Source organism: Paenibacillus sp. FSL L8-0435, assembly GCF_037965655.1.
Lineage (GTDB): Bacteria > Bacillota > Bacilli > Paenibacillales > Paenibacillaceae > Paenibacillus.
The window spans coordinates 2,076,173-2,191,515 of record NZ_CP150185.1; the positions used below are offsets into that span (position 1 = coordinate 2,076,173).

The 115,343-nt window shown below is 46.0% G+C and carries 101 protein-coding genes, 1 tRNA gene, 1 other RNA gene and 1 pseudogene (2 of these 104 running past the window's edge); 69 read left to right on the plus strand and 35 right to left on the minus strand.

Annotation, left to right across the window (positions count from 1 at the left end; all coding sequences use genetic code 11):
- On the plus strand, positions 1 to 7,060 hold the 3' portion of the coding sequence (locus tag NST33_RS09535; RefSeq protein WP_339307719.1) for an immunoglobulin-like domain-containing protein. 965 nt of this gene lie to the left of the window's left edge; the window shows 7,060 of its 8,025 coding nt (coding positions 966-8,025); its start codon lies beyond the left edge, outside the window; its stop codon occupies positions 7,058 to 7,060.
- 77 nt (positions 7,061 to 7,137) lie between these two features.
- Here NST33_RS09535 and NST33_RS09540 read toward each other — a convergent pair whose 3' ends face one another.
- Complete coding sequence (locus tag NST33_RS09540) at positions 7,138 to 8,076, minus strand: FAD:protein FMN transferase (protein ID WP_339307721.1); 939 nt, start codon at positions 8,074 to 8,076, stop codon at positions 7,138 to 7,140.
- Between the two features lie 9 nt (positions 8,077 to 8,085).
- Positions 8,086 to 9,015: a LysR family transcriptional regulator gene (locus NST33_RS09545; RefSeq protein ID WP_339307723.1), complete on the minus strand. Its 930-nt coding sequence runs from the start codon at positions 9,013 to 9,015 to the stop codon at positions 8,086 to 8,088.
- Between the two features lie 180 nt (positions 9,016 to 9,195).
- Here NST33_RS09545 and NST33_RS09550 point away from each other — a divergent pair, with 180 nt between their 5' ends.
- Positions 9,196 to 9,810 (plus strand): NADPH-dependent FMN reductase, encoded by a 615-nt coding sequence (locus tag NST33_RS09550; protein WP_339307725.1) that lies wholly within the window; start codon positions 9,196 to 9,198, stop codon positions 9,808 to 9,810.
- Between the two features lie 13 nt (positions 9,811 to 9,823).
- Entirely contained in the window at positions 9,824 to 12,274 is a 2,451-nt protein-coding gene (locus NST33_RS09555; RefSeq protein ID WP_339307727.1) for a flavocytochrome c, read from the plus strand.
- A gap of 116 nt (positions 12,275 to 12,390) precedes the next feature.
- On the opposite strand, the gene NST33_RS09560 is transcribed toward NST33_RS09555, so the two are convergent.
- Positions 12,391 to 13,806: a PLP-dependent aminotransferase family protein gene (locus NST33_RS09560; protein ID WP_339307729.1), complete on the minus strand. Its 1,416-nt coding sequence runs from the start codon at positions 13,804 to 13,806 to the stop codon at positions 12,391 to 12,393.
- Positions 13,807 to 13,958: 152 nt separating this feature from the next.
- On the opposite strand from NST33_RS09560, the gene NST33_RS09565 reads away from it, so the two are divergent.
- From NST33_RS09565 to NST33_RS09590, 6 genes are all read left to right on the plus strand, one after another.
- The gene (locus NST33_RS09565; protein ID WP_339307731.1) at positions 13,959 to 15,008 is read left to right on the plus strand and encodes an LLM class oxidoreductase; all 1,050 of its coding nucleotides are present in this window, start codon (positions 13,959 to 13,961) and stop codon (positions 15,006 to 15,008) included.
- A 450-nt stretch (positions 15,009 to 15,458) separates the two neighbouring features.
- Entirely contained in the window at positions 15,459 to 16,268 is an 810-nt protein-coding gene (locus tag NST33_RS09570) for a lysophospholipase (protein ID WP_339307733.1), read from the plus strand.
- 44 nt (positions 16,269 to 16,312) lie between these two features.
- A complete protein-coding gene (locus NST33_RS09575) occupies positions 16,313 to 16,834 on the plus strand; it encodes a MarR family winged helix-turn-helix transcriptional regulator (protein ID WP_076209078.1) in 522 nt (173 codons plus the stop codon).
- 113 nt (positions 16,835 to 16,947) lie between these two features.
- Positions 16,948 to 18,297: an FAD-binding oxidoreductase gene (locus NST33_RS09580; protein WP_221823217.1), complete on the plus strand. Its 1,350-nt coding sequence runs from the start codon at positions 16,948 to 16,950 to the stop codon at positions 18,295 to 18,297.
- Positions 18,298 to 18,480: 183 nt separating this feature from the next.
- A complete protein-coding gene (locus NST33_RS09585) occupies positions 18,481 to 21,171 on the plus strand; it encodes a LuxR C-terminal-related transcriptional regulator (protein ID WP_339307736.1) in 2,691 nt (896 codons plus the stop codon).
- Between the two features lie 93 nt (positions 21,172 to 21,264).
- A complete protein-coding gene (locus NST33_RS09590) occupies positions 21,265 to 22,185 on the plus strand; it encodes an NAD(P)-dependent alcohol dehydrogenase (protein ID WP_339307738.1) in 921 nt (306 codons plus the stop codon).
- A 108-nt stretch (positions 22,186 to 22,293) separates the two neighbouring features.
- Here NST33_RS09590 and NST33_RS09595 read toward each other — a convergent pair whose 3' ends face one another.
- The 3 genes from NST33_RS09595 to NST33_RS09605 form a co-directional block, all read right to left on the minus strand.
- Positions 22,294 to 22,590 (minus strand): putative quinol monooxygenase, encoded by a 297-nt coding sequence (locus tag NST33_RS09595; RefSeq protein WP_221823222.1) that lies wholly within the window; start codon positions 22,588 to 22,590, stop codon positions 22,294 to 22,296.
- 97 nt (positions 22,591 to 22,687) lie between these two features.
- Complete coding sequence (locus tag NST33_RS09600) at positions 22,688 to 23,338, minus strand: nitroreductase family protein (RefSeq protein ID WP_076209073.1); 651 nt, start codon at positions 23,336 to 23,338, stop codon at positions 22,688 to 22,690.
- A 27-nt stretch (positions 23,339 to 23,365) separates the two neighbouring features.
- Positions 23,366 to 23,785: a MarR family transcriptional regulator gene (locus NST33_RS09605; protein ID WP_221823224.1), complete on the minus strand. Its 420-nt coding sequence runs from the start codon at positions 23,783 to 23,785 to the stop codon at positions 23,366 to 23,368.
- A gap of 417 nt (positions 23,786 to 24,202) precedes the next feature.
- Between NST33_RS09605 and NST33_RS09610 the strand changes: the two genes are divergently transcribed.
- From NST33_RS09610 to NST33_RS09675, 14 genes are all read left to right on the plus strand, one after another.
- A complete protein-coding gene (locus NST33_RS09610; RefSeq protein WP_339307739.1) occupies positions 24,203 to 26,224 on the plus strand; it encodes an AraC family transcriptional regulator in 2,022 nt (673 codons plus the stop codon).
- A 50-nt stretch (positions 26,225 to 26,274) separates the two neighbouring features.
- Positions 26,275 to 27,876 (plus strand): AraC family transcriptional regulator, encoded by a 1,602-nt coding sequence (locus tag NST33_RS09615; RefSeq protein WP_339307740.1) that lies wholly within the window; start codon positions 26,275 to 26,277, stop codon positions 27,874 to 27,876.
- Between the two features lie 108 nt (positions 27,877 to 27,984).
- Positions 27,985 to 28,956 (plus strand): ABC transporter substrate-binding protein, encoded by a 972-nt coding sequence (locus NST33_RS09620; RefSeq protein WP_339307741.1) that lies wholly within the window; start codon positions 27,985 to 27,987, stop codon positions 28,954 to 28,956.
- The gene (locus NST33_RS09625) at positions 28,957 to 29,769 is read left to right on the plus strand and encodes a hypothetical protein (RefSeq protein WP_339307743.1); all 813 of its coding nucleotides are present in this window, start codon (positions 28,957 to 28,959) and stop codon (positions 29,767 to 29,769) included. It abuts the gene before it with no gap.
- Between the two features lie 236 nt (positions 29,770 to 30,005).
- Positions 30,006 to 30,527: a TetR/AcrR family transcriptional regulator gene (locus NST33_RS09630; RefSeq protein ID WP_339307745.1), complete on the plus strand. Its 522-nt coding sequence runs from the start codon at positions 30,006 to 30,008 to the stop codon at positions 30,525 to 30,527.
- Between the two features lie 119 nt (positions 30,528 to 30,646).
- Complete coding sequence (locus tag NST33_RS09635; RefSeq protein ID WP_339307747.1) at positions 30,647 to 31,606, plus strand: SDR family NAD(P)-dependent oxidoreductase; 960 nt, start codon at positions 30,647 to 30,649, stop codon at positions 31,604 to 31,606.
- A gap of 476 nt (positions 31,607 to 32,082) precedes the next feature.
- Positions 32,083 to 36,936, plus strand: a complete 4,854-nt coding sequence (locus tag NST33_RS09640; RefSeq protein WP_339308658.1) for a hypothetical protein — start codon at positions 32,083 to 32,085, stop codon at positions 36,934 to 36,936.
- 111 nt (positions 36,937 to 37,047) lie between these two features.
- The gene (locus tag NST33_RS09645) at positions 37,048 to 37,287 is read left to right on the plus strand and encodes a DUF896 domain-containing protein (RefSeq protein WP_036670038.1); all 240 of its coding nucleotides are present in this window, start codon (positions 37,048 to 37,050) and stop codon (positions 37,285 to 37,287) included.
- A 336-nt stretch (positions 37,288 to 37,623) separates the two neighbouring features.
- Positions 37,624 to 39,054: an NAD(P)/FAD-dependent oxidoreductase gene (locus NST33_RS09650; protein WP_221823252.1), complete on the plus strand. Its 1,431-nt coding sequence runs from the start codon at positions 37,624 to 37,626 to the stop codon at positions 39,052 to 39,054.
- A 134-nt stretch (positions 39,055 to 39,188) separates the two neighbouring features.
- Positions 39,189 to 39,674, plus strand: coding sequence for a hypothetical protein (locus tag NST33_RS09655; protein WP_339307749.1), 486 nt, complete (start codon positions 39,189 to 39,191; stop codon positions 39,672 to 39,674).
- 250 nt (positions 39,675 to 39,924) lie between these two features.
- Positions 39,925 to 40,671, plus strand: a complete 747-nt coding sequence (locus NST33_RS09660; protein ID WP_017689448.1) for a DeoR/GlpR family DNA-binding transcription regulator — start codon at positions 39,925 to 39,927, stop codon at positions 40,669 to 40,671.
- A gap of 2 nt (positions 40,672 to 40,673) precedes the next feature.
- The gene (pfkB, locus tag NST33_RS09665) at positions 40,674 to 41,585 is read left to right on the plus strand and encodes a 1-phosphofructokinase (protein WP_221823270.1); all 912 of its coding nucleotides are present in this window, start codon (positions 40,674 to 40,676) and stop codon (positions 41,583 to 41,585) included.
- Between the two features lie 96 nt (positions 41,586 to 41,681).
- Positions 41,682 to 43,649 (plus strand): fructose-specific PTS transporter subunit EIIC, encoded by a 1,968-nt coding sequence (locus NST33_RS09670; RefSeq protein WP_339307752.1) that lies wholly within the window; start codon positions 41,682 to 41,684, stop codon positions 43,647 to 43,649.
- Positions 43,650 to 43,848: 199 nt separating this feature from the next.
- Positions 43,849 to 44,637: a class I SAM-dependent methyltransferase gene (locus NST33_RS09675; protein WP_221823274.1), complete on the plus strand. Its 789-nt coding sequence runs from the start codon at positions 43,849 to 43,851 to the stop codon at positions 44,635 to 44,637.
- A gap of 142 nt (positions 44,638 to 44,779) precedes the next feature.
- On the opposite strand, the gene NST33_RS09680 is transcribed toward NST33_RS09675, so the two are convergent.
- From NST33_RS09680 to NST33_RS09690, 3 genes are all read right to left on the minus strand, one after another.
- Positions 44,780 to 45,919, minus strand: a complete 1,140-nt coding sequence (locus tag NST33_RS09680; RefSeq protein ID WP_074094414.1) for a zinc-dependent alcohol dehydrogenase — start codon at positions 45,917 to 45,919, stop codon at positions 44,780 to 44,782.
- Positions 45,920 to 45,998: 79 nt separating this feature from the next.
- On the minus strand, positions 45,999 to 47,162 hold the full coding sequence (locus tag NST33_RS09685; protein WP_221823276.1) for an oxalate decarboxylase family bicupin: 1,164 nt from the start codon (positions 47,160 to 47,162) through the stop codon (positions 45,999 to 46,001).
- 137 nt (positions 47,163 to 47,299) lie between these two features.
- Positions 47,300 to 48,148, minus strand: a complete 849-nt coding sequence (locus tag NST33_RS09690; protein ID WP_339307755.1) for an SDR family NAD(P)-dependent oxidoreductase — start codon at positions 48,146 to 48,148, stop codon at positions 47,300 to 47,302.
- Positions 48,149 to 48,320: 172 nt separating this feature from the next.
- On the opposite strand from NST33_RS09690, the gene NST33_RS09695 reads away from it, so the two are divergent.
- A complete protein-coding gene (locus NST33_RS09695; RefSeq protein ID WP_260632914.1) occupies positions 48,321 to 48,755 on the plus strand; it encodes a MerR family transcriptional regulator in 435 nt (144 codons plus the stop codon).
- 67 nt (positions 48,756 to 48,822) lie between these two features.
- Here the strand turns inward: NST33_RS09695 and NST33_RS09700 are convergent, their stop codons facing one another.
- The gene (locus tag NST33_RS09700) at positions 48,823 to 49,755 is read right to left on the minus strand and encodes an AraC family transcriptional regulator (RefSeq protein ID WP_221823282.1); all 933 of its coding nucleotides are present in this window, start codon (positions 49,753 to 49,755) and stop codon (positions 48,823 to 48,825) included.
- A gap of 159 nt (positions 49,756 to 49,914) precedes the next feature.
- On the opposite strand from NST33_RS09700, the gene NST33_RS09705 reads away from it, so the two are divergent.
- The 5 genes from NST33_RS09705 to NST33_RS09725 all read left to right on the plus strand — a co-directional run bounded on the left by NST33_RS09705 (position 49,915) and on the right by NST33_RS09725 (position 54,593).
- A complete protein-coding gene (locus tag NST33_RS09705; RefSeq protein ID WP_221823284.1) occupies positions 49,915 to 50,190 on the plus strand; it encodes an Atu4866 domain-containing protein in 276 nt (91 codons plus the stop codon).
- Between the two features lie 24 nt (positions 50,191 to 50,214).
- Entirely contained in the window at positions 50,215 to 50,952 is a 738-nt protein-coding gene (locus NST33_RS09710) for an SDR family oxidoreductase (protein WP_221823286.1), read from the plus strand.
- Between the two features lie 59 nt (positions 50,953 to 51,011).
- Positions 51,012 to 51,914, plus strand: coding sequence for a LysR family transcriptional regulator (locus NST33_RS09715; RefSeq protein ID WP_076209057.1), 903 nt, complete (start codon positions 51,012 to 51,014; stop codon positions 51,912 to 51,914).
- Between the two features lie 160 nt (positions 51,915 to 52,074).
- Positions 52,075 to 52,812 carry a fused MFS/spermidine synthase gene (locus tag NST33_RS09720; protein ID WP_339307758.1) on the plus strand — a complete coding sequence of 246 codons (738 nt, stop codon included), beginning with the start codon at positions 52,075 to 52,077 and terminating at the stop codon, positions 52,810 to 52,812.
- Between the two features lie 269 nt (positions 52,813 to 53,081).
- The gene (locus tag NST33_RS09725; protein WP_313771486.1) at positions 53,082 to 54,593 is read left to right on the plus strand and encodes a sensor domain-containing diguanylate cyclase; all 1,512 of its coding nucleotides are present in this window, start codon (positions 53,082 to 53,084) and stop codon (positions 54,591 to 54,593) included.
- Between the two features lie 50 nt (positions 54,594 to 54,643).
- On the opposite strand, the gene NST33_RS09730 is transcribed toward NST33_RS09725, so the two are convergent.
- A complete protein-coding gene (locus tag NST33_RS09730) occupies positions 54,644 to 55,006 on the minus strand; it encodes a helix-turn-helix domain-containing protein (protein ID WP_017689435.1) in 363 nt (120 codons plus the stop codon).
- 223 nt (positions 55,007 to 55,229) lie between these two features.
- Entirely contained in the window at positions 55,230 to 56,222 is a 993-nt protein-coding gene (locus NST33_RS09735) for a Gfo/Idh/MocA family oxidoreductase (protein WP_221823292.1), read from the minus strand.
- Between the two features lie 222 nt (positions 56,223 to 56,444).
- Here NST33_RS09735 and NST33_RS09740 point away from each other — a divergent pair.
- Positions 56,445 to 56,528: transfer RNA gene (locus tag NST33_RS09740), tRNA-Leu, on the plus strand.
- Between the two features lie 105 nt (positions 56,529 to 56,633).
- Here the strand turns inward: NST33_RS09740 and NST33_RS09745 are convergent.
- Positions 56,634 to 56,819 (minus strand): hypothetical protein, encoded by a 186-nt coding sequence (locus NST33_RS09745; RefSeq protein ID WP_221823294.1) that lies wholly within the window; start codon positions 56,817 to 56,819, stop codon positions 56,634 to 56,636.
- 158 nt (positions 56,820 to 56,977) lie between these two features.
- Between NST33_RS09745 and NST33_RS09750 the strand changes: the two genes are divergently transcribed.
- Positions 56,978 to 58,132: a sn-glycerol-1-phosphate dehydrogenase gene (locus NST33_RS09750; RefSeq protein WP_221823296.1), complete on the plus strand. Its 1,155-nt coding sequence runs from the start codon at positions 56,978 to 56,980 to the stop codon at positions 58,130 to 58,132.
- Positions 58,133 to 58,353: 221 nt separating this feature from the next.
- On the opposite strand, the gene NST33_RS09755 is transcribed toward NST33_RS09750, so the two are convergent.
- Positions 58,354 to 58,950 (minus strand): helix-turn-helix transcriptional regulator, encoded by a 597-nt coding sequence (locus NST33_RS09755; RefSeq protein ID WP_017689431.1) that lies wholly within the window; start codon positions 58,948 to 58,950, stop codon positions 58,354 to 58,356.
- 415 nt (positions 58,951 to 59,365) lie between these two features.
- On the opposite strand from NST33_RS09755, the pseudogene NST33_RS09760 reads away from it, so the two are divergent.
- From NST33_RS09760 to NST33_RS09805, 10 genes and pseudogenes are all read left to right on the plus strand, one after another.
- A pseudogene (locus tag NST33_RS09760) lies at positions 59,366 to 59,782 on the plus strand (phage holin family protein); the annotation flags it as partial.
- A gap of 285 nt (positions 59,783 to 60,067) precedes the next feature.
- Positions 60,068 to 60,355 carry a Dabb family protein gene (locus NST33_RS09765; protein WP_017689429.1) on the plus strand — a complete coding sequence of 96 codons (288 nt, stop codon included), beginning with the start codon at positions 60,068 to 60,070 and terminating at the stop codon, positions 60,353 to 60,355.
- A gap of 173 nt (positions 60,356 to 60,528) precedes the next feature.
- Positions 60,529 to 60,990 (plus strand): HepT-like ribonuclease domain-containing protein, encoded by a 462-nt coding sequence (locus NST33_RS09770; RefSeq protein WP_076318399.1) that lies wholly within the window; start codon positions 60,529 to 60,531, stop codon positions 60,988 to 60,990.
- A 10-nt stretch (positions 60,991 to 61,000) separates the two neighbouring features.
- Positions 61,001 to 61,915 carry a DUF4261 domain-containing protein gene (locus tag NST33_RS09775; RefSeq protein WP_221823300.1) on the plus strand — a complete coding sequence of 305 codons (915 nt, stop codon included), beginning with the start codon at positions 61,001 to 61,003 and terminating at the stop codon, positions 61,913 to 61,915.
- 185 nt (positions 61,916 to 62,100) lie between these two features.
- Positions 62,101 to 62,478 (plus strand): YtxH domain-containing protein, encoded by a 378-nt coding sequence (locus NST33_RS09780; RefSeq protein ID WP_221823303.1) that lies wholly within the window; start codon positions 62,101 to 62,103, stop codon positions 62,476 to 62,478.
- A gap of 219 nt (positions 62,479 to 62,697) precedes the next feature.
- Positions 62,698 to 63,507, plus strand: coding sequence for a glutamate racemase (racE, locus tag NST33_RS09785; RefSeq protein WP_313771487.1), 810 nt, complete (start codon positions 62,698 to 62,700; stop codon positions 63,505 to 63,507).
- 234 nt (positions 63,508 to 63,741) lie between these two features.
- The gene (locus NST33_RS09790; RefSeq protein ID WP_221823534.1) at positions 63,742 to 64,947 is read left to right on the plus strand and encodes a M14 family metallopeptidase; all 1,206 of its coding nucleotides are present in this window, start codon (positions 63,742 to 63,744) and stop codon (positions 64,945 to 64,947) included.
- 195 nt (positions 64,948 to 65,142) lie between these two features.
- Complete coding sequence (locus tag NST33_RS09795; protein ID WP_017689423.1) at positions 65,143 to 65,400, plus strand: hypothetical protein; 258 nt, start codon at positions 65,143 to 65,145, stop codon at positions 65,398 to 65,400.
- 142 nt (positions 65,401 to 65,542) lie between these two features.
- The gene (locus NST33_RS09800; RefSeq protein WP_036670085.1) at positions 65,543 to 65,845 is read left to right on the plus strand and encodes a heme biosynthesis protein HemY; all 303 of its coding nucleotides are present in this window, start codon (positions 65,543 to 65,545) and stop codon (positions 65,843 to 65,845) included.
- A 21-nt stretch (positions 65,846 to 65,866) separates the two neighbouring features.
- Entirely contained in the window at positions 65,867 to 66,088 is a 222-nt protein-coding gene (locus tag NST33_RS09805; RefSeq protein WP_017689421.1) for a DUF1450 domain-containing protein, read from the plus strand.
- Between the two features lie 100 nt (positions 66,089 to 66,188).
- On the opposite strand, the gene NST33_RS09810 is transcribed toward NST33_RS09805, so the two are convergent.
- Complete coding sequence (locus NST33_RS09810; protein ID WP_221823308.1) at positions 66,189 to 66,587, minus strand: hypothetical protein; 399 nt, start codon at positions 66,585 to 66,587, stop codon at positions 66,189 to 66,191.
- Positions 66,588 to 66,737: 150 nt separating this feature from the next.
- On the opposite strand from NST33_RS09810, the gene NST33_RS09815 reads away from it, so the two are divergent.
- Together NST33_RS09815 and NST33_RS09820 are read left to right on the plus strand one after the other, a co-directional pair.
- Positions 66,738 to 67,019, plus strand: a complete 282-nt coding sequence (locus tag NST33_RS09815) for a hypothetical protein (RefSeq protein WP_221823310.1) — start codon at positions 66,738 to 66,740, stop codon at positions 67,017 to 67,019.
- A gap of 174 nt (positions 67,020 to 67,193) precedes the next feature.
- Positions 67,194 to 68,024, plus strand: coding sequence for an aldo/keto reductase (locus tag NST33_RS09820; RefSeq protein WP_036670089.1), 831 nt, complete (start codon positions 67,194 to 67,196; stop codon positions 68,022 to 68,024).
- 334 nt (positions 68,025 to 68,358) lie between these two features.
- Here NST33_RS09820 and NST33_RS09825 read toward each other — a convergent pair whose 3' ends face one another.
- The 4 genes from NST33_RS09825 to NST33_RS09840 all read right to left on the minus strand — a co-directional run bounded on the left by NST33_RS09825 (position 68,359) and on the right by NST33_RS09840 (position 73,041).
- Positions 68,359 to 69,084, minus strand: coding sequence for a DsbA family oxidoreductase (locus tag NST33_RS09825; RefSeq protein ID WP_221823312.1), 726 nt, complete (start codon positions 69,082 to 69,084; stop codon positions 68,359 to 68,361).
- Positions 69,085 to 69,166: 82 nt separating this feature from the next.
- Positions 69,167 to 69,595 carry a cytidine deaminase gene (locus tag NST33_RS09830; RefSeq protein WP_260632895.1) on the minus strand — a complete coding sequence of 143 codons (429 nt, stop codon included), beginning with the start codon at positions 69,593 to 69,595 and terminating at the stop codon, positions 69,167 to 69,169.
- A 75-nt stretch (positions 69,596 to 69,670) separates the two neighbouring features.
- Positions 69,671 to 71,671: an LTA synthase family protein gene (locus NST33_RS09835; RefSeq protein ID WP_221823314.1), complete on the minus strand. Its 2,001-nt coding sequence runs from the start codon at positions 71,669 to 71,671 to the stop codon at positions 69,671 to 69,673.
- Between the two features lie 215 nt (positions 71,672 to 71,886).
- Positions 71,887 to 73,041 (minus strand): class I SAM-dependent RNA methyltransferase, encoded by a 1,155-nt coding sequence (locus NST33_RS09840; RefSeq protein WP_036609715.1) that lies wholly within the window; start codon positions 73,039 to 73,041, stop codon positions 71,887 to 71,889.
- A 239-nt stretch (positions 73,042 to 73,280) separates the two neighbouring features.
- On the opposite strand from NST33_RS09840, the gene NST33_RS09845 reads away from it, so the two are divergent.
- Entirely contained in the window at positions 73,281 to 73,913 is a 633-nt protein-coding gene (locus NST33_RS09845) for an O-methyltransferase (protein ID WP_036610944.1), read from the plus strand.
- Positions 73,914 to 74,102: 189 nt separating this feature from the next.
- Here NST33_RS09845 and NST33_RS09850 read toward each other — a convergent pair whose 3' ends face one another.
- On the minus strand, positions 74,103 to 75,314 hold the full coding sequence (locus NST33_RS09850) for an asparaginase (RefSeq protein WP_221823316.1): 1,212 nt from the start codon (positions 75,312 to 75,314) through the stop codon (positions 74,103 to 74,105).
- Positions 75,315 to 75,800: 486 nt separating this feature from the next.
- Between NST33_RS09850 and NST33_RS09855 the strand changes: the two genes are divergently transcribed.
- On the plus strand, positions 75,801 to 77,003 hold the full coding sequence (locus NST33_RS09855; RefSeq protein ID WP_237176079.1) for a cytochrome P450: 1,203 nt from the start codon (positions 75,801 to 75,803) through the stop codon (positions 77,001 to 77,003).
- A gap of 106 nt (positions 77,004 to 77,109) precedes the next feature.
- Here NST33_RS09855 and NST33_RS09860 read toward each other — a convergent pair whose 3' ends face one another.
- Positions 77,110 to 78,321 carry an MFS transporter gene (locus NST33_RS09860; RefSeq protein WP_221823320.1) on the minus strand — a complete coding sequence of 404 codons (1,212 nt, stop codon included), beginning with the start codon at positions 78,319 to 78,321 and terminating at the stop codon, positions 77,110 to 77,112.
- A gap of 204 nt (positions 78,322 to 78,525) precedes the next feature.
- Here NST33_RS09860 and hemE point away from each other — a divergent pair, with 204 nt between their 5' ends.
- From hemE to NST33_RS09890, 6 genes are all read left to right on the plus strand, one after another.
- Positions 78,526 to 79,590, plus strand: a complete 1,065-nt coding sequence (gene hemE, locus NST33_RS09865) for a uroporphyrinogen decarboxylase (protein WP_074094433.1) — start codon at positions 78,526 to 78,528, stop codon at positions 79,588 to 79,590.
- On the plus strand, positions 79,583 to 80,533 hold the full coding sequence (gene hemH / locus NST33_RS09870) for a ferrochelatase (protein WP_339307767.1): 951 nt from the start codon (positions 79,583 to 79,585) through the stop codon (positions 80,531 to 80,533). Before hemE ends, hemH begins: the two co-directional genes overlap by 8 nt.
- Positions 80,533 to 81,957 (plus strand): protoporphyrinogen oxidase, encoded by a 1,425-nt coding sequence (gene hemY, locus NST33_RS09875; RefSeq protein WP_221823326.1) that lies wholly within the window; start codon positions 80,533 to 80,535, stop codon positions 81,955 to 81,957. Before hemH ends, hemY begins: the two co-directional genes overlap by 1 nt.
- A gap of 185 nt (positions 81,958 to 82,142) precedes the next feature.
- A complete protein-coding gene (locus NST33_RS09880; RefSeq protein ID WP_221823328.1) occupies positions 82,143 to 83,564 on the plus strand; it encodes a CapA family protein in 1,422 nt (473 codons plus the stop codon).
- A gap of 24 nt (positions 83,565 to 83,588) precedes the next feature.
- On the plus strand, positions 83,589 to 84,341 hold the full coding sequence (locus NST33_RS09885; RefSeq protein WP_221823330.1) for a glycerophosphodiester phosphodiesterase family protein: 753 nt from the start codon (positions 83,589 to 83,591) through the stop codon (positions 84,339 to 84,341).
- 46 nt (positions 84,342 to 84,387) lie between these two features.
- Positions 84,388 to 85,020, plus strand: a complete 633-nt coding sequence (locus tag NST33_RS09890; protein ID WP_221823332.1) for a fumarylacetoacetate hydrolase family protein — start codon at positions 84,388 to 84,390, stop codon at positions 85,018 to 85,020.
- 127 nt (positions 85,021 to 85,147) lie between these two features.
- Here the strand turns inward: NST33_RS09890 and NST33_RS09895 are convergent, their stop codons facing one another.
- Positions 85,148 to 85,555: a hypothetical protein gene (locus tag NST33_RS09895; protein ID WP_221823334.1), complete on the minus strand. Its 408-nt coding sequence runs from the start codon at positions 85,553 to 85,555 to the stop codon at positions 85,148 to 85,150.
- 389 nt (positions 85,556 to 85,944) lie between these two features.
- Here NST33_RS09895 and NST33_RS09900 point away from each other — a divergent pair, with 389 nt between their 5' ends.
- The 9 genes from NST33_RS09900 to NST33_RS09940 all read left to right on the plus strand — a co-directional run bounded on the left by NST33_RS09900 (position 85,945) and on the right by NST33_RS09940 (position 95,399).
- Positions 85,945 to 86,502, plus strand: coding sequence for a MarR family transcriptional regulator (locus NST33_RS09900; protein WP_221823336.1), 558 nt, complete (start codon positions 85,945 to 85,947; stop codon positions 86,500 to 86,502).
- 59 nt (positions 86,503 to 86,561) lie between these two features.
- Complete coding sequence (locus NST33_RS09905; protein ID WP_221823338.1) at positions 86,562 to 88,010, plus strand: aryl-sulfate sulfotransferase; 1,449 nt, start codon at positions 86,562 to 86,564, stop codon at positions 88,008 to 88,010.
- Positions 88,011 to 88,049: 39 nt separating this feature from the next.
- On the plus strand, positions 88,050 to 89,078 hold the full coding sequence (locus NST33_RS09910; RefSeq protein WP_313771488.1) for an ABC transporter substrate-binding protein: 1,029 nt from the start codon (positions 88,050 to 88,052) through the stop codon (positions 89,076 to 89,078).
- Positions 89,079 to 89,110: 32 nt separating this feature from the next.
- Complete coding sequence (locus NST33_RS09915; protein WP_221823342.1) at positions 89,111 to 89,887, plus strand: ABC transporter ATP-binding protein; 777 nt, start codon at positions 89,111 to 89,113, stop codon at positions 89,885 to 89,887.
- 16 nt (positions 89,888 to 89,903) lie between these two features.
- Positions 89,904 to 90,677 (plus strand): ABC transporter permease, encoded by a 774-nt coding sequence (locus tag NST33_RS09920; RefSeq protein ID WP_074094444.1) that lies wholly within the window; start codon positions 89,904 to 89,906, stop codon positions 90,675 to 90,677.
- Between the two features lie 228 nt (positions 90,678 to 90,905).
- The gene (locus NST33_RS09925; RefSeq protein ID WP_339308661.1) at positions 90,906 to 91,715 is read left to right on the plus strand and encodes a DUF92 domain-containing protein; all 810 of its coding nucleotides are present in this window, start codon (positions 90,906 to 90,908) and stop codon (positions 91,713 to 91,715) included.
- A 13-nt stretch (positions 91,716 to 91,728) separates the two neighbouring features.
- Positions 91,729 to 92,307 (plus strand): TetR/AcrR family transcriptional regulator, encoded by a 579-nt coding sequence (locus NST33_RS09930; RefSeq protein WP_221823344.1) that lies wholly within the window; start codon positions 91,729 to 91,731, stop codon positions 92,305 to 92,307.
- 59 nt (positions 92,308 to 92,366) lie between these two features.
- Positions 92,367 to 94,298, plus strand: a complete 1,932-nt coding sequence (locus NST33_RS09935; RefSeq protein ID WP_339307772.1) for an ABC-F family ATP-binding cassette domain-containing protein — start codon at positions 92,367 to 92,369, stop codon at positions 94,296 to 94,298.
- A 162-nt stretch (positions 94,299 to 94,460) separates the two neighbouring features.
- A complete protein-coding gene (locus NST33_RS09940) occupies positions 94,461 to 95,399 on the plus strand; it encodes a hypothetical protein (protein WP_221823346.1) in 939 nt (312 codons plus the stop codon).
- 120 nt (positions 95,400 to 95,519) lie between these two features.
- On the opposite strand, the gene NST33_RS09945 is transcribed toward NST33_RS09940, so the two are convergent.
- From NST33_RS09945 to NST33_RS09965, 5 genes are all read right to left on the minus strand, one after another.
- The gene (locus NST33_RS09945; RefSeq protein ID WP_221823347.1) at positions 95,520 to 96,560 is read right to left on the minus strand and encodes a M42 family metallopeptidase; all 1,041 of its coding nucleotides are present in this window, start codon (positions 96,558 to 96,560) and stop codon (positions 95,520 to 95,522) included.
- A 113-nt stretch (positions 96,561 to 96,673) separates the two neighbouring features.
- Positions 96,674 to 97,054 (minus strand): lipopolysaccharide assembly protein LapA domain-containing protein, encoded by a 381-nt coding sequence (locus NST33_RS09950; protein WP_221823349.1) that lies wholly within the window; start codon positions 97,052 to 97,054, stop codon positions 96,674 to 96,676.
- Positions 97,055 to 97,186: 132 nt separating this feature from the next.
- A complete protein-coding gene (gene pepF / locus NST33_RS09955) occupies positions 97,187 to 98,977 on the minus strand; it encodes an oligoendopeptidase F (protein WP_221823351.1) in 1,791 nt (596 codons plus the stop codon).
- A 213-nt stretch (positions 98,978 to 99,190) separates the two neighbouring features.
- Positions 99,191 to 99,376, minus strand: a complete 186-nt coding sequence (locus NST33_RS09960; protein ID WP_047842378.1) for a hypothetical protein — start codon at positions 99,374 to 99,376, stop codon at positions 99,191 to 99,193.
- A gap of 3 nt (positions 99,377 to 99,379) precedes the next feature.
- Positions 99,380 to 99,613: a hypothetical protein gene (locus tag NST33_RS09965; RefSeq protein WP_017689395.1), complete on the minus strand. Its 234-nt coding sequence runs from the start codon at positions 99,611 to 99,613 to the stop codon at positions 99,380 to 99,382.
- Between the two features lie 162 nt (positions 99,614 to 99,775).
- Between NST33_RS09965 and NST33_RS09970 the strand changes: the two genes are divergently transcribed.
- Positions 99,776 to 99,973: a cold shock domain-containing protein gene (locus NST33_RS09970; protein ID WP_017689394.1), complete on the plus strand. Its 198-nt coding sequence runs from the start codon at positions 99,776 to 99,778 to the stop codon at positions 99,971 to 99,973.
- Positions 99,974 to 100,127: 154 nt separating this feature from the next.
- On the opposite strand, the gene NST33_RS09975 is transcribed toward NST33_RS09970, so the two are convergent.
- Together NST33_RS09975 and NST33_RS09980 are read right to left on the minus strand one after the other, a co-directional pair.
- Positions 100,128 to 101,300: an MFS transporter gene (locus NST33_RS09975; protein ID WP_221823353.1), complete on the minus strand. Its 1,173-nt coding sequence runs from the start codon at positions 101,298 to 101,300 to the stop codon at positions 100,128 to 100,130.
- Between the two features lie 40 nt (positions 101,301 to 101,340).
- A complete protein-coding gene (locus NST33_RS09980; RefSeq protein ID WP_221823355.1) occupies positions 101,341 to 102,681 on the minus strand; it encodes a multi antimicrobial extrusion protein MatE in 1,341 nt (446 codons plus the stop codon).
- 179 nt (positions 102,682 to 102,860) lie between these two features.
- Between NST33_RS09980 and NST33_RS09985 the strand changes: the two genes are divergently transcribed.
- The gene (locus tag NST33_RS09985; protein WP_017689390.1) at positions 102,861 to 103,940 is read left to right on the plus strand and encodes a tetraprenyl-beta-curcumene synthase family protein; all 1,080 of its coding nucleotides are present in this window, start codon (positions 102,861 to 102,863) and stop codon (positions 103,938 to 103,940) included.
- 53 nt (positions 103,941 to 103,993) lie between these two features.
- Positions 103,994 to 104,965, plus strand: a complete 972-nt coding sequence (pfkA, locus tag NST33_RS09990; RefSeq protein WP_036609663.1) for a 6-phosphofructokinase — start codon at positions 103,994 to 103,996, stop codon at positions 104,963 to 104,965.
- Between the two features lie 83 nt (positions 104,966 to 105,048).
- Here the strand turns inward: pfkA and NST33_RS09995 are convergent, their stop codons facing one another.
- From NST33_RS09995 to NST33_RS10010, 4 genes are all read right to left on the minus strand, one after another.
- Positions 105,049 to 106,401 (minus strand): MATE family efflux transporter, encoded by a 1,353-nt coding sequence (locus NST33_RS09995; protein WP_221823542.1) that lies wholly within the window; start codon positions 106,399 to 106,401, stop codon positions 105,049 to 105,051.
- Positions 106,402 to 106,605: 204 nt separating this feature from the next.
- Positions 106,606 to 107,787, minus strand: a complete 1,182-nt coding sequence (locus NST33_RS10000) for a putative glycoside hydrolase (RefSeq protein WP_221823357.1) — start codon at positions 107,785 to 107,787, stop codon at positions 106,606 to 106,608.
- A gap of 162 nt (positions 107,788 to 107,949) precedes the next feature.
- The gene (locus tag NST33_RS10005) at positions 107,950 to 108,138 is read right to left on the minus strand and encodes a hypothetical protein (RefSeq protein ID WP_029880762.1); all 189 of its coding nucleotides are present in this window, start codon (positions 108,136 to 108,138) and stop codon (positions 107,950 to 107,952) included.
- 174 nt (positions 108,139 to 108,312) lie between these two features.
- Complete coding sequence (locus NST33_RS10010) at positions 108,313 to 109,134, minus strand: YitT family protein (RefSeq protein WP_221823359.1); 822 nt, start codon at positions 109,132 to 109,134, stop codon at positions 108,313 to 108,315.
- A 305-nt stretch (positions 109,135 to 109,439) separates the two neighbouring features.
- Here NST33_RS10010 and NST33_RS10015 point away from each other — a divergent pair, with 305 nt between their 5' ends.
- The 4 genes from NST33_RS10015 (at position 109,440) to NST33_RS10030 (ending at position 112,883) form a co-directional block, all read left to right on the plus strand.
- Positions 109,440 to 111,035, plus strand: a complete 1,596-nt coding sequence (locus NST33_RS10015) for a DEAD/DEAH box helicase (RefSeq protein WP_076209022.1) — start codon at positions 109,440 to 109,442, stop codon at positions 111,033 to 111,035.
- Positions 111,036 to 111,253: 218 nt separating this feature from the next.
- Positions 111,254 to 112,066, plus strand: a complete 813-nt coding sequence (locus tag NST33_RS10020; RefSeq protein ID WP_221823361.1) for a DUF624 domain-containing protein — start codon at positions 111,254 to 111,256, stop codon at positions 112,064 to 112,066.
- A 51-nt stretch (positions 112,067 to 112,117) separates the two neighbouring features.
- Positions 112,118 to 112,309: non-coding RNA, 6S RNA (gene ssrS / locus NST33_RS10025), on the plus strand.
- Between the two features lie 181 nt (positions 112,310 to 112,490).
- Positions 112,491 to 112,883 carry a DUF1499 domain-containing protein gene (locus NST33_RS10030; protein WP_017689382.1) on the plus strand — a complete coding sequence of 131 codons (393 nt, stop codon included), beginning with the start codon at positions 112,491 to 112,493 and terminating at the stop codon, positions 112,881 to 112,883.
- Between the two features lie 72 nt (positions 112,884 to 112,955).
- Here NST33_RS10030 and tpx read toward each other — a convergent pair whose 3' ends face one another.
- A complete protein-coding gene (gene tpx, locus NST33_RS10035) occupies positions 112,956 to 113,474 on the minus strand; it encodes a thiol peroxidase (protein ID WP_036609653.1) in 519 nt (172 codons plus the stop codon).
- 148 nt (positions 113,475 to 113,622) lie between these two features.
- Here tpx and NST33_RS10040 point away from each other — a divergent pair, with 148 nt between their 5' ends.
- Positions 113,623 to 114,249, plus strand: coding sequence for a rhomboid family intramembrane serine protease (locus NST33_RS10040; RefSeq protein WP_036670140.1), 627 nt, complete (start codon positions 113,623 to 113,625; stop codon positions 114,247 to 114,249).
- Positions 114,250 to 114,318: 69 nt separating this feature from the next.
- Positions 114,319 to 115,230, plus strand: coding sequence for a LysR family transcriptional regulator (locus NST33_RS10045; protein WP_036609648.1), 912 nt, complete (start codon positions 114,319 to 114,321; stop codon positions 115,228 to 115,230).
- A gap of 44 nt (positions 115,231 to 115,274) precedes the next feature.
- Here the strand turns inward: NST33_RS10045 and NST33_RS10050 are convergent, their stop codons facing one another.
- Positions 115,275 to 115,343 carry the 3' end of a zinc metallopeptidase gene (locus tag NST33_RS10050; RefSeq protein WP_036609646.1) on the minus strand. It continues 612 nt past the right edge of the window, so the window shows 69 of its 681 coding nt (coding positions 613-681); its start codon lies beyond the right edge, outside the window; its stop codon occupies positions 115,275 to 115,277.

Genomic DNA, 115,343 nt, shown 5'->3' on the forward strand with positions numbered 1-115,343 from the left:
GTTCATGGTTACCTTACTACCTAAGGATGACTCTATTGAGCAGATTGCCGTTAAGAGTGTCTTGCTTAATGAACCTACATTTATTTTATCAGTGGGGGACAGCGAGACATTAGTGGCTTCGATTTCACCTTCAAATGCAACAAATAAAAGAGTTATCTGGGCATCTAGTGACTCCAGTGTAGCGATTGTCAATTCAACGGGTAAAGTTACAGCTGTTAGTGGAGGTACAGCCACAATTACGGTACAGACTGAAGATGGAGAGTTTACAGCTACATCAGCCGTTACCGTTAAGGGAAAATCACTGAAAGATGATCTTATTCTTCAATACAACATGAAAACAACCGAAGAAGTAGACGGTCAACTCATACTGAAGGATGTTGCCAATAAGGCAGTTACATTTGACGGAATATTTAGAAATCCAAACAATGGACAATTCATTTCAAACAGTGAGGTTGGCTTTGTTTCCTTCAATGGTGGAAGTTCTACATCTAATAGTGGACATGTTGAGATTCCTAAGGGCTCAAATGGACTAGATCTACTACATGGTCTAAATGAGATTACAGTATCTTCAATTGTGAACTGGACGAATGATGGTACGAATCGCTGGATCTTCGGTTTGGGTACTGTATTAACACCAGAAACGAACAAATATTTCTTCGTAACACCACGTCACGGTAGCGGATCAGGTAATATGATTGCTACAGGTATCTCTAAAAATGGCTGGCCGAACGAAGCATTAGTTACAGGTAGCGCAAACTCAAACCTTATCGGTGGGCAGTGGAAGCATGTAACGGTGTCCTTGTCCGAAGCTAGCAATAGGATAACGTTATTCGTGGATGGAGTTAAGGTTGCTGCGGGTAATGCAAAGGGACTAAAGCTGTCAGAAATTATTAATCCGGATGCTACTTTCTCTGGCTTTATCGGTAAATCAATCTTCTCAAACGATCCATATCTTCAAGGTAGCGTAGCTGATTTTCAAGTACATGATCGCGCGTTGACAGAGCAAGAAGTAGGCGAGTTATATCAACAAGAAGGAGCAACTCACATCTCAAAAATACGTCAGCTCACTGTTGATGATGCAGCGAATCAACTTAACATCAGTCGTTACTTAGGTGAAGGCGATAAAAGCACCGATAAGATAACGAGAACCGTTACATTACCAACAAGCGGTAAAAACGGCGTGAGCATTACTTGGAGTTCTAGTCATCCTACTGTCATTTCTAACCATGGCACTGTACAGCGTCCAGCTGTTCAAGCAGATAATGTTCAGGCAGAGCTTACGGCTACTTTAACGTATCAAGGCGTATCAACTACAGCTGTATTCCCTGTTACGATCTTGAAACAATTCGATGATCAGCAGAAGGTTGATCTGGACGCTGAACAAATAGAGATCTACAATGCTGACAACATTAAAGGTAACTTACGTCTTGTTGCTACAGGTGAACAAGGCTCCACAATTACATGGTTATCTAGCAAACCGGCTGTTTTGAAAGGAACGGCTGAAGCGGCTGGTGACGCTACACAGCTAGGCTGGGTAAGCCGTCAAGCTACGGATACGCCCGTTACGCTAATAGCTACAATTACGAGTGGTGCAGCTTCTAAACAGCTTACGTTTAACGTTACGATTAAACAAGCAATTGCGCCAGTACAGCATGATGCTTACTTCTTTGCGTACTTTACAGGTGAATATGAGGGTGGTGAAGAGATATCCTTCGCTACAGCTGAAGATCCATTGTTCTGGAAAGGGTTGAATAATGGTAAGTCGATCCTTCAATCTGATATGGGTGAAAAAGGACTTCGTGATCCATTCGTTATTCGGTCACCAGAAGGTGATAAATTCTATATGCTGGCAACCGATTTGAAAATGGGCGAAAGTACAAATTTCGACCAAGCTCAAATTACGGGTAGTCATTACATGATGATTTGGGAGTCGGAGGATCTCGTTGATTGGAGCGAGCAGCGTATGATCGAGGTTGCTCCTAAGACTGGAGGAAATACGTGGGCACCAGAAGCGATCTATGATCCAGTAACTGGAGAGTATATCGTATTTTGGGCATCATCGATGAAAAACACAGAGACATACGGTGATTATAACGGAAGACCTGCAGGTCAGTACAATGTGATGTACTACGCAACAACAAGAGACTTCTACAACTTCTCTGAGCCAAAGGTCATGATTGATGAGTCACTTCCGACCATTGATACAACGTTTATTGAGCATAATGATATGTTGTACCGATTCACCAAATCAGAAGTAAATACTAAAGTGTATGTGGAGAAAGCACCAACTTTTTACTATGACAAGGACGGTATTGCAGCAAACGGCCTTCAATACGACGCTGTTCCGGGTACACGTGATAATAAACTTGGCTTGATCGGAAATAATGGCAACAACGAAGGGCAAACGATTTTTAAGGATAATAATAAAGACCAATGGTATCTGTTCCTTGATTCATGGCCATATCATGTCCGATATACAACAGATCTGGATAGTAGTATGCAATATATGAACAATGTACTAAGTAGTGATAAATATGCACTTCCGCCAGGACCACGACACGGAACCGTAATTCCAATCTCACGTGCAGAGTATGATGCTTTGCAAGAGAAGTATGCCTGGAAAGGTCCAGCACCATCAACAGACCCGGTTGTACATTACTCATTCGATGCAAATACAGTGAATGGTACAACGGTGAATGACATTTCTGGCAATGGTCATCACGCAACACTAGTAGGTGGAGCAACGATTAATGAAGAGGATCGTATCGGTAAAACGGGTGGTGCACTAGAGCTTAATGGATCAACAGGATATGTGAAGCTGCCAGATAACTTGATTCAATCCTTGAATCTTGAGAAGGCTACGTTCTCTACATGGGTTCAAATGGACAGAAATCAAGCAAATCAAAGAATATTTGATTTTGCTTCCGACACAGGCAGACAGGTTAACCGCAACACCATGTACTTGAGCACACAAGGTGATACAGGTAGTCTAGAGTTCGCTGTCGTAACCCCTTTTACAGAGAAATTTAGCAATGACAGCACGCGACTGGGATCAGAATATAAATATGCGGTGAGAAATTCTGGACTATTACCAACGAAGACTTGGCAGCATGTTGCAATTACAATGGATGAATTTGATGCAGTATTGTATGTGAATGGTCAAGAGGTTAAACGTAGCTCGACATTTAACGTTGAGCCGAGAATGTTACTGGAAACAACGATGAATTATATTGGTAAATCGAGAAACAGCTCTCATAGTTTATTTAATGGTAAATTTGATGATTTCCGTATTTATAATCGTGCATTATCCGTTGAAGAGATTGCAACATTAGCTGATGAAGACGTTACTCCTCCAGTAGAGCAGCCATCTGGGGCAGAGCTCATTCTTCACTACGATATGAATGATATCGATGGTGCGACGGTTATTGACCAAACAGGAAACTTCAATGGAAAATGGATGAATCCGTCTAAAGCAGAATGGATTCGTACACAAGATGCTGGTGTACTAAGCTATACTGGTGGCACAACTAACTCTTATGTAGAACTGCCACAAGGAGTTCTCGATGGTTTAACGGATATGACTGTTTCATCCATTGTGAACTGGAGCGGTAAAAACGCTGCGGAGTGGTTATATGCATTAGGAAGACCAAATAATAATACACACTATACGTATTTCACACCACGTTATAACGCTAACGGTCTGGCTCGCCTAGGTATCGCGACGAATGCTTGGAACAATGAGTCTTCAACTTCTACCACAGGCTTAAAGAATAATGAATGGAAAGTCGTTACGACTGTTGTTTCAGGCACGGATGGTACACTAACGCTTTATATTGATGGTGTTGCTGTTGCATCAGGCTCAACGAATGGAATGACACTAGAACAAATAAAAAATACTTCAGGCAGTAGTGGATCCATCGGTAAGTCATTCTATACAGCTGATCCTTACTTCGGCGGTTTGATTGCAGACTTCCAAATCTATGATGGTGCTATGACTGCGGCAGATATTACATCACTTAAGGCCCATGCAGATCAGAAGATTGCTTTAATGGAGGGCATGCTTGTATCGGCTGCGACAGAGAAATTAACGATTCATGATCTTCTTGCTTCTAATGCATCAAAAGATGCGATTATAAGCAATGTAACATTGCCAACATCAGGTGTTTATGGCACAACAATAAGCTGGACTTCAGATAAGGGGAATGTCATCTCAACTACAGGTGCCGTAACCAGACCAGCTAACGCAACAGGTGATCAAGTTGTAACGTTAACAGCAGTATTTACAGATGGTACAGAGACAGTTAACAAAACTTTTCAGTTGACGGTTAAGGCATTGCCAAACGATGTCACTTCTGTAGATGAAGCAAAAGCAGCACTAGTCGTTCATAACATTAATGATGTAAGAGGTCATATCGCACTACCAACATCTGGTCTATATGGAACAACGATTACTTGGGCTTCTGCACAACCAAAAGTCGTTTCAGTTACTGGAGAAGTAAAACGTCCGGTACACGGTAGTGGAAATGTAGATGTGAAGCTTACAGCTACGATTACATTAAATTCAGCATCCACTACGAAGGAATTTATTGCGAAGGTGAAGGAACTGCCTGCTGATGAAAAATATGCGGGATACTTTTTCACATATTTCACTGGAGAAGGTACTGCAACAGGTGAGCAAGTTTACTTTGCACTAAGTAACGGCAATGATCCGTTGAACTGGCGAGAATTGAATAATGGTAAACCTGTATTAACCTCTACCTTAGGGGAGAAGGGGGTACGTGATCCGTTCATTATTCGTTCGCCTGAAGGTGATAAGTTCTACATGATCGCTACCGATCTAAAAATTAACGGCAATGGTAACTGGGGTAGAGCACAGACATGGGGCAGTCGTTCCATTATGGTTTGGGAATCGAATGATCTAGTCAACTGGACAGATCAACGCATGGTAGAGGTTGCACCGGAAGAAGCGGGTAATACATGGGCACCAGAAATTATGTACGACAACACAACAGGTGAATATATTGTATTTTGGGCATCAAGAATGTTTGATGATGCATCCCATACAGGTGATGCTTATCAAAAAATGATGTATAGCAAGACAAGAGATTTCTATACGTTTACTGAACCGCAAGTATATTTGGATTATGGATATTCAATCATTGACACAACGATGATTGAGCATGAAGGAAAAGTGTATCGCTTTACGAAAGATGAGCAAAACAACGGAGCTTCTGCTCCATTTGGCAAGATGATCTTCCAAGAGGTGGGTGACTCGATCTTAGATCCAACCTTCAAGATGATTAATCAAGGCGTTGGTAACATCAAATGGGTTGAGGGTCCAACGATCTTCAAATCAAATACCGATAAAAAATGGTATTTATTCGTAGATGAGTTTGGTGGAAGAGGTTATGTTCCATTCGAGACAACAAATCTTGCATCAGGTGTCTGGACATTATCTTCTAACTACAACTTACCAGCCAGTCCGCGTCACGGAACGGTAATTCCAATTAGACAAAGTGAGTATGATGCACTCAACGGGAAGAACGTACCCGTTAGCGGAATTAGCTTGGACAAAACGACGTTGTCAATCGTAGAAGGTCAATCAGGGCAATTGACAGCTACGGTAGCACCAGCTAATGCAACGAAAAAAGCAGTAACATGGAGCTCTAGCGATACAGCTGTAGCGACTGTAAGTGCGACAGGTCAAGTAATAGCGGTGGCACCAGGAACAGCAAGGATTACAGTAACTACAGTGGATGGTGGTTTATCATCCAGCGCTACGGTAACGGTAACACCATCGATTGATGGAACACCACAAGCACCAAGCAGTGGTAATGGAAATGGTGGCGGTGACGGTAACATTCCTGCACCTACAGCACCACCAGCTCCAGGTGGAAGTGATCCAGTGGTACTGGACAATGGTCAAATACACATTAAGCCTGTCGTAAATGAGAGCGGTGCTTCTAAAGTGAAATTAAGTGCGGATACGGTGAAGCGTGCGCTTGATCAAACGACAGGCGGTAAGTTACACATGCAAGTTGAAGCTGATGCAAGCTTGAATGGGCTAACGATTGAGCTAGCAGTAGATGCGCGCTTAACAAGTGGATCTTCTACGGTAGATCACATCGAGATCAACACAGGCTCTGCAGTCGTAACCGTGGCAACCGAACTGCTTGGAACAGGAACAAGTGCGGGGAAAACGTTAGGATTGTCGATTAAGAAAATCGCAGCTAATCAATTGCCAGCTGGCGCACAAGCTCAGCTGAATGGTGAGGTCGTATACGATATTGAGCTAACGATTGATGGCAAGAAACTTACACAGTTTGATGGCAAAGATGATCTCGTGATTGAATTGCCATACACACTAAAGGCTAACGAAAAACCAAACAACGTCGTTGTATACGATGTGAAGGACAACGGAGAGCTAAGAGTGGTGACGAATGGTAAATACAATGCAGCGACAGGAAAAATAGAGTTCAAGCCAACGTATCTGAGCAAGTATACGGTAGCGTATGTTGCAACGAGCTTTAAGGATGTGAACCAAGACTGGGCGAAGGACGCGATCTCAGCATTGGGAGCAAGAGGCATTGTGAAGGGTGTAGGCGATGGAGAGTTTAATCCGAATGGTCAAGTGACAAGAGCAGAATTCATCACCATGCTGATGAAGTTGTTTGATCTATCGGATGAGAGCGCAACGACAAGCTTTAGTGATGTGAAGCAAGGAGCATGGTACCATGGAAATATCGCTACCGCGCAGAAGCTGGGGATTGTGAACGGGAAACCAAATGGACGATTCGGAGTTCATGAGAACATTACGCGAGAAGATATGGCGGTTATGGTATACAAGGCTGTCCAAATTAAGCAACTGGCGTTAGTAAGTGGTGAAGCTACAGCCTTCAAGGATGAAGCAAACATCGCAAGTTATGCGAAGCAAGCGGTAGAGGCAATACAGGGAGCAGGCATAATAAACGGTGTAGGTAACGATGAGTTTGCACCGAAGAAGAATGCTAGCCGTGCAGAAGCAGCAGTGATGATCTATAATTTGTTGGGTTTGATGTAGACACTTTAAGTATAAGGCAGTTACTATTGATTCACTCAGATAATAAAGTTGGGCGGAAGAACTTGTTCCGTCCACTTTTACCTAAATACGGGCTCAATTCTTCCTCTAAGATTATCTGTATAGGCCAGATTTCCATCCGTCGTGATTACGGCAGCCTCGATATCCTTCATTTTATTAACTTTATGAATAATGGAGACCGCATCTAACCCAAATAATTCTGTAGTATATATATCACAGTCGAGCGATCTATCCGCAATAATCGTTAAAGAAGCAATATTACTTTCGATGGGATAGCCTGTCCTGCTGTTAAATATATGATGGTACTGACCCCCTTTCTTCTCTAAAACTCTCTCGTATATTCCTGATGTAACGACGGATTGCTCCCGTATACTAACGAGTGCTGCTGCATTTCCTCTAGGTAAAAAGGGATTTTGGATTCCGACTTTCCAATGACTGGACCCGGTGGGAGAATCGCCATGAACCAGAACATTGCCGCCCATATCGACCATAGCTGATACAGCTCCGTTTTTCTTGAAAAATGCCATCACTTGATCGGCAAAATAACCTTTAGCAATCGCTCCAAGGTCGATTTCCATGCCCTTTTTGGATAAATGAACCGTTTGCTGCTCATCATCAAGCTGTATATGCTCTGGATTCAAGAGCTTCAGCACTGCTTTAATCTCGGTATCTTCCGGCACATGTGCCTCGCGGAAACCAATTCTCCACAGTTTGATCAAAGGCCCTATCGCAATATTTAAAAATGAATCTTTATTCAGGCTGTGTTCTTTGCCTATCTTAATAAGATCATACAGTTCCTTGTCTACTCTAAGCGGATGTGATGCGGCTTCTTTTTTTAACATGGCAAGCTGCGAGTGCTCACTGTTGGCACTAAACACTTGTTCATAATGGACGAGCATATTCACGGCTTCATCGGCAAGCTCTTCAGCATCTGTCCCCTCGATATAGAGGGATATGTTAGTTCCCATGAGTGGTACCGTTCTCGTAAAAGGTTTCATGATAGCCTCCTATATCGCACATTGTTGTCCGTGATTGAGAAAAGTATGGATGAGGTCATGATCCACGCTATTCAGCTTTTTTGCTTCATGATGGGCTATAAAATAATCCAGACTCATCTTCTCTACAGGGATTGGATAGATGTTGTATTCCGAAGGGCACTCCTTGATATGGATACTTTCAGGTACAAAGGTCAGACCTAAATTATGCGTTGCCAGCTTCAGTACCGTGTAGATTTCATTACTTTCCATAACGATATTAGGCTGTACCTTGTAGACACTGAGCAATTGATCAATCTGTTTTCGGATTGCCGAACCCTTGGACGTTAGAATAAGCTTTTGATTCAAAATGGTGCTGATCTCAATCGTGCCCTCCGGGATAACTGCAACATTCTCTTGATATAATTCGCAGCAACGCGGAATGATGGCCTGGTAACTGTGTCTGCCCCAGTTAAACGAGTTCAGGTTAGGGGAGATACTGCTTGAATTTTGCCCGATCCAGAAGTCCAACTCATTATTTTGGAGACGTTTCTCATTTTTTTCAGGTAAATCCTCGACAAGATTAATTTTATAAGCAGGATGAAGCTCCAGAAAATCTGGTAGAAAAAGGGGTGTTAAGTAAACACCAAGGCTTGGAAGAATGCCGATCCGTAACACTTTATTGTCGATATCCGATATATATGAGATTTCCCTAATAAGCTTGGCGTAGCTATGTTCGAGTGACGTTAAGTATTGATAATATATTTTCCCCTGCTCGGTTAATCGGTACGGAAGTTTGTTACGAGTGATTAGCTCACAGCCCAACTCAATTTCGATTTTCTTGATAACCTTTGTGAGGTAGGGCTGAGATATGTATAGAGATTGGGCAGCCCTGCTATAGTTACTGTATTTCAATAGGCTGTCAATGTAACACAAGATATCTTGAGATTCTAACTTAGACATGTTCCTCACCACTTGTGAAAAAAGTAACAAACTTTGAATTTGAGGTGATTATAACAAATTAGTTATCAAACTGCAATGAATAACTATTAGATCATTTGAGCTTTGATATGTTAGAGTTAGGCCGAAAGATTGAACCTGACAGTTACTAACATCATCTCGAATGACAGAGAGGGGATTACGATGAACTATTTAGCTATCGTGGGCACGAATTCGGATGTGTCAACGAACCGGACGCTACTTCAATTTATGCAAAAACATTTTGCTAGTGAAGCCCAGATTGACTTGTTTGAAATCAAGGATATGCCTGCCTTTATTGAAAAAGATGAATTAGAGGATGCTGAAGTTGATATTCCTGTGAAGGTACAAGACTTATTAGATCAAATCTCTAAAGCGAAAGGTGTCATTATCGCTACTCCTGAGTATGATCATGCGATTCCTGCCGTGTTGAAAAGTGCGCTGGAATGGATCAGTTATACCACTCAAACCCTGAAAGACAAGCCTGTTCTGATTGTGGGTGCTTCACATGGTGCACTCGGTTCTTCCAGGGCACAAGCGCATCTTAGACAAATCCTGGATTCGCCTGAGCTTGGTGCGAGAATGATGCCTAGCAGCGAGTTTCTTTTGGGAAAATCACAGAGTGCATTTGATAGCAATGGTAATCTCATTAACGCTGACAAAGTGGCGGAGCTTGCCGAAATCTTCAATGAGTTTGTTTTGTTTACGGAGATCACTACGGAACTGTTATCAAAAAGGACGTTGAAGAAAAAAACGAAAAAATTTTCCTGGCAAGAGTAGGGGGCTAATCACAATGAAAATCATAGCGATCGTTGGCACAAATGCAAAGAAATCGTATAATCGCAAGCTGCTTCAGTTCATGCAAAAGCATTTTGAGTCCAGAGCAGCCATTGAAATTCTCGATATTACAGATGTTCCGATGTTTAATCAGTCCGATAACCATACAAACAGTGAAATTATACAATCGTTTAATGAAAAAATTATAGCAAGTGATGGTGTCATTATTGCGACTCCAGAATATAACCATTCCATCCCTTCATCCCTTAAAAGCCTGCTGGAATGGTTGAGCTTTGAAATCCATCCGCTGGCTGGCAAACCCGTGATGATCATAGGTGCGTCCCAGGGAACACAAGGTTCCTCGCGTGCACAGTTGCATCTTCGTCAAATCCTGGATGCACCGGGTGTTGAAGCCAATGTGATGCCAGGGTATGAGTTTTTACTTGGAACTGCACATAAAGCATTTGACGAATCAGGTGACCTGAACAATGAAGGAACGATTGATTTCCTGGAAACATGTTTCCTGCGATTCCTTCGGTTTGCCAAAATTTCAAATCAGCTCAACGAAGAAGAGGAGTTTACCTACAAACCCGGTGTGTATGAGATCAATGCCATAGGTCACAGTGGCAATCTTCCGATGAAGGTATCCTTTAGTGAAAATAGAATTGAAAGCATCGATATCGATTCGAAGGGTGAAACCGAAGGCATCGCCGATGTTGTTTTTGTAAGAATTCCGAATAAAATCATTGAGGGACAGACGCTGAATGTAGATGCTCTCTCAGGTGCTTCTGAAACCAGTAATGCTGTCATCAATGGTGTAGCCAAAGCGGTTAAGCTTGCCGGAGTGAATCCTGACATCCTGAAAAGACGTCCAAAACCTGCTAGCAGCCAGATGAAAGATGACGAAGAATACACTTGCGATGTGGTCGTTGTAGGTGGAGGTGGCGCAGGACTCAGTGCTGCTGCTACAGCTTTACAACAAGGAGCAAGTGCGATTGTACTTGAGAAATATCCGGCTGTTGGGGGAAACACGATCCGTTCAGGTGGTCCTGTCAATGCTGCAGATCCTGTATGGCAACAACAGTTCACTGAGAATCCAGGGGAAAGACAGACAATTGAGAATTTATTGAGTACGGATGAGAGCCTGGTCCACCCGGAATATATCGATGATTTCCATGCACTCAAAGAAGAGTTTACTGCGTATCAGGAAAAGTTCGGCACAGAAAAGGCTTATTTATTCGACTCGCCACTTCTTCACAGAATGCAAACGTATTTTGGGGGCAAACGAACGGATCTGAATGGAAACACGATCTATGGACAATACGATCTGGTCAAAGTACTTACAGACCGTGCCTTGGAAAGTGTAACGTGGCTTGAGGATATCGGGGTTGAATATGATAAGAGTATCGTATTTGCTCCAGTGGGTGCTCTTTGGCGCCGCGGCCATAAACCTGTCAAAAGTTATGGCTCTGCCTTTATCATTGCACTTAGCAAATATGTAGAAGAGCATTCAGGAAAAATGATTACAGATAGCCCAGTCAAACAATTGATCATCGAAGATGGAAAAATAACAGGTGTTATCGCAACAGGTGTTAATGGTCAGAAAATCACCATTCATGCCAAAGCCGTTGTGCTTGCCAGCGGCGGTTTTGGTGCAAATACACAGATGCTCAAGGAATATAACACGTACTGGAGCCATATTGACGATGATATCAAAACAACAAATTCCTATGCGATGACTGGTGATGGAATATCGCTAGGTAAGAGTGCAGGAGCAGCGCTGACAGGCATGGGCTTCACTCAAATGATGCCTGTAGCTGACCCGGATACGGGCGAGCTGTTCAGTGGATTGCAAGTACCTCCTGAAAACTTTGTCATTGTTAATAAAAAGGGAGAACGATTTGTTAATGAATTCTCTGGACGAGATGTCTTAACAAAAGCGGCTATCGAGCAGGGAAGTTTATTTTACCTGATTGCGGATGATGAGATCAAGAAAACCGCAGCGAACACAAGCCAGGAAAAGATAGACCTTCAAGTCGAAGCAGGTACCTTGTTCAGAGCCGATACGTTAGAAGAGCTGGCCGTGAAAATCAATATGGAACCTGAAGTTCTTAGAAATACGATTGATAAGTATAACTCATATGTGGATGCGGGGTTTGATCCGGAGTTCCATAAGGATACGTTTAGCTTAAAAGTTGAGAAGTCTCCATTCTATGCTACGCCTAGAAAACCGGCGGTTCACCATACCATGGGCGGAATCAAGATCGATACCCACACTCGCGTATTGGATGAAAACGGTCAGCCAATTGCACATCTGTATGCCGCTGGGGAAGTTGCAGGAGGTATACATGCAGGCAACCGTTTAGGCGGTAATGCCTTGACGGATATCTTTACTTTTGGACGAATCGCTGGTAAGACTGCTGTTGATGAAATGAATGATGTAGAGAACATCAAAAAAGAAATGTAGATCACTCCAGATTCCATATGTAAAGAACCCGCTTAACACAAGGATTTTCAAGTGTTTTGCGGGTTCTTTCTAGGTGAAAATGGTTTGGTTGTGTGGTCGTAGTCACACGAATGTTCTCAGACCCCAAACCAAGCCCGGTGAAGGGCATATACGCCTTCTGTAATATCCTCAATACTCAATCCACCAAAACCAATCTGAACCATGGATTGCTCCGCTTGAGCTGGTTGCACCCAAAAGGGGGATACCGGGTAGACCTGAACACCTTCTTTCTCAGCAGTAGCAATCAGCTTGTGTTCATCCATTCCGTTATGTACTCGCAACAAAATATGAAGTCCTGCATCCTCACCAATGATGGTAACTTGAGCACCCATCATCTTTTGAAGCATTGAGATGAGTGTGAGTTGCTTCTGTCGATATACCTTCCTCATCTTGCGAATGTGGGCTTCCCAATGCCCATTACTCATAAACAGTTCTAAGGTGTTCTGCTGAAAATGAGAGACCGTTTGATCATATAATCGGTAGTCTTGTTTACGGTGTAGCTCTAACATGGTCTGTGGTAGAACCATATACGCAATACGTAATGAAGGCAGAAGGCACTTTGAAAATGTCCCCAGGTAAACGGTTCGCTGTTGAGTATCCAGGCTTTGCAGGGAAGGTATCGGTTTGCCGACATATCTGAACTCACTATCATAATCGTCCTCAATAATGATCCCATTCTGGTCTGTTGCCCATTTCAGTAATTGCATTCTCTTGGCGAGCGGCATGACCATTCCATAGGGGAACTGATGTGACGGTGTAATGTAGACGATGCGGGAATTGCTTTCGTATAACTTGCGGATATGAAGCCCATCGACTTCCAGCGGAATAGGGTGAATGTTTAGACCTTTATGTTGAAAAACCGTCCGAACACCGTCATATCCCGGGTCTTCCATCGCGATCCCATGACTAACGTCACCTATTAATCCAGATAACACACCGAGCAAGTACTGAACACCAGCTCCAATTATAATTTGATCAGGTGAACAATTTACTCCCCTAGAGCTGTGCAGGTAATTTGCAATTTCCGATCGCAACCCCGGTTCTCCGAGCGGATCACCATAAGAAAACAACTTCATTTGGTTCTGGAGCAAGCTCTGATTGGATAACTTGCGCCAAGTGGCAAATGGAAAATGCTCAGCATCTACGTCACCATAACGAAAATTGTATCGAATCTCGGGGCTATCCTGAATAATGTTTTCCAACCAATTTGTACTCACTACGTGGGATAGGGGCAATGCTTCCAGCTTTAAATCCATGATGTATAAGCCACTCCTTGGCCTGCTCTGGACATAACCCTCAGCCAATAATTGTTGATACGCCATATCCACTGTATTACGGCTAATGTGGAGGTGGCTGGACAGTGAGCGAATAGAGGGAAGTCGAGTATGGGCTGGTAACTTTCCGTTCAAAATATCTTTCTTAATATAGTGATAAAGCTGAGCGTATAACGGATCTCCAGACTCTCTGTTCAACAATAATGTCAAATCAATCATGTTAATCCTCCTCGTTGCCAGAACTGACCCTGTTATTTTGTTGAGAGTTGTCACTACTTATGGGGTCAATCGATTGTTACAATTATATCAGTTCCAGTCGAATTAAAAAGATATCAGTCTACTGGATTACTATTGTTGTAGGAGGAGAAGGAATGAACAAACCTATAGATGTTATGGAACGAATAGAAAATCCGTCAACACAAGCGTTACACAACTTCAATCAACACCCTGGTTTCCGCCGCATGTTTGCCCCGGACCAGTTGACAATCGGGCTGTTTTTACCACTTAAATTTTATAAAGGTCATATGGATGTTCTAAAAGGTCAAGCTGACCTCGTGGAAATCATTGATCAACGAAATTTTGCAGCCGTATGGGTGCGAGATGTTCCTTTATTTGATCCTGCCTTTGGAGATGCTGGACAAGTATTTGATCCATTTATCTATCTTGCCTATCTTGCTGCAAGAACCCAAAACGTCTCCCTGGTAACAGGAAGCGCGATCTTCACGCTTCGCCATCCGATTGATTTAGCCAAGGCAGCTGCATCCATTGATGTACTTTCGGGCGGACGACTTGTGCTAGGGATTGCTTCCGGCGACCGACCTGCTGAGTTTCCGGCTTATGGGATAGATGGGGAGCATCGTGATGTGCGATTCCGGGAGACTGTGGAGTTTTTTCGTGAGCTTATACAGGATAGAACTGGCGCAATTCAATCTTCTCTTGGTCAATTGAAAGGGCTTGAATTGCTCCCGAAGCCCGTTGCTGATGGCATTCCGCTCGTTGTGACGGGCTCAAGCAGGCAGTCTTTAGATTGGATTGCAGAGCACAGTGATGGTTGGCTCACTTATCCCGAAGCAACGGCAAACGAATCCGGTCCTCAAATGCTTGGTCATAAGATTAATGCTTGGCGTGAAAAAATACCTGGTGGCATGTTCAAGCCGCATATGACGAACGAATGGATTGATCTTGTCGAAGATCCCAATTATCCTCGAACACCGCTTCGTGGCGGGTACATATTGCGGACAGGACGAGCAGGTCTGATTCAGCTATTGGAGGAATGGAGAGCAGTTGGCGTCAATCATGCTGCACTCGGTATTCATTTTTCGAGTCGACCTCCTGCTGAGGTGATTCAGGAGTTGGCAGAGGAAGTATTGCCACTCTTTCCCACGCATGTGGGTCCGAAGCCGTTGTTTACAGGGTGGTAGAACATGAAATTGGTGCCTGATGACACAGATAGCTTTTCTCCGCATTTCTATTAACGATCTGGAGAGTATCGATCCGCTGACAGCGATGAGGTCAGGAGTTCGATACTCTAGATACCATAAAGGAAAAAGACGTCATCATGTAACATATGATGGCGTTTTTTTGCCTCTATGTAAACGCTTTAATTAAATATAGACAAGGGATGCCGTCGGTGATAATATTGTTTCTATAAGAAACAATATTGTTCTTATGGAATACAATATGTTTCTTTATCTATTCCCGATTTGAAGCTTTTGATCTTGCAAGTAACAAGAGAAAAAGACCAAAAAAAGTCGTCCTCCACATTCTATTGGGTATTATGAGCACCTCATTCTTAAGTATACGAATAACGCCCTGTGCTAAAGAATTTAATTGTTTGGTGCTTGAGCGTAACGAGAGGATCGGGAAATATTATGAGTATAATTGAAACAACAATCGAATCTTTTGACGGTACTCGGCTATATTCTAGTAAGAATTTAGTTAGTGATGCAAAAGCCGCTGTCGTTATTGTTCACGGACTAGCTGAGCATGCAGGGCGCTACGATTATGTGACGGAACAACTAAATAAACGTGGTTTTAGCGTGTATCGCTTCGATCATCGTGGTCATGCCAGATCCGAGGGACAGCGTACGTTCTATAAAGAATTTGATCATCTTATTGAAGATGTTCATGTCATTGTGGAGGCGGCATTGCAAGAGAGTGGCGATCTTCCGCTGTTTGTGATCGGGCATAGTATGGGCGGTTTTGCAACCTCGTCCTTTGGAACGAAATATCCAGGCAAGGTCAGAGGCATCGTACTATCCGGAGCCCTCACTCGTTACAATACAAAAGTTGCCGGAGAACTGCCAATGGATCTTCCTGCAGGCACGTATTTCCCTAATGAGCTGGGCAGCGGCGTATGCAGTGATCCCGCAGTTGTATCCGCTTACGCGAATGACCCGCTGGTTGAAAAGCAGATCTCTGTAGATTTATTTAATAGTCTGGGAAATGGCGTAGCATGGCTGAAGGAGAACCCGAAGCAGTTTACAGATCCCGTGCTTGTACTGCATGGAGCAAATGATGGACTGGTCAGCGAAAAGGATTCCCGTGACTTTTACGGCGATATCGCTTCCACGGATAAAACACTCAAAATTTATGCTCATCTGATGCATGAAATATTTAATGAACCGACTCGTGATGATGTTATTGAAGAAGCAATTACATGGATTGAAAAACGAATCTGATTTCAGTAGAGTAAGAGAGAATCTGAATATGAAAGGGATTACGCATGAAATTAGATTGGATGGGCGACCATCGGGAACTGATTGAGAAAATTATCAAATACGGTAATGCGTACTCGAACACGTACAAGTTGCAACGAAGTTATGGTACAGACATGATGTTCTCGGCTTCACAGATTCAGACGCTGGAATACATTCTGGAAGCCGAGGACAAGGAAGAGAAGATGTCGGAAATGGCCGCACGCCTGGGCGTAAGCCGCAGTACATTTTCCAAGAACGTGAAGAATCTGACGGAAAAAGGCCTGCTCGAAAAATTTCATTTAAGCGGTAACCGCAAAGACATATACGTCAAACCTTCGCCGAAAGGTCGCGAGGTATATGCGAAGTATACCGAATTTGTAAGGGAGCTTTGCTTTGATGAGATTTTCAAGTATGCAGATCAGATTTCAGAAGCGGATAAGCAGAACTTTGTTCGCATCATGGATCTGTTTGCCGACGTGCTCGTCTGGTATGGTGAAAAAGAACAGGAAGCGCGCAAGTTAATCAGAATTGATTCCTCTGAAACATGAACCTTGAAAATTAAGGGCACCAGCCCATTCCCTCCGCGAATGTCCGTCATACAGTATAAAGTGCTTGATGCAGCAGAGGCTGTAGGACGATTATTCAGCAGGGAGTGGGATGTGTGAAATCATCAACAAAGCTTACCGGACGGGTTATTTATAAAGGAGATCCGGGATACGAAGCGGCGCGCAAGAACTGGGACCCGCATACCGACAAATATCCTAAAGTTTTTGTTTTTGCCCAACGGACGAAAGATGTATCCAACGCTATCCGATGGGCTCGTGAAAATAATGTACCGATCAGGCCGCGGAGTGGAAGACATGCGCTTGAGGTTAATCTTTCACAGGTTAACGGCGGAATTGTCATTGATGTAAGTGATCTGAATTCCATCAAACTTGATAAAAAAAATGGAACCGTTGTTGTGGGTACGGGTAACCGAGTAGGGAGAATTGCGAATACCCTTGCCAAGCAAGGTTTCATAGCTCCTTTTGGTGACAGCCCTACTGTAGGGATCGGTGGAATTACGTTAGGTGGGGGAATTGGGCCTCTCCAGCGTACGATTGGACTCATCAGTGATAACCTGCTTGAGGTAGAGATGGTGGACGCCAAAGGAAAAGTTATCCGGGCCAATAAAAATCGTAATGCGGATCTCTTTTGGGCCTCGCGGGGAGGCGGCGGCGGTAACTTCGGAGTGTACACCCGTTACAAATTCAAAGTGCGCCGGGCTCCAGCGAAGGCGACTGTATTTAAAATCACCTGGCCATGGGCTCAATTCGAGAAGGTGCTCAAAGTATGGCAGAGGTGGGCTCCCTCTGTGGATACAAGACTGGGCAGCGAGTTGTCCATCGGACCGAAAAAGGGTGGCAATGTCGTCATGGAGGGGCTGTTCCTAGGGTCAAAAACAGAGGCACTCCGTCTATTGGAGCCGATTACGAGTGTTGGCACACCGACAAGTTCCATTGTTCGTTTGTTACCTTACACGGAAGTTGTGAAGTTCTTATTACAACCTGATCCGACCGAGACTCAACGGTATAGTAACCAGTTCTCGTCCGGTTTTGGACGAAAACCATTCCCCGACAAAGCCATTAAATCGATGCGATCATTCTTGGAGAACCTGGAAGAGGGACCAGGCGGATTCTATTTCCTCAACTGGGGCGGAGCGGTAAGTCGCAAATCACCTAGATCTACCGCATTCTTCTGGCGCAAAGAGAAGTTCTATGTGGAATGGACCAGTACGTGGCTCAAACCATCCCATGCCGCCAAAAATATCGCACTCGCTCGTAATACTCGCAAGAAATTGCAACCATACATTGTGGGTTCCTATATCAACGTTCCAGACCAAGGGATCAAAAATTCCGGTCCAGTGTACTATGGAGCCAACTATGCCAGACTGCGGAGAGTCAAAGCCAAGTATGACCCGAAAAATGTGTTTAACAATCCGCAAAGCATTACTCCTGCTCGGATAGTGTAAGGTAGAGCCATTCATTTTTACTAGCAGCTAGTGTTAATCAGAAGTTAAATTCATCTATGTATTACTAATAATAAAGACACGTCTTTTATGGCGTGTCTTATTGATTTTTATGGTAGTATAGATGCCAAAACGATATATGAAATGATACAGTTGCTGTTCGACCCTTGAATGGAGGTATGGCTCATGTATGCACCGATCTTATCTACGAAATTAACCATTCCAGTTCAGCGCTCCCATGTAGTGGATCGTCCCCGCCTGTATGTCCGTTTCGGCGAGGGGATGCACGCTAAACTCATACTGGTCTCTGCTCCTGCAGGATCAGGAAAAACACTACTAGTCAATCAATGGGTTAAGTTTTCTTCAATAGATACAGCTTGGCTTTCGCTGGAAGAAGCGGATAACGATCCTTCACGTTTTTTGACATATCTATGTGCTTCGTTACAGACGATTTTCCCCAAGCTTGCTGAAGGAATCATGGGATTAGTTCAATCTTCCGAGCCTCCACCGATCGAGATCATTATTACATACCTTCTTAATGAAGTTTCTGAAATAACCGATCATTTTGTACTTGTTCTGGATGATTATCATCTCATGACTTCAGAAGTGATCCATCAATCGCTTGCCTACTTACTGAGGCACATGCCCCCGCATATGCATATCGTCATGACTACGCGTCAGCAACCCAAGTTACCTTTGGCTCGACTGCGGGCAAAGGGGGAATTGATTGAAATACGTGGTAGTGATCTGCGTTTTACTTCTGCCGAATGCAGTGAGTTTTTGGATCGGGTCATGGGATTGAAACTTTCAGAGGAACATGCTGCTCTCCTTGAAAAACGAACAGAAGGCTGGGTTGCCGGGTTGCAGTTAGCGGCCTTATCCATGCAGGGTTCTTCTGATCCAAATCACTTTATGGAAACGTTCAGTGGCAGAGACCCATTTGTACTGGACTATATAATGGAAGAAATATTACAAGGGCTAACCGAACAAGTACAGAACTTTTTGTTGAAAACGTGCATGTTGGATCGATTATGCGGTTCATTGTGTGATGCGATCTTGGATATAGATGAACCAAAGGAACATGAATCCGTTGATTTTACCGGACAGGACATGTTGGAGTGGCTGGAGCAAGCCAATCTTTTCATCGTTCCCTTGGACAATGAGAGGCGATGGTATCGTTACCATCATCTGTTTGCAGATTTATTGCGTAAAAGAGTACACCAGAATTCAAATTATGCGGGCACAGCAAAGACCGATCTGTCTGTTACTGAGATACATAAGCGAGCGAGCATCTGGTATGAGAGGCATCAAATGGAGCTGGAGGCTTTCAATCATGCTGTAGCTGCGGCAGATACTCATCGGGCATCGGTTCTGTTGGAAGGTAAAGGTATGCCACTTCTTTTTCGCGGGGGTGCTGTTCCTGCGCTTCAATGGTTGAGTTCTCTATCTTCAGCAGTAATGGATTCAATACCTTCCCTATGGGTGATGCATGCGGCTGCGTTATTAGTGTCAGGACATATGATAGACGTCGAGCCCAAATTGCAGTCTGCTGAACAAGTGTTACAAAATACGGAACCTGAAAAGACCAATTCTGATCTCATCGGACATATTGCTTCCATCCGAGCCACGCTGGCTGTCAGCCGGCACGATGCGGATGCGATTATTACTGAGTCGCTCCGAGCACTCAAATATTTGCATCCTCATAATCTCCCTATTCGTGCAGCAACAGCTTGGACGCTAGGATATGCATACCAGCTTCAGGGAAAACGTGTGGAAGCCGAATTCTCCTACGAGGAATCATTAGCGAACAGTACCAGGATCGGACATCATATTATCACGATGATGGCGACACTGGGCGTGGGGAATATGCAGGAATCCAACAATCAGCTACACCTGGCGGCTGAAGCCTATCAGCAGGTGGTACATATGGCAGGTAAGCCCCCGCTACCCATTGCATGTGAAGCCTATTTGGGTCTGGCGCGAGTTCATTATGAATGGAATAACCTTGATGTGGCGATGTTGCACGCTCAACAGAGTGTGCAGTTGGCACATCAATTTGTCCAAACGGACAGGGTTGTTGCAAGTGAGTTATGGCTCGCCCGAGTGACGCTTGCGAAGGCGGATCTTCATCAAGCCGCTATCATGTTAGATAGAATCAACGAAACGGCCCAACGGTTAAATTTTACAAAGGCGATCCCTGATATTACTGCTGCATACGTTCTTGTGCTCCTTCGTCAGGGTGATCTGAAAAAGGCAATACGATTATCATGGGACAGAAATCATGCGCTTAGTCAGGCCAGAGTATTGCTGAAGCAGGGGAACACCTTGGAGGCACTTGGTATGATGGAATCCTGTCTTCGCTTGGCCATAACCAAAGGCTTCAAGGATGAACAGCTCAAGGCAACAATCCTTCTGGCGGTTATCCATGAGGAACATGGAAATAGAACACAAGCTATCGAGCTCCTGACTGAGGCCATGATGATGGCAGAGCCAGCAGGCTTCATTCGAATATTTGTAGACGAAGGTGTTGTTGTGCACAGTCTTTTGAAGAGTATGAGAGCACGCGGTGACTCACGTTTATATCTGCTTCAATTACTGGCTGCATTTGATGAAGCTGAGGACAACAGAATAGAAATGATTTCGGAAGAGACAGATGTATATCCGTACGTTTCTGAACTGCGAATTGATCCGTTAAGTGTGAGAGAGCTCGAAGTATTACATCTGATTGCGCAGGGAAGATCCAATCGGGAGATTAGTGAGATACTTCATATTGCACTGCCTACCGTGAAAGGACATAACCGGATTATTTTTGACAAAATGCAGGTGAAGCGACGAACCGAAGCCGTGGCAAAAGCACGTGAATGGAAACTCCTGTAACGGATGTATCTTTGAAACAATACTTTAGTATCTAGGGGCCGAACCCACTTCCCGATATACTCATGGCAAACAGGAACATGTGGGGGGAAAGATATGAGAGCTATCATATGTACGAAGTATGGGTCACCAGATGTGTTGCAGCTTAAAGACATAGCGAAGCCATCACCCAAAGATCATGAGATTCAGATTAAAATACACGCAACAACTGTAACATCCGGGGACTGCAGAGTTCGTGGTTCCAATGTTCCGTTTCTGTACTGGGTACCGATGCGTCTTTTTTTGGGATTCCGAAAACCTCGAAATTCGGTCCTGGGCGTAGAGTTGGCAGGAGAAGTTACGGCGATTGGCAAGGAAGTAAAGCAATTTAAGTTAGGTGATCAGGTGTATGCCATCAATGGATTGTCTTTTGGTGCCCATGCTCAGTATATATGCCTCTCTGAAGAGGATCCAGTCGCTCTGAAACCGCTCAACGCAACGTATGAGGAAGCAGCAGCAATTCCGTTTGGTGGAACTACCGCCTTATATTTTCTGCGCAAAGGAAACATTAAACGGGGAATGAAAGTGCTCATCTATGGAGCTTCGGGAGCCGTAGGAACTGCTGCTGTACAGCTTGCGAAATATTTTGGAGCAGAAGTGACGGGGGTATGCAGTACAACGAATGTGGAGTTCGCGAAGTCACTTGGTGCCGAGCATGTTATAGATTATATGAAGGAAGACTTTACAAAAACAAGTCAGCGGTATGATCTGATATTGGATGCAGTTGGCAAAGTCTCGAAAAGTCAGTGTCGGCACCTATTGGCACCTAACGGCACATATGTCACTGTTGATGGGCAAGGCATCGCAAGGGTTACTGCGAAGGATCTGATACTTCTTAAAGAGTTGATGGAGGCTGGTAAGATGCAAGCGGTGATTGACAGACGTTATGCTTTGGAGCAAATTCAGGAAGCTTATCGCTATGTGGAAACAGGGCGAAAGAGGGGAAATGTCGTGATTACGGTCAAACATGAGAACTAATTGGCAGTGTGTCGAACTTACTTTTCAAAGGAATGAAAAAGCCACCCTCGGTCATATGACCAAGAGCGGCTTCTTTACATGCCAATTCGCATATCAGCCATTCAGCTATTATGCTTTAACTTGTTCTCCAGCAAATACTTCAACGTTCATTGGAGCGGCCATGAATGCTGCTGCTTGTTGAACAAAAGCTTGGAAATGCGCGCTTGTGTTGTGGGAAGCTGTAGCAGCTTCATCTTTCCACAGCTCGATCATCGTGTATTGTTGTTCGCGTTCTGTGCTTTTTGCCAAATCGTAGCTGATGTTACCTTCTTCTTGACGTGTTGCAGCAATCAGTTCTTTCGCAGATGCGAGGAATGCTTGCTCTTGGTCCGGTTTAATTTGCAGATGAGCGTGAATGATAATCATAATGTATAACCTCCATATTGTGTTTGTTTGGAATGTGTTAAGAATATATGCTTATTGACCCATTTAACCGAGACTTACAGGGAAACCGTCCCTGATATTATGCCCAAGTTGTGATGGTTTCTACAGGCAGACGGTAGGAAGGGTGACCTTCTTTGGCCGATTTACCGATCGAGATCAACATAACGGGTTGATAACGCTCTTTGTCCATGCCAAATGCTTCTGCAATCTGGTCTTTCTCATAACCACCAATTGGGTTGGTGTCATAACCATGAGCACGAGCAGCAAGCATCAATTGCATGGAAGCAAGGCCAGCATCGATCAGGTTAACGTCGCGAAGATCGGAAGCAGCCATCTTTTCGTAATAAGGCATTACAGTTTTGAGCTGCATATCCTTAATGTCTTGTGGCATGTAACCAAGTTCTACAGCTTTACCAAAAATCTCATCCATGTATTCAACGTTGTTCATATCAATAAATACGCCAATAACAGCGGCAGAAGTCAACACTTGATTTTGATTAAATCTCGCAAGTGGAGCAAGCTTTTCTTTACCTTCAGCCGTATCAACAACCAGAAAACGCCAAGGCTGCAAATTGATCGAAGATGGTGCACGGGAAGCTTCGGACAGAATTTCTGTCATCTCTTCACGGCTGATCTTCACTTCAGGATCGTAAAGTTTAACAGAACGGCGACCGTAGGTAATTTCGTTAAAATCATTGGTTTTCTGGAATTTGCTTTGAATTGTACTCATGCATGGATCTCTCCTCTATATATGGGTTTAGAAATTGTTGTGCATACGTTCTAGGAGATCGGCGAGTGACTGAACTTCGTCTTCACTGAAATCCTGTAAAATCTGGTTGATAAAATTGGTCTTCTCTGCTTTGTAGCCTTCAATCTGTTTCCGACCGTGGTCCGTCAAACGAACAAAAGTGACCCGATTATCGTCGGGGTTCTTGCGTCTTGTAACCATCAGGTCCGCCTCAAGCTGTTTCAAGTGGCGTGTAATCGCAGCACTATCAATGTTAATGATTTTCTGCAGCATGGATTGGTTAATCTCATCTACCTGATCCAGCTCATGCAGAATTTCGAAGCGAGAGGAACTGATACCTGTACAGCGTTCAAACTTGGGACTGATTTTGTTACCCAACACGTTCAACAGATTGATGATTTGTTCTTCTTTGGAAACAATACGTGTCATGACTAGACCTCCCGGGTGAATCTGAATCATGAACAACGGCGTATGTTAACCAATGATTAATGTTGCAGTATACAATGCCATTGCCTAATGATTATTTGGATGCTCTCGATCATTGATGTATCAATATTTGATGCATCAATCATTGATGGCTCAATTAATATATCATGCCTTTTATGATTTTGCAACAGGTTAGAAAATGTTGCTGATTCTAGTGTTATTATCCCGCTATGTTACATTACAGTCCGTATATGTTGTCCAAATGGATAAGTTAATATTGATTGGTTATGTCATTGAGAATTGTTATCAATTAATTTATAATAAATGAAATGTGCATCATGAGCGAAATTAACAGGCATTTCCTAACAGCAACAAGAAGGTATGTCGATGTAACATGGCGGGAGGGAAAGTACAGCGGATATGAATTTGAATGATCACATCAGGTTGTGGAATCATGTTTTTGTCAAAATACTGGATGTACGCCAGAACGCTTTGGATCCTGGGGAGAAGCTGAAGAATTATCAACTACCAGCGAGTACCTATCTATATATCACCGACGGAAGTGCACGGATACGAATGGATCAACACAGATACATCGTGGAGGGATTCCACATCATTCATGGAGGCAAACAGGCGAATTTAAACATGGAGACGGATTCAGGCGTGACGTATTATATGATTTTGTACAAAGCCATTCTGGCCTTGCCCTGTGGGATGGAAATTCAGCATCTGATGGACCATGAACGTCCGTTCCAGGACCAATACGCACTTGTACCAACCCGTCCGCTGCACCTGTATCAGTGTATGGAGGAATTAAAACAGGAGTGGGAACAGTCCACTAAGCTTGCAAAGTTACATGCCAAAACCTTATTTCATCAATGGGTATATTCTTTGTTGGCAGACATATACGAACAATCCATTCAGCCACATAAACCGGATACGGTCACACAGGCTATTGAATACATGAATGCTCATCTCCATGAGCCCATAGCTCTTGACGTAATGGCAGAAGCAATAGAATGCAGTGTGGGGCACTTGTCCAGGTTGTTCAAACAAAAGTTAAACATCAGTCCCATCCAGTATCTTGGACAGATCCGAATGGAGAGGGCAGCACATCTTCTGGTGCATACCCGTGCTACGCTGCAACAGATTGCAGAACAGGTCGGCTATCCGGATGCACATTCACTGAGCCGCAGCTTCAAAAAAATAAAAGGTCTTTCTCCAATTCGTTATAAAAAAGGAGTAAGCCAACGGTTTAACAAGTCGAAACAGACATTGGTATTGAACAACAAGCAAGATTTGCCCAGTATAATGCAAGAAAATGCCCTTCATTCGTTACATTCCTATCTATATAATGATATTGATTATCAATATCAAAAGAATGTTGGAGGGGAATTAATAATGCAAGGAAAATTCAAAATGACAGCACTAAGCATGATGCTGTGTCTAACGCTATTGCTCACGGCCTGTTCCAGTCCGGCACCGTCTGCAAGTGGTACGCAAACAGAGACCAATGCGGCTACTACACAATCGGGTAACCAGACAACGGAGACAGGGAAATCGACTGCACAGCCGGAGACGCGGACGGTCTCCACAATGAGGGGAGATGTGGTAATTCCAGCCAATCCTCAGCGTGTTGCTTCAGATCAATATATGGGGTACCTGCTGAAACTGGGCATTGTACCGGTTGGTGTAAGAACATTTATGCTGAACGAAGGATGGATTGAAAAGTCTGGCATTGCTGCTGATATTATAGCGGGTATTGAGGATTTGGGAGGAGAGTTCCCAATGAATCTGGAGAAATTAGTGTCACTTGAGCCGGATCTCATCATCGGTTCCATTGATAAAAATATTGAGGATTACGAAAAAATTGCAACGACCGTCTTTTTACCTTATTGGGAAGGCGATAAAACTTCTGGTCCACTGGAAAAGCTGCGCCGGATTGCTGGTGTTTTTGGTAAAGAGAAGGAAGCAGAGCAATGGATCACGACATATGAAGAGAATATCGAAGAGACTAAGAAGCAGATTGATGGTGTGATTAAAGAAGGTGAGACCGTATCCATCATTCAAATAGGATACAAAGCGTTGTATGTCCTTGGTGCAGAAGGCGGGAACTATGGTAGTTCCACGATCTATGAGATGCTGAAACTGCCTCCTACTCAGCAAGCACTCGATATGAAGGATGGATTCGAGACGATCTCCCTTGAAGTACTGCCTGAGTATATGGGAGATCATATCTTCTTATATGGTTCGGGTAGCGAAGACGCCAAAGAGATCCTGAACAGCGAGGTGTGGAAACGTCTGCCTGCTGTGCAGAAAGGACAAGTCTACGCCTATGGTTCCTTGGATGGAACAGAGGATGAGTTCGTCATGGAAGATCCCTATTCACTGGAGTTGCAGTTGGATAGTATAAAGAATTTACTATTGGGAGCTAAAAAATAGAGTTAATTAGTTCACACAGAATCGGATCAGAACGGGGAGGGGACATGCGCATGGAGGAGAATGATTGGATCAAACAACTGGAGCAACTACATTTCTCTGCTGTCCACGTCTGCCATTACTCTAGCAATCCGGGGGCTGTCCAGCGTCGGATCTGGAAAAGGTTCGCCATTTGCAGGGTCATCGCTGGCAAGGGATCTTTGTCTATGGATAACATTGTACATACGGTGTCTCAAGACGAGTGGTTTTTGTTGAAGCCAGGAATGCATGTGGAGTTTCAGACGGATATGGAAGCACCTGTCCGATATCAGATCATTTTATTTTCCTGTGTTACACTTACCCGGCGTCGGAATGCTTGGCATACCGAGGCATTTGATCTCCCTGTGAAGGGCAAACTTAATGTTCCTTCCAATACACGTGATATTCAGGAGATGATGGATACCCTGGTGAGTGGAAAGTACTCCATCACGAGTCTGGAAAAGACGCGCAGGAAACATCTTTTGCATCAGTTGTTGATTCAGTTAATGGTGCACGTGAATGAAGCAACACCCCCTGAAGCGGGGATGGATTTGGCACTTGATTATATGACGCATCAGTATATGGAAAACATTCGAATGGATCAGATGGCCCGCATGGCAGGGCTTAGTGTGAATCATTTTATAAGAACATTCAAACGGCAACTCAATATGACCCCGATTGAATATATACTGAAACTACGTATGGCGAAGGCCAAGCAGTTGTTATTTTCTTCAGATAGAATCAAGGAAATTGCGGAGCAAGTAGGTTATAAGGACGAGCACTATTTCAGCAGAGTCTTCAAGAAAAACGAAGGAATCGCCCCAACGTTGTATATGAAAAATAAAGTGAATCGCATTGCCACCTTGTATTACGGGTTGGACGATTATGTGATAACGCTCGGTTTGAGGCCAGTATCCGCTTTATCCTATGGTCAGAGGGTAGCTCGTCATGTTGCCGTACCTGCGCTTCAAGCACACAGTCATCAGGGACTTATTCTGGATAGCTTCAATCAGAACTATGATGATTTGAGGCGAGTCCAACCGGACCTGATCATTACAAGTGATCGTTTGGAGCCAAATGACTCCCTGAATCGTATCGCGCCTACCACCATGCTGGAGCACACCAACCATTTTGGGGAGAGGCTTCTGTATATGGCGGACATTATGGGCCGCACCGAACAGGCTGTACAGTGGATAGAACAACATGCTGAACTGAGCCGGGTTCTTCGAGGACGCATTCAATCGAGGTGGGGGAAACAGAGTGCCATGTTCATCCGGGTGACTTCTCATTTCTACCGAATGTATGGATTGAACAACCAGACAGGGGCGCTATTGTATGATGATCTGGGATTTTATTTGCCTCGTGATTTTCCGGAACAACAGTGGGCTGTAGAGAGTAAAGTTCGCGATTTGCAGTTATACGACGCGGATCATGTGTTTGTAATGGTCGATCCCACAGAAGAGGCACGTGCTCAACTGAGGCAATTACAGCAATCCAGTGCATGGTTGGCATTAAAGGCTGTTCAAGAAGGCCGTGTATATAATGCAGGAGATATTTTCTTCAAAACGCTGGGTCCGACCGGACGCATGTGGGCCATGCGATATGTGGCAGAGCAACTTGGGGTTACCTTAAGGTGATATTATGCAAGAGAAGAGAGTGGAATAATCCATGGTCAGCCTGTGCGCTTTTCCCTACTATAGTGATAATGATTATTATTATTAAATAGTAGAGGGGATTTACTACAAATGGTAAGACAGAGAGCAACAACGATGATACTGTTGACCCTGCTTGTGCTCGTTCTGACGGCATGTAGCAAGGCAACAGAAGCAACGCCTCTGCAACAGGATACGCCTGTGGAAGAGAGTGGTACACAAACGATTGAGCATCTTAAAGGAACAACGGTTGTACCGCAAAAAATAGAGCGTATGGTGGTATTATCTGCTGCTTACATCGATCACATGTTGACGATTGGTGAGAAACCAGCAGGCGTTAATGTAGAAGTTCGTTACGGAGGAGATTATTTGCCTTACTTTGCAGATCAGCTTGCCGGCATTCCAACGGTAGGGTCTGCAGACAGTCCTAACCTGGAGGCTATCCTTCAGATTGATCCGGATGTCATCGTTATTGAGAGTCGAACTGCGGAGAGTACGTATGATCAGTTGGAGAAAATCGCTCCGACGATTGTACTTGGTACTGAATGGCTGGATTTTGTTGATGATACAACATATTGGACACAGGATCTGTTGACCATTGCCGGGATGTACAACAAAGTGGATCTGGCAAAAGAAAAGATAGCCGAGGTAGAGCAGCAGGCGAAGCAACTAAAAGCGAAGATCGAACAACTGGATCAAAAAAAGTTGGCTTATCTGCGTGTAAGAGAGAAGACCTTACAAATTTACGCGGCAAAGGGACATCCAACCAACACACTTTTGTATCATGATCTTGGATTTGTGCCAACGACTGTGACACCTGCCGAACAACGTGAGGATTTGTCCATGGAGAAAATTGCAGATGTGGATGCTGATTTCGTAGTTCTGGAGATTGACCCGAATGCCGATGAGTATTTAAACAACATCAATGCAAGCTCACTCTGGAAGAGAGTACCTGCTGTTGGTACAGATCAGGTCTATACGACAGATTCCTTCTGGTTGTTTAAGGGCTGGGGAGCAATTGGGCGAAGCGAGATTATCAACGAAGTTGAAGATATGATTCAGTAGATGAAACGTTATCCAAGACATGATTATTCAGAGATGTTGGAAGCGTTACAGCAATTTTTTGTGACGACGATCCAAGCCACTTGTGATGATTCCAAGTATCCTTTCCGTGTGAAGGATCTGTTGAATGAAGAGAAACGAAACTTGATATTGCGTGAACAGGCTATGCAGCAAGGGCTTCAACTGGGCGGCAGAGGAAGTGCGGCTGTTGGTACACTTTTTGCCAAACGTTACTCCGTATTTGTTATGTCCATAATCTCAGCATTCAGTCTATACGATACGATACTTAGCATTGCAGACGATGATGTGCGGTTTGAATTGAATGGAGCAGGTGGCATGCGATATGCGACTCGGCTGGAGAGAACCTCTCTGGAGGCTGAAGATCCTGTTCAGCGCAGGTCAGAGAGTGGTTTGCTCAAGAAAAGAGTGCTGTTACATCTGGAACCTGTCCTGCGAGCGGTAGCCGTCGGAACAGGAGCGAGCGATAAGGTCATGTGGTCTCTGGTTGCGCATAATGTGCAACAATTGTATGCACGAATGATCCATGATCAGAGCATTTGGAAGACAGATGAACGGCTTGCAAAGATTCAAGAAGATCAAAGCCTCTGGCTGGACCGGCAAAACGATAATGCATGTACATTTGCCAATGAGCTACAGTGCTTCGAACATTCCAGTTGGCAGGGACCGCCGTTCCTGATACGTCGATATTGTTGTTTGGCATATCAGGTTGGGAGCGGCAGTCAAGCACATGCATATTGTAACAGTTGTCCCAAGCTGGATTCGGAATCCCGATTGCGCAAACTTCTCCAGCAGTGAACAGACACTCTTGTACCGCATGGTACGTATCTGTTTCAGACAATCCATGTTCTCTTCGGTTTCCAGTGGATAGAATCTATGATAGACAAGCTACACAACCTGCAGCGGCTTGAGCCAGCGTCTGCGGGTTTTGTTGGCTTTGTACAGGGTCATAATACCTTTGCATTGAAGGATAGTATTCGTTATACTACAAGCTATTGATTAATTAATCACTAACTATGGGAGGACGAATTATCATGGCTAAAGATACAGCAGCGTCGGTTAACCGGCGAAATGATATTATCTCTGCAGCAATTGACGTCTTCGCGGAAATTGGCTATTATCGTGCGACCACAGCCCAGGTGGCTGAACGGGCACAGATCTCACAGCCGTATATATTTCGTTTTTTCAAAACAAAAGAAGCTTTATTATTAACTGCACTTGAGGTCTCATGGACACGGGTGATTGATTCGTTTCGAATTGTGGTGGAGACGGCGACGCCAGATCAGCTAGAGAATGATCTCATTGAAGCCTACGATAGGATTCTGGAATCTCACAAGAGCGAAATACTGCTTCAGATGCAGGCGCAAACGATCCAGGAAGAAGTTATTCGTCAGGCCATGCAAAAAGGCATGAGTGATGTAAGAGCCATGGTACTGGAAGCTTTCACAGTTGCAGGAATTGCCGAACCTCTGAAAAGAACAATGATTTTCCTGGCGATCGGGATGTTATGTAATATATCTACTGCGCTGGATATGCCAGAGCTCAAGGATCGATAGAGAGGGAGGTAAAGTCCCTTTTTGAATTTTAGTTATTGATCAATCACTAAATATGATTTATATTATTTTCAGATAAGTAATTGATCAATAACTAAATGGATGGAAGAGGTCGATATACGATGAAAAAGGCTATTGTGATTGGAGCCACAGGTGGAACAGGTGCAGCGATTACGGAGGAATTGATTAGACAAGGGATTTCTACGATCGCATTTGGGCGCTCCCGTCAAAAGTTGGAGCAACTTGCGGTAAAATTGGGATATCCGGATCACCTGTTAATTGCAGTTGGAGATGCATTTCGGTCGGAGGATATTATTGCTGCTTCCCAAGGTGCCGATGTCATATTTCATTGTGCGAATGTCCCTTATAACGAGATGGAGAGCAGGCTGATTCCGCTCGGTGAATCTGTGATGGCGGCGGCAGAACACTTGGGTCTGAAGGTGGTTGTTATAGACGGAATCTACCCTTATGGCAGAAGACAAATGAGCGAGGTAACGGAAGAACATCCGAAGCAGCCGCATACCCGCAAAGGCAAGACACGACTTGCCTATGAACAGATGTTATTCAGCACCAGATGGAGTAGAGCTCAGGTGATGATCGTTCGTTTGCCAGATTATTATGGCCCATCGGCTAATCAAGCTTCCTATCTGGGTTCAACCCTTGAAGCGATAGCAAAAGGAAAGATGGCTTTTTTTATCGGAAATATGAAGACACCAAGAGAGTATATTTATTTGCCGGATGCTGCGGTAATGGTGGTGGAGCTGGCAAGCAGAGAGACGACGTATGGACAGAACTGGAACATTCCTGGATCGGGGATCATCTCGGGTCATGACATCGTGCGATTGGCACAAAAGGCTGCAGGAAGAAGTAAACCTGTGATGGAGTTAGGAAAAATAGGGTTGTCGGTGATCGGACTAGGTGTACCCGTTATGAAAGAAATTGTAGAAATGTTATATCTGACCGAGGAACCCCTGATCTTGAGTAGACAGAAGTATGAGGAACGGATTGGCCCAGTTGTGGCAACATCTTTTGAAGAAGGAATTGCGTTGACGATTAAGGAGTTGGAGTTGCAGGGGGAGTAGAGGGGAATATATTTTTAGAAGAAAGTAATTGATTGATCACTAATTATAAAGGTTTCATAGGTATATTGAATAGGGGGCGCACAAAGCTAGTCCCGGGCATAGAGTGTACTATTGTAAAATGCGGAGAATCGACGTGGTGTACGAGGAGGGGGGATTTTCTTGTGAGCGGTATATCCAAAAGGAAACGCAAAATTTCCTCAAGTAGTACAGGCAAACGGAAAGCAAAAAAATCAAAAAAACACTCTATCCCAAAGAAGAAGAGTAAGTCTTGTAAGAAAAGCAAACGTAAATGCAAAAAAAAGAAAAATCACAGGATTCCTTTCCTTCGCGGCCCACGGGGGTATCAGGGAATGAGAGGATTCACTGGAGCAACAGGTGCTACTGGGTTAACCGGAGACCCTGGGTATCCCGGCATATGGGGAGCAACCATTTTAACAGGACGGACTGGAGCTACTGGAGCCACTGGAAGTACCGGAATGAGTGGTGCAACAGGAGAAACTGGAGTTACCGGACTGACTGGAACTATAGGATCTACAGGTCAGACGGGTCCACCGGGTGAGGCGGGAGCAACTGGATCTACAGGAAGTACAGGAGCTACAGGTGCAACTGGCACTGGATCAACTGGAGTCACAGGAACAACCGGCGCAACTGGAATTACCGGATTTGGTGTTAAAGGCGTGACCGGTGCTACAGGAAATACTGGTATAACCGGCTTTACAGGTCCAACTGGAGTTGCAGGATTAGCTGGGGCTACCGGGTTCACTGGAGCAACTGGCCCAACTGGAATTGGTGTGATGGGACTAACAGGATCTACTGGTGAAACAGGAATAACGGGAGTTACCGGAACAACTGGCCCAACCGGAGCAACTGGCCCAACCGGAGCGACGGGTCTAATAGGTATTACGGGTGCGACTGGATTAACGGGAAGTACTGGCGAAATTGGAACCACAGGCCCGTCCGGCCCAACCGGTGAGACAGGTATCACCGGAGTTACAGGCGCTACAGGATTTACTGGGGCGATAGGAGCAACGGGAAGTACGGGTCCAACTGGAAATACAGGCATAACTGGCACGAAAGGGATAACAGGTGCGATCGGCGCAACTGGTGCCACTGGGGGGATTGGGTCTTCGGGAGTTACTGGAATTACGGGTGTAACCGGATCTACTGGAAGTACTGGTGAGACGGGGCTAACAGGAGTCACAGGTCCAACTGGTGTCACTGGCGTAACTGGCGTTACGGGTACAGCAGGTACGACTGGACTAACTGGCGTTACTGGAATTGCGGGCACAACAGGAACGACTGGAGTAACGGGTGCAACAGGTATTACTGGATTTATAGGTAGTACAGGTCCAACAGGGGTCACAGGAACGACAGGTGTGACGGGATCAACTGGCGCAACTGGAGAAATGGGGATTTCAGGTGCAACCGGAGTTAGTGGCACAACAGGAATTACCGGAGCTACCGGAATTACGGGTGCTACAGGAAACACCGGGACGACAGGTGTAACTGGAGAAACAGGGTTCACAGGACTAACGGGAGTTACCGGTCCAACAGGAACGACAGGGTTAACAGGGGTAACCGGAATCACCGGTGAGACTGGAACCTCAGGGATTACAGGTACAACTGGACTAACTGGCATTACTGGAACCACGGGTCTCACAGGCGTGACTGGAGCCACTGGTGCGACTGGGACCACAGGAAGCACGGGTACAGCTGGTGTAACTGGCCCAACAGGTGCGACTGGAGAAACAGGAAGTACAGGTTCCACGGGAGTAATCGGCGCAACCGGAACAACTGGTGCAACTGGAGAGACAGGACTAACAGGTATAACTGGAGCTACTGGAAGTACGGGTGCGACGGGAACAACTGGTTTTACAGGTGCAACCGGAGTTAGTGGCACAACAGGAATTGCTGGTGTAACTGGCGCGACAGGACTCACCGGGGTTACTGGTTCAACTGGTAATACCGGAGCTACTGGCATAACCGGGGTCACCGGGGAAACAGGGCCAACCGGCACAACTGGCGTTACGGGTACAATTGGTTTGACCGGAGCAACAGGCGTCACCGGAGAGACGGGTCTAACTGGGAGCACAGGAGCCACAGGAATTACTGGAGATATAGGTCCAACAGGGGTCACAGGTACGACTGGCGTGACGGGACCGACCGGTGCAACTGGAGAAACGGGAATTACCGGAACCACTGGCGTTACTGGGGAGACAGGTCTAACAGGGAACACAGGTGTAACGGGACCAACTGGCACGACTGGTTTAACTGGCGTAACGGGACTTACTGGTGTGACCGGAACTACTGGTATTTCGGGAGTAACCGGAGCAACAGGTGTCACTGGAGAGACAGGTCTAACAGGAGGTACAGGTGCAACTGGACTAACTGGTATTACCGGAATCACGGGTACAGCTGGTGTAACGGGCCCAACAGGTGCCGCTGGAGCAACAGGAAGCACAGGTGCCACGGGAGTAACCGGAACAACTGGTGTAACTGGAGAGTCGGGTCTAAGAGGAGTCACTGGTGTCACTGGGGAAACGGGTATAACCGGGGCCACAGGTGTAACGGGCCCTACCGGTTCGACTGGCCCTACAGGAGAGACGGGGTTAACCGGGGTCACAGGTCTGACTGGTGTGACGGGACTGAACGGTGCAACTGGAGAAACTGGAATTACAGGTACAACTGGACTAACTGGCATTACTGGAACCACGGGTATCACAGGAGTGACCGGAGCTACCGGACTGACTGGTGTCACTGGGGAAACGGGTCTAACAGGATTCACAGGCGCGACGGGACCGACGGGATCGACTGGGGCGATAGGAGCAACGGGAATTACAGGTATCTCGGGAGTGACTGGAGTAACAGGGTTCACAGGACTGACGGGAGTGACCGGGGCCACTGGTGTTACTGGGGAGACCGGTCTAACTGGAAACACAGGTGTGACGGGCCCTACCGGTTCGATTGGCCCGACTGGTTTAACTGGCGTAACAGGAACAACTGGTATTACGGGAGTAACTGGAGAGACAGGACTAACAGGTGTAACTGGAACTACTGGAAGTACGGGCGCGACGGGAACAACTGGTGTTACGGGTGCAACCGGAGGTAGTGGCACAACAGGAATTACTGGTATAACTGGCGCGACAGGACTCACCGGGTCTACTGGTTCAACTGGTATTACCGGAGCAACAGGCGTCACTGGAGAGACGGGTCTAACTGGGAGCGCAGGAGCCACAGGAATTACTGGTGCAACCGGAATTACTGGAGATATAGGTCCAACAGGGGTCACAGGTACGACTGGAGTGGCGGGCTTAACTGGCGCAACTGGAGAAACGGGGATTTCAGGTGCGACCGGAGTTAGTGGCACAACAGGAATTACTGGAGCTACCGGAACTATGGGGGTTACAGGAATTACTGGAGATATAGGTCCAACAGGTGAAACAGGAATAACTGGAGAGACGGGGCTAACCGGAGTCACTGGTGTCACCGGGGTAACGGGTCTATCCGGGGCCACAGGTGTAACGGGCTCAACCGGTTCGACTGGCCTAACAGGAGTGACAGGACTAACAGGTATAACTGGAGTCACTGGAAGTACGGGTGTGACAGGAGCAACAGGAGCAACAGGAGCAACAGGCGTCACTGGAGAGACGGGTCTAACTGGCAGCACAGGTACGATTGGGGCAACGGGTATCACGGGAGTTACTGGTGTAACAGGAGCCACAGGAATTACTGGTGCAACTGGAGCTACTGGAGCTATAGGTCCAACAGGGGTGACAGGTACGACTGGTGTGACGGGATCAACTGGAGAAACAGGGTTCACAGGACCAACAGGTGCGACTGGCTTAACTGGTGTTACGGGTACAACAGGTGCGACCGGAGCCACTGGGGTCACAGGGGAAACGGGTACGACTGGAGCAACGGGAAGTACGGGTACTACAGGAGCTACTGGTGTTACGGGATTAACTGGAGCCACGGGCATTACAGGAGAGACGGGGGTAACAGGCGTTACCGGCACGACAGGACCAACAGGACCAACAGGACCAACCGGAGCCATTGGTGCGACTGGCGTAACCGGAGTCACTGGTACGACTGGAGTTACAGGAGCAACGGGGAGTACGGGTTCTACAGGAATAACTGGCGTAACCGGGCCGACTGGTGCTACTGGAATTACTGGGGTAACTGGAGTTACAGGAGTTACAGGAGTAACCGGCACGACCGGCGTAACTGGCATTACGGGTGTGACTGGAGCTACCGGAATTACAGGTGCCACTGGAGAGACGGGTGTAACAGGGGTCACAGGTACGACTGGTGTGACGGGACCCACCGGGGCTACTGGAGCAACGGGAACTACGGGAGTTACTGGCGTAACCGGCGCGACTGGAACTACGGGTGCGACTGGTGCCACTGGCATAACTGGCGTAACTGGTGTTACGGGTACAACAGGTACGACTGGAGCCACTGGGATAACAGGTGTGACTGGAGCAACAGGAACCACGGGCATTACAGGAGAGACGGGTTTAACAGGCGTTACAGGCACGATCGGTGTAACGGGACCGACCGGAGCAGCTGGGGCTACAGGGCTCACAGGTGTATCAGGAGCCACAGGCACAACAGGAATTACGGGTATCACGGGGGTGACCGGTGCTACAGGAACTACAGGTACAACGGGTGTAACAGGAGCCACCGGAAGTACTGGTTCAGCAGGAGTTACAGGTATAACTGGCGCGACCGGAGCAACTGGAGAAACAGGAATAACGGGAGCCACTGGAGCAACAGGAATCACAGGAACAACAGGTGCAACCGGGGCCACGGGCTTGACAGGAGCCACTGGACCAACCGGCCCCAATTTTGCAACACAAGGGTTCTCTGCCTTCCTGGCTACACTTTCGACAGCAACGAGCGCACAATTAACCAACTGGACAACAACGAGTCCTTATTACGGTAATGCCAACTTTAATGCAACTACGGGGAATTATACCGTCCCGGTAACTGGAAGATACTCGATTGTGGCCACGATCAATTATGCAACGACCGCAGCGATTGCTCTATCTCTGGGTGCTGGTGTTAACCCAGCCTTTCTTGTACAGAGAACATCCCCTACGGTAACGACACTTGTCAGTGGTTTGTTGCCCGTCCTAAATGTCGCGATTACGCTACTCACACTGCGGGCAGTGCTGGGAAGTGGTTCAGTGACTTTGGCAGTAGAAGTCGCACTGAACGCGGGAGATGTGATTGGACTGTTCTATGCTGCAAACGGGTTGACGATTACATTGAACCTGGGCAGTGGTGCTACAAATGGCATTGTGTGGTCTGTGCATGAGATCACCTAAACACTTCTCAACGGATTGCGCCTATGGACAAATTCGTAAAGTTGTAATAAGTTAGTTTGAAGATATTCGAAATATCTTTTGGAAATTGGACTAACAAGTGAGGTGGATTACATGATTCCTATTTTGGGACGCATTAACGAATTAAGTCGAAAACAACGTAGCAGCGTCGGTTTGACAAAAGCTGAACAAAGCGAGCAGCACGAGCTTAGAAAACAATATTTGCAGGCTATTCGAGGTCAGGTGCTGACAACCATGCTGGCAGTATCCGTTGTGGACCCACTGGGGCATGATGTGACCCCTGAGAAATTAACCAATGAAAAATTGCAGCGCCGTGAACAAGCCGGCCAATAGCATTCCTTTAAAAAGACAGACCAAGGTTACATCTTGGTCTGTCTTTTTTTGTTTTCTGCAAATCTTCCGTCTAAAAGGAAGCACATCAAAAGAGGAAGGTACCATCTAATTAGGTATTTCGTGAATATTAACAAGCATGTTAGATATTTTTAGTGTTGATGACAATAAAGCTGCCGCGAACTTCAAATAATCTCGGATAACTCATATAATAACGCTAATATATTTCAGAAATACAAGGTGAAAGCACAATTAACCTCAATATAACTAACAACAAACTTACATCAAATAATCAAAGAAAGACTAGTTCATATGTGTCCTTGAAAGGGTTGATGAATCATGAGCCTGGAAGATTTGAATGAACGTGTGAAGAAAGATCTAGCTTATTTGTCATTTGGTGGTTCGAACTGGGTACGCCCAAGAGAACATGCGGATGGTCATGTCTATGATGTTGTCATTGTAGGCGGAGGCCAGAGTGGATTAGGGGCAGCATTTGGACTTCTTCGCGAGCGGATATCCAATATTGTTGTTATTGACGAGAATGCATCGGGGCTTGAAGGACCTTGGGAGACTTATGCACGCATGGTTACTTTGCGCACACCCAAGCATCTGACTTCCATCGATCTGGGTATCCCCTCGTTAACTTTTCGCTCATGGTGGGAAGCACAGGTGGGGCCCGATGGTTGGGAAGAGGTAGATAAGATCCCGCGTGGAGACTGGATGAATTATTTACGCTGGTATCGGAAAGTGCTGAATCTGCCTGTGTTTAATGAGGTGAAATTAACGCTGGTTGAGCCAATAGAGAACGGAATACATCGACTTCATGTGAACAAGGCAGGAACTCAGATGGACGTTATCCTTGCTCGCAAAGTAGTGTTTGCTACGGGAATACAAGGTGGTGGAGAGTGGCATGTGCCATCCATGATTGCGGATAGATTACCTCGGGATCGGTATGCCCATACGTCGGAAGCGATTGATTTTGATCAGTTAAAAGGTAAAAGGGTGGCTGTGCTTGGGGGCGGCGCTTCTGCATTCGATAATGCGAGTTATGCCCTTGCCACCGGTGTGGCGGAAGCTCATGTATTTGTACGACGGGAACAACTGCCAAGTGTTAATCCCATTCGTCAGATGGAACAATCCGGTATGATTGAGCGATACCACGCTCTTCCGGTTGCTGATAAATATGAAGTGATCTCTCATTTCTTCAAATTCAATCAACCGCCAACTAACGATACGTTTAATCGTGCGGCAGCCTGGCCTGGATTCGAACTGCATTTGAATTCGCCTTGGCTGAGTGTGGAAGCGACGGAGCAAGGCACGATAGTGCATACGGCACAGGGAGCATATACGTTTGATTTTCTAATTATTAGCACAGGGCTTCTCAGTGATCCGGCACTCCGTCCTGAGCTGAAGCTTGTGGAGCCATACATCGCGCGTTGGGAGGACGGTTACCAAGCTCCACCAGGGCATCGCAATGCGTTGCTGGACGCACATCCATACCTGAGTTCCGGGTTTGCAATGACAAGCAGAAGTGAACAGGGTGAGAAAGCGTTGCACGGACTATTTGTATTCAACTACTCTGCACTTGCCAGCTGTGGTCTGTCGGCATCGGCAATATCGGGGACCAAGAGTGCAGTGCCGAAACTGGTCTCTGCTATAGCGGATCAGTTGTTCCTCGATGATCGGGAGATTATTTTGGAGCAATTCTATGCGTATGAAGAACAGGAATTTACGGCTACATGGGTGAAAAGTGGTCCCCTCGCTGAGTAATTGCACTCTATAATATTGTGAACGTGTGGCATCTGATGCTGCACGTTTTTTTGTTTTTCATATGATGAAGGTTACACTTGCCTTTAATTTGTTGTAAAATGTCGGTTGGAACATGTTAAAGGCAGGGATAATAGATGAATGAAATGAACTATGAACAATTTAGAGCCCATTTGAAGAAAGCGTCGCGTAAACGAAATGTACCTTTGATTAAGATCGTAGCATTTCAAGAGAAATACATGAAGATTGAAGAAGTTCAATTTTACGATGTGGAACAAAATCATATGAGTGTTCAGGCCTGCAATACGTTGTGGATGCATCTGGAGAATAAATCTTTCCGTAATATGGTGTCCCAACATTTGCAGTTTTATAGAGATATGGAGAACCTGGGTCGGCATTCCTTTGAGAATCTGATCAAAGAACTATATGATACGTCTGTTCCTGTGCTGCTCGATTACAATCCCGCTCATTATTACACCTCGGGGCAGCTCGCTGAGATTCTGGTCATGGACGAGGAGAGGCTGATTGAACAATTGGAGATGGGCCGCTTCAAGGGGGCTTTTATTAATGAAGATGGAAAATGGCTTAAACTCAAACCTGATGCAATGGTTGTAGAGTCATAAACGTCATAAAGTTCCCATGATAAGCAAAATCCTGCAACACCGCGCATCAAGCGCTGGAAGCTGCAGGATTTTTAATGGAGACACGAAGGGCACGGAGTTCCTACTTTAAAAACATGAAGAGAGAAAGGGACAATTGGACAAGAAAATAAGTCAAAAGATGCGGGTTTTGAATGTTTTTAAATTATTTTGAATGAAGTTGGTTGTTTTTTGAGTGGATTATGATACTATAGAAGCAGTTGGAGGAATGAAGATGCTGACTGAAGAACGATATGCTGCAATTATAGAGCGCTTACATTTACAGGGAATTGTGAAATTGCAAGAACTAGTTGATGTGTTGGGTGCTTCTGAATCAACGATTAGGCGTGACTTGATCGATCTGGAGAGTCGTCAGATGCTCAAACGCATCCACGGCGGTGCCGCACTGGTGAATGAAAAAACGCTGGAACCGGGCATGGAAGAAAAAACGTTCAAAAACATTCAACAAAAAACGACGATTGCCCGTTTGGCTGCACAGGAGATCGAAAATGGCGAATGCATTTATCTGGATGCAGGGACGACAACGTTAGCCATGATTCCTTTTATTGAAGCTAAAGACGTAACGGTTGTTACTAACGGACTTTCACATGTTGAAGCTTTGGTAAGCAAACGTATTCGCAGTTATTTGCTCGGAGGTATGATGAAAATTCATACAAAAGCAGTCATTGGCAGTATCGCATTACAGAACATGGATAATTTCCGTTTTGATAAATGTTTTCTTGGAAGCAACGGAGTTGATCCCGAAATGGGGTATACAACACCGGATCCGGAGGAAGCCTTGATTAAAAGGCGTGCACATCAATTATCGGGAAAATCTTATGTGCTGGCTGATTCCAGCAAAATAGGGGAAATTACTTTTGCCAAATTGTTTGATTTGGAGGAGGCCGATTTGATTACTGAGCAGATGCCAGAACACTGGCGGCCTGGAATCGCCCAGAAAACTAAAATAATTGAGGGATAACGATGATATATACGATAACACTTAACCCGTCCATTGATTACATCGTGGAAGTGGATGAGCTGAAACTTGGCGGATTGAATCGAATGAATCGGGATTTGAAGCTCCCTGGCGGCAAAGGCATTAATGTCTCTCGCATACTGAATCAACTTGGAGCAGATAACACGGCCATTGGTTTCCTTGGTGGATTTACTGGACGTTTCATTAATGACAAATTGCAAGAAGATAACATTCGGACAGACTTTGTCACAATTGCAGACGATACTCGCATTAACATCAAGCTGAAGCATAGAGAAGAGACAGAGATTAATGGTCTTGGACCTGCAATTAGTGCCGAAGAGGCAGAGCAGCTACTTCACAGATTGTCTTCATTGGAAAAAGGAGATATTGTCATCCTCTCCGGAAGTGTGCCTCCTTCACTTGGAACGGATTTTTATGATCGTCTCATTAAAGTATGCAAGCAAACGGGTGCCGAATTTGTGATTGATACAACTGGCCCTGCGTTAATGGAAGCTCTTGAACATGCACCATTGCTGGTGAAGCCAAATCATCATGAACTGGCTGAACTGTTCGGTGTAACGATTGATACACGTGAGGAACTGGTGTTATACGGGCGTAAGTTGCTGGAAGCCGGTGCTAAACATGTGTTGATTTCCATGGCAGGTGAGGGTGCACTATTCATTACCAAAGCGGAAGTTCATCATGCTAATGTGCCAAAAGGCACTGTGAAAAACTCGGTTGGTGCCGGTGACTCCATGATTGGCGGATTCGTAGGTACTTATGTACAGAGCGGAGATTTGCTGGAAGCTTTCCGCACAGGGGTTGCATCTGGAAGCGCGACTGCGTTCTCGGATGATCTGGCAACACGTGAATTGATTGATGAACTACGCAATCAAGTGACCATTACGACAATCTAGTTTAAAAGACATATAAAAGCTTTTCATTGTAATTGTAATTGTAATGTAGTGAGGCCTGCCTACGCGGGCCGACTGAACTTAAGGGAGTGTACCAAGATGAGAATAACAGACTTGATGATCCAGGAAACCATGATCATGGACCTGCAAGCCACAACCAAAGATGAGGCTATTGATGAACTGATTTCAAGCCTGAACCGAAGCGGACGAATTAATGATCCGGTCCTGTTCAAGGAAATGATCTATAAAAGAGAAGCTGAATCCAGCACGGGGATCGGTGGCGGAATTGCGATGCCACATGCCAAGACAACAGCAGTGAATGAACCAACGGTTGTATTTGCCAAGAGTAGAAAAGGGCTTGATTTTGAAGCGTTGGATGATCAGCCAGCTCATGTGTTCTTCATGATTGCGGCTCCAGAAGGCGCAGGTAATACCCATCTGCGTACGCTTGCAGCTCTTTCGAGGTTGTTGATTGATAGCGATTTCATCTCACAACTGATGAGCACAGATACACCTGCAGAAGTCAGTGCATTGTTTGATGCCAAACAGGCGGAAGCAGCAGAGAAGGAAGCAGCCAAAGAGAAAGCAAAAGCTGAAAAAGCTGCCAATGCCGCATCCGCTTCTACTACTGGTCAGCAACAGAATACTTCTGGTGTGATTGTAGGTGATGCAAATTCGGAAGATTTTGTTGTCGCGGTTACAGCCTGTCCAACAGGTATAGCTCATACATTTATGGCTGAAGATGCACTTAAAAAGAAAGCTCAGGAAATGGGCATCAATATTCGCGTAGAGACGAACGGTTCCGAAGGCGCACAGAATGTTCTCACTGCTGACGAGATTGCCCGCGCCAAAGGGGTTATCGTTGCCGCAGACAAAAATGTGGAGATGGCACGTTTCGATGGCAAACCGGTATTGCAAAGACCGGTGAGTGATGGAATTCGTAAATCCGAAGAGCTGATTCGCAAAGCCGTTAACGGTGACGCACCGATCTATCACAGCCAAGGCGGAAATGCCAAAGAAGATGGCGCAAACACTGGTAAGATCAGTGTAGGTAGCAAAATCTATAAAGATCTGATGAACGGGATTTCACATATGCTTCCGTTTGTCGTAGGTGGAGGAATCCTCCTGGCTATTTCATTCCTTATTGAACAGCTTGCGGGCGAGGATAATCCCCTCTTCCAGCTGCTTCAAACGATCGGTGGCGGAACAGGTGCGTTCCACTTCCTGATTCCGGTACTTGCCGGATTTATCGCGATGAGTATTGGTGATCGCCCGGCCCTGATGCCTGGTATGGTCGGTGGATTGATGGCAGTTAACTCAAACGCCGGTTTCCTTGGTGGTCTGGCTGCCGGTTTCTTGGCGGGTTATGTAGTTATTGGTCTCCGTAAGTTGTTCAAAGGATTGCCAAAAGCGATTGATGGCTTGAAACCAATCTTGCTGTATCCGGTATTTGGTTTGCTGATCGTAGGTGCCATCAGTTTCTATGTCTTTGATCCAATCTTTGGTTCCCTGAACACCTGGCTGGTAGATGCACTAGGTAACCTGGGTACAGGTAATGCGGTATTGCTGGGCTTGCTGCTTGGCGGCATGATGTCCATCGATATGGGTGGACCATTCAACAAAGCGGCTTACACGTTCGCCATTGGTGTGTTCACATCCAGTGGTAACACAGACGGTGCATGGATGGCAGCGGTTATGGCAGGCGGTATGGTGCCTCCTCTGGCGATTGCACTTGCAACAACGTTCTTCAAATCCAAATTTACAGAGCAAGAACGCAAATCAGGCCTGACTAACTATGTACTTGGATTTTCTTTCATTACAGAAGGTGCAATTCCATTTGCTGCGGCTGATCCATTGCGTGTATTGACTTCTTGTATTCTGGGTTCCGCTGTTGCTGGCGGATTGACACAATTGTGGAGCATTAATGTGCCAGCTCCGCACGGCGGCATCTTTGTTGCAGCACTGGCGAACCACGCATTATTGTTCCTGCTCGCTGTTGCAATTGGTTCTGTGATCTCCGGTCTGATTCTGGGACTGTGGAAGAAGTCACCAACGCTTGTGAAGTAACAGATATAAGAAACATCTCCTGGGTGAAATTCACTTGGGAGATGTTTTTTATTTCAGCTTTTTCGTCAGGTAGTGGAAAGTTGCTTCCGTATTTGTGTAAAATGCTTATTTAGCTTTTACATTCATGTGTGGTAAACTAAATATAATTATATTTTGAAACTATGTTTCGTCTGATGAAACTTATGCGGAGGGAATTGGAATGTCTGATGTAATCAAAAGTCAGGTGCAGAAGCAGTTTGCGAAAAATGCAGGTAAATACGTGACGAGTTCGGGGCATGCCAAAGGTGAAGATCTCGCGTTGCTCGTGGCTTCATCTCAAGCTACTCCGGATATGAACGTGCTGGATATCGCCACAGGGGGAGGGCATGTCGCTAATGCATTGGCTCCACTTGTTCAGCGGGTGACAGCCCTCGATCTAACGGAAGAAATGCTTCAGGTAGCTGAACGATTTATCCAGGGGAATGGACACGGTAATGTAGATTTTGTAGCCGGGGATGCAGAGAAGCTGCCATTCGATGATGATGTCTTTGACCTAGTGACCTGCCGAATTGCTGCCCACCATTTTCCGGATGTTTCTTCGTTTGTTCATGAGGCATTACGAGTTATGAAGCCCGGTGGAAGGTTGTTATTCATTGACAACGTGGCACCTGAACGTGATGAGAATGACCAGTTTTACAATGAAGTGGAGAAGTGCCGGGATGCAAGCCATGTTCGAGCATGGCGCAAGACGGAATGGATTCATATGCTGGAGTATGCCGGCTTCCGAATGGTAACGATGGTTTCCTTCCAGAAACGCTTTAAGTTTGAAGAATGGTGTAACCGTGCAGCACTGCCGGAACGGGAGAGAGGGGAGCTTGAAGCAAGCATGTTGAGTGCACCGTCTATCATTAGAAAATTTTTCGATTTTGAAGTGACCAAGAACGGGAAGCTTGACAGCTTCCAAGGAGAAAGTGTGTATATCCAAGCGATTAAACCGGCTCATATCTGATTAGGTAAAGGACCATTTAGCTGAGCAGTTTATGCAACGGTAACAGGATGAATGTGAATGTTGATAAAATAAAACAAGCAGAGTACCTTGAATAGGTAGTTCTACTTGTTTTATTTTGCATATTGATAATCAAAGCGACGGTTCAGGGTTTTAGTATAACTTTGGTACATTCGTCTTCATGATCGTTGAAAATGCGGTATGCATCGCTTGCATTCTCCAGTGAAATCCGATGGGAGATGATCTCCGTTGGATCAAATTCACCAGCAGTGATTTTGCGGAACAATTCAGGCATGTAATGTATAACAGGAGCTTGTCCCATTTTAAGATTGATATTGCGTTCAAACAAATTACCTAACGGAAACATGTTGTAGGAAGAGCCATATACACCCGTAAGTTGGAGTGTACCGAATTTGCGGATCGCTTTCATGCCGATTTCAATCGCACTCAGTGAACCGCCGTGAAGTTTCAGCTTCTGCCCGATTTCTTCCAGCATGTTCTTTTTACCATCCATACCTACACAGTCGATAACAACGTCGGTTCCGCCTTGTGTAATCTCGCGAATGTGCTCACCCATATCATCGTAATCTTCGAAATTAAAGATCTCTGCATCGTTCAAACGTTTGGCTTTCTCCAGTCGATAGGGCAGGCGATCCACAGCAATAACGCGTTTGGCACCTTTCATCCAGGCGAACTTCTGCGTCATCAGCCCAATGGGTCCGCTACCGAGTACAGTGACTGTATCTCCCGGTTTAACTCCGGCATTCTCGACGCTCCAGTATGCGGTTGGAAGAACATCGGACAGGAACAATAGGGCTTCATCTTCCAGTTCACAGGATTCCGGAATCACAAACGGAGTGAAGTTCCCGTAGGGAACACGCAATAATTCTGCCTGACCTCCGGGGTGATTTCCGTAGCGTTCGGTGAACCCAAAATAACCCCCTGTATGAATATCCGGATTGCCATTGGAATTATCGCACTGGCTCTCCATGTCATGATTGCAATAGAAGCATTCACCACAGGCGATGTTAAAAGGCAGGACCACACGGTCCCCCTTCTTCACACGTGTCACTTCCGGACCTACTTCTTCTACTATGCCCATCGGTTCATGACCGATAACGTAATCTTTTGCAGCAGGCAAGGCTCCCTGGTAAATATGCAAATCGGATCCACATATAGCTGTGGAAGTAATACGAACGATAATATCATCCTTCTGTTGCAGTTTGGGATCTTCAACCTCTTTGACTTGAATGTCCTTGATTCCCTGAAACGTAACGGCTCTCATCTTTCATATTCCTCCTTATATAGTGGGATTCTCTGACAATTACCCCATTTCAGCTTAAATGATAGATATACATACTAGATTAAACGACAGGCCATTTTACTTTACGCAAGGCATTGAGCAACTCAGGCGGCGCATTCAGATTGTCACGGACCAGATCCTGCGGGGTTAACGCCATCCACTGATTCAGCGATACATCCTCGAATCGATCACTTCGGAATATTTCCAAAAACCATAAAGTGTCTGTGCCGGTATTCTCTATATAGTGTCCCATTGCGACAGGAACATATCCGACATCTCCAGCCCGATAGTCAAATGTGCGAGCAATGCCATTGCCTCCAAAGACAGTCATTCTTCCTTGTCCTGTCAGATAGTATTGCCATTCATCTGCATTGGGATGCCAGTGCAGTTCACGTATAGCACCAGGTCTGATCTCAACAAGTGCGGCTGCAACGGTAGTTGAGATGGGGAAGTTGGTGGAGTCTACAATCCGGACGCTTCCGCCAGGTGTAATTAGCGGTTCCTGAGCCAGCAATCGGTGTTTGAATGTGAGAGGAACGGTACCGTATGGCGACTGAACTTCCTGGCTTTCGATGGAACCCGGAACGGTATCTTGGAAAATGTAGACCTGTTCCTTTGGCATCGACTGAAATGCAGATTCGGGCACACCGAAATTGACAGACAATACCTCTGGTGGTGTATGGGCAAACCAATCGGATATGGATAACGTATTCAGATCGGAGAAGGAGCCATCATCAAACACGAGCAGAAATTCACAACCATCCTCCAGTCCCTGAATGGAATGAGGCAGACCTTTTGGAAAAAACCAAAGATCGCCAGGCCCGACATCCGCAATAAAATTACGTCCGTTCTGATCTACCGAAGTGATTCTTGCCGTTCCCCAGATCATATAGGCCCACTCCGATTGTTGATGCCAGTGCAATTCCCGTACACCTCCCGGTGTCAGGCTCATGTTCACACCAGCCAGTGTAGTGGCAATAGGGAGATCCCGTACGGTGATTTCACGTGACCAACCCCCATGGTTCAATTGCATATGGGTATCGGAAAAAGACATTTTCAGATTGGGCAATAACCCGTTATCGGTTGCCGGAGGTACCAGCATATCGGGGTTTTGTATATCTCTCATGACGTCTCTCGGTCCCAGATCAGGTCCTCCTGCGCCATCACTGCGAATGGGTTGCGGGATGATAAATGGTTTTTCGTTTGGTTGCTGTCCTTTGGTCATGAAGTTATCCCTCCAGATTCAGTCCCATGGCACACGCGACATGGTATCGTTATGTTTACACCTATGAATCAGGGCCTGGATAATATGAGGGACAACATCCATCATGATTAAGCTGGGTTGGTTGGGGGCTTTCCTGACTACAGTGTACGGAAACGCTGTTCATAAATCTCGTTTACCCGGTGGAGAACGGCAGGGCCCTGCTCTGTGAAACGAAGTGCTGTCGCCTTATTTTTCACCAGAAATGTACCGGATTCATGTCTGGTGGGTGATAAAGTCGCACTGTAGAGCAATGAAGCGCCATGACTTGGATGGGGAAAGAACCATTTCATAATGGGTTTGATATAGAAGGGCAGGCCGGATGTTTTGTTGCCCCTTAGCGTATTATTTCCACCGGGATCTACGCTTAGCAGTTGTATGCCACCCGCACTGGCAGACTTGGCAACCTCGCGTGTCCATAGGGATAAACCGAGCTTTGAAATGGCATAGGGACCAAACAGCTTTTTGAATTCAGCTGGTCGTTCCAGGATGTTCAGATCGAATTGTTTGACCATTTTGAAAGCAGTGGTAGAGGTATTAACGACGGTTTTCATCTGTCCTTTGAGCAATAGATCAACTAAATCCATGTAGATGATGTGAGGGACTACCGTCTGAAGTTCAAAGTGCATTTCATGCCCCTGATCAGAAAAACGAAGTTCAGCAGCGCTACCTCCTGCATTATTAAATAAAACATCGATCGAATCGGTATCGGATTTAATCTGATCCAGTGCCGTTCTCAGACTGTCGTAGTTGGTCAGGTTGGCCTGAACCAACCGGAGCTGGCCTGATCGTAATGCATTCTGAATATCGGTATCGTCAGTCGGGAAAGTGGAACGATTGAGACCGATGACCTGCCATTGTTCAGCCAGTAACTTGCGTGTCAGTTCAAGACCAATTCCTGACGTTGACCCTGTGATGAGAGCGGTGCGAAGCTGATTTTGTATATTCATATATACCTCCAGAAGAAATGAGATTACAGAACGAATCTGTATGCTGCGCTCATTCTATAACTTGGAGTCGACTCCAAGTCAAGGGGGGAGATAGGAGAGCCGATCATGCTTGACTTGGAGCTGACTCCAAGTTGTAATATGGAGAGAAATGAAAGTGGAGGAGGCCCATATGATGAGCGAAAATGAATTGTTCTCCATTAAAGAAACGTCAGAACAGGCCGGATTATCGGAAGATACAATTCGTTATTATGAGAAAATTGGACTTCTTCCTCGAGCTGAACGCAAGGTCAATCGGCATAGGGTATACCGCCTGGAAGATATTCACACGATGAAGTTGATCACTTGCCTGAAAAAAACAGGGATGTCTCTGGAGGAAATGAAGCCTTATTTACAAATGTCCATGGATTCCGATCTTGCTGATTTCCCGGATGAACGGGAGATGCTGGTGAATCACCGGAAGAAAGTTGAAGCCCAGATTGCTTCGCTACAGCAGGTGGTTGATTTTATCGACGAGAAGTTGGAGAAACGAAGTATGTATCCTGATGAATGTCCTATTAGCGGGGAGAATCAGTTGTCTGTTTTTGAAAAACAGAACCTATTCTCTTGATGGCGCTGCTGCCTATATGAATCCGAAAACCCACGTCATGATGACGCGGGTCTTTTTGCTGTTTCTATTATTTAATATCGAGTGTATGACGAAGTCGTTTGATATCGCTTTTGGGAGGGAGACCATACATGCGGGCATACTCCCGGCTGAATTGAGACGGACTTTCATAGCCAACCTGGAACGCAGCGTCGGCGGCATCAGTTGAACCTGCAAGCAGCATTCGCCGGGCTTCATGCAATCGAATTTGTTTCTGGAATTGCAAAGGGCTCATGGCGGTAATAGCTTTGAAATGATGATGTAATGAGGAAGAACTCATGTTGATCATGGCAGCAAGTTGTTCAATCCGAAGTGGCTTAGCATAATCAGATTGGATGACTTCGATCACCTTGGCGATGTGCTGTGCATGACTGTCCTGAATAGCAAACTGCTTGATGGAATGTCCATGTTCATCCTGAATAATACGATATAGAATTTCGCGGATAAACATAGGGGCAAGAACGGGAATGTCTTCAGGTGTGTCCAGCAGCCGAACCAATCGGATCACGGCTTCAAGAAGGGAAGGTTTGGTTGAGCTAACAAACAATCCTCTTCGTGTTGAATGGTCAGGTTTGGGTTGTGCAGAAGACGTATCCTGAATCAGATCGAAAATCTGCCCTGAATCAAAATCCAGTCGAATACATAGATAGGGATGTTTGGTTGTAGCCTTTACAACCTGCCCTGAAATAGGCAAGTTTACGGAAGCTACCAAATATTGTGACAGGTCGTAGGTGTAACTCTCGCGGCCGAGTATAACTAATTTGGAACCTTGAGCGACAATGCAGAGGGCAGGCTGATGAACGGAATATATGGGTTGTGAGATCTCGGAGGCACGGATTAAGGCAAGGGATGGAATTGCTGTTGGATGTATCCCGTCATTTGGGGTGAAATGCTCAATAAGTTGAGCCAATTGTTGCTGCTGCTCTGTGATGCCTGTATCTGCTTCATTGGTTTTGATAAACATGAATTGCAGCCCCCTTGTAAACCACTATTACTATTATTTTAAAACGCGCTGGAGGAATAGGCAAGAATACTGCGGGATTTTTCTATCGTACAACGACTGATCCTCTACATAATGGAGATAAGCAACGGAATCTTTTGAAGCAGAGAGGAGTGAGAAACAATGGAGCGCAATTCAATGGGCGACCAACAAGAACCCAAACACCCGTATGTGGGGATGTGGGTCACAAAGGATGGATATATCAGACACGAACTTCTTCCTTGCGGTAGATATGATGAAGCAAGAGGAGATCGGCAAAGTGCATATCAGGGTTGCTATGTTGTTCATGGGGAACATATAGAATACGTGGATGATACGGGATTTACAGCGGATGGAGACTTCAGGGACGGCGTTTTGTATCATGCAGGCATGGTTTTGTATAGAGAAAATGTACAATAACAACCAAATAAGGAGCGATATAATATGTCCAATGTAAAAGGGAAAGTTGTTGTGATTACCGGTGCGAGTAGTGGAATTGGTGAGTCAACAGCTCGATTGCTTGCACAGCATGGAGCGCATGTAGTTATTGGAGCTAGGCGTGTGGACCGTTTGGAGACATTGGCCTCCTCCATTCGTTTGGAGGGCGGATCAGTGGAGTATCATTCGCTGGATGTTACCAGATTGGAAGAGATGCAAACCATCGTTGACCTCGCTCTAACTCGCTATGGACGTGTCGATGTTATTTTAAATAACGCTGGAGTCATGCCGCTATCTCCCCTTGAAGCGTTAAAGGTAGATGAGTGGAATCGCATGATAGATGTTAACATTCGTGGTGTTCTGCATGGCATTGCGGCTGGACTACCCGTCATGAAAAAGCAGGGTTTCGGCCAGTTTATTAATATCGCCTCTATTGGAGCCTATGCCGTGTCACCAACGGCAGCGGTGTATTGTGCAACCAAATACGCAGTCCGCGCCATCTCGGAGGGGTTGCGACAGGAAGTAGGCGGAGATATCCGCGTAACCCTTATATCACCAGGCGTGACGGAATCGGAACTCGCGGATACGATTTCTGATGAAGAAGCACGTGATCTCATGAAAGAGTATCGGCGCATATCCATTCCCGCCTCGACGATTGCGCAAAGTATCTTGTTTGCCATTAGCCAGCCGGCAGAGGTGGACGTAAATGAGATTGTAGTCAGACCGACAGCAAGCATGGCTTAAGGTCTGATCCTCTTTTGGTATATAATAGATTCAATTGATACGAAAAGAGGAATAGTGCAGTGACATTACAACAACTAAAATATGTGATCGAAGTTGCCACGCGCGGTTCCATGAATGAAGCAGCCAAAAGGTTGTTTATCTCGCAACCCAGCCTTTCGAATGCCATTCGGGATCTGGAGCAGGAGTTGCGAATTACTATTTTTGAACGCACCAATAAGGGAATATCTCTGTCTAAAGAAGGCGTTGAGTTTCTGAGTTATGCACGTCAGGTGGTAGAACAAGCTGAATTGCTGGAGAACCGTTATCTGAACGCCAAGCCATCCCCGCAGCACTTCTCCGTATCGACGCAGCATTATGCGTTTGCAGTGAATGCCTTTGTTCGTCTGGTACAGCAGTATGGTCAGGATGAATACGAGTTGGCGCTTCGGGAGACAAAGACCTACGAGATTATTCAGGACGTGAAAAGCCTGCGTAGTGAAATTGGCATCCTGTATTTGAATGAGTTCAATGCTAAGGTGATTAACAAATTGTTAAAAGATGCGGGTCTGGTCTTCACGAGCTTGTTTACAGCGAAGCCCCATATCTTTATCAGTGTGAAGAACCCGCTGGCGAAGCAGGAGTCGGTTGCCATCGAGCAATTGCAGGATTATCCGTACTTGTCATTTGACCAGGGAGAGTACAATTCCTTTCATTTTTCCGAAGAGATCCTGAGTACGTTATCTCACCCCAAAAGCATACAGGTTAATGACCGCGCAACATTGTTTAACCTGTTGATTGGTCTGAATGGTTATACGATCTCTACGGGTGTACTTAGCGCTGATCTGAACGGAAACGAGATTATTCCTGTACCGCTGGAATGTGAGGAATCCATTAATGTAGGGTGGATAAGCCACAAGAGTACTTCTCTCTCTAATCTGGGCGTAGCATATGTCCAGGCTCTGCATGAGGCCATAGGGTCTTAGAAGTGTTAAATGGTTCATCAAAAGGCCGTTTCCGGTTGAGTCGGAACGGTTTTTTTGTTGTACTATGATCTTTCAAGTATAGGGTGGAATGTTGTCATCCCGTGTAATAGAATGAAGGTATATGTCGAATAGGCGTAAGAGATCGAAGGGAGAACGGTTAGTGAGAGTTCTGTATCGGAATAAAAGTGAACAGCATGAGCTGACGGTATATGATACCAAAAAGCTTTATGGAGAGAAGGGTCAGTTTCGTGTATTAGAATTCTCGAACGCAGCTGTGCAGGGAGCCATGGATCTGGATGAGCCTAAGCGGATGGTGTTGGAGTATCCGAGAGCGATGGTGCATCTAATGGAACGGAATGATCCTGAGTTTGATACCGTATTTGTGGTGGGACATGGTATTGGCACATTGCCAACCTACTTGTCTGATCGTCAGGTAAAAGTGGCTGAGCTTGACGCAGAGGTCGTGGAGTTGAGCCAAACCTTTTTTGGATATGAGGGAAGTCCTGTGCTCATTGGGGATGGTCGTGAATTATTAGGCCAGGAAGCCGCTGCGACATATGATTATATTATTATTGATGCCTTTACGGCAACGGGTACACCGGAGCAGTTTATATCCAGTGATTTTTTTGCCATGGTCAAGGACAAGCTGGACTCGGACGGAGCTGTGATCATTAATGTGTTCGGGCGTGCGGGCAACGATCGGCTTGTCAATGCGATCTATACGACACTTCAGGCGCAGTTTGTCTATACACGTGCATTTGCATTACCTACAGAAACAGCGGATGAAGTTCAAAATCGCGTTTTAATGGGTAGTCATCACCCGATCGAATTTCAGGTTCGTCAGATGGCAGGGTTTGTTGAACAAGAGCCAGAAGAAGGTTATATCATTGTCGATTAGGGCGATCCTGAACAGTGATTCTTCCAGGGAAAGTAAAATGTCATTAAATCGTCAATCTTACGATGTAATTGTTAAGATTTCTCAAACTCTTTATTTGATCTTAACAACTTTCGTATAAGATAGAAGGAATATGCCTTTTCATGAAAATCCGGGGGAAGTAAACGATGATTGCACAGATCAAGAGATCTAGATTACGAAAAAAAATAAAAAACATCAAGAAGATCAGCCTCACGGCTTTACTCGGCGGGTTGGTCACTATTTCAGTTATAATGACATTGACCCTCATGGTCATCTCATCTTATACATCTCAGAAACAGTCACTCATTGATAACACCCTGTCCCTAAACTATGCAAGCGCTGTGCAAATGAGCCAAACTCTGGATTCGCTTTTTGATTCCATGCAGGAGAGCTTAAAATATGCAACCCAGTATTTTCCTGATGTGGATCGCTCCAATACAAAAGAGTTGAATTCCACATTGGATTTGGTTCGCAATAGCAGTAATTTTTTTAATTCCGTTTCTTTGGTAGATAAAGCGGGAGTAGTCAGGTCTACTTCACCTTACTCACAGGCTAGCGTAGGTCACCATGTTAGTTCCAATGCAGCAAAAGAAGCGGTTAGTTTGAGGGCTTCGTATATCTCCGAAGCGTACCAGACACCCAGAACCAAACGCAGAATTGTATTTGTCAGTGAACCGATCTTTGATTTGGCAGGGGAGTACCAAGGAACGATTGGTGGAAATATCTTTTTACAGGAAAATAATATATTGAGTCTGTCTTTTGGCAGTCAGCTCAAGACAAGTAATGGTTCCTACTTTTTTATTGTGGATAAGAAGGGCACTTTGTTATTTCATCCAAACACCAACCGAATTGGTGAAAATGTCAGTGAAAATGAAGTGGTGCAAAAGCTGTTAGCAAACGAGAACGGTAAGGAACAATACAAAAACCTGGCAGGTGTGGATTCACTTGCAGGTTATTACAAAGTTCCATCAACAGGTTGGGGCGTCGTAATCGTGTCTCCAACCCAAACGGTGTACGATCAGTTGAATCATCATATCCGTATGTTGTTGCTGTACACTTCAGTGCCTTTCCTGATCCTGACCCTTATTGTGGTTCGGGTTGCACGCAAGCTGGCCAGTCCTTTTGCTATGCTTGCTGATTTGGTGAATCAGGTCGATAAGGGACAAGTGGATCTACCGGTGATAAAACCTCACTGGAATAGAGAGGCAGACCTTCTAACGAGAGCAGTTGTTGGCGCATTGGCGAACTTTAGAAAACAGACAAACCAGCTTGTCTATGATGCCAGAACCGATGTTTTAACAGGCATGAACAATCGCAGAACCTTCGAAGAAGTCATTCAGGAATGGATTCAGGATGAGGTGCCGTTCTCCATTATTGTTCTGGATATCGACCGCTTCAAGTCCATTAATGATACATTCGGGCATCATGCTGGGGATGAAGTATTGAAACACATTGCCAATATCATTCAATTGTCTGTTCGACCAGAAGATGTCTGTGCCCGGTTTGGTGGAGAGGAATTTGTAGTCTTGTTAAGAAATTCCGAGTCTAACGTGGCTTTTGAGATTGCTGAACGTATCCGAATAACGGTCGAAGAAAGCGTATTGCCTATAGATCGTTCCGTCACCATCTCGGCTGGAATTGCTGAATATCCGAAGCACTCCACAACATCCACAGAACTGTTTCACTTGGCGGATAATGCATTGTATCAAGCGAAGGAAGAGGGACGTAACCGAACAGTTACGATTCAGACGGTTATTAAATAAGCAAGCAAAGAAGCTGTCCCCTAAGAATAAGGGACAGCTTCTTTTGTGTATTATACCTCTTGTGAGGATCTGGCCAGAACCTCATTTGTATACGTTTCTCCCCAATCTCGCATGCTGAAGATAATCGGCCGTAACGTCTCACCAAATGGTGTGAGGGAATACTCCACTTTAGGTGGGATCTGGGGATATATTTCACGATGAACAATTCCGCTGCCTTCCAACTCTCGAAGTTGCAGGGTGAGCATACGCTGGGTGATGTCAGGAAACAATTTTCGGATCTCGTTAAATCTCAAAGGACCGGAGAATAAATGATACAAAATGGCACCTTTCCACTTGCCTCCGATCACACTAAGGGTAACTTCTACGGAACAGCCGTATGGCGCGGGACATAGCTTGGTTGCGTCCTTTTTCATTATAAGTACACCTCCACTTTACGGTGATTTTCTATAGTATCTATTTGGGTGGTTACATTATATAAAGTACGTATGGTACATGAAAGAGCATATCACTTATAATTCAGATTATAAACCCTAATTCTAGGCGAAGGCAGATGCGATGATGTCTATAAGATAAAAAAGAGCCCCGGTTTCAGGCTCCTCTCTGGATGTATAAAATATGATGATGAGCGTATATCCGCTACTTCAGTGACGCTAGAATGGTGTCACATAGAGCCATCGTTGCAATATTATCCTTGGCGCTGGAATGTGGGACAGTCTGATTCTGGCAACACGCGATAAAGTGCACCATTTCACCAACAAACCCGCGTAGATAAAGGTCGCGATAAGCTCCTGACATGGGAGATCCGGAAGGTGTATATACGGTATCTTGCTCTTCGAGAGATTTCCAGGGAAGGTTGGTCGAGCTTCGGGATTGATGAACAGTAAGTGTGTTGATCTCTTCAACTGACGCAAATCCGTTGTCGAAGGTGACGAGTACACTTTCACTCTCCCGTGACCAAGCACTCATGCCGGTAAAATAAGCGCTGCCTACGACGTTATTCTCAAATACAAGGGAAATGCTTTGATTAATGTGTTCCCCATCCTTCACAGTTGTGCCTGTAACCCGTATTACTTCCCCGAATAAGTAACGCATCAGATCGACCATATGAATGGCAGCGAGCTTCATGAACTGTTCCTCATCCTTGCAAAATGGAGTACTGTCTACAGCGAATTTCATCTGGAATGAACGTACCTTACCTAGCGAACCACTATCAATGAGCTCCTTCAGCTTTATGTATACGGGGGCATAACGTTTCATAAAACCGACCATGACAACGACTTCAGCCTGCTGAGCAGCTTCTGCTACAGTGGCGGCTTCTGCTGCATTCCATCCGAGCGGCTTATCCACATATACATTCTTGCCTGCCCGAATGCATTCAAGGACAAGAGCGGTCTGATCTACAGGCTGGGCGACCACAACGACTCCGTCACAGATTTCCTGCTGCAACATAAGCTGAGCATTGTCATACGCTTTTCCGTTGCTGCCAAATCGCAGCAGAGCTGCTTCAGAGCGTTGCATACTCCGTGTGGCAATGGCCTGGATCCGCGCTCCGGCTTCAACAACAGAAGGGTAAATATTCGTGGATGCATGAAACCCGGCACCGATAAAGCACAGATGGGTTGTTTTCAAGGTGGATCTCTCCTTCATTTTTGCATTCGTATGGTTGAATATTTGTTTTATTGCTACGATAGGGTATTTGAAGTTGAGAAAAAAGGACATATGTCCTTTTTTTGAATGTATAAAAAAGAAGTTGCATTTTTATTTTGGAGCATGTATACTCTGAATTACGGTAAAACAAGGAATTGCTTCACCGGAACGCTTTTCATCGATGGATTAGGAGATACATATTATGCGGTCGTGGCGGAATTGGCAGACGCGCACGGTTCAGGTCCGTGTGGGCTAACCCCCGTGGAGGTTCGAGTCCTCTCGACCGCATCTAACAAAAAAGGTTCGTGAGTTGCTCTAGGGCAATTCACGAACCTTTTTTTATTTTGTGGATCATTCGTGTGAAGCCTACATTTTGCTACCAGCATGCCAATGCTAATGTTGCCGCTGGCGCAGAATGACTGCCGTGATGACCCCGGCAATGGCTCCTGCAATACCAAATAGCGTAACACTGGCAACCACTTCAACCGACTGGAGACGAAACAAAAAAGCGATACCGCTGCCAAAAGTGGTTCCGGCGAGAAATCCGAGCGAAATTCCTAATTCTTTCGTTAATTTCATTGCTTCACCTACTTGGAAATGTGAGATATGGATTTGCAAATATTGGGTACAGGCAGTAAAGTGTGATCAGGAAAATCATCACATTTTATTTCCTTTTTTATCTTGTGGTTTTAACCCGTTAATTATGCATGATATCTCATATGGGAGGGTAAGAGCGAATGAATATGAACGAACGAATTGCAGCATGGAATGAGGAAGCACAGCAGTGTGCTTGCGGTCATCAACACCGGATGGTGGATATGCTGATTCATCTGGAACCTGGGGCCATTCAGAGGTTACCGGGTTATTTGTCTGAGCAAGGATATCGTCAGGTGACAGTTGTTTATGATCGACATACGTTTCGGGCCGCTGGATCTGATGTGCTGAGTAGTATTCGCGAAGCTGGAATGCATGTGGATGAGATCTCTATACCGGAGAATCGTACGGGTGATATCATTGCGGATGAAGCAGCTATTGTACAGGTCATGTTGGGTGTGAGACTCGAAAGTCAGGCTGTAATTGCGGTGGGTTCAGGTACCATTCATGATCTGGTGAGATTTGTTTGTTCCAAAATGAACAAGCCCTTTCTGTCGATACCGACAGCGGCTTCAGTGGATGGGTTTACCTCTGCGGGTGCACCCTTAATTGTAAGCGGCATCAAACAAACATTTCAGGCTGTTCCGCCTGAGGCTATCTTTGCCGATCTGGATATTCTGGAGCAAGCCCCCCAAGTGATGACAGCTGCCGGATTCGGAGATATGCTTGGTAAATATACTTCACTTGCAGACTGGATTGTTTCTCGTGAACTGGGCGGAGAACCGTTCTGTCCAGTTGCTTATCGGATGACAGAAGAAGCGCTGAAGACCTGCGTAGATCATGTACAAGCTATTTCGGAGGGGCGAGCAGAGGGAGTAGCTGTATTAATGGACGCATTAATTATTTCCGGTATCTCCATGCTGATCATTGACCATTCCCGTCCGGCATCCGGAGGTGAGCATCATCTGTCCCACATCTTGGAGATGGATCTGATGCAAGCGGGAGAAAGACCGGTTCTGCATGGTGCCAAAGTTGGCGTAGCTTGTGCGTTGCTTACGGTGAAATATAAAGAGCTTGCACAGACATCGGGTGAACCGGTGTTTGGGATATATGACCAATTGCCGGAGGCTTCTCAGCTCATCGCATGGTTGGAACAAGTAGGTGGACCTGTGACTACTGAGCAACTCGGTGTAACTCCGGAGATGGTGGAACATGCGTTCAACACAGCGCATACGCTTCGTCCTCGATATACCGGATTGAGATATATCAATGAAGTATTAAACACGAGGTTAGGATAACCTTTTAGCGAGAACGGTCATGATGAAATGTATAAACTTAGCTTGTAGCTGGCTGTGATGGCTCTCCTTGGGATCAAAAGGCGAAATAGGGTAGGTTACTGACATTTCTCAGGGAATAGCCAGAACAGTGCTTCAAGTCCGAGAGAGAAGGCATGTATTTCATTTTAAAAAGGCTCTGGCCTCCCTATGGGGAGATCAGAGCCTTTTGGCTGTTCGCTTATTTAGTTGTTGCGACGATCTTTCAAGATGACATCTGCGAACAAAATAGTTTTCGGGATACGGAAGAATTGCTCCGCTTGTTCCTGAAACGCAGCAGAAGGCAGTGTTCCCTGATGCAGCCATTTGCGGAAAGTGCCGGGATGAACCCCGATCCAGTGGCTGACATCTGTCACCGACAGATCATGGACCATACACAAGCCTGTCAAAATACGGTTACTAACCGGAGAACGGGTCACCGTACGCTTCATGAAGCGAGATGACTCGGGTTGACATATGACAGGGCTATTACGCACAACTTCTTCATTGAAGAGAATATGACGCGGGTAGCCGAGTAATTGGCAAGTCTTGTCCAAATTGGTACTGCCGGGTATCCGTCCTTCATATACCCACGCACTGACACTGCGTGAAGAGATGGAGAGGTCTTCAGCTAGCTGGGACAACTTGATATCATTGGCCATCAGCACGGCAAGAAGAACACGATTGCGGATTTGACAGCGTGTCGGTTTTCGGAATCGTTTAACACGGACGCCTTTTCCCAAGTATTTACGGTTGATCAGAGACCACGCCTGGATGGAATGTTGTTCTGGTTGATTAGGCATATTTCCTCCGATTTTTTTTAACCAAATACTACAATAAACAACGGGGTACTTTCAAGTGCCGGGTTTACCGGTTACAAATGCATCAATGCGTCAATTCATGATAAAGAGGGAACTACGAACTAGACCATGCGCAATTCACATCCTAGTATATTCCTAGATTACAATGTTTCACTAAAAATGAGGGGAGAAATTCGGCAGGAATAAAAATAATATAGTTCTAATTACTTATTATTAGGTCTAAAGAACTTTTATCTGTTTTTTGTTGATATGATGCGGTTTATTTCCCTGAATTCCCCAAAAGCATGTGATTTTCGTTCCCCTGCTGCGAAGAGGATGTGCACAAATCTGAAATGATAAATCCGCATGTTCAGCATGACATGTGACCTGTCAAATCTCTTACTTTTACATATATTGTATGATACTCAAGTGTAAGGGAGAGGTGAGGAACGTGCATCTATCTGTGAATACCTTTGCTGCCATCTCGGGAGCATTTGTTACGTTTGCTTTTGGCGGATGGGATCAATTGCTGAGCCTGCTCGCGGTCGCGATGGCTGTGGATTATATAACAGGTTTGGCAGCGGCGGTAAGAACAGGTACCGGGTTAAATAGCAACATTGGATTCTGGGGGATTGCTCGCAAAGGGCTCATGCTGACTGTTGTTTTGCTTGCTCATCGAATTGATCTGATCATGGGAACCGATTTTATCAAAGGCGGAGCTATTTATTTCTATCTGGTGAATGAACTCATTTCGATTACCGAGAATTATGCCAAAATCGGTCTTCCATTGCCTGCAAAGCTCAGACAGGCCATTGCAGTGTTGAAAAAACAGGAGGATCAGGAGTATCTGACGAATCGTGAGTGGTCCAAACCGCAGCAAACTCCAGACAACATCAAGCAGCAGGCTGAAACAGGACAAACTTTGCAGGATGAATCCGCGAAACAGACGGAGGATAGTTCTCAAAAGAAATCCGAATCGAAAGGAAACGGTTTGGATTAGTTTTTCTTATCAAGAGAACGTTTCCAAGTATCCTTTCGTAATAGAGAGCGTTATGATATATTTTGGATACATGAAAATTCATTCATTTCTACTATTATATTAAATGAGGTGCTTGCCCAGATGATAAAACATATTGTCCTGTTTAAAATGAAAGATCGTTCAGCAGAAAGTATTGAAGCTGCAGCCCAGGTGCTTCGCAATCTGGAAGGTAAAATTGATGTCCTAGTTTCACTTGAAATCGGGATTGATGTGCTTCGCTCGGAGAGATCGTTCGACATTTCACTCACGGCGGAGTTTGCGTCACTGGAGGATCTCCAGGCGTATCAGGTACACCCGCTTCATCAGGAAGTTATCAAGTACATGAACGAAGTCAGAGAACAGTCAATTGCAGTGGACTACGAAATCTGATCTGTCATTCAAACTACGTTGAGATAAAGGGGACTCTGCATGAGCGATTTAAGAGACGTTATGGAATTTCTATATATTTTTGTTGTGTTTCTAATCGCTTGTCCTGTGATGATATTCTGGCTTAAGCGAAGAGGGAAACGGAACCGATAACTCACTGAACGGGAAGTGAACGAATGTATTATGTGAACAGAGAACAGATTGCCCGCCGGCTTGCTGCTGTACCGGAAGTAGCTGAAGGGCTTCGCGGGGCAGCAGAAGCTTGGGATGGCAGTCTCATGCTGGGTATGGTACAGGAACGTTGTCTTCACCTGGCGATCGAGATTGTTACCGATGTGGGAAGTTATCTGATCGACGGCTTCATCATGAGAGATGCAAGCAGCTATGATGATATTATTCAGATTAATTATGAAGAAAAGGTTTTTGATAATCCGACCTATGAGATATTGCGTCAGCTTGTCACGTTACGCAAGCCACTGGTGCAGGATTATTACACCTGGGAGCGGTCTGAGCTCCATCCACTTAGCGTAGAGTTGCCGAGTATACTTGAACATTTTACTACTCAGGTTAGCGCCTACGTGGAAAAAGAACTTGGTCCTTTCAATACGGCACAGGCCGAGGGACAGCGTAAGGAATGAGGGAAATCGCATGACAAATGAATCAAAAGAATTCAATGAAGCTAATACTGAAAGTAACGAAACAAATGAAACACCTTCCGGATTCCATCCGGTGTATATGGTTGAACTTTTGTTCCGGGAACGTCCAGAGGTGGATCGCCTGCGTTTGCAGGAAGCTATGATCCGTCATACAGGACAAGTCCGACTGGATGTGAAACAAGAGAGCGGAGGGCAAAAGCATGAGATGCTTGTCTTCTATCATCTGGACCACAAGGTATCCTTCCAGGAAGGGGATATCCCTGCTCAGACTTGCATGCTTCCTGTGAATGAAATCGCAGATCGTGCTCGCTTTGGCGGTGCTCTGCAACAAGCATGGCATTGGCCGGATGCAGGACAAGCTGTGGAAGCTGCGCGTTACTCCATTCGGATACATGATATGTTCACGGCTGCCATGCCTCGTAAACAGCGTCTGGAGCTGTTTCAGAAGACTGTACTGGCAATCATGGAGAGTTTGACCTGTGACGCGCTGTATTGGTATGGCAGTGACAAGCTGGTTGAACCGGAAGCATATACGCAAGCTCAGGAACGTGAGGAACATCTGTATGCAGCCATGAACGTTCGAATGTATCAAGCTGGAGGTACAGAGGAACAGCGCGGGTTGGTCATGGATACCGTGGGATTATCTGCGCTGGGTGTACCTGATGTCCAGTGTCACTTCGTCGGTCTTGATCCGGATACGGTGGCTCAGACCTTACTGGGTGCAGCGTATTACATATTTGATCAGGGGGATGTTCTGCAAGATGGACAGACGCTGGGTTCTTCAGGTGGACGTCGCTGGCGTTGTGAACATCAGGCAGCATTGATTGCACCTGGACGATATGTGATTGATTTGGACCCGGGGGATGAGCATGCCGCGTCTAATCTCGAGCCGGCTCGTCAGAACTGAGTTTAAGCCAAGTCATTTGCATCCATTCAAAAAGGGCGTTCAGATTATTTTTAACATCTGGAGTGTCAAGTCAAGCCTGTGCTGCTTATAATGCATCAACAGAGTAGGCATTCGCCCGGATGGCTGAGCGACAGACCGTTGCTTCTAGTCCGGTACTTAAACAATAGTAAAGGGAGAGATGTGACGTGAAGGATTCTAACAAAAGTTTGTTGTGGGGAGCTCTTATTGGCTCCGTGGTTGGTTCAGTAACGGCATTATTGCTGGCGCCGAAATCGGGACGTGAACTTCGTCAGGATATTACAGAAGGTGCTCGTCAGGTATCGGAGAAAGGTCAGGAACTGGCTGGTATCGTGGGAGAACAAAGTTCGCAGATCGTATCCAAAGTTAAAGAGACCGCAGATGTCGTGATTCAGGATATTCAATCCTGGCGCAATTGCGCTGAAGGGAAAGAAATTCGCATATCGGCAGCCGTTGTTGATAACGATATCGATAAAACAGTGGATGAACCCGGAATTGACATCGTAGCTAAGCTTCCTTCGGATGAGTCCAAGGACGACAACTAAGCAATGCTCGATAAGCAGGCTTTCCTCTATTTAGAGGAGAGCCTGCTTTGTTGCGTGTCCACACATAGATGACGTAGCGTGTGGATTTAATTTGAACCCTGCGATGAAATCGGGTAAGATGTAGGTACCTTTTTGCCGGAATGTTCATACGGTAGGAAGAAAGCTCTGAGAAACAATCGTTTTGAGAACCAATTCAATGAAGAAGGAAGCGGTGTGTTCGTGCAGCAAGCAATCGCTATATTAGACTCCGGTGTGGGGGGATTGACGGTCGCCAAGGAAGTGATGCGTCAGCTCCCGCGGGAAAAGATCATTTATTTTGGGGATACTGCCCGGACACCGTACGGACCCCGTTCGTCCGAACAAGTAAAACAATTTACGGAACAAATCGTTGATTTCTTGATCCAATTCGATCCGAAGGTTATCGTTATCGCCTGTAACACAGCAACAGCAGCCGCGTTGGAGTATATCCGTGGCAAGGTGAATATGCCTGTCATTGGTGTTATACATCCGGGTGCGCGGGCCGCAATCACAGCGACACGTACAGGACGTATTGGTGTGATTGGTACCACGGGTACCATAGGTAGCGGGGCTTATACATCAGCACTCAAGCAGTTGTCCCCCTATATTGATGTGGTCAGTCAGGCTTGTCCGGCGCTGGTGCCGTTGGTGGAACAAGGTGAATTTCGTTCCGAGCACACGACACATACGGTGGAACAATCATTGGGCGGGATCAAACAACAGCCAATAGATTGTCTTATTCTGGGTTGTACGCATTATCCCTTTCTCATGGACACGATTCAGGAAGTTATGGGACAGGAAGTGAAGTTAATCAGTTCAGCAGATGAAACGGCACGTGAAATCAGTACGATATTATATGATAAACGAAAGCTGGCCAGTGGGGATGAGACTCCGGTGCATCAATTTTTCTGCACGGGTGACCCGCGAATGTTCCAGAATATCACCCGTCGATGGTTGGGGGAGCAGATCTCCAAGACCCCTGTTGTCTGGCAAGTAACGCAATTATCATAGTTATATTCAAATTATGCATGAATAAGACTTTTAATTAATGTAATTTGGTTGTGGATTATCCCGGAACTGTGAAGTTCCGGGATTTTTTGTCGTCATTATGCATTAACCGAAGATAAACATGATTCATGTCACATGATGGACAACCTGACCTGCATACATATGTTACAGACACGAGATTGGTCAGAAGTGGACAGGAGACCTGTCTTTTCCTGTGGAAAGGAGAACAACATGGATCTGCAGTGGATTATCGTTCAGCGGGGAGATACGTTGCCGCGAATTGCGTCAGCACACCATATGACCAAAGAGTTCCTTGCTGCACTGAACCCGGAAGTGGCTTCCCAGCCATACTTGCTGGCAGGTCAGATGCTGCGTATTGTCCCCGGGACAGGTCGCAGATACGCTGTACCGCCTGGAGAAAGTGTAGGAGAGATTGCAGGGAGATTTGGAATGGACGAAGAGGTGTTGCGCCAGGCCAATCCCGAAATCACCAATGTAACCGACTGGGTTGGTCGCTGTATTCATATTCCGGCTTCGAATGGAAAAACTATCGTGAAGATTCAGGGAGAGTATGGTTATCGAGAATTAATCAGGGATATAGACAAGCTGGAGAATCAATACCCGTTTATCGAGATGGGGTCCATTGGAACAAGTGTTATGGGGAAGTCGCTGCCTTATTTGCGAATTGGGCAAGGGTCGAGACATATTCATGTTAACGCTTCCGTTCATGCGAATGAGTGGTTAACAACAGCAGTTCTGATGAAGTTTATCGAGGAATATGCCGAGGCGTATAGTGCGGATAGGACATGGCATCAATACCAGACAGAACGCTGGATGCAAGAGACGACACTCTGGGCCGTGCCGATGGTTAATCCGGACGGGGTCGAACTGGTTCAGGAAGGTGTGGTCAATCAGCATCCACATGCGCAGCAGTTGTTAGCCTGGAATGCCGGCAGATCACATTTCACCCATTGGAAGGCCAACATCAGAGGGGTGGATCTGAATGATCAATTTCCAGCCCATTGGGATGAAGAAGCAGCGAGAAGAGGTGTGACCTCACCTGGCCCCAGGGATTATGCAGGGACAGCGCCATTGACAGAACCGGAGGCACAGGCGCTTGCGCAGTGGACGCAGCAACATACATTTGATGCGGTAGTATCCCTGCATAGTCAGGGACAGGAGATTTATTGGAACTATCGCGATCTTGAACCCAGGGAGAGTGGACCGCTGTCGCGTAGACTCGCCAAAGCTTCCGGCTACAAGGCGGTGAAGCTCGGTGGCAGTGATGCCGGATATAAGGACTGGTTTATTCAAGATTTCGGTAAACCGGGCTTCACGGTGGAAGTTGGATTGGGTGTTAATCCGCTTCCCGTAGAACAGTTTGATGATATCTGTATAGAAGTGGGAATGTTACTGGCTGAACTGTTATCCAATGGACAATGAGGCAAGACCCTGAATTATGAAGGTGTGAAACTTAACAGTAGATCATTCGTATAACAGGAACGGACGCCATGAGCGACGTTCCGTTTTTATTATTTTTTATAATGACATTCTACGTCATTCGTTCTGAATGTTTTTGAACGGGTAATGATGGATGTGCCGTTTCGGCGACATATACAATTATACGGAGGGATTCAAATGAAGTGGAGAAGACTGCTGTCGTTCAAACGATGGACACAAGTTTTCAAAAGGCTCCCCCGGCTGCTCCGGGCTCCGCAGATTCCTTTGGGAGAAAAGCTGTTGTTTATTATTCCGGCGCTGTTATACTGGGTACTTCCTGACGTAATGCCGTTTATGCCCATTGATGATATCGGGGTCACTTTGATTCTGATGAACTGGTTTGTAAGCCGGGCAGAACGTAAATATCCTGTGCTTCAGGAGGGGGCACCTTCTTAATTTGCGGCCCGATGGATCATTTTAACATTGAATTCGCATCAATGTTATTGCGAAGAGCGGTAACTTTCTTTACAATAGATGCTGTAGTTTAAGAATGCTGAAATTGTTGAAACCTGCAATTACAATATAGGAGATGAAGAGAATGAACTGCAAAATTACGCGTAATGCTGCTAAAGTATTGAAGCTTGAATTGGACAAGCCGGAGAACGAAGGAAAAAAACTGCGCGTTGTCATCACACATGCGCATGGTGACCATGCTCACTACGGGCTTGATCTCGACACACCTAAAGAAAATGATACGGTTGTATCTACCGATAAAGAGATTGATGTCATTCTCGCGAATGATCAGCCTTTGTTGAACGGTGTTAAAATTGACTACCTCTACTTCCCGGAAGAGGGATTTGTTATTACGAATCCGTCCCAAGGTAATCACGGCGACCACTAAGGGCGCGAAGAAGGGGAACTCATGGCTAACGATATCCGCGTATGCGAAAAGTGTAATCATGTCCGACTGAAATCGATTGTACCCAAGCTGCAAAAAATGGCTCCAGACACGGAGATCAAGATTGGGTGCAAATCCTATTGCGGTCCTTGCGCGAAACGTGCATTTGTCTTTATCAATGGTCGGTATATCAGTGCGCCGACAGAAGAAGAAGTGCTCGCCAAAGTTGCAAAGTTCGTGAAGTAAGGGATATAACAAGGTGAGTGGACGAAAACTGTTCACTCATCGGAAAGGAGGGGCAACATGCCTCTCCTTTTTTACGTTTGGGTAGCAGTGAAAGGATGTGTTACTCTATAGCACCTTTGACCATTTCAGTAATTTGGAAGGTATTTTCTTGAATTTCAATGGCGATGACGGTATTATCCTTTTTCAGAAAATGTACATGTCCCAGCCGTTCTTCCTCTAATTCCACCCATCCTGTATCCGCTAACTTCTGAAAATAATCCATTGGCGGGTATAGTCCTTGCTCACCCCCAATATGTTTCAGCTCGTACTTAATGCCTTTTTTAAGGTTGGGATCATCGGAATAAGCTATGTTTTCAATAAGCTTTGCATTGGTTGGAACAGGAATGTCTGGGTTCATGGATGACGCTGTATATCCTTCTATCTCGTATGTTGCAGGAGCGCAGCCTTGTACCCAAATGAGCAAGGGCAACATACAGAGTGTCAATAATATTTTCTTCAAATAAATTCCTCCTGATTTGGAATGATTACCTAATAAACGTAGCGAAATCAATTAAAGTTACGATGAAAACACAAAAGAAGAATAAGGAAGGCTTGTGTTATCCATCCTAAAGGGGTAACAGGAACATGATAATCCCAAGGAGGAATACTCATGCCGAAGCGTTATGATTCCAGTTTGCAAGCCGATACCACCGTATCTCAGGCGCAAAATGCGGTGAACAAGCTTCATTATGCTGTATCTCAGGCCGTGTCTCATCCGACGGCACAGACCATTGTACAGGCAGAACGACGTCTGGCACACACGGAGCAGGCGATGCAACAAGCAGAGCTTTCACTCGGAGGGCAAGGTGTTGAGTTGGCAGAGGAAATGTTCATCGAGGAGAAGAGAAGATTGAATTCAATCCAGAGTCAGCACGGTCAAGGGAATATATAACGTTCCTGTCACACCAGAACCCGCAGGGCAGCAATGCTTTGCGGGTTTTTCATCTCTTTTGCAATGACTCCCCATCCATGGGTCTACTCCGACAGTATGTCGAATGGTCGCTTAAAATTCTGTGAGAAGGTTAATAGAACAAGAGCAGGCAAAATTCCATACGGGAGGTACAGAATGACAAAACATATTACGGATTGTACAATTCTGAACAACGGAGTAACGATGCCATGGCTAGGATTTGGAACATATAAAGCAAAAGGTAAGGAAGTACAACAGGCGGTTGAGACCGCTTTGGAGGTTGGATATCGCAGTATTGATACCGCGTCCATCTATGGCAATGAGGAAGAAGTGGGACAAGCTATTGCAAGCAGTGGTGTTGCCCGTAACGAACTGTTTGTGACGACCAAGCTCTGGAACGAGGATCAGGGATTTGATTCAACATTAAGAGCATTTGAAGCCAGTCAGAAGGCACTTGGACTAAATGTGATTGATCTTTACTTAATTCACTGGCCTGGCAGAGACCAGTATAAGGAGACGTGGAGAGCATTCGAACGTCTATATAGCGAAGGAAGCATCCGTGCGATTGGTGTGAGTAATTTTCAAGTTCACCATTTGCAAGATATCATAGATGAGGGCGGAACGGTGCCTGCGGTAAATCAGGTAGAGCTGCATCCAGGTCTGATCCAGCAGGAACTTCAGGATTTCTGTGGGGCGCAGGGAATTCAACTGGAGGCTTGGAGCCCGATCATGAAAGGCAAGCTGAACCAAGAGTCCACCCTCAAAGCGCTGGCCCAGAAATATGGGAAAACGCCAGCACAGATCATTCTGCGCTGGGATATTCAGAATCAGATTGTGACGATTCCGAAGTCGGTTACCCCGGAGCGTATTCGTGAGAATGCGGACATCTTTGACTTTGAATTGACACCGGATGAGTTGAGACAGATTGATGCGCTGGATTCCGATAAGCGGACGGGTCCACATCCGGATCAACTGTTCTGGGATTGAGTGGGTAGGCGCTAATTGAATATAATTGTTTGATGAACTACTGGTGGTTGTTCCGGTTACGTAATCGTTCTTTTGATCGCTGTTGTATCCAAATTTTTTGATTCCTCTTTTCAGAGGATAAAATTTGGATACAGCTTATGCTTCCGATGCAGCTTTCTTGCAGAAAGCTTTCAGGCGAACGCTTCGCTTCCTCAGAATCGATTCCGTCCCCTCCACAGTAACTGTTCATCAAACACAAATATATACAATGAGCTAGAATCGTTTGTAGTATATAAAAAAGCAGCAGGATCAGGGGATACTCCCTGATCCTGCTGCTTTTTGTATGTGAATTGGCTTAATTTTTTTTCGGGACTGCGCATCCGTCATCTGTGCAGATGCCACTGCCGTCTGTTTCTGTTGTGTTGGATTCAACCATGGTGAAAGGGGAACGCTCGTCCCATGCTTTTTGAATGGCATCCAGAAACACCTCGTCAGGCTGAGCACCTGATACGGCGAACTTGCGGTCGAATACAAAGAACGGTACACCGCGGATGCCGAGTTGCTCGCCTTCCGCTTGGTCAGCTCGGACATTGTCGGTGAATTGATCACTGGACAGCACTGCCGTAGCTGCATCTCGATCCAAGCCGACTTCCTCTGCTAACTGAGCCAACACTTCAGGGTCGCCGGAGTGTTTACCTTCAATAAACACAGCTTGGAATATCCGTTCACTCAGTTCGAGCGCTTTGCCTTGTGTGTCTGCCCAGTGTGTCAGGCGGTGAGCTGAGAAGGAGTTCGTAGGGATCATGGCGTCGATATTGTATTCCAGTCCTGCCGTGCGAGCATTGGCATTCATCTGGGCATTCATACCTTTGGCCTGTTCCACGCTCATATTATATTTGGCAGCCAGATATTCCGAATTGGTTTTGCCTGGGTTCAATGCAGCGTTTGGATCAAGCTCGAAGCTTTTGAATTGCAGCTTCACTTCATCACGGTGTGGGAACTGTTCCAGTACATTCTCCAGGCGGCGTTTGCCGATATAACAGAAAGGGCACAGAAAATCAGACCATATCTCAATATTCATTTTATTAAAACCTCCATCATCCATTTAGTTGAAACCAATATGGTTACAATTATAAAGCCACTTTCTATAATTCGCAAGGAGATTACTTTTTATCCCGATATGCCTTGGACCAATGGTACGGTTGGATCTCATCCAGTCTCTTGAAGACCAGTTGGCCAGAAGGATCGTAAACGGCAGCTTTAACTTCTTCACCCCAGTAAAATAATCGTTCCTGGCATACACCGCAAGGTGTAAGGACCTTGAATTCTGAATGCTCATCATCACGAGCGATACAGAGGGAGTGGGTGACGCGTTCGTTCAATTTATGGGCTTCCAGATAAGCTCCTGTTTCCATACATAGATGCGTGGCATCGTTGATGACCTCTGGAGCTACACTAATCAGCAGGGAGCCAGCTTCGGTATAGACGGCACCCGCACCGCCCCATCCCTGAGGATAACGTTGCTTCACAAATTTTGCGGCTGCATCGAACAATTGCTGTTCAATATTGATTGGTTCAGTGAGTGATGTCATGTAATGTAAGTTCCCCTTTTTAAATCCAATTCAATTCATTTCGTGTAATTGTTTAGCTTGTCATTACGATATTGCTCATTGCGATGTTGCTGTTGAACTGTCTTCCTCTCGAAAGCGCTGAATCAAATCATAGGTAATGACCGTGTCCGAGACATGCAATCGCTTGGCTGCTTCATCATGACCGGGGCGGCAAGCATTGATATCTGTTTTGTCACGTGTGGACAGGTCATAACAAGCGCCATTCTCATAGATATAGTCATCCGATGGAATGTAGAATACAGAACCATCCGAGAATGCCCCATTACGCAGCACAACCGTACGTGCAGAACCGTCATATACGTCGTTACCCATATGATAATAGGACTGGTCGGACAAGCCGAGCAGATGCAATACGGATGGCGTGATGTCCAGTTGTCCCGAAGGTTCGTCGATGGTTCCGGCAGCTGCTCCGTCCGGTAAATGCACGAGCAGGGGAACCTCGTTCATGATCTGTGCCATATCCAGTTCGTTCAGCGAACGTCCCAGGAACTGTTCGTATTGTGATTGTTCCTTGATCGAGTTGTCGTGGTCCCCGTAGAACATAAAAATGGTATTTTCCCATAATCCCCGATTTTTCAGATCCTCCACCATCTTGCCGAGCGCCGAATCCACGTAATGAACGGATTGCAGATAATCACCGAACATCGTTCCCTGGAACTCGCCTACATCCAGTTGCTGCTTCTCTTTTGGCAAAGCATACGGATGGTGGCTGCTGAGTGTAATGAGGAAGGAATAGAATGGTTCGGTCACCTCACTGCTCATTTTCTCAACGGATTGGCGGAAAAAGGATTCGTCAGACAGGGACCAGCCAAGCGGGTCATCCTGTGCAAAATCATTTTTACTATAAAACTTGTCGTACTTCATGTTCTGATACATCGTATACCGATTCCAGAATCCACTCTCATAAGCGTGAAATACATTGGTGCTATACCCGTTATCCTTCAGGATGGAAGGAAGGGAATGATACGTATGGTCTGCATATCGTACAAAGGCTGATCCAACCGGAAGTGGATGTAAGGAAATGTTTGCGCCAAAATCGGCATCAGACGTTCTGCCCTGACCTGTCTGGTGATAAAAGTGACTATAATACTGGCTTTCCTTCATCAGTTCGTTGAAATGGGGCGTGATCTCCTGACCGCCAATGTTCTGGCCAATCATGAAGTTCATAAAAGCCTCACCCTGGACAATGATCACATTGCTGTCTTTATATTTGCCAAACAAGGCATCATTCTGCTGGGCAGTTCCCTGCCTTTCAACGAAGAACGCTTTTGCTTGCTCAACATCAGCGGGATCAGCCTGCGGCCCGGAGCCGATATGGTCTTTGGCAAAGTTGTACAGATCATAACCATGAAAAGCGAGTAGTCCGGTCACGTTGTACATGGATACATTCCACCAGTTGTTATCGAACAGGCCTTTGGCCCATGTTTTGCTGTAGAAATAAATCGGGCCGACGGCGAGACCAAGTCCCAGCACAAGGGCGATGCTGCCAGACGTGAGACGGCGGCGCAACCGTGCCTTGCGATCGTTATGTGAATAACTCCCGTAACCAGTAACAGACGTACTGGAGTGCTTCGAACGGTAACGTCTGCTGAACAGTACGATAGCTGCGAACGGAATGACGACAAGCCAGTCGGCAAAGAACCAGAGATCACTTGTGTAGATCAGTGTAGCGATGCTGTCACCCAATGCGTCAACTTGTCTCGCCTGCAACAATACCGGGATGGTCAAGAAATCCTGGAAATAGCGATAATACACCATATCGGCGTAGATTAGTGCGGTGAGCAGCAGGTTAAGCACGGCGAGAGACACGATCATACCTCTACGTGGCAGCAACCAGGCCCAGAAGGACAAGAGTAGTAAAGATCCAATGGCAATGACTTTATCCAGCAGTCCCATCGTAATGTTATAAGCGTGAAGATTGTGATGGAGCCACATGAGTTTGAGCAGCATGAGCACAAGAAAAATAAGATATAACGTTAATGGATGATTTAGAAGCCCACGTGGCATAGAGCTGCGTGTAGGCCGAGTAACAACCATATGTATGTCCCCCTTGCTTTTGTTGTTTTGTTATCGGAATGTAAAATAGGGCTCCATCCATTATAGCGTGGCCTCATGTGTTTTCAACTATGCCTCAGGGAGAATTGATTTCTGCGGAAGCGAAGACCGAAGTCAGTGAATTCACATGACCAGAAAAGCGCACAAAAAAAAGCGCCCCGGCCATGGATGGCAGGAACACTTTAGATTCGTTACAATTATGAAGATTGTGGTGTTTTATTTCGTGGGGGCAGTGGGCCCAAATACTGATAGTACTGGGTTTCAATTCGTCCGTTGAACAACTTGCGACGTTTGTCTGCCTTATGACCGAAATACTCCTCAAAAGCTTTGGTCGACGTGATTGCAAAAAAGGACCATGTTGGCATGTCGAGGTAACTGCGCCCTAATGAGCGGAGCAACTTCTGAACTTCTTTTTCTTCACTCAAGCGTTCACCATATGGGGGATTGGTAATGATGACACCATATTCACCCTGTGGTCTTGCGCGATGAGCGGGCAGGACGCTGACTTCAATATCTTTGGCGAAGCCAGCACTTTTGATCGCTGCCATAGCAACTTCAATCGCTTCCGGATCAATATCGCTACCTGAAATTTGTAACGGGACATCGTCACGTACAGCATCGAATGCTTCTTCGCGCGCCTGTTCCCACAATTCTTCAGGAATGACAGCCCAGTCCTCAGAGTTGAAGGTCCGACGAAGTCCTGGTGCAATGTTCCAGCCGATCATAGCGGCTTCGATCAGCATTGTGCCTGATCCACAGCACGGGTCATAGAATGGGCGGGATACATTCCAGCGGCTGAGCTGAATAAGAGCTGCAGCAAGTGTTTCTTTGAGTGGTGCTTCGGTGACGAGTTTACGATAACCCCGTTTATGCAGACCTGGTCCCGTTGTATCTAAAGTAAGCAGGGCGCGATCGTTCAGTAGAATAACCTCAATCACATAACGAGACCCATCCTCTGGGAACCACTCTGTGTCATAAGTCAGCTTCAGTTTCTCTACGATTGCTTTTTTCACGATCCCTTGTGATGCAGGCACACTGCTTAACTGGGATTTTTGAGAACGACCCTCTACAGGGAATTCGCCGTCGGCTGGAATCCACTCTTCCCAAGGCAGTGCTTTGGTGCCTTCAAACAATTCGTCGAAAGTCGTGGCAGGGAATTCACCCATTTTCACCAATACACGATCCGAACTTCTCAGCCACAGATTACAACGGCATATATCAATATAATCTCCTGTAAAGAAAACCCGGCCGTTGTCGATCGTAACATCTTCATACCCCAGTTGTTTCAGTTCCCGGGCAACAACAGCCTCGAGTCCCATCGCCGAGGTTGCAATCAATTGCAATTGAGCCATGTGATTCATTTCAACTCCATTTCAAGCTGGAAAAGGAATATCCTTCTCTCTGCTGTATAGTGACGGCGCGGCCTTGCCGCTTTCCGTGAAAAAACTTACAATGAGAAATGCGGTGAATGTATGTACTCCTCTTTCGAGGTGATACACCAGTCAACCGCCTGTGTTGATAACAAACATTTATTATAGAACATTGGCATCCATATGGAAAGCAGTCCAAGTGTCCAAGGAGGATTTTAGTGGTGAATCTGACCCCTGATGAATATGTAAATCAATTATTTCAAGAGGATGACCTTTTGCTGAAAGTGAAAGAGGCTATCCGTTCGAACGGTATGCCGGAAGTTTCGGTTGCTGCAGCGTATGGACGATTGCTCACTTTTCTAGCGAAGACATCCAAAGCAGAAGCTGCGCTCGAAATCGGCGTGCTGGGCGGTTACAGTGGGATCTGCATTGCGCGAGGCTTGCGTGAGAATGGAACCCTGACTTCGCTGGAACTGAAAGAGGAATATGCGGCAATGGCGCGTGGTCATCTGGAAGAAGGCGGTTTTGGCGAAAAGGTGGAGTACCGCATTGGCCCGGCGGCAGACAGCCTGGAGCAATTGGAGCAGGAAGGTCGCACATTCGATTTTTTCTTTATTGATGCAGATAAGGAGAATTATCCGGTATATCTCGATTATGCCATTAAGCTGGCCCGGCCAGGTGCTGTCATTGTAGGTGATAATTGTTTCCTGCGTGGGCGTACGCTGAATCCGGACAAGCAGGGTCCGGCCGTGCTTGCTGTTCGTCGGTTCAATGAACAGATGGCGAGTGACCCGCGTCTGGTGACGACGATGTTGCCCGATTACGATGGGCTTGTACTTGCTTGGGTAAAGTAAAAGTGGAAATTTCCTAAAGATAAAACTCCGATGGAACACGATCTCACGCTTTTATGTTTGTGAGGGGATCGTGATTCTGTACGGAGTTTTCTGAAAACATACAAAGAAAGAGATGACAACATTTTGAATGACAGAAAATGTGTCGTCTCTTTCTTTGTGTTTACAGATATATCGTTGTAGTAGTTCTATTTAGACTTCAGGTGTTCCGTACGTTTCAAACCATTTTTTGATGGTGTCAAAATCATCACTGAAGGACAAGCCCAGCATCAATAACACACGAGCTTGTTGTGGACTGAGGTTGTCACCTGCAATGATACCTTTGCCGCCGCCGTACACACTTCCTGAACCCGTCCGAGTGGTGGTCACAAAGATGACACCTTCTTCAATGGCTTTGGTACGAGCTTGTCCCATAGCTCTGGAGATACCGCCAGCTCCGGTACCGGAAGTCACGATTCCTTTGGCACCGCTGCTCACGAATCCTTCAATGGCTCCGCCGCCAGCTTCTTGATATGAGATCGCAATTTCCACTTTGGCCAGATCTGCCTTTGTGATTTTACTTAGATCAAATACAGGCTTTGCTGTGCCTTCAGGTTTCAAGGCACGTGCAGGAGCACGGTAGATTCGAATGTTCTCTTCATCTATATATCCTACAGCGCCGAGCATCGGTGTTTCAAACGTATCTGTCCGATAATCATTTGTCTTGGTTACACCACGAGCAAGTTGGATTGTGTCATTCAACATGAGCACTGTGCCGAATGAAGTGGTACGACCACTGCCTGCAAGTTTGATTGCGTTGTACAGATTGGCTTGAGCGTCAGAACCGATGACGGTCCATGGACGCATGGAGCCTGTGATCACGACAGGTTTGTCACTCTGAACAGTCATATCGAGGAAATAAGCGATTTCTTCCATAGTATCTGTACCCGTGGTAACGACAACACTGTCATACGTTGCCAGAGCTTTGTCTACCGTCTGCGACAAGTCATAGAGGTCGCTCATGCTATAGGAACCTGAACCTGAGTTTCCGAATTGGAGTGTGCTAACATCAGCAATCTTCTGTTTATCCGGTAAGGCGTCTACCATCTCTCCAATCGGAAGTGTACCTGCCTTGTAATTCTGGAAGCTGGTGGCATCCTCGGATTGACCGGCAATCGTTCCGCCAGTTCCGATTACCAATACATTAGGAAGTGCAGATTGCTTGGAAGAGTCTGGTATTGCGGGAATGGAAGTATTGCGAGCTGGGGTAGTAGTTCCTGTCTGAACAGCACCTGTTGTGCCTTTCACCTCTACCGTAGCTGCGTGCGCAGCGTAGGTTCCAATGGGGGACAACGAGATGGTTAGTGCTGTTAAAGCTGCGGTACTCCATACGGCCCAGGGACGAAGATTGGATGTTTTTCTCATGAATAGCACTCTCCTTCAAGTAAGTGTGATGTTAAGTTTGTTAAGAAGAATATGTATACCATTTCAAATTGATTGTATTTCATGTTAAATAATATGACAAACATAGATAATGGTAGAGTAATCGGTTACATTCATAGATAATGAGAGTAAAATGATTGTTTATAAGGAATTATGAAAGATTATTCATATTGATAGAGATAGAAAAGAAGTGGTTTTAGCAGTTTTGAAGGAAAATAAGCCCTTATAATGTTAGTTAACATTACATAATGAGTCTTTTGTACTGATAAAATGAAGCATTTTAATAAAAGAATGTCGAATTGGGACTCATATCAGAAGTAAGTAACAGAATAAGAGGATGATAGTAACGCATATTAGGTAATGGGGATCAATTACGGTCTAAAGAGTGGTTTCGTTATAGAGTTATGTTTATAATAGGGGTGATCAACATATGTAAATAAATATATAATAATGATTGGAGGAGAAACGATGAAACAGGCACCGAGAAAGTATGCAAATTACATTCCGATTCGGGAACTGGAGACTTTGGAAGAGAGGTTATCTCCCTTCAAGGTGTATGCAGAACTTCGTGATAACACTCCAGTCCGATATGATGAGCATCGAGAATGTTGGGATGTTTTCGGGTATGAAGATGTGAAGTACGTTTTGAAAAATCCGAAACTGTTCTCTTCTGCACGTGATCGCGCCAATACGAGCATGTTGACGACAGACCCTCCCAAACACAAACAGCTGCGTGATCTGGTGAACCAGGCGTTTACACCCAAGGCAATTGAAGCATTGGCTCCGCGTATTCAGGAAATCACAGATGAGTTAATTGCTCCACACCTGTCAGAAGGACATATGGAACTTATTGATGACCTTGCAACACCATTGCCCGTCATTGTCATTGCGGAATTGATCGGAGTCCCTGCGGCGGATCGTCAAAAGTTCAAAGACTGGTCTGATGTGTTGGTGAAAGGTGCACGTGACGATAGTGAGCAGGCCTTCCAGGAGTTATTGGAGGAGAAAAAAAGAAATATGCAGGAGTTGCATATCTATTTCACTGGCATTATGGAAGAACGTCGGTTGCAGCCAAAGGATGATCTGATCTCATTACTGCTTGCTGCGGAGATTGATGGTCAGCAATTGACTTCAGATGAAGTGGTGGGCTTCTGTATTCTCTTACTTGCTGCCGGTAATGAAACAACAACCAACCTGATTACCAATGCGGTTCGTATTCTGTCTGAACAACCCGAGCTACAACAGGAGTTGCGCGAACATCCAGAACGGATTACTTCTGCGATTGAAGAGACGCTGAGATATTATCCGCCAATTGTCGCGATTGGGCGGGTAGCCAAGGAAACTGTAGAGTTGAATGGCCAGATGATTCAAGCTGGGGAGCAGGTGATTTCCTGGGTTGGAGCAGCCAATCGGGACAGTGCCCAATTTGAAAACCCGGAAGATTTCATCTCTGATCGCAAGCCGAACAGGCATATGGGCTTTGGTTTTGGCATTCATTTTTGTTTGGGTGCACCACTCGCTCGATTGGAGGCAAGGGTAGTCCTTCATACATTGCTTCAGCACATGGGAAACATTCAGCTTGTGCCGGGAACGGCTCTGCAACCGATACAAAGTGCTTTTGTATTTGGTGTGAAACATTATCCGATACAATTCAATCTAATAAATAAATGATGAATGGCGCATGAATGACAAAAGCCGCTCTCAGGCCAATTAGGCGCTGGAAGCGGCTTTTTCAAATGAAAAAGTAAGATGTACTCATTAAGAAATGGATAGGGAATCAGGATTCCCGAATAGAAGGAGGTTTGTTATACAATTTGAATCGGACCCAAACCATATTAAGCAGCAGCAGTCCACCAGATACGATAAACAGACCTTCGATCCCGATGAATCCTGCCATAAATCCTCCAATGATCGCTCCAAGCATGTTGCCCAGCGCCAGAGTACTTGTATTAAAACTGAATGCACGGCTGATCATGCTATCGGATGTATAGGAACGGATCAGGGCATTAACGCTCGGAAGCAGGCCACCCATGAACACACCCATCATGAAACGAACAAGAATGAGCTGCCACACAGTCTGAACAAATGCCTGCGGAATAAGCATGAGTCCTGTACCTATGAGGGAGAACGTCAGCACCTTGTGAGGACCAATCCGGTCACTCAGCTTCCCGAGAATCGGAGACATCGCCATATTGGATAGTCCCGTAACTGCACCGACAAGTCCTGCCCAGAAGGCCACATTTACATCCGAAGCATGCAATTTTTGCACATACAGCGGCAAGAGTGACATAGGGCTAATCATCGCAAACTGCAACAGAAACGTCACAGCAAACAGTGCGGGCAGTTGAGGTGACTTGTTCAATTCCTTCAGACCGGACAATACGGATTGTGCCGGCAGTTTGGCTGCTTCTTGACGGTCAAACTTCTCTCTCACCAGGAACATGGCGAGCATGGAAGCAACAAAGATCAGTCCACCTGTAATGTAGAAAATGGGGCGGAAGCCTACCGCATCAGCTAACAAGCCACCAATGAGTGGACCCAGGATTGTGCCGGCAACCTGCCCGGACTGACTGATTCCCATGGCAAAACCCATGCGGTCTTTCGGTGTGGTACCCGATATCAGCGCAACAGCTGCAGGGTTGAAACCGGAGATGGTACCGTTAAGCAAACGCAATAAGAGAAGCTGCCAAGGATTCTGTGCCAGACCCATAAGGGCAATTACGATGGCCATCCCGAATCCCGAACGCAGCAGCATTACTTTTCGGCCATACTTGTCTGATAACTTGCCCCAGAGTGGTTGGAACAAAAATGAGGTGAGGAAATTGGCTGCAAAAATAAATCCCGCCCATATGCCAATTTCATGTTCGCCAACAACGCCCAGATCTCTTGCGAGATAAAGAGACAAAAATGGGGTAATCATGGTCATACCCGAATTGACCAAAAATTGTCCGAACCAAAGCACAATGAGGTTTACTTTCCATGTTTTCAAAGTGCTTTCACTTCCTTTCAAAGATATTTCTGTAATTCTCAAAAAAACACCATTCTTTCATTATAACATAATTGGCATATGAGGGATGGGTGTAAGGAATGTCATAGTATTGTCACGTAGAACGCATCTGCATGTGGTTGTTACGGCTGTTTAAAAAGGGCATAATGGTAATTATGAGTCCAAAAACTATTGGAGGCTTCTTACATGAGCTATAATGATCGACTGATTCGGGCAAGTTTCAAACAACAGGTAGACCGTGTTCCGGTATGGTACATGCGTCAAGCTGGGCGTTACGATCCTGAATATCGCAAAATTAAAGAAAAGTACTCCTTGTTAGAAATCTGCAAACAACCCGAGCTGGCGGCTGAAGTTACACTTATGCCGGTACGCAAACTTGGTGTAGATGCGGCTATTTTGTATTCCGATATTATGAATCCGGTTGCCTCATTGGGCATTGATTTTGACATTGTAAAAAATATTGGTCCAGTTATCGATAATCCTATTCGTTCCGCTGCAGATGTGGATCGGCTGCGTCCTATCGACGTAGAAGGAGATCTGTCACATATTCTGGAAACCATTCGAATTCTGGATAAGGAGCTTGATGTGCCTCTGATTACGTTTGCGGGCGCACCATTCACGATTGCGAGTTATCTGATTGAAGGCCGACCTTCGAAAGGGTATATCCGCACCAAAACGATGATGTACAGCGAGCCTGAGGTGTGGCATAAGCTGATGCAGAAGCTTGGTGATATGGTTATTACATATGTCCGTGCGCATATTGCGAATGGCGGTAAGGCATTCCAGTTGTTTGACAGCTGGGTTGGAGCACTTTCTCCCAAAGACTTCAGAACATATGTGTTGCCTACGATTACCCGTATCTTTACCGAATTATCGGATTTGAATGTACCGAAGATTTATTTCCCTGGTGTTGCATCCGGTGAGTTGTTGCCAGCACTGCATAATCTGCAAGCCGATGTGATTGGACTCGACTGGAGAGTATCCATTTCGGAAGGGCGTCAACGTCTTGGCGGCAAATTTGCAGTACAGGGTAATCTGGACCCATATTTGCTGACTGCCCCGATGGAATTGATTAAAGAGCAAGCCAAAGTGATTATTGACGAAGGAATCAAGGAGCCGGGTTATATTTTCAACCTCGGACACGGATTATTTCCTGAAGCATCGCTAGAGAAGCTCAGAGAACTAACGGCGTATATTCATGAATATTCTGCCGAAGCAATGAAGACTGGGGTGACGGTAACCAATGACTAATACTGTAGGTGTACTGGTGATGTCGTATGGCACACCGGAAAATATGGAGAGTGTTGAAGCGTATTACACACATATCCGCAGAGGACGTCCGCCTGAACCGGAGCAATTGAAGGAACTGACGGACCGTTATGAAGCCATTGTTGGCGGTGTTTTCCCACTTCGTGAGAACACAGACAATCAGGTCAAGGCCCTTCAAGAGACATTAAACCGCGATGAGCGTGGCGCTGATGTGGAATTCCGTTGTTATCAAGGACTGAAGCATGCCTATCCGTTTATTGAGGATGGCGTGGAGCAGATGGCTAAGGATGGAATTCAGACAGCCATTGGTATTGTACTGGCTCCTCATTTTTCCACGATGAGTGTAGGCAGTTATATCAAACGTGCGCGTGAAAAAGCAGAAGAGCTGGGCGTTCATATGTCCTTTATTGAGAGTTATCATCTGCATCCGAAGTTAATTCAGGCGTTGTCCACACGTGTCAGTGCCAAGTTGGATGCGTTCGAAGAAGCTGGAGCAAAACGCGGAGATGTGAAGGTGTTGTTCAGTGCGCACAGTCTGCCGGCACGTATTGTGGAGATAGGTGATCCATACCCGCAACAATTGCTGGAGACTTCGGAAGTGATTGCCTCACGTGTAGGAATAACCAATTGGCAATTTACGTGGCAGAGTGCCGGACGAACAGCTGAGCCTTGGCTTGGACCGGATATTCTGGATACGTTACAGGAGCTTTCTCGTGAACAGGTAGAGGATGTACTTGTGGCACCAATCGGGTTTGTCTCGGATCATCTCGAAGTGCTCTATGATCTCGATATTGAGGCCAAATCGATTGCCAAAGAGATCGACATGCGCCTGATGCGTATTGACTCCCTCAATAGCGATCCTCTATACATGGAGACGTTAAGCGACGTTATTATAAGCCAATGGCAGCAAGGGTCGGATGAGTAATGGGTGATAAGAAACGCCGTGTTGTTGTTGTCGGCGGTGGCCTTACCGGCCTCAGCGCGGCATTTTATATCCGTAAGCATTACCGGGAAGCGGGAGTTGAACCCGTGATTACTTTGGTCGAGAAAAGCTCCTCCATGGGAGGTATGATTGAGACACTGCACCGGGATGGATTTGTGATTGAAAAAGGGCCGGATTCTTTCCTGGCTCGCAAAACAGCAATGATTGATCTTGCCAAAGAATTGGAGATTGATCATGAACTGGTCAGTCAGAATCCGGAGTCGAAGAAAACATATATCATGCAGCGTGGCAAGCTTCATCCTATGCCAGCAGGACTTGTTCTCGGTATTCCGACAGAACTAAGACCATTCTTGAGAAGTGGTCTGGTCTCTCCAGCAGGCAAACTGCGGGCATTGATGGATTTTGTCATCCCGCCACGTCGTACAACAGAGGATGAATCGCTCGGTTATATGATTGAACGTCGTCTTGGAGCAGAAGTGCTGGAGAACTTGACGGAACCACTGCTCGCAGGAATCTATGCAGGTGATATGCGGCGATTGAGCCTCCAGGCTACCTTCCCGCAGTTCGGAGAAGTAGAGCGTGATTACGGCAGCTTGATCCGGGGCATGATGACGGGGCGCAAACCGGCTGAGACGCATACCGGAACAAAACGAAGTGCCTTTCTGAACTTTCGTCAGGGACTTCAGAGCCTTGTTCATGCACTCGTCCATGAGTTGCAGGATGTGGACCAACGTCTGAACACTGCGGTGAAGTCGCTGCAACGCCTTGATGGAGCGGAAACCAGATACCGTGTTGAACTTGGTGATGGCGAAATGCTTGAAGCCGATGATGTAGTGGTTACTGTGCCAACATATGTCGCATCGGAGCTGCTGAAGCCTCACGTCGACACAGCGGCACTGGATGCGATTAACTATGTGTCTGTAGCCAATGTAGTGCTCGCTTTTGAGAAAAAAGAGGTGGAGCATGTATTCGACGGGTCCGGTTTCCTCGTTCCGCGGAAAGAGGGTCGGAATATTACGGCTTGCACGTGGACATCGACGAAATGGCTGCATACGAGCCCGGATGATAAGGTGCTGCTTCGCTGTTATGTTGGTCGCTCCGGTGACGAACAGAACGTAGAGCTTCCGGATGAAGCGCTGACGAATCTCGTTCTCAAGGATCTTAGAGAGACGATGGGTATTGAAGCAGTGCCGATCTTCTCCGAGATTACAAGGCTACGTAAATCCATGCCACAGTATCCGGTGGGACACCTCCAACATATTGCCGTCCTCCGTGAGGAGCTTGGCAGCAAATTACCGGGTGTGTACATTGCAGGTGCAGGTTATGAGGGCGTAGGTTTGCCTGATTGCATCAGACAAGCGAAGGAAATGTCTGTTCAGGCTACACAAGAGCTTGCAGCAGATTAAGTACAGCAAGAGTGCTGTCTCAAACGTAGAATTATCTACTGGAGAGATGGCTTTTTTTATGTGAAGATCTGGAAGCTAACTGAGTTCATACCCTTTCAATCGATACAGTTCCAACGAATGATGGAAATCCAGAATATGCCTGATATAATGGTATGTATGGCTGTGAAGAAGAAGAGGAGTTGCTTATGTATCCCCCAAGATCAGAGCGAAGCGTAAAGAAGAAAAAAGGTAGTAAACGCACCCGCAATACAATCACAATCATCTGGACAGTTAATATTGTATTGATCATTGCAATTGGTCTGGTGGGCATTTTTTATGTCATTGATACACGTCAGCAACAGGCAGACCAGCCGGTGAAACAAGAAATCGTCGATCAGGATCAGCCTTCCATTGGAGACGATGCCAAAGGCGGCGATCAAGTAACTTCTCCAGACTCGGAATCCGATGAGAATTCGGAAGAAGAACACGAAGCTACGGATGAAGAGACAACAGCGGATGCAGATAAGACATCTGGAGTAGCGACACCTGACACTTCAGGCAATACCAATAGTGAGAAAGCAGAATCCGGAACGAAAAAACCTGTAGCAACTTCGACACCATCCAGCACCAAGGGAAATGCAGGTGTGGATCAGGAATCAGGGACGTCGAAACCTTCCAATTCAGCGAAGGATGTCACGATTAACTTTGTTGGTGATATTCAATTCTCGGGCAAAGTTGCTGAGTTGCTGGATAAGAACGGTTATGACTATCCCTTTGCCAAACTCGGCAGATTATTCAAGGATGATGATCTTACCATCGGTAACCTGGAGACACCAATAACTCATGGTGGTACCAGTGCAGCTGATAAAACCTATGTCTACAAATCATCGCCCAAAGCATTGGCGGCAATGGCTTCAGCCGGTTTTGATGCTGTCAATTTGGCTAACAATCATATTTTGGATCAGGGCGTAGAGGGCTTGGTGGATACGTTAACTTATCTCAAGGAATATGGCATAGCTCACACCGGGGCAGGTATGAACAGGGATGAGGCCTATGCACCAGCATATCTGGAACGCAAAGGCATGAAGATTGCATTGCTTGGGTTCTCCCGCGTTGTACCGGAAACGAGTTGGAAGGCTGAAGGCAATCGGGCTGGCGTGGCTGAAGCCTACGATTCCACAGGAGCAGTCAAAGCGATCCAGGAGGCCCGTAAGAAGGCTGATCTGGTGATCGTGGTTGCACACTGGGGAGAGGAACGTGTAAGTACTCCGAATAGTGACCAGACCCGATTGGCTCATGAGTTTGTAGATGCTGGCGCTGATCTGGTCATAGGTGGTCATCCTCATGTGTTGCAAGGGTTGGAGTACTATAAGGGGAAGTGGATTGCATACAGTACGGGAAATTTCATTTTCTCCAGATCAACAACCGAAGAGACTTGGAAAACGGCGGTATTTCAGGCTCGCTGTAGTCAAGATGCAGCTTGCAGCATGAAAGTTATCCCTTATGAGGCTGGGCTTGGTCAGGCCATTCCGATGATCGATGAGGCGAACAAACTGCTGTTGGAACAGATGGCTAAGCTCTCCCCGGGTATTCGATATGATGGGAATGGGGTCGCTTCACCTAATTAAAAACCTTTTTGAGGAGGGAATCGAATGAACAACCTTTGTGTAGCGCACCGTGGATTTTCTTCTATTGCACCAGAGAATACGATGGCTGCATTCCTGATGGCCATGGAGCGGCCTGAAGTTCAGTGGATGGAGCTGGATGTGCAGTTGTCGCGTGATGGTGTGCCAGTGGTTATTCATGATTTTACAGTGGATCGCACGACGAATGGCAAGGGCCTGGTTCGGGAAACCGATTGGGCTGATCTGCAACGTCTGGATGCCGGAGCATGGAAAAATAAGTCTTACAAAGGCGAACGGATTCCGGCGCTAAGTGAATTGTTAGATCGCTCGTGCGGCAGAGTGCGTTTGAACATTGAACTGAAAACGCAGGGAGACATGTACCCGGGTCTGCCTGCGGCTGTTGTACATGAAGTGAGAAAAAGACATATGCAAAATGATGTTGTGATTACTTCATTTGAACCAGCCGCTCTGATCGAAGTGAAGAAACTTGCACCGGAGATCCAGACGGGGCTGATTATCGATGCACGACCAGGCGATCTGTTAACCGCCCTGCGGAAGATGAATTGTACATTCCTCTCGATTGGATACACCAATGTAGATAAATCCTTAATGAACGAGATGCGGAGTGCAGGCATTCGGGTGATGGCTTGGACAGTGGATGACAAGACCATTATGAAGAAACTGGCGGCGGTTGATCCAGAACTCATGTTATGTACGAACCGTCCTGACGTATGGGAGCTGGCATTTCAGGAGACGAGCAGCCGATTTTTCAGACCCTAACTTTCCTATATGCACTAATGAATCCGATAAAGGTGGTAATATACCCATGTTGACTAACATTCGCAATGTATACTGTGTAGGACGCAATTATAAACTTCACGCGGAAGAATTGGGTAACGCGGTTCCGGATGAGCCAATGATCTTTATGAAACCTTCTCATGCAGTCGTGCCCCTGAATGGCGAAACGCTTGAATTGCCTGCTACCAAGGGTGAAGTTCACTATGAAGCTGAATTGGTCGTTCAAATCGGCCGGAATTTTGAGCCAGGTATGGCGGTAGATGAACTGGTGGATGCGTATGGGTTTGGTATTGATTTTACGTTACGTGATGTACAGACCGTGATTAAGAAAAAGGGCCACCCGTGGACGGCGGCCAAAGGGTTCAAAAATTCCGCTCCGGTTACTGCATTTCAGGCATTCCCGGGTGCGGCAGCATTACTGGAAAAAGACTTTACATTGACCAAAAATGGTGAGGAAGTCCAGCGTGGTAACATTCGTAATATGATCTTCAGTTTACAGGATATTGTGGATTATGTAGGTCACCATTACGGCCTGGGGCCGGGCGATGTCATTTTTACAGGAACACCTGAAGGTGTTGGACCAACACAAGCAGGAGATGTGCTCGAACTGGCATGGGACGGCGAATCCTTGGGTGCCTGCAAGATTGGGGCAGCGCAATAAGGATTACACATCAACCTGCTTGAGATGAATAGGTTACAAGAAAGGGGCGTGAATACGCTCCTTTTTGCTTTGTTATCGTGGATATATGTTTATACCTTCATTGTACGGATACGCTAACGCTACTAATTTACGCCAAGCTGTATGCTGTATTTGCGCTCTGTGTGACCAACTCTTCCAGTTCAGCATGTTGTGCAGCATGTTGCTCCGAACTGATACTTCCACTTGCGAGCCGTTCATCCAACTGCTCTTTGAGTTGTCTTACTTGTATAGCAATGACCTCATCCAAATTCCCGTTATTTTCTTCCGTAATTGTCCTCAGTGATTTTCCGTTGTACAGCTCCTGATACAGATCTGCTTCTGAAGGCTGATTCAGAGCGCTGAGCAGCTCGTCGCTGCTTCCCTCACGAGTGTCCAAGTCAACGATGGACCATTTAGCAGTAGGTATGGGAGAGATGGCAGACTGGCCCCAGGCTGTTCCAGCGAAGGACATGGTGACAATCATTGTGCCTATAATAATGACTCTTTTCATATTCATATGGATAATCCTCATTTCTGTAGTTGAGTACGAACTGAATCGTAGCTTGTCGTAAGTGTATTTGTTCATGTTTCGATCTGAGAATAGTGTAAACGGGAAACCTGAAGTGAAACTTAAAACAGGATAAGTAATTTCAACCTAGCGGAGAATGGCTGCAAAAAGAAAAGATCATTAATATAATTCACACTTGACAGGTTGGGTTAGTTGGTTATATGATAATCTCAATTATTTTAATACTCATTAAATGAACAGTGAACTAATTTGAACTGAAAACTGCATTGAGCTGATTGGACCACCAAAGGCTCCCGGGACTACTCCTCTAAGGAATGTCCTCGGGGGCCTTTTTTCGTATCTTTATTGAAGCTTCAAACGAACAAGGAGGTTATGGAATGAGCGATAGAGACTGGGAAGCGTTGGAGCGGACGGATTGGTTATTTCGCAAAATGGTCAGACGATTCGTCAAAGAGCGGGATCGCATCTCTGTAGAAGGTATCAGCCTGCCAGGCATGCTTATCCTGCACAAAATCATTCGTGAGGGAGAACAGCGGCTTGGAGATCTGGCAGAACAGTTGGACTTTACATCGGGTGCCATTACAGCTCTGACCGATAAGTTGGAGAAAAAGGGACTCACCATCCGCAGACGAAAGGAAGACGACCGCCGGACGGTTTTACTGGATATCACATCAAGCGGGCGGGAGATGTATGCGAGAAACAGCAACATCGGTGCCCGATGTATCACGCTTCTGTTTGAGGGTTTTACGAGTGAGGAACTGGAGCAGCAAAGTCAATTCTACGAGCGGGTAGTAGCGAATCTGGAGGGGTTCTCGGACGCGGTGCTGGAATTGGCGGAGAACAACGGGATACAAGAACATGATCGGTCCTCGACAAGTAACCTTGAGCAGAAGCAGCAGGACAGTACCGGGAAGAGTAACTATCTCAGTTATTGAGGTTGGGTCAAAGTAACGACATTTGATATACCACAAACATTCTAGGGGAGAGATGATCAATGGGACACTCAACGATATATCCAACTGGAGCAACGTTATACAATCCGGATAAGGCTTGGGGCGGTTATACCGTTTATCAGGCAGGTGAGGAAGGCGTAGTATTGATCGATATGAATGGAAAGGAGGTCCACCTGTGGAAAGGATTGTTAGGTTTTCCGGCCAAAATATTACCTGGCGGCTACGTGCTGGGCAGCACGGGTCGGAGAGATCCGAAGTTCGGTATTCAGGACAATGTCGATCTGGTGCAAGTGGATTGGGACGGCAACATTGTATGGAAATACAATAGCTACGAACATATTGAAGATCCGGGGTATGAGCCACTATGGTATGCCCGCCAGCATCATGATTATCAGCGTGAGGGTAATCCGGTAGGTTACTATGCACCTGGCCTTGCGCCGAAGGCGAAGAGTGGTAAAACGCTCATCCTGGCACACAAAAATGTGAGTAATCCTCAAATTTCAGATAAGCCATTACTTGATGACGCCATTATCGAAGTGGATTGGGAGGGGAAGGTAATCTGGGAGTGGCTGCCTAACGAGCACTTTGAAGAATTAGGTTTTGATGAAGCTGCTCGAAATGTCCTGTTCCGTGATCCGAATACACGTTCTTTCGGTCATCTGGGCGGTGGCGTCGGTGACTGGTTACATATTAATTCTGCCTCTTATGTCGGACCCAACCGTTTCTATGAAGAAGGAGACGAACGGTTCCACCCCGACAATATTATCTGGGATGCCAGAGAGGCCAATATAATTGCCATTACGGACAGACAGAGTGGAAAGATCGTGTGGAGACTAGGGCCAGACTATGCTTCAACTGAAGCGAAACACATTGGCACAATTATCGGACAGCATCATGCACATATCATTCCCCAAGGTCTACCGGGAGAAGGCAACTTGCTCGTATTCGACAATGGCGGCTGGGCAGGTTACGGCCTCCCAAATCCGGCTTCTCCATTTGGATTGAAACATGCGATTCGGGATCACTCCCGTGTACTGGAGATTAACCCGGTCACCCTGGAGATTGTCTGGCAGTATACCTCGGCAGAAGCAGGTTTCTCGGTTCCGACGGATTCTTATAAATTTTATAGCCCATACATCAGTTCCGCCCAGCGTTTACCTAACGGCAACACCCTGATAACCGAAGGTTCCAATGGCCGATTGTTCGAAGTCACAGCGGAGCATGAGCTGGTCTGGGAGTATGTCTCCCCGTACACGGATGGGCGGAATACCAATATGGTCTATCGCTCATATCGAGTTCCTTATCAGTGGGTTCCACAGTTGGAGAAACCGCAGGAAGTTGCCATCGAAGCCATTGATGTCTCCACCTACAGGGTCCCGGGAGCAGCACCCAAAGGTTCTGCATCCATCGTGAGCGTAGAAACAACTCTTCCATTTGTGGAGGGTGCAGCCTGTGTGGCAACGTCGGATGAAGGCAAGTCGGGCAGTTAAGCGTCAAGAATCATGACTAGATCGAATGGGGTGTATATTGTGAGAAAACCATCCATAATTACAGGCGTATTGATATTATTCCTGGCTACGGCACTCCTATTATCCGGATGCAGTTCAAACGCAGCAGGATCTGGAGCAAAAGACGCTACCGGCAAGAATACCGATAATGTAAAAATTCGAATTGCAGATACAAGTACGAACCCAACGTTCAGGGTAGCCATTGCCAAAGGTTTCTTTGAAAAACGGGGCATTGATGCAGAGAGTATTACGTTTGGCTCACCGGCTGAAGGTGTAAATGCACTATTTATCAAACAGGTAGATATTGCGTACGGGGCGGACTTCCCTGTATTAAATGCTTTGGCTAAAGGGGAATATTCAGTCGTCGCTTCCGCAGGTCAGACTACGGATGAAGCGGCAGCCGCCTGGAAGCTGTATGCAAGAGAGGATATTCAGAGTGGAGCGGATTTGAAGGGCAAGAAAGTGAGTTTCATTCGAGGCACATTTATTCCGTATCTATGGGATGAATATTTGAAAGATCAGGGAGTGGCGCTGAGTGATGTGACGCAAATTGGTCAGGGGGCTTTTGATGAAGCCTACATCGCACTGAAACAGGGAGACCTTGATGCCGCTTGGGTTATAGGTTCCGCGTTAACCGATAAATTCGATGCACTCGAAGGAGTACATCAGCTGACGGATATGTCTCAGACCCCTATACGCCTTGGTATGGGACTGGTATCGAATAATGAATTCATCCAGGCAAACCCTGAAAAGATAAGTGACTTCCTTGCGGCGCTGGATGAAGCATCCACGTATGCTCAAGCGCATCCTGAAGAAGTTGCGGATCTGATGTATCAAGAGACCAAACAGCCTAAAGATGCCACGTTGAAAGACCTTCCGATCAATCCATGGGAAGTTGGATTTACGCAGGCTGCTTATGATAGTTTGGCAGGTCAGAAGCAATATATGGTGGACACCGGAATCATCGAACAGGATTTTGATCTCGACACCAAACTCGACTTGACTTCTCTCCAACAGGCTCTGCCGGAAAAAGTGACATACAGTAAATAATTCTTATTGAAATGAAATGGGAGGTGTCCGTTATGTCCTTACCTGCAACTGAGCATACCATTCATATTGAACAGCTTCGGAAAACGTATCATGCCCCGACCAATGGGGATGTGCATTATATCATTAAGGATGTCGATCTGGTTATCAAGGGAGGAGAGTTCTTTGTCCTGCTTGGTCCCAGTGGTTGCGGGAAGTCAACGCTGCTGAACATGATCGCGGGTTTTATTTCCAAGTCGGGCGGACAGCTCAAGGTAGACAACAAGGAGATCGACAGACCGGGCAGGGATCGGGCGATGGTGTTCCAGCAGGCGGATTCTTCTCTCTTTCCATGGCTAACCGTGAGGGAAAATGTTGAATTCGGACTTCGAATGTCCAAGGTGCCCAAGACACAACGACGTGAGATCTCTGATCGATACATCCAGCTTGTGGGACTGAGTGCTCATGAGGGGAAATTTCCGAAAGAGCTATCAGGTGGTATGAAGCAGCGTGTTCAATTGGCCCGCGTACTTGCGAATGACTCAGCGATCTTGCTGATGGATGAGCCATTCGGTGCGCTGGACGCCATGACGAGACGAACCATGCAGAAGGAACTTGTGAATATTTGGAAAGAAACACATAAAACTGTTATCTTTGTCACACACGATATTCAGGAGGCGTTATTGCTTGGGGAGCGCATAGGCATTATGTCTGTAGGTCCATCTTCGAATATCACGGATATTTACCACAACACGTTACCTTACCCGAGGAACATCGCCTCGTCTGAGTTCAACACCCTGTATGACCGAATTCAAGGCCATTTTGAAGAATAATTGAGGTGATATGTAAATGAAATGGTTGGAGAAAAAATGGGTGTCTATCCCGCTTCTATGGGTAACGGTCATCTTAATCTGGCAGCTTGGTGCCCTTATCTATGGGCCTGACGTAATCCCTGGTCCGTGGCACACGATCCTGGGAGCACGCGAACTGATTGCTGACGGTACGCTGATGGAGTATATCGGAATCAGCTTCACTCGTGTACTGGCGGGCTGGGTACTCGGAAGTATCATTGCTATTCCGGTAGGGCTGATTATTGGCAAAGTTCATCTCATCCGGCTGTTCGCGGAACCGTTCCTTAACTTTATACGTTTTATCCCGCCGATCGCCTTTATTACCTTATTTCTGGTGTGGTTCGGAATTGGTGAGCAATCCAAGATCGCGCTCATTATGTACGCAACCTTCTTCATTGTTGTGTTGAATACACTGACAGGTGTACTCTCCGTTGAAGAAGACAAAATCCGGTCGGCCCGCAGTATGGGAGCCAATGAACGGCAGATTCTGCTGCATGTGATTGTGCCGGCGACAACCCCGTATATCTTCACGGGTGTGCGACTGGCGATGGGAACCTCGTATATGGCCATAATCGGTGCTGAGATGATTGCCTCGAATGAGGGAGTGGGTTACTTAATCTGGAATTCCAGACTCTTTTTCCGAACAGATTGGATTTTTGTCGGGCTGATTTCCCTGGGTTTTATGGGATTCCTGACGGATCGATTGTTCAACTGGTTTGGTCGCAGAGTACTCTACCGATATGGGGTCATTGGAGGAGCGAAGCGGGTCTGAAACAGAACCTGGGAACACCGAATTCCAGACGTAACTTGAAAAGGGAAGTTATCTTGTTTTAACGTTTGATCAATAACCTGTTTTGGCACTTCTACACGAGGCCAAAACAGGTTTTTTGTGTGCTGGCCTCTGGAGTTTCGGCATTGACATCAAACCGTGGTATAATTGAGTTTCAAAAATACAATAAACGTCATGCGGACTGTGTATACGCTGCATGCAGGAGACATTATGGATTGGATTATTGGCGCCGTATGCGCTTCTATGGTGGCAGGTGCTGCCTATGCGAAAAAGTCGCTAACCCTGTCTGGCTGCCTGGCAGCAATTATGATGGGAACGATATATTACGGAGCGGGTAACCTGTTCTGGTTTGGCACGTTATTGTTGTTTTTCATCACTTCAACGTTGCTCTCCAGGTTTCGTAAAGATCGGAAGCAGGAGCTGGAGAAATCCTATGCCAAGTCAGGAAATCGGGATGCCGGACAAGTGATGGCTAATGGTGGGATGGGCATGTTCCTGTGTCTGGGATACTGGATATTTCCACATCCGGCATGGATATATGCTTTCATTGGCGTAATGGCTACCGTTACATCGGATACATGGGCAACCGAACTCGGGAGTCTCAGTCGTAAGCCGCCGCGCTCTGTTCTCACGTGGAAGGTACTTACTCCAGGTGCCTCAGGAGGCGTTTCACTTCTGGGTACCCTGGCTGCAGCTGTAGGCGGGGCTCTGATTGGTGCGGGAGCATTTTTCTTTTCCTGGATCGCCGGGGTAGAAGGGCTTGGGCTGCTTAGTTGGACTTTTGTTGGCCTTGTAGGCGGATTGGCAGGTGCTTTTGCCGATTCCTATCTGGGCGCAACGGTGCAGATGATGTATCGTTGTACCGTGTGTGGTCGTGAAGTTGAGGTGCATGAACATTGCGGGCATCCAACGGTTCGGGCTCGTGGCTGGTCATGGATGAGTAACGACCTGGTGAACGTGCTTAGCTCGGTCATTGGCGGATGTGTGGCGATTGGATTGGGTAACATTTTGGCGTTGTAGGAGGGAGTAACATTTGAACACTGTACATGGAGACAAATCGGAGGCTATTTTGGATGCAGCCTATGGTATCTTTGGCTCGAAGGGTTTTTATGAGACGAAGATGTCTGATATTGCAGACGAAGCTGGCATCGCAAAAGGCACCATTTATTTATATTTCAAAAGTAAGGAACAATTATTTGTAGCAGTATCCAAGCGTGACTGTAACAGTTTTATCAGTCGTCTTGAATATGCTTTGAACTCGCATGAGAACACAGGTGATAAACTTGGCGCAATAGCCAAGACCCACCTTACGTATTATTATGAGCGTCGCAATCATACCAAGCTCTTTTTTATGGCACCTAATAATGATCCGGATCTGATGCAATTTATGAAAGAATTTATGAATCAATATATGAGCATGGTGTGCGAGGTGCTGGAAAGTGCAAGTGTACCTGAGCCAGTCTTATTAGCCAAATCGTACATTGGGATTCTGGATCGTCTGAAGATGGATATTATGCTTAATCCAGAGTTCAACGAAGAAGATCTGAACAAACGAATTGCCTTCTCAGCAGCATTATTTCTGGACGGGTGTCGGTCTTTTTTGAAAACGTAAGTGCTTGTGTGGGTACGAGTAATATTGAATTCTATTTTACAGAGAAGTGGGTACGCGCAATGAACATAATGACGGTAGAACAAATTGCAAAAAGTTATGGCGAGAAAATATTGTTCAAGGACGCTTCATTTGGTATGGCTGATCAGGACAAGATTGGTGTCGTTGGGGTAAATGGAACTGGAAAATCCACGTTTTTGCGTGTGATTTCTGGTATGGAACCTGCAGATGCGGGACAGATCTCCATCAGTAATGATGTACGCATTCAGTTTCTGGCGCAAAATCCGGACTTCAATCCGGATAATACGGTACTGCAACAAGTATTCGAAGGTGACAGCATGGAAATGAAAACCGTGCGTGAATATACAGAAACGATGGAGTTATTGGAGCTCAAGTCATCTGATCCCGCGTTGCAAGAGCGACTATTACGTTTGAATCAGCAAATGGAGCAGCTTCAACTCTGGCAGATGGAGAGTGAAGCGAAGAGCATTTTGTCCAAATTGGGTATTCGTCAATTCGATGCACTGATGGGCACATTGTCGGGTGGACAACGCAAAAGGGTAGCGCTAGCGGCTGCGCTGATTCATCCTTGTGAACTGCTCATTCTGGATGAGCCAACGAACCATATTGATAATGACTCGGTAGTATGGCTCGAGCAGTACTTGCAGAAGCGCCGCGGCGCACTGCTTATGATTACGCATGATCGGTATTTCCTGGATCGTGTGGCGAATGTCATGCTTGAATTGGATCATGGTCGTTTGTTCCGATATGAAGCCAACTATACACGTTTCCTGGAACTGAAGGCGGAGCGGGAAGAACGTGAAGCTTCTTCTGAACAGAAGCGTAAGAACCTGCTTCGGACGGAGCTTGCGTGGATTCGTCGCGGTGCCAAGGCACGCACAACGAAACAAAAAGCGAGAATTGATCGCTTCGAACAACTCAAAGATCAACAAGGAATCCAGCGCTCGGGCTCATTGGAAGTATCGGTCGGTTCCACTCGTTTGGGTAAAAAGATACTGGAGATCGAGCATCTTTCCAAATCCGTCGGTGGTCGCACACTGATCGAAGATCTGAGTTATATTGCCGTACCTGGTGATCGGGTAGGCATTGTCGGACCGAATGGTAGTGGTAAGTCCACGCTGTTACAGATGATATCTGGCAAGTTGGAACCCGATGCTGGAGTGGTTGACGTCGGCCCTACAGTCAATCTGGGTTATTTCACACAGGAACATCAAGAGATGGATGAATCACTTCGTGTGATTGAGTACATCAAGGAAGTGGCCGAGAATGTGAAAACGGCCGATGGCTCTCTGATTACAGCATCCCAGATGCTGGAGCGCTTCCTGTTTACCCCGGCTTCCCAGTGGACGCCAATCTCCCGTCTGTCTGGTGGAGAGAAGCGTCGCCTGTATCTGCTGCGTGTGCTGATGGCTGCGCCGAATGTATTGCTCCTGGATGAGCCGACGAATGATCTGGACATCCAGACACTCGCTGTACTTGAAGACTATCTGGATGATTTTCCGGGTGTTGTTTTTGTGGTATCCCATGATCGCTATTTCCTTGATCGTACTGTGGATAAAGTGCTGTCTTTTGAGGGCAATGGTGCTGTACGTGTACACGTCGGCGACTACAGTGAATATGCAGAATGGATGCTGAAAAATGCGCCTGGAGCTAATCAAGAGAGTGATACAGGAGCAGCGAAGGTGAAGCAGTCATCAGATAAAACGACGCCTGCTGTGTCAGCGGCTAAACCGAAGTTGAAATTCAGCTTCAAGGAGCAACGTGAATACGACCAGATTGATGAAAATATTGAGAAGGCTGAAGCCAATCTCGTCCGGATTAACAAAGAGATAGAAGAGTCATTTAGTGATTCTGCCCGTCTGCAGGAGTTGATGGCTGAGCAAGCTGAGGCTGAGCGCCATCTGGACGAATTGATGGAACGCTGGACCGTTCTGAATGAACTTGCAGAGCAGATTGAACAGAGCAAGTCTTGATTTATAACTAAACATCGCCCTTTCTTCTATAGTGACTTTATGTCGCATTGGAGAAAAGGGCGATTTTTTTGTCTGTGAATTGCGCATTAAAGTGAAACGTTCTGTATGCTCATTACGTTTTATAAGTAAAGAATTCCATAGAAGGGAGAGAACACCGCACTTATGTATAAGGAAATTAATCAACAGTTGGCAGTGCTCAAGGAAAAGGGGAGAATTTACGAGAAATGGACCAAACGTTTGGAGAAGCTTCAAACGGAGGAAACTGAATGGGAAGCAAAGGTAAAACGTCGTCTGGAGCATCTCCAGAAGGAGCAGAAGGACGTTGAGCGATTGAACAGCATGACATTGTCAGCATTTTTCTATCAACTGATTGGCAAAAAGACGGAACGTCTGGAGAAGGAAGAGCTCGAACTCATGGAGAGCAAGGCTGCATACGACACCGCTTGTCGCATGTTACAAGACGTACAGGAGCAACGAATCCATGTGGAGCAGGAGTTGGAGGGTCAACGGCAGTATCAGTACTGGAAAAGCGATTACAACGCTCTGTGGGGGAAGAAGGAAGGTCGACTGCTGGACCAGGATGCGGAATTGCAACAGATGGCTGAGAATCGGGAACATCTGGCGAGCGAGCTACAGGAACTGGATGAAGCTTTCCGGGAGGGAGAGTATCTGGTTGATGCCCTTGAACGTGCCGAGAAGGCTTTGTCTTCGGCAGGTAATTGGGGCGTATATGACATGATGGGCGGTGGGGTCATCTCCACGCATATCAAGCGAGGACGAATGGATGACGCTCAGGTCGCCATCATGGATGCAGGTAAGCGTCTACGACGTTTTCAGAAGGAACTGGAGGATGTAGAGATGGCTGTACACGCGGATCTGCATCTGGGAGGTCTGCTTTCATTCGCAGACTATTTCTTCGATAACCTCTTTGTGGACTGGATGGTTCAGGACAAAATTCGCAAAGCCGAACGTCAGGTGAAGGATGGACTAAGCGCGGTTAGGAAGACCATGCATGTGTTAAGAAATGAAATACATGACCATAAGGCAGAGTTAGAGATATTGGATCGTAAATATCATGCATATGTGGAACAGGCAGATTAAGAGATATGACAACAAAGGCCCCTTCCAAGCACACCGAATTGCTGTGCTTGGAAGGGGCCTTCTGCTTAGACGAACATGTGGTTGTTATCCATGACAATTTCGTCGATCAATGATTCTGTTTTACTTGGTTGTAATGTAGGCTGCGAGCAATCGTGCCGTATTCAGTACAGCATCCTTATGCGTACGCTCCATGGAATGAGATGCGTGAACCCCCGGACCGATCAGTGCTGCTCGGATATTGTTTCCTCCCCGTAATGCTGCACTGCCATCTGAGCCATAGTGGGGATAAATGTCCACGACGTAATCCATCCCATCCTGTTTGGCCAGTTCAATGAGACGACTGGTCATATCGTAGTCATACGGGCCAGAAGAATCTTTGGCACATATGGAAACGTCAGTTTCTTTACAGCTCAGGTCATCGCCCATGGCTCCCATGTCTACAGCGATCATTTCACTGATTTCCGCAGGGATATACGATGCGCCATGTCCAACTTCTTCATAGTTCGAGATAAGCAGAGAGACGTTATGTAATGGTTGCCAACCTTCACGATGTGCAGACTCAAGGATGCCAAAGAGGGCAGCTACGCTGGCTTTGTCGTCCAGATGACGTGATTTGATATAACCACTCGGCGTGATGACTGCGCGAGCATCAAAGGAGATAAAGTCGCCGACAGAGATCCCGAGTTTCAACACATCTTCCTTGGAGGAGACAACTTCATCGATTCGAACTTCCATATGGCTCTCAGTCCGTTCAAATGTGCGTGCATCCGGATAGACGTGGACAGACGGATGAAGGGAGAGAATGGTGCCTGTGTATGTCTTTCCATCCCGAGTATGGATGCTGCAATATTCGTTTTCGATACTTTGCATGGAAAATCCACCGACAGAGGTGAGCTTCAATGTGCCATAGGATGTAACCGAGCGTACCATGGCCCCTAGCGTATCCACATGGGCGCTTAAAGCGATTGTCTTGGACGAATCCTGTCCGGGCAATGTAAGCACCGCACCGCCCTTGTTATTCAGCTCACAGGCGATGCCCAGTGCTGCTGCTTCCTTCCAGATCATCTCGATAATATGATGTGTGTAACCACTTGGACTTGGTGTGTCCAGCAATTTTTTCAGAAAAGACAGAACGTATGATTCATCAATTGTAAAACTCATTGTGTAATTTCCTCCTCGGATCGTGGGTATGGTGTGAAACAAAATACAGCCTGTCTGGGGGAGAGAATGTGATACTACCATTCCTGACTCGCCAGCAGGCTGTCTCTGATTGGTTACAGTGTTCCCGTAGGGTTTTCTTTTCGCTGACTCTGGATCGAATCCTTCTCCAAAAGACTATCGGATTTATTTGAGTCAATCGAATCCATCGAATTGAAAGAATCCAATGTAGATTTGCTTGTCGCGGAACTTTCCAATTCAGATACACGCAATTTCAGTTGTTTATTTTCACGTTGCAGTCTGTATTGGCGATAGATGCCATATGACCCTACAATAATTCCACCGATCAGGGTACAGCCGAGAATGAGCAAGATCAGAGGGATTTGTACCGTGTTAAATAACAGGTTGACTTGTACGGAATCCACATTAATGACCGCAAAGATTCCCGTGAGCAGTGCAAAAACAAGACCTGCTATGAGTGCCCATTGCATTTTCATGGTGTTGCCTCCTTGTTGAACAATTGAGAACTAGATATGCATTACCCATATTCGGGTAGGTTGCATCTTGCAATGATGATAAAATCCCCTGCCCAAACGGGCAAGGGATGCAGGTCACATGGATAGACAACCTTATTTGGTTAGTTGCTCCATCTGTTCAATCAATTCCTTGAACACACTCATAGCTTCACGAATTGGCTGTGGTGTAGACATATCCACACCTGCTTTTTTCAAAATGTTGATGGAGTAATCACTGCCACCGCTCTTCAGGAAGCCAAGATAACGGTCAACAGCCGGTTGGCCTTCTTCCAAGATTTGCTTGGAAAAGCTTGTCGCTGCGGAGAAGCCTGTAGCATATTTGTAAACGTAGAAGCTGTTATAGAAGTGGGGAATACGAGCCCATTCCATTTCAATTTCTTTGTCGACAGCCATGCCTTTTCCGTGATATTTAACGTTCAGATCATAATAGATCTCGGATAACAATTGTGGTGTTAATGCGTCACCTTGTTCCGCACGTTCATGAATGATTTTCTCGAATTCAGCAAACATGGTCTGACGGAATACCGTTGTACGGAATTGGTCGGCATAATAGGTCAACAGATACAATTTTTCCTTTGGATCTGTTGATTTGTTAAGCAGATAATCCATCAGCAACGCTTCGTTGGTTGTGGATGCAACCTCAGCCAGGAAGATGGTGTACTGGGCATCACGATACGGAAGTGTTGTATCCGAGTAATGTGAATGCAGAGCGTGACCCATTTCATGTGCGAGTGTGAACATGCTGTTCAGGTTATCTTTGTGATTCAACAAGACATACGGGTGAGTGCCGTAAGCGCCCCAGGCATATGCGCCTGAACGTTTATTTTCATTCTCATATATATCGATCCAGCGGTTATCATATCCAGTCTGCAATGCGTCAGCATAATCCTTGCCGAGTGGTTTCAGACCGTCTTTGACCGTTTGTTTCGCTTCCTCATAGGTAATGTCCATTTTGTATTCGTCTACGAGTGGAGCGAACAGATCGTACATGTGCAATTGATCCACACCCAGCAACTTTTTGCGCAGGTCCATATAACGATGCAATAACGGAAGGCTCTCGTGAATGGTGTCTACCAGATTGGTATACACATCCGTTGGGATGTTATCTCCGTATAAGGACATTTCCATCACGGAAGGGTACTTCCGAACATTAGCATAGAACATATTTTTGGTGACATTTGCATTCAAGGCTGCAGCTATTGTGTTCTTCTGTTTGGCATAGGTTTCATATACCGCTTTGAAGGCGCGTTCGCGAACTTCACGATTAGGATTCTCCAGGAACTGAATGTAGCTACCGTGTGTCAGCTCAACTTCGTTACCATGTTCATCCTTGATTCGGGGGAACTTGAGATCAGCATTATTCAGCATGCTAAAGATTGTCTGTGGTGCTTGTGAAAGGTTGCCTACCTGTGCAAGCAAAGCCTCTTCTGCTTGGCTAAGAACGTGGGCTTTTTCGCGTTTCATCTCTTCCAGCGTAAATGTATAAGCAGAGAGTTTTTCGTTCGCAATAAATGCATCCAACTGGTCATCTGGCAGGGAAAGAATCTCCGGTGTGACAAAAGAAAGTGCTTCACCAACCCGTACGCCTAATTTCTGGGCTTTTTGGGACAGGTTTTGATATGTAGGATTTGCTGTGTCTTCATCTTGATGCATACGTGCGTACACAAAGAGGCGTTCTATTTTGAGGCTGATCTCATCTTCAAATTCGAAGCAAGATTTGAGTACATCAGGTTGATTCAGTTTGCCTTGGAATTCGGAGGCCTTCTTGGTCAAAGACGATACTTCTTCATATTCCTGATCCCAGGCTTTCTGATCGGCAAATAAATCTTCCAGTTTCCAGCTATGTTCAGCCGGTACCTCGGAACGTTTCAATAATTGACTCATGGAAATCCTCCTTTGATGATCTGATGAATGTATGGACGAAGCTGCCTTCGTCGCACTCGCGTGTGCGGAGAGAGACGAAGGAATCAGACTAAGTACCAGGATAACAGATAGCGATTTCTGGTATTTCAACGGCCTTCCTCCTTACGATACGAATAATCTCGTATAGTATGACCTTAGGCACGTTGAAATATTTGAATATCTGGGTCCCCGTTATTAGGTTCCCATGTTATACAGAAAATAAACGATCAGGAAAAAGGCAAAACAAATGAGCAGTGTAGCAATAAGAGCCATTCCCCGTCTCAGTCGATCCGGGATGGAATTCCGTCCCAGAATAAGCACAATACCAAGGGAGAAGGCAAGGATAATAAAGATGACGACATTGCTTGAGTCAAGCTGCATGGGTTAGACCCCTTTGAAGGCAGCCATCAATTGACGCCATTCATCCTCACGGTTCTCAAAATCTGCTTTTGGGAAACGGCGTTCAGCCCAGTGCATTAATGCAGGACGGCTAAGGAAAGTATGGCATTCTTCGCCCCACTCTTCCGAAATTTCTCGCAGTACGAGATATTTGCCTTGAACTTCTACGGTCATCATATTCCACTTGTCTGTTTTGTATATTTCATGTTTTTTTATCATAGGTAGTCTCCAAACTAACGGTTTTGGTAAAATGATACCGTACCCTACGATTCAAAGCAAATTTTTTCGACATTTATGGAAAGATAAATTGCAAAATGGAAGCCCATACAGTATAATAAGGGTATTCGCCATAGATGGCGATATTTTTAGGAGGTTTTTCATTTGAAAGGTACAGTTAAATGGTTTAACGCAGAAAAAGGCTATGGCTTTATTTCAGTTGAAGGCGGCGAGGACGTATTCGTACATTTCTCCGCAATCCAAGGAGACGGCTTCAAAACATTGGAAGAAGGTCAAGCGGTAGAATTCGAAATTACTGATGGAAACCGTGGTCCTCAAGCAGCTAACGTAAACAAACTGTAAGAATTTTTCCGGTCAACGGACTTCTTATATATGATAAATTTATAGCTGAATATTAGAACCTAAGCACAGTCCCCCATGGGAGGCTGTGCTTTTTTTGATTCTAAAATTTCCAGTGTAAATATCGGTTGAATATGGAGTATGTTTCCCTGTGGTTTCAGGATACACGATTGGTCATGCTGGACCATAACTTCAATCCGAAACCGATCAATGCAGCCAGGGAGAAAGCCATAGCGGTGAGATAGAAGGTTTGTCTGCCTGCATGTTCCAGCAGCAGTCCGCCCAACGTTCCACTAAGAAGTCCCGAAGCACTGGACCAGACAATGGTGAACAAAGCCATACCCGTTGCTCTGTAGCCGTCCGGAACTAGGCGAATGATGTAGCGGACCGCCGTAACGTAGAAAATACCAAAGGTAACACTATGCATCGTCTGAATGGCAACGACAGCTGCAGGTGTATCGGATATGGACATAAGAAGCAAACGAACTGTATACATCAGTGCAGCAAAAGCGATTAGTGGCAGTTCCTTATAACGGTTTCCATACTTGCTAAGCAGCAGGAAAATGGGAATTTCACTTACGGAAGAGATCAGCAAAGACCAGCCGATCAGCCCCTCGCTGGCACCCAGATCTTTTAGCGTGATGGTAAGAAATGCTTCGTTCATGCGATGTCCCATGGCAAGCAAAAATACACAGCCAAAAAAGGTGAGCACATCTCTGCGTTTCAGAATAGCCCATAACCCCGATAGATCCATTTTGCTACTATTCCCTGAAGGTTGATCCTTCAATTGAAAACTGATCAATAATGTAGTGGCAGCAAGACCGACGCAAAGCCATATCGTCCATCCTGGACCGAAAGATCCAAGGAAATACCCGATACTTAATGCAAAGAAGGCATAACCGATCGATCCGAAGACTCGAATGGAAGTGAAATTTCGGCCGTACTTGCTGGCCGTTGTAATAGCCATCGTATCGGAGAGTGGATAGACCGGATAATAGAAAAAGTAAAACAAAGTCACGAGTACAAATACCTGACCGAAAGTTGTCGCGTTGGCAAGCATGATCCCTGTGATCAATTGACCACCAAGCAGAATGATCATTACTTTGCGTACCGTTTGGTAGCGGTCGCTGGCCATGCTCCAGAACATATTGGAGAACACAGAGATGAGGGGGCCAATTCCGTAGAGATATCCAATCTCAGCCCGACTGAAGCCCAGATGACTGAAGTAAAGCTGGAAGTAGGATACCACCAGAACGGTGGAACCAAAGATGGTGAACATGAGAGCCCGCAGCCAGTTCTGATCCGGGCGGGCGTTGTGACTTAATTTCATGATGAGAGACTCCAATCTTGATAACAATTCAATGATTTTATTACCCTTTCAGGGATGTTGATTTACGGGCTTTCGGCACAGACATCGTAGGTTCTTGCTTCGTGCGCCGGATGACAAGCCAGACAATGACAAGTTCGGCGAGCAGGCCAAGGGATTGGGCAATAGCTCCAATCATGCCGTTCCACGCAGGGAAAATACTAACCAGTATAAGCAGCACAATTACCGTGCAGATTGCATTCGCCGTTTGCGAACGAAACATCGTTTTTGTCTGACCGCGAAGCAGAATGAGGCCATTGCTGAAATCCAGAAAAGGGAAGATCAGCGGAAATAAGACAAACGCACGCAGTGTCCACAGACTTTGTTCCAACAGTTCGCCCTGAACGCTCATGACATTTTCAAGTACCCATGGTCCCAAGGGGGTATAGGCAATCGACACCATCATCGCAAACGGAATAAATCCGGTGACAAGTGCGAATTTTCGTACCAGTTTGGCATCCACAAGGTAGAAATTCAGCACGATCTGATGGATGTATGTAAAGAAGCTTAGCATCAACTGCATCAGACTGCTTGCTATGGCAAAGGATGAAATGGCTAGTGCGATCCCGGTCGTTTTGCCAAGTACGATGTTAATAACCGGTCCTATGAACAGCGCTACAAAGCTGGATAACAGCAGTGGCTTATAAAAGCGAAATACGTCTCCCTTGCTCTCGACGGGATGATCCTCAAGCTTGGCTGGCATCTTGCGCTTGATGCTGTTTCCCTCCAGAAAGCTGACGAGCGCTTCAATCATCATGCCAGCAGCAAAAATGATAGCGCCTACACGTCCACTGTCAATGCTGTCTGTGTATATGAAATAGAGGGATAGGCCGTACATGCCGGCTAAACGGAATACCATGCCGATGGTTAACCACTTGGTGCGGTTATTCGTAATGATGATCCCCTGATAGATGTTGCGGATCACTGAAAAGATACTCACATACATGAGAATTTCATATACGTCGATGACTTTGGTCAGCAGATCCGGACTTACACCAAACAAGTATTTGAACACCCCGGTACCAACGGGAGAGTATACGATGAGAAACCCAATGAGAAGCACACAGGCAAGAAATATTTTGGTCACAAACGTGAGGGCCTGAAAGGAAAGGCGATCGCGAACCAGTGCGGAACAGGTTTGCCGCAGCAGGGTGGAGGGGCGTTCCGTGAGGGTTAACAAGCTACCGGCGATGGCATAGCTGGCAATAACCGTCTCGGGATGAGCGGAACGTGCTAATGTGCTGTTTATGATGACGTGAGAAATGGTGACGAGAGAGGCGGAAATGCCAAGTGGCACAAAAAAAGAAAATAACCGTCTCCACGAAAGTGATTCACTTGACGACATGTCAACGACTCCTTTGATGGATGAAATATGGATAGTATATCACAAAGCTTTGAACGCCGATGCGATTTTTTATGCGGAATATGCGGCAGATCATTTGTACAATTAAAGGGATCATATTATAATAGGAATGGTTAAAAATCGCTCTAATACGTATTCAACCAAGTGGAGGCACATTTATTTTGAGCCAATCAAATCGAAAACGTCATCAATATCCGCGTGGACCGCTGGCATTGATGAGAGGGGTGTACAAATACACCATTCCGGAAACACGGAAGGCACTGAATGGATGGCGTGCTCAAGCTGAGGCGATTCCGAATGAGGAGTTGCGTACACAGGCACTTGCCAGTCTGAAGGATAAACAGTTTCACTGTGAAGGCGGAACCGTCTACGCATTAGCTGATTTGCCCAATAGGCACATTCTGATTCCGCTGATCGTTTCATATCAAACTATTAGTGATTATTTGGACAATCTGTGCGACCGCAGCACCTCGATGGACCCGGATGATTTTCGTCTTCTCCATCAATCCATGCTTGATGCGGTAGATCCCGAAGCAATTCCCGTCAATTATTATGCCCTCCGTGAGGAGCAGGATGACGGTGGATATCTGCGGAATCTGGTGACCACATGTCAGGAACTGACCCGTCAGTTACCAGGCTATACGTCCGCCAAGCCCCAAATTCAGGATCTGGCAGGCCTATACACGGACCTGCAGGTATATAAGCATATCAAGCCGGAACTGAGAGAAACGGCACTGCTCGAATGGTGGTCGGAGCATCGTCATCGCACACCTCAGTTTCGTTGGAACGAATTCGCTGCTGCAACTGGCTCTACACTGGGCGTTTTCATGCTGTTTCTGGCTGCGAGTGACGATCAGTTGACTGAAGAGCAAGCGGCCTCGATCCATACGGCCTATTTCCCACATGTATGCGCATTGCACATTATGCTCGATTATTTAATTGATCAGGATGAGGACCGCATCGGGGGAGATCTCAACTTCTGCAACTATTATGAGAATGTGGAGACAATGCTGGACCGAATTGCTTTTATTGTGGAGATGGCACGCAGTGATGTACAGAAGATTCCGGGAAGCTCCTTTCACCGGATGATCATCGAAGGACTGATTGCCATTTACCTGTCTGATCCCAAAGTCAGCGAACAACAGGAAGTTCGCGTTGTATCCAAACGTCTGCTGAAAAATAGTCCGATCACAAGAATATTTTTCTTCATTTTCAGTCGCTGGATACGGAAAAATATGTAAGTCAGGTGTGATATTGCGGAGCCTGAAGTGAAACTAGAGGAGGAAGAAACATCATGACAGCAGTAAAGAAAATCGCAGTATTAACGAGCGGTGGTGATTCACAGGGGATGAACGCGGCTGTTCGTGCGGTTGTTCGCAGCGGACTGTTTCACGGTCTCGAAGTATTTGGAGTTCAACGTGGATACCAGGGTCTTTTGAATAATGACATTTTCCCAATGGATTTGCGGAGTGTAGGGGATATCATCCAACGTGGGGGAACGGTTCTTCAATCGGCACGTTGCAAGGAGTTCTATACCGCTGAAGGTCAGCAAAAAGGTGCGGACATTCTGCGTGCGCGTGGCATTGACGGTCTGGTTGTTATCGGTGGGGATGGTTCCTACAACGGTGCGAATAAACTGAGCAAGCTGGGCATTAACACCATGGGTCTGCCAGGAACGATTGATAACGACGTTTCATTCACCGACTATACCATCGGATTTGATACAGCTGTAAGCATAGTAGTTGATGCAGTAAACAAATTACGTGATACGATGTCTTCACACGAACGTTCTTCCATCGTTGAAGTTATGGGTCGTCACTGTGGGGATATCGCTCTGCATGCCGGACTTGCTTCGGGTGCTGAAACGATTCTTGTCCCAGAAGTTCCATTTGATATGGACGAAGTAGCAGATCGGATGAAAGCTAACTTTGCACATGGCAAACGTCACAGTATTATCATCGTTGCAGAAGGCGTAGGCAAAGGTGAGGATGTAGCAAAAGAACTGATGGAACGTTGCCCAACGTATGAGCCACGTGTAACCGTTCTGGGTCACATTCAGCGTGGGGGTACGCCAACACCTTTCGACCGTAACCTGGCAAGCCGTCTTGGCGATTTCGCTGTTCGCAGTCTGATCGCAGGCGAGACAGACAAAGGTTGTGGCATTATCAAGGGTGAACTTACCCTGACGGATATTGATAAAGTGGTTAACACAAAAAAAGATTTCGATATGGTGACTTACGAGCTTGCACAACGTTTGTCCCAATAATTCGATTCATACGCAAAGAGCACAATCCCGCTTTAACGTGGATTGTGCTCTTTTTGTTGTTTCACGGAGTGAGTATATCAATGTTACGCCTTGCGGAGTGCGGCTTGTTTTTGTACCCGAAAGAGTCTCCAGAGAAGCGCTGTTGCTCCTACAGCAAGGCCGGCAATAAGGCCGATCCAGTATCCGAAGGCACCGAGTGAAGTATACGTAGCAGTTAGATAACCTACAGGCAACCCAATAATCCAATACGCTACAAACGTAATGATCAATGCCGGGTTAACATCTTTGTAGCCACGTAGTGCTCCTTGGGTTGGTGTAGCAATCGCATCTGAGATCTGAAAGAAAATGGCGTAGATGAGGAAATGCTGCGTAAGTGCAATGACCTCTCGATCGTTTGAATACACGCCTGCAATCTGTTCGCCGAACACAATCAACACGATCGCTGTCAGCAGTGATAGCCCAATGGCCCCACCTATTCCGAGCAGGCTGTATTGTTTGGCGTCTCTCAGACGCCCGGCACCTGCCTCGAAGCCCACAAGGATCGTAAGAGCCATACATATACTCACAGGCAGCATGTAGAGCGTAGAAGCGAAATTCAGCGCCGCTTGGTGTGCAGCAATTGTTGTGGTATCGAAACGGCTCATCATTAAAGTCACAGCAGCAAAGATGGACGTTTCGAAAAAAGTCGCAAATCCGATGGGCACTCCAATCTTGAGTAACTCTTTCCATTTGGACAATGAGACACGGGTCCATTGACGGAAAATGCCATACTGGGCGAAAGGTTCGACCCGATGGACAAAAAAGAGACTAATAAGAAAGATCAGCCAGTATGTACATGCTGTAGCCACACCGGCACCAACACCGCCCAATTGGGGGAAACCCCAGCGGCCGAATATCAGCAGATAATTCAGTAAGATGTTAACGGGCAGGGAGACCAACGTAATGAACATCGTAGTCCGTGTCTGGCCAAGTGCATCCATGAAGCTGCGCAGCACCGTATATCCGAAGAGTGGGATAATGCCAAAAGCAAGTGCGCACAGAAAATAGAAGGCGACTTGGGCAACCCGAGGTTCCAAAGGCATTCCGTTCAGTATAGGGCCAAGTAACAACGCCCCGGCTCCGATCACGACGAGACTGACAGCAATTCCAAGATACAGCGCCTGGATGACGTTATACCCGATCTGATCATTACGTTTGGAACCTAACAGATGGGAAACGACAGGTGTAATACCGATCAAAATCCCGCTTAGTCCAGTTTGAACGGGCATCCATAGACTTGTGCCAATCGCAACTCCTGCAAGGTCGGCCGGAGAAAACTTGCCTGACATATTGGTGTCAAAGAACGACATGGCAGAGAGGGCGATTTGAGTGGTGAAGATGGGCAAAAATATAATCAGGAATTGCTTCACTTTTTGGGAAAAACTTGTTGTGTTCATGTTCACTGGCAGTGCCTCGCTATTCTAAAGAGATGTCATCCAAGTGTCATGTCTGGACAGCTATACATTGTAGTGGATTTTGTCCGTTTTGGATAGGGACAGATACAGAGGAGAGGCACTCCGAGAAAAATGAACACCAAAAAACCTCGCTCCGCTTCAAGCAGAACGAGGTTGGATGAAATGAGAAGTATGAAAGAGTGCGGATTACTTATATTGTACACCTGAGGAATATCGGTTGGACGCATTCCAGAGCAGATATTCATGTACATCCATGTCCTTCATCGCTCTGATCTGATCTTCCACTTGTTTCTTGCCATACTTGATATAATGCCCACTTCCCAGCCAACTTGCTGTGAAGTCCTGAATCCACGGACGAATGACAGGTTTGAGCTCTTTGGTAGGGTCCAGTTTCTTATGTGTATCTTCCATTGAACCCTTGATGGTTGTGTAAGGATCTTTGTCAGGGTCCTTGACCCCGTACCAGCCAGTTGAATAGTGACTAGGGTATACCATCGGTGAGATCACGTCCACATTTTCGGATATTTTAACAAAATCCTGTCCAATGCCTTCAGCCGCAGGTACGGAAGCTGCATAACCGAAAATATCAACCGAGACACGCACACCTAACGGTGCCAGCTCTTTGCGTGCATATTGCACGAATTCAGCTACAACATCGACCCGGGACTTGTCAGATTTGGTGTATTTGAGTACATCAGCACGAGTTTCGAAACCTTCCGGGAAACGAACGTAGTCAAATTGAATCTCTTTGAATCCAAGTTTGGCCGCTTCCTTGGCGATTTCGATATTATAGTCCCATACTTCCTTGCTGTATGGATTCACGAAGCTGTCGCCTTTGCCATTCGCCCAAACCGATCCATCCTTGTTGCGGAAAGAAAGCTCCGGATTCTTCTTCGCAAGAATTGTGTCTTTGAATACAACGACACGTGCAATCGGGTAGACCTCATGTTTTTGCAATCGTTTCATCAAGGCATCGATATCCCGAATAAAAGGTTGGGATTTACCCATTTTCTGAAGCGCTTTGTTTTCTGTGGGATAAGTTATGTATCCGAGATCGTCTTTGATATCAATGACCATGGCATTCAGTTCTGTACTGTCTGTCAGCTCCAGCAATTCTTTCATGCGTGCGCCGCCGGCACTGTATGCCGTTACATAGATACCTTTGACGACGGGGGCATCAGGTTGAGGGTCTGTTTTAGCAGGTGGATTATCGGCATCGATAACAACCTGATCTTTTTGAGATTGGATAATTGCGGTGTTAAAACTGTTGGTTAACGATTGGAATTGAGGATTTCCCTGATCTGCCACTGCCGGAGCAACACCAAAGCCTCCAAAGGCCATAGCCAGTAAAGCCCAAAACATGTTCATTCATTTCCACTCCCTTATGTGTGCATTCCATGTATGAATTATACATTAAAGCCTCTGGGCTTTTAACCATATTAATCAAGTAATGAAACACATGGAAAAAATGAAAACCGCTTCCTGCTGAGGAAATCCCCTGCAAGAAGCGGCGTGATCAATCTGAAAAAATTATTGAATGTAAATCTCATTTTGATGCTCACAAATACTGTACTGAATGATTTCCATTGCGTCTCCCTGTTCCAGGATGCCCAGCCCATCCCGGAGGACAATCAGTGAGTCGAGTTCATTCGGTTTCAAGAAAGGGAGCATTTCCGGGCACCATCTGTTGACAATCTCAAACAGTTTTACCGTTTCCATATCCACAATAATCACCCTCTCCTACTCGAATTCCAAAATGGTAAGTCATTCGGCGCGATTCGGGAAAGCATATGGCCTGTGAAATTGAAGGGTTGAACCTGCTATACAACATATTTAGGAGCCGTACACCGTTATTATACCACAATGTTGTGAATTGTTAACCGTACAGGTGTCTCAACTTCTGCGGAATGAGCCCATAACACCAACCGTTTCCACAATGTTAACAAAAGCGTTTGGATCTGTATCCTTGATAATACGTTTAATTTCAACCAACTCATAGCGGGTGGTTACGGTCATGAGCATGTCCTTTTCAATATCCGTGTATGCTCCCTGAGTCTTAATTTTGGTAACTCCACGAGGCCGAATAAGTAATTTTTTTAACATGGCTTCGGTTTCGTTAGTAATGATGTACAGTGTTACTTTGACGTGACTGATATGGATCAGATCGAGCACTTTGCCTGTAATGTAGATGGATACCATCGAGGCCAAGGCTGTGTTCCAATTGTCACTCAGGTATCCTGCTAGCATAATGATGGTACCGTTCATGCCTGCCATCACTGTACCAATCGGAAAGTCTCGTTTTCGCGTGAAAATGGACCCAACAATGTCGAGTCCTCCTGTGGAGCCGCCGACTCGGAAGGAAACGCCTGTGCCCATTCCAATAAGGACACCGCCAAATACAGAACTAAGTAAAGGGTCTGTAGCCACAGCAAAAACAGGCAGAAGCGCAATGAACCAGGAAGTGGCTGCTACCGAAAGAATACTTAATGTAATGAAGCGTCGTCCAAGAATAAACCAACCTGCAATGAGCAGGGGAATGTTAAGAACAAAATACATTATACTAAGATTCAACGTTGTAAAATAACCCAGAAGCATTGAAATACCGGACACCCCGCCGCTTAAAAGCTGATGGGGGACCAAAAACCAGTTAAAGCCGCAGGCAATAGCTGCAGCACCCAAAATGATCACTAAAGAGTGCCAAATTATTTTGGGCAATTTAATCACCTCATTTATATTTAAAACCAGATTGCTGGTAATCTTGAATTGTTTTGTGATATAATAATTTGTGGATATTCTTGAGTAGGAAACTTTTCCTAAATGGAGCAATAAAATTTTGAAATGTTTCAAACACATGTATGTAGTTTTAGTCTTATGTTGGGGACCCATTCATGGAATTATATTCGTTAGTGAAAATAATTCGTCCCGTTGGGATACCCTATAAATATTAACGCTACTTAAGAATACAGACAACAAAGTGGATTGTCCACCATGTCCACCATATAAAAGGAGCATGAATAATTTTGACAAATTTAAACTTTACAGATTTCAATCTTGAACCACTGGTGCTGCAAGCCATCACTGAGCTCGGGTTTGAAGAAGCAACACCGATCCAATCCAAAGCGATTCCTTTGGCACTCGAAGGCAGAGATTTGATTGGTCAAGCTCAAACAGGTACGGGTAAAACAGCTGCATTCGGTATTCCGTTGATCAGCAAAATCTCAAAAAGTGACGAGAAAATCCGCGCCCTTATTATGGCACCTACACGTGAACTTGCAATTCAAGTTGCTGAAGAGATCGAAAAACTTACTCGCTTCAAAGGTCTTCGCTCCCTGCCAATCTACGGCGGACAAGATATCGTGCGTCAAATCCGTGCACTGAAAAGAAAACCACAAATCATCATTGGTACACCTGGACGTCTCCTTGACCACATCAACCGCAAAACAATCAAACTAGATGATGTACAAACTGTTGTACTGGATGAAGCAGATGAAATGCTTGACATGGGTTTCATGGAGGATATCCAATCCATCCTGAAACAAGTTCCAGACGAGCGCCAAACCATGCTGTTCTCAGCAACAATGCCTCCTAACATTCAAAAATTGGCACAACAATTCTTGAACAATCCTGAACACATTTCTGTGATTCCGAAACATGTTAGTGCACCATTGATTGACCAATCCTATATCGAAGTACCTGAGCGTCAAAAATTCGAAGCATTGAGCCGTTTGTTGGATATGGAATCTCCTGAACTGGCGATCGTATTCGGACGTACAAAACGTCGTGTTGACGAATTGGCTGAAGCTTTGCAAAAACGTGGATATTCTGCAGACGGTCTTCATGGTGACTTGTCCCAGAATCAACGTGATGCGGTAATGCGTAAGTTCCGTGACGGCAGCATTGACGTACTCGTTGCAACAGACGTAGCTGCACGTGGTCTCGACGTATCTGGCGTAACCCACGTTGTTAACTTTGACCTTCCGCAAGATCCGGAGAGTTATGTTCACCGTATCGGTCGTACAGGTCGTGCGGGTAAAGAGGGTGCTGCTTGGTCCTTCGTTACACCGCGTGAGATTGATCACTTGCACTTCATCGAGCGTGTAACACGTCACCGTATTCCACGTAAACCACTGCCAACAATGGCAGAAGCGGTTGAAGGTAAACAACGTTTGACAGCAGAGCGCTTGCTGGAAATCGTACAATCAGGCGAACTGAACGAATACAAAGGTATCGCGATTCAAATGCTTGAGCAGTATGATTCTGTTCAACTGTTGTCGGCTGCACTGAAGCTCCTGACAGGTGACAAGAAAGATGCTCAAGTTGATCTGACTCCTGAAGATCCAATCCGTGCAAAACGTCGTAAACCGGATGTTCGCTCTGGCGGACGTAAACCATCAGGTTACAGCGGTAACCGCACAAGTGGTAGCGGCGGCAGTGGTGGTGGTTACAACCGCGATCGCAACAGCAGTGGTGGCGGACGCGGCGGTTACAACCGTGATCGTAACAGCGGCAGCAGCACTGGCGGTGGAAGCAGAGAAGGTGGTTACAACCGTGACCGCAAACCGCGTCCAAGCAGCAACGAAGGACGTCGTCCAGCGAAAGATTCTTCATTCGAGTAATATAAACGTATGATCTGAAAAATGGAGCGGGCAACTGCTCCATTTTTTTATTTTCAAAGTGACTGCATCATTTTATTTTACTATCAGAAGCGGTCAGAAGCGCTAGCTAAGGGTAATGACGATCTGTTTTCGGGAAGTGCTGGCTTTTCCTATATATAATAAGGTATATTAATATTAGACTTCAGGTAATACGCAAGGCTGCAGAGGAGGAGAAATGTTTGGAATTTAAAGGAGCTATGGGTGGGATCTACCGGCTTACAGAGTGGATTACGAGACTGGCCGCAACCAATCTGTTGTGGGCTATTTGTTCGTCTCCGTTCTTGTTTTTCTTGATTATGAAACTGCTCGTGATGCAGCAGAACCTCGCAAATGAATCATTGCAAATGAACTGGGCTATAGCTATTGTGGCACCGCTTACACTGTTCCCGGCGACTTCGGCGCTGTTTACGGTTGTTCGTAAATGGAATATGGGCGATACGGATGTACCGATCTTCCGTACTTTCTTTGTAGGTTACAAGGAAAACTACAAGCAAAGTTTAATTGGGGGCATTTTTTACACACTGCTGTTCGCGATTATGTATCTGGATTATACCGTGTACATGACGCAGTTCCGCAATATGCAGCTCGTAGGAATCATCATGTTAGTACTGCTTCTCTTGTTATTTGTATCACTCTTTAACTTTTTCTCGATGGTTGTACATTATCATATGTCCATCGGACTCATTATCAAAAACGCGGTATTGCTTACGCTGATCAGACCATTCCGTGTATTTTCCACATTGCTGGGAAGTGGATTGCTGTTCTACATCGGTTTCCGTTATCCGGTTTTGTTCGTTTTCTTCATTATCAGCATCATTGCTTGGTTCGCTTTCTTTAACTTCTACGCAACCTTCAACAAGATGCAGGAGCAGATGGAGAAGATGCAACTCAAGAAGGAAGAAGAGGAAGCTGCTGCGCTGGCTGAACAATCAGCAGAGAATGGTGAAACATCTGAGCCATCAGACGACAAAAACATTACATTGCACAAATAAAACATGATGGATCGCCATTTACTTTTTACACAGTTAGGGATATAATAATTGTACATCCTGCGATGTACGTTTCGGTTATTCGTTGTTTTGAACCAATGATGATGTCTTCGGGAGATCAACACAGAATGTTGCTGAAAAGCCCTGTCTATACGACATGGGGACTTCAAAAAGCATTTTTGCGGTCACCCACCTGCCAAGCAGGTTCATAAGACAATGTAGCCGGACGGCATAGGCGGGTTCCTAAATTTTATGTACAGCACCCTGACTTTTCCTCTTCAGAAGGAATTTCAGGGTGTTTTTAAGTTGTGATGAATGTTTTTGATTGGTTTTATGATAAATATGATGCTTGCCCTTTTGTTACTACTTGAACAATGTTACACTAAGATACATAAATGGAACGGTTACTATCAAAGGAGGAAGGGTCTTGACCTTAAAGAGAACGCTCGTCGGTATCATCCGCAGCATGGAGGGGACCAGCGATCGAGCCAAGGATCCCAAATTAAAAACACGGTATTATAACTTATCCAAAGACAGAGCCTGGGAAGAGGTCTCTTCGACACTCAAAAAGATTCCGGGTTATAAAGTACTGCACGAAGTGCCTTCTGTTGGAGAAGTTATTCTGGAGAAGCGGACTACCTTTGGACGGACGATGGACATTACAGTTTCCATTATCTCGGTAAGTCCTGTTCGTAGTGCAGTGGATATGTATTCAGCTTCCCGTGGTTCACTTGGAGACTTGGGCTCTAACTATCGCACGATCATGAACTTATTCTCTGTACTGGATAAAAAGCTAAGCAAGTATAAAGCAAATGATTGAAATAGATGATAAATAACAAAAAGCGAGAGAAGGTTAACCTTCCTCGCTTTTGTTCTGAACGTATGATTACTTCTACAGCAAAGCTTTTACAGCTGCAATCGCTTGTTCGAAGTTAGGGGAGTCTGTCATTTCAGGCAGATACTCCACATATGTAATCCGGTCTTCGGCATCCAGAACAAAAATGGAGCGCATGTCGAGTTGGAATTCTTTGATCAGAACGCCGTAGTCTTCACCGAAAGAACGTGTTTTGTAGTCTGACAATGTAACTACGCGGTCAACACCAGCTGCTCCACACCAACGGGCCTGAGCGAACGGAAGGTCAACGCTTACTGTCAAGACAACAACATTGTCTCCGAGTTCTCCAGCTTCCACGTTGAAACGACGAGTTTGCGCATCGCATACGCCAGTATCCAGGGAAGGAACAACGCTGATTAATTTGATTTTGCCTGCGAAGTCTTTCAGAGAAGCATCTTCAACCAGGTTCTTGCTCAGTGTAAAATCAGGTGCTTGATCGCCCACTTTCAGTTCGGGTCCGATCAATGTAATAGGGTTGCCTTTAAATGTGGCTGCGCCTGTACGTTCTTGTGTCATAATAATGTTCCTCCTTATAAATTGGTGATCCGTGCCAAAATCCATTATAATCTTTTATGAAAGGCATTGTCCAATTCGGACATGTACCATTACGATGGATCAGAGATGTAAGTCCGATCTGAACAGGGTGGAGTGAAAGAAGAAATTTATGATATTTATTCGCTATGAGAACTGGAAAGGTTATTTGAAGTATTTCCCTTTGACGTCGCTTTTTTTAATTGCCAATGTAGTCATGTTTATTGTGTTAACGGTGAACGGTGGATCAACGAACAATATGGTGCTGCTGAAATTCGGGGCACTTACGAATCATGAACTGTTCGCGCATGAATGGTGGCGTTACATTACATCCATGTTCCTGCATGCGGGCTTCGGTCATTTATTGTTTAACAGCTTTGCGTTAATTGTATTTGCTCCACCGATGGAGCGGTTGCTCGGGTCGGTAAGGTATGGTGTATTGTACCTGGGTGGCGGTGTATTGGGTAATATTCTTGCTGTAGCGTGGTACAACTCGGTTGGGAGTATTACCATCTCGGTAGGTGCTTCAGGAGCGATCTATGCCGTCTATGGTGCATTCCTGTATGTAGCGCTGTTCCAGCGAACGATGATGGACGAGGCTTCGCGCAAAACGATGTACACATTGCTTTTATTCGGGATCATATTCTCCTTTGCCATGTCGGGCATCAACTGGATGGCTCACCTTGGCGGATTGTTGGGTGGGTTCTTTATTTACGGACTGTTGATCAGATTGTGGAAACCCCGTAGCTTAAAGCGGTAGTCAGAACGTTCTCAAGATGGAATGCAATCAAGGATAAGTAGGGTATAACAGATTGGAGCGATCAGGCGAGTGGAATTAAGACAGTTGCATTACTTTTTGAAAGTGGCACAGAAGGAACATGTAACACAGGCTGCTGAAGAGTTGCATGTGGCACAGTCGGCGGTGAGTCGTCAGATTCATCAGCTGGAAGAAGAACTGGGCGTGGACCTTTTTATGCAAAAGGGGCGAAATCTGCAGTTGACTGCAGTAGGGCAGCTTTTTTGCAAACGAATTGAAGGTATCTTGAAAGATTTGGACAAGGCAGTCGGGGAAGTTCATGAGTTTCTGGACCCGGAGCATGGAGAGATTCGAATTGGATTTCCGCATAGCCTGGGGATACATCTCATTCCTTCCGTGGTGGCAGCTTTCCGTCAGCGTTACCCCAACGTGAAATTCAGATTCAAGCAGGGGATGTTCCCTACACTGATTCGTGATGTGTTATCCGGAGAGGTAGACTTGGCATTTATTTCTCCTTTTCCAGAGAAGCATGATCAAGTGGATGGAGATATAGTACTCACGGAAGAATTACATGCCATCCTTCCTCCTAATCACCCGTTAGCTGGTGAAGAGACAATTGCACTTGAACAACTCAAGGATGATAAATTTGTACTGTTTAGCAAAGGTTATTCTCTTCGTCCTATTGTGTGGCATGCCTGTCTGGAAGCTGGTTTTACACCCAAGATCGCTTTTGAAGGGGAAGAGACCGACACCATCCGCGGATTGGTCGCTGCGGGCATGGGGGTCAGTCTGCTGCCTGAGATGGCGTTATTCCAGACGAATCCGTTGCAACCGGCACATGTGGCTATCTCCCATCCAAAAGTAACGCGAACTATCGGGTTAATTCATCGTGCGCATGATAAACTGCCGCTGGTTGCTCAGTCCTTTCGTTCATTCTTGCTTGATTATTTCGGTTTACAACAAAACAATACCCCATCCGATTAACGGTGGGGTATTGTTTTTTGTTTTTTGTTGTATTAAGTATCCAATTAATCGCGGCTGTTGAAGATTCCGATGTAACGAATCAACTCAAGCAGCGAAATCAACGCTGCAGCAAC

What these genes read in the sequence shown, in the direction of transcription:
- NST33_RS09585 (WP_339307736.1), top strand. Translation starts at nt 18,481, where the DNA reads ATGTATGCACCGATCTTATCTACGAAATTAACCATTCCAGTTCAGCGC.
- NST33_RS09815 (WP_221823310.1), top strand. Translation starts at nt 66,738, where the DNA reads ATGCCGAAGCGTTATGATTCCAGTTTGCAAGCCGATACCACCGTATCT.
- NST33_RS09805 (WP_017689421.1), top strand. Translation starts at nt 65,867, where the DNA reads ATGGCTAACGATATCCGCGTATGCGAAAAGTGTAATCATGTCCGACTG.
- NST33_RS09545 (WP_339307723.1), bottom strand. Translation starts at nt 9,015, where the DNA reads ATGTCTAAGTTAGAATCTCAAGATATCTTGTGTTACATTGACAGCCTA.
- NST33_RS09945 (WP_221823347.1), bottom strand. Translation starts at nt 96,560, where the DNA reads ATGAGTTTTACAATTGATGAATCATACGTTCTGTCTTTTCTGAAAAAA.
- NST33_RS09555 (WP_339307727.1), top strand. Translation starts at nt 9,824, where the DNA reads ATGAAAATCATAGCGATCGTTGGCACAAATGCAAAGAAATCGTATAAT.
- NST33_RS09610 (WP_339307739.1), top strand. Translation starts at nt 24,203, where the DNA reads ATGAATTTGAATGATCACATCAGGTTGTGGAATCATGTTTTTGTCAAA.
- NST33_RS09770 (WP_076318399.1), top strand. Translation starts at nt 60,529, where the DNA reads ATGTATTATGTGAACAGAGAACAGATTGCCCGCCGGCTTGCTGCTGTA.
- NST33_RS09700 (WP_221823282.1), bottom strand. Translation starts at nt 49,755, where the DNA reads ATGTTTATCAAAACCAATGAAGCAGATACAGGCATCACAGAGCAGCAG.
- NST33_RS10040 (WP_036670140.1), top strand. Translation starts at nt 113,623, where the DNA reads ATGATATTTATTCGCTATGAGAACTGGAAAGGTTATTTGAAGTATTTC.
- NST33_RS09890 (WP_221823332.1), top strand. Translation starts at nt 84,388, where the DNA reads ATGTTGACTAACATTCGCAATGTATACTGTGTAGGACGCAATTATAAA.
- NST33_RS09690 (WP_339307755.1), bottom strand. Translation starts at nt 48,148, where the DNA reads ATGAATATACAAAATCAGCTTCGCACCGCTCTCATCACAGGGTCAACG.
- pepF (WP_221823351.1), bottom strand. Translation starts at nt 98,977, where the DNA reads ATGAGTCAATTATTGAAACGTTCCGAGGTACCGGCTGAACATAGCTGG.
- NST33_RS09820 (WP_036670089.1), top strand. Translation starts at nt 67,194, where the DNA reads ATGACAAAACATATTACGGATTGTACAATTCTGAACAACGGAGTAACG.
- NST33_RS09960 (WP_047842378.1), bottom strand. Translation starts at nt 99,376, where the DNA reads ATGCAGCTTGACTCAAGCAATGTCGTCATCTTTATTATCCTTGCCTTC.
- pfkB (WP_221823270.1), top strand. Translation starts at nt 40,674, where the DNA reads ATGATATATACGATAACACTTAACCCGTCCATTGATTACATCGTGGAA.
- NST33_RS09755 (WP_017689431.1), bottom strand. Translation starts at nt 58,950, where the DNA reads ATGCCTAATCAACCAGAACAACATTCCATCCAGGCGTGGTCTCTGATC.
- NST33_RS09850 (WP_221823316.1), bottom strand. Translation starts at nt 75,314, where the DNA reads ATGAGAAAAACATCCAATCTTCGTCCCTGGGCCGTATGGAGTACCGCA.
- NST33_RS09645 (WP_036670038.1), top strand. Translation starts at nt 37,048, where the DNA reads ATGATTCCTATTTTGGGACGCATTAACGAATTAAGTCGAAAACAACGT.
- pfkA (WP_036609663.1), top strand. Translation starts at nt 103,994, where the DNA reads ATGACAGCAGTAAAGAAAATCGCAGTATTAACGAGCGGTGGTGATTCA.
- hemY (WP_221823326.1), top strand. Translation starts at nt 80,533, where the DNA reads ATGGGTGATAAGAAACGCCGTGTTGTTGTTGTCGGCGGTGGCCTTACC.
- NST33_RS09650 (WP_221823252.1), top strand. Translation starts at nt 37,624, where the DNA reads ATGAGCCTGGAAGATTTGAATGAACGTGTGAAGAAAGATCTAGCTTAT.
- NST33_RS09880 (WP_221823328.1), top strand. Translation starts at nt 82,143, where the DNA reads ATGTATCCCCCAAGATCAGAGCGAAGCGTAAAGAAGAAAAAAGGTAGT.
- NST33_RS09590 (WP_339307738.1), top strand. Translation starts at nt 21,265, where the DNA reads ATGAGAGCTATCATATGTACGAAGTATGGGTCACCAGATGTGTTGCAG.
- NST33_RS09925 (WP_339308661.1), top strand. Translation starts at nt 90,906, where the DNA reads ATGGATTGGATTATTGGCGCCGTATGCGCTTCTATGGTGGCAGGTGCT.
- NST33_RS09635 (WP_339307747.1), top strand. Translation starts at nt 30,647, where the DNA reads ATGAAAAAGGCTATTGTGATTGGAGCCACAGGTGGAACAGGTGCAGCG.
- hemE (WP_074094433.1), top strand. Translation starts at nt 78,526, where the DNA reads ATGAGCTATAATGATCGACTGATTCGGGCAAGTTTCAAACAACAGGTA.
- NST33_RS09775 (WP_221823300.1), top strand. Translation starts at nt 61,001, where the DNA reads ATGACAAATGAATCAAAAGAATTCAATGAAGCTAATACTGAAAGTAAC.
- NST33_RS09550 (WP_339307725.1), top strand. Translation starts at nt 9,196, where the DNA reads ATGAACTATTTAGCTATCGTGGGCACGAATTCGGATGTGTCAACGAAC.
- NST33_RS09685 (WP_221823276.1), bottom strand. Translation starts at nt 47,162, where the DNA reads ATGACCAAAGGACAGCAACCAAACGAAAAACCATTTATCATCCCGCAA.
- tpx (WP_036609653.1), bottom strand. Translation starts at nt 113,474, where the DNA reads ATGACACAAGAACGTACAGGCGCAGCCACATTTAAAGGCAACCCTATT.
- NST33_RS09765 (WP_017689429.1), top strand. Translation starts at nt 60,068, where the DNA reads ATGATAAAACATATTGTCCTGTTTAAAATGAAAGATCGTTCAGCAGAA.
- NST33_RS09675 (WP_221823274.1), top strand. Translation starts at nt 43,849, where the DNA reads ATGTCTGATGTAATCAAAAGTCAGGTGCAGAAGCAGTTTGCGAAAAAT.
- NST33_RS09670 (WP_339307752.1), top strand. Translation starts at nt 41,682, where the DNA reads ATGAGAATAACAGACTTGATGATCCAGGAAACCATGATCATGGACCTG.
- NST33_RS09835 (WP_221823314.1), bottom strand. Translation starts at nt 71,671, where the DNA reads ATGGTTGTTACTCGGCCTACACGCAGCTCTATGCCACGTGGGCTTCTA.
- NST33_RS09615 (WP_339307740.1), top strand. Translation starts at nt 26,275, where the DNA reads ATGGAGGAGAATGATTGGATCAAACAACTGGAGCAACTACATTTCTCT.
- NST33_RS09730 (WP_017689435.1), bottom strand. Translation starts at nt 55,006, where the DNA reads ATGAAAAAGGACGCAACCAAGCTATGTCCCGCGCCATACGGCTGTTCC.
- NST33_RS09895 (WP_221823334.1), bottom strand. Translation starts at nt 85,555, where the DNA reads ATGAATATGAAAAGAGTCATTATTATAGGCACAATGATTGTCACCATG.
- NST33_RS09825 (WP_221823312.1), bottom strand. Translation starts at nt 69,084, where the DNA reads ATGAATATTGAGATATGGTCTGATTTTCTGTGCCCTTTCTGTTATATC.
- NST33_RS09570 (WP_339307733.1), top strand. Translation starts at nt 15,459, where the DNA reads ATGAGTATAATTGAAACAACAATCGAATCTTTTGACGGTACTCGGCTA.
- NST33_RS09795 (WP_017689423.1), top strand. Translation starts at nt 65,143, where the DNA reads ATGAAGTGGAGAAGACTGCTGTCGTTCAAACGATGGACACAAGTTTTC.
- NST33_RS09595 (WP_221823222.1), bottom strand. Translation starts at nt 22,590, where the DNA reads ATGATTATCATTCACGCTCATCTGCAAATTAAACCGGACCAAGAGCAA.
- NST33_RS10000 (WP_221823357.1), bottom strand. Translation starts at nt 107,787, where the DNA reads ATGAACATGTTTTGGGCTTTACTGGCTATGGCCTTTGGAGGCTTTGGT.
- NST33_RS09975 (WP_221823353.1), bottom strand. Translation starts at nt 101,300, where the DNA reads ATGAAATTAAGTCACAACGCCCGCCCGGATCAGAACTGGCTGCGGGCT.
- NST33_RS09660 (WP_017689448.1), top strand. Translation starts at nt 39,925, where the DNA reads ATGCTGACTGAAGAACGATATGCTGCAATTATAGAGCGCTTACATTTA.
- NST33_RS09705 (WP_221823284.1), top strand. Translation starts at nt 49,915, where the DNA reads ATGGAGCGCAATTCAATGGGCGACCAACAAGAACCCAAACACCCGTAT.
- NST33_RS09640 (WP_339308658.1), top strand. Translation starts at nt 32,083, where the DNA reads ATGAGTGGTGCAACAGGAGAAACTGGAGTTACCGGACTGACTGGAACT.
- NST33_RS09940 (WP_221823346.1), top strand. Translation starts at nt 94,461, where the DNA reads ATGTATAAGGAAATTAATCAACAGTTGGCAGTGCTCAAGGAAAAGGGG.
- NST33_RS09605 (WP_221823224.1), bottom strand. Translation starts at nt 23,785, where the DNA reads ATGACACGTATTGTTTCCAAAGAAGAACAAATCATCAATCTGTTGAAC.
- NST33_RS09920 (WP_074094444.1), top strand. Translation starts at nt 89,904, where the DNA reads ATGAAATGGTTGGAGAAAAAATGGGTGTCTATCCCGCTTCTATGGGTA.
- NST33_RS09630 (WP_339307745.1), top strand. Translation starts at nt 30,006, where the DNA reads ATGGCTAAAGATACAGCAGCGTCGGTTAACCGGCGAAATGATATTATC.
- NST33_RS09565 (WP_339307731.1), top strand. Translation starts at nt 13,959, where the DNA reads ATGAACAAACCTATAGATGTTATGGAACGAATAGAAAATCCGTCAACA.
- NST33_RS09655 (WP_339307749.1), top strand. Translation starts at nt 39,189, where the DNA reads ATGAATGAAATGAACTATGAACAATTTAGAGCCCATTTGAAGAAAGCG.
- NST33_RS09540 (WP_339307721.1), bottom strand. Translation starts at nt 8,076, where the DNA reads ATGAAACCTTTTACGAGAACGGTACCACTCATGGGAACTAACATATCC.
- NST33_RS09915 (WP_221823342.1), top strand. Translation starts at nt 89,111, where the DNA reads ATGTCCTTACCTGCAACTGAGCATACCATTCATATTGAACAGCTTCGG.
- NST33_RS09620 (WP_339307741.1), top strand. Translation starts at nt 27,985, where the DNA reads ATGGTAAGACAGAGAGCAACAACGATGATACTGTTGACCCTGCTTGTG.
- NST33_RS09625 (WP_339307743.1), top strand. Translation starts at nt 28,957, where the DNA reads ATGAAACGTTATCCAAGACATGATTATTCAGAGATGTTGGAAGCGTTA.
- hemH (WP_339307767.1), top strand. Translation starts at nt 79,583, where the DNA reads ATGACTAATACTGTAGGTGTACTGGTGATGTCGTATGGCACACCGGAA.
- NST33_RS09900 (WP_221823336.1), top strand. Translation starts at nt 85,945, where the DNA reads ATGAGCGATAGAGACTGGGAAGCGTTGGAGCGGACGGATTGGTTATTT.
- NST33_RS09935 (WP_339307772.1), top strand. Translation starts at nt 92,367, where the DNA reads ATGAACATAATGACGGTAGAACAAATTGCAAAAAGTTATGGCGAGAAA.
- NST33_RS09695 (WP_260632914.1), top strand. Translation starts at nt 48,321, where the DNA reads ATGAGCGAAAATGAATTGTTCTCCATTAAAGAAACGTCAGAACAGGCC.
- NST33_RS09830 (WP_260632895.1), bottom strand. Translation starts at nt 69,595, where the DNA reads ATGACATCACTCACTGAACCAATCAATATTGAACAGCAATTGTTCGAT.
- NST33_RS10005 (WP_029880762.1), bottom strand. Translation starts at nt 108,138, where the DNA reads ATGGAAACGGTAAAACTGTTTGAGATTGTCAACAGATGGTGCCCGGAA.
- NST33_RS09710 (WP_221823286.1), top strand. Translation starts at nt 50,215, where the DNA reads ATGTCCAATGTAAAAGGGAAAGTTGTTGTGATTACCGGTGCGAGTAGT.
- NST33_RS09800 (WP_036670085.1), top strand. Translation starts at nt 65,543, where the DNA reads ATGAACTGCAAAATTACGCGTAATGCTGCTAAAGTATTGAAGCTTGAA.
- NST33_RS09575 (WP_076209078.1), top strand. Translation starts at nt 16,313, where the DNA reads ATGAAATTAGATTGGATGGGCGACCATCGGGAACTGATTGAGAAAATT.
- NST33_RS09840 (WP_036609715.1), bottom strand. Translation starts at nt 73,041, where the DNA reads ATGGCTCAATTGCAATTGATTGCAACCTCGGCGATGGGACTCGAGGCT.
- NST33_RS09905 (WP_221823338.1), top strand. Translation starts at nt 86,562, where the DNA reads ATGGGACACTCAACGATATATCCAACTGGAGCAACGTTATACAATCCG.
- NST33_RS09680 (WP_074094414.1), bottom strand. Translation starts at nt 45,919, where the DNA reads ATGAGAGCCGTTACGTTTCAGGGAATCAAGGACATTCAAGTCAAAGAG.
- NST33_RS09560 (WP_339307729.1), bottom strand. Translation starts at nt 13,806, where the DNA reads ATGATTGATTTGACATTATTGTTGAACAGAGAGTCTGGAGATCCGTTA.
- NST33_RS09750 (WP_221823296.1), top strand. Translation starts at nt 56,978, where the DNA reads ATGAATATGAACGAACGAATTGCAGCATGGAATGAGGAAGCACAGCAG.
- NST33_RS09745 (WP_221823294.1), bottom strand. Translation starts at nt 56,819, where the DNA reads ATGAAATTAACGAAAGAATTAGGAATTTCGCTCGGATTTCTCGCCGGA.
- NST33_RS09980 (WP_221823355.1), bottom strand. Translation starts at nt 102,681, where the DNA reads ATGTCGTCAAGTGAATCACTTTCGTGGAGACGGTTATTTTCTTTTTTT.
- NST33_RS09950 (WP_221823349.1), bottom strand. Translation starts at nt 97,054, where the DNA reads ATGAAAATGCAATGGGCACTCATAGCAGGTCTTGTTTTTGCACTGCTC.
- NST33_RS09885 (WP_221823330.1), top strand. Translation starts at nt 83,589, where the DNA reads ATGAACAACCTTTGTGTAGCGCACCGTGGATTTTCTTCTATTGCACCA.
- NST33_RS09965 (WP_017689395.1), bottom strand. Translation starts at nt 99,613, where the DNA reads ATGATAAAAAAACATGAAATATACAAAACAGACAAGTGGAATATGATG.
- NST33_RS09855 (WP_237176079.1), top strand. Translation starts at nt 75,801, where the DNA reads ATGAAACAGGCACCGAGAAAGTATGCAAATTACATTCCGATTCGGGAA.
- NST33_RS09725 (WP_313771486.1), top strand. Translation starts at nt 53,082, where the DNA reads ATGACATTGACCCTCATGGTCATCTCATCTTATACATCTCAGAAACAG.
- NST33_RS09995 (WP_221823542.1), bottom strand. Translation starts at nt 106,401, where the DNA reads ATGAACACAACAAGTTTTTCCCAAAAAGTGAAGCAATTCCTGATTATA.
- NST33_RS09600 (WP_076209073.1), bottom strand. Translation starts at nt 23,338, where the DNA reads ATGAGTACAATTCAAAGCAAATTCCAGAAAACCAATGATTTTAACGAA.